Below are 115,343 nucleotides of genomic sequence, written 5' to 3'. Positions count from 1 at the left end.
CCGAGTACCTGGCCGCAAACGGAGACGGTCTGTCCGTGGTACGAACCAACATGAAATACGCACTCGATTTCGTGGGCTGGTATAACCACCTGACCCGCAGAGAAGTGGGCATTCCTCTCACCAGCCCCGAGAAACTTTACCTCGCCTACCACGAAGGCAGGACCGGCTACCAGCGACAGAGCTACCTCGCCAAGCCGGAGGTAAGGTCATTGGCCACTCGGGTCCAGAACCGGGCCTTCCGCTATGACCGCCAGCTCCAGACCTGCGAGGAAGAATTCCAGTGCTGGCGTTTCTACCAGTTCTGGCCCTTCTGTGGTGACTGGTAAGCCCAGACAATGATTCGGCGTCAGCTCTCGCCTTCCACCTGGGGTGTCAGTTGGGTCAGCCTGGCGGTCAGGAACTCCATTACAATCCGTACCCGTGCCATCTGTTGCGTGTCGTGATTCACCATCAGCCACAGGTCAACGCCCTCGCCTTCAAGTGGCTCCGACAGGCGCGTCAGCTCCTTGGTACTGTCGCCCAAGTAGCAGGGTAATGCCGCCAGCCCTGCCCCGGCCCGCGCCAGGGCGTGCATTGCCTGGAGACTGTTGCAACGGATGATGGACGACGCGTTCTTCAGGTGCTTGCGATACCACCGCCCCGTCGCCAGGTGGCTGAAGCTCTCATCCGGCAGAATCCAGAGCGCCTGCTCCGGCGAATGCTCAAGGTCCAGGTCGGTATGACGCTTACGGTAGCTGGTAGCAGCGTAGATGGCCGACTCGATCGTGCCTATGCGCTCCCCTTCCAGTGTGGCCTGGGGTTTGTTTACCGGACGCAGTGTCAGGTCTGCCTCGCGGTGGCTCAGGTTCAGCACATCGTTGTCGGTGAGCACTTCCAGTTCGATGTCCGGGTATTCCCGGACGAGCTCTGCAATCATCGGACTGATAAGGGCATTCACCATGGTGTCGGTGGCCGCCAACCGGACCTTACCGACGGGCGCTGAATCCTGCCCGACCAACTGCCGTTCAAGATTTTCCATATCGGCGGCCAGCCTTTCAGCTTCGCGGAATGCGGTTTCACCCACGGGTGTGAGTTGCAGACCATCCCGGTTGCGCTCAAAGAACTGAACGCCCATCTGCTCTTCCATCTGATCCAGGCGACGAAGCACCGTGGTCTGGTGAACGCCCAGTATCTCACCGGCTTTGGCAAGGGTTCCCCCTATTGCCAGGGCGTGTATATATCGAAGATAATCCCAATCCATAGATACTGCATATTTGCAACGTGAGTACGGAGTTTAACGTATTTAAACTGCAAATACGAAGCCGTAAACTTCTTTATATAGTCAGCTAACCAATATTTTAATCCACCAGATAAGGAGGAAGGCGCTATGACTCAAGACCATATCGCAACCGTACACCCGCTGCCGTCCAGTATCCTCCACAACAGTACTGAGGTCAGGCGCCAATATACCCGTGCAGCTGCAAAGCAAGCCGTACAGGTTATCAGCCGGAAGATGAATTCCTGGAGAAAGAGGGCAGCAACCGCGTCGCCGGAGATGCCCCAGATGATGCAGGGCGAGCACTAAGCCCGTCCCTGTATGGGAAAGTAAGGGAAGACAGATTTCGAAAACACCGGTGGCCCTGGATATCCAGGCTCACCGGTGTTTTCGTTTTGGGGATCAGAACTCCCAGATCACCTTTTGCTTCTTGCCAAACCACTCGTCCATTTTGCGGTTGTAGAAGTCCTCGATCACATTTCGCTTGATCTTCATGGTGGGTGTGAGCATACCGTTTTCCATGGTCCAGGGTTCTTTCACCACCACCACGAACGCCAGCTTCTCATGAGCCTCGCACCCACTGTTAACGGCGTCCAGCTCCGCAGCCAGCTCCCTCTCCAGCTCATCACGACTGCCTCCTGCTTCCAGCGCTTCCCGTGCTTCTTCGGATAACAGTACCATCAGGCAGGGCTGAGGTTGGTTGGCTCCCGCCACGCACACAACCTCTGCCTTGGGATGATTAAAACGGCTTTCGATGGGCACTGGCACCACATACTTGCCCTTGGAGGTTTTGAAAAGATCCTTCACGCGGCCAGTGATGCGCAGATACCCCTCGCTGTCGATCTCTCCCATATCCCCGGTTTTAAGGAAGCCATCCTCGGTAACGTCCTCGCGGGTTTTCTCTTCGTTCTTATAGTAGCCCAGCATCTGGCCGGGGCTCTTGACCTGCACTTCGCCATTCTCAGCCAGACGATGCTCCGCACCAGGATTGGTGACACCCACGGTACCCACCTTGGCCCGGCCCGGGCGATTGGCATGAGAATAGCCGAAGTTTTCCGACATCCCATACACCTCCAGCAGCTCCAGCCCAAGGTTCCTGTACCAACCAATAATTTCACCCGAGAGCGGTGCCGCCCCCGTGAGGGCCGCACGGCAGTGATCCAGGCCCAACTGCTTCAATACCTTCTTTTTCACCAGTTTGTTCAGTACCGGAATATTGAACAGCACCTTCTGCTTCTTCGGCGGCAACTTGCTGTTGATGGCCAGGTAGAACTTCATCCACAGCCTGGGCACCGAGAAGAACAGGGTCGGCCGGGCTCTTTGCAGATCTTCCTGGAAGGTGTCCAGGGAATTGGCAAAATACAGGTGGAATCCGTAATAAAGCGACTGGGTTTCCACCGCCGCACGTTCAGCAACATGGGCAAGAGGCAGATAGGAAAGCATTCTTTCATCCTGGGTGACAGGGAATATCTGCTGCAGCCCATCGGCGACGGAAATCATGGTGCGAAAACTGTGCATAACGCCTTTCGGGCGACCGGTGCTTCCAGACGTATAAACCAGGGTGGCCAGGTCATCAGGGTCCGGCAAGCTGGGTTCGGCCGGCTGCTGCTGGGCGATAACGTCCAGCCATTTCGGCGTGTCGTCCCGGGGCGACATCGGCAAAGAAATAACCGGCAGGTCTCCGGGAATGTGGCCCTTGATATCGTTCCAGCCGTCCGCCTTGCCGTCCAACTTCCCCAGGAACAGCAGTTTCGCTTCACTGTGCTCCAGCACATACGCAGCTGTCTCACCATTGAGCGTCGGATATAGCGGAACTGAAACGTGGCCGGCAGCCCATATGGCGAGGTCTGACAGGATCCAGTGCGCACTGTTCTTGCCAAGAATGGCGACATTGCTGCGTTCCGGCAGGCCCAGTGTTGCCAAGTGAGCCGACATCCGGGACACCTGGTCGGCGGCCTGTTTCCAGGTAATGTCTTCGGTGGTGCCATCCGGAAATGGCTGGGTCAGGTATACCTTGTCGGGGGTTTGCTTTGCCCAGTAATACAGGCAGTGGAGGGACGTTTGCTTGTTGCTGTCTGCAGCCATCAAGGGCTCCTTATTGTTGTCGTCTTTTCTGACGTTATTTTTGGGCAACTAAAGCATAGTACCTGTATTTCCCGTTTCCTCAAGCCTGGGCGATGGTGACGGGCCAGCTGGCCCACACGGACAACTCCCGGCCTTTCGCCCGACAGGATTGCAGGGTAACCTCCCGGATCGCGCCAGATAACATTGCCAAATAAGGATGGGTTTCCCCATGCAAGAGTTCATTCTGTACCACTACGCCATGTCGCCTTTTTCCGAAAAGGTTAGGGCCATGCTCGGCTACGCCGGCCTTTCCTGGCAGTCTGTTATCGTCCGGGAAATGCCGCCCCGGCCTATGCTTTCCGCGCTGGCGGGTGGTTACCGCAAAGTTCCCGTGGCCCAGAGTGGCGCCGATGTGTTCTGCGACAGCCGCGCCATCGCTGACGAAATCGCACGCCTGAGTGGCAAACCGGAATTGAGCCTGGCCAACCAGCCGCAAGCAGTCATCGACTTTGTGCACACCACGGACCTTGAGGTGTTTCTTGCCTGCGTGATTGCCGCCAGCGATGGCCGCATGCTGCGAAAGCTGATCCGCGACACGTCGCTGCTGAACGCCTTACGCTTCCTCAAGGACCGCATCACCATGGGCACAAAGTCCCGCGTGAAAGCGGTACGAGGGCCGCAGGCAAAAGCCAAGGTTATGGCGCACATCGAAACCATGGAGTCGATGCTGGAGAAAGACTTCTTGTTCGGCGATACTCCCTGCATCGCTGATTTTTCGGCCTACCATGGCCTGTGGTTTGTCTGCGATCTGGCGGGCAAACCCTGGCTGCGGGACGCTCCCAACGTGGCAGCGTGGCTGGAGCGAATGAAAGCCTTCGGACACGGCAAACCTAGTGAAATCACCGCTGACCAGGCATTGGACATTGCCCGCAATGAAACGCCGCGAGCCATTGAGTCTGCCGGTGGTAATGAGTTAACAGGAAAGAATGTCGAAGTCGCACCCGATGACTACGGGCGCGACCCGGTCGCAGGACGCCTGGTGTTCGCAGATGAGCAAACCCTGACTCTGGAGCGTTCCCACGCGCGTGTCGGGCAGGTCCATGTCCACTTCCCGAAACAGGGTTATGCAATCAAGCCGGCCTGATGCCTCAAGCCGGCTCGCCCTTCTGGCCGGCACTTTCGAAAGCGGCCAACACTGACGACAGGAAATCATCCATTAACGAGCGCGGCGCGGGTTTGTTTTCGCCGCCCCGCTCGTCCTGGAGCCGCTGGATATCGTCCAGCAGTTCCTGCATGAGCCCTTCCATTGCCTGAAGGTCCATGCCTTTGGCAACCGACTCCTGAGCAAGCCCCTGGATATCCCGGGCGAGACTGCCAAGCGGTCGCAACTGCATGTTTGCGGAGGGCTCGGATGAAGGCTCACGGGATACAGACTCGTAAGCAGCGGCAGACACCATCCGGGTAGCAGAGAGGTTCAGGCTGAAGCTCGCCAGTTCATCCCCGCCCAGTCTCAACGACTGGGCCGCTTGAAAGGCACCCTGGATATCGCCGTCGAAAAAACGGCCAGACACTTGCTGCACTTTGCCAAAAAGATCCGCGAGCGCGGCCTTCTCGCCGTCATCCAGACTGCCCTCCACCGAGAACGCATAACGCCCCGAAAACAGGCTGGCCGAGCGTACTTCTTCAGACCGGACGCCATCACTCTCGCGGGCACTTGCCGACATTGCCGAGTAGCGTTGCTCCTCCATGCGAACGGTCACACGGTCGCCGTCACGGGTGGTGACCTCAAACGCAAAAGACTCTTTGCTGGCGCTCTCCACCATCGCCGCTGCTACCCGGCTCTCTGACGGCATCCCGTTTTGCAGATACCGCGACTCCAGATCAGACAAACCGTCCTGGATGCGCGTGAAGCTGTCGTCGATATCACGATTCAATGTGTCCGTCATCAACCCCAGGGCTTCGATCTGCTCCCGCGCCTCGGAGAACCCCTGCTCAACACCACGGCGTGCATCGGAAAGCAGGCCTGCCAGGCGCTCCGAGTCTGCACCGGCAGCCGCTTCCTTTTGCAGGCGCTGCTGGACGAAGCCCAGCACGCGGCTGGCCACGTCGGCGGCTGTCGGCGGTTCGAATCGATTTCGGGTGGAGGCAGATGCATCGGGGCCGGATGCCCCGAGTCGTTGCTGAAGCTGTTGTTCAAGCCTGCTTCGAAGTGCGTTAATAGCATCCTCGGGCGTGCGGATCGCCCCCCTGCCCTGTTCCCGGACCTTGGTAGGCTCGGGGGCATTGTTTGTCGACCGGCTTCCCGATGGCTCCGCGCCGGAGCGACCTGGCATTCCGGAACCGGGAATATTAATTGGAGAAACCATACCCTCACCCCTCATCAGCGCTGTCTGCAGGCAGGACATGGGATGCTTCCGCAGCCTGCCCCTGTTTATCGGCAGACCGGCGGCAGGCATTAAGAACGTTTCGGTATTAGCACCAGATGATTAGGCAATTCGTTTTTCTCGCGGGTTGCGGGCAACTGCTCCCGCAGGTGCTGGCCGCAACTTTCGATGCAACCGAGAAAGCCGGCCAGGGTGTCGCCACTGCGAACCTGGTTGGTAAAGGTGCCGACAATCTCTTCCCAAACGCCGTCGCTGACCTTATCGGCAATGCCCTGATCCACCAGAATTTCAACATAGTGTTCCGCTTCCGAGACGAAAATCAGCATGCCAACGCCGCCCTGGGTGTGATGAAGATCCTGCTCCAGGAATTGCCGCCGGGCCATGTTGGACGCCCGCCAGAAGCGAACAGCCTTTGGAACCAGATGATGCCCCACACCCGGAAACCGAAACAACAGGCATAACAGGATAAAGGTCACCCACTGAACCACCAGCAACCAGTCCGCGCCCAGCGAACCGGTAAAGTAATTGATCGCTCCGGGCACCAGTAGTGCAATAACCCCGGCCCAGAGCAGGGGGATATAGGAATAATCATCGGAGGCTGCGGCAAGAACCGTTACCAGTTCCGCGTCGGTCTCACGCTCCACCTCTGTGATGGCCGAAGCCACCTGTTGTTGCTCACTGTCTGTTAGTAACGTCGTCATGTTCGTTCCGGTGTTGCTGAATCAATAGGTTCGCTGTCTACTCGCGTTGAGTCGCTGGTTTACCAACCGCCGGAGGCACCACCGCCGCCGAAGCCACCGCCTCCGCCGCTGAAGCCACCACCGCCAAAACCGCCGCCGCGACCTCCACCAAGACCACCAGCGAGCGCACCGGCCAGCAGGGCACTGCGGCCACCACGGCCCCCGCCGACACCGCCTCTAAAGAACGCAATCAGCACAATGACGAAAAACAGGATGCCCAACGCCGGATGGGGCCGATCGTCTTTGGCTGCCTGGCGACTGGACTTCGGAACCGCAAGTGGCTCACCACCCAATACCTGAACCATGGCCGCAGCACCGTTGGCAATGCCGGTGGCAAAATCCCCCTGCCTGAACGCCGGGGTAATGATCTGATTAATAATCGTGGCGGATGTGGCGTCGGTCAGTCGACCTTCGAGGCCGTAGCCAACCTCGATGCGAATCCGCCGCTCATCCTTGGCTACCAACAGCAACGCACCGTTGTCTTCACCTTCCTGGCCAATTCCCCAGTGACGACCCAACTGGTAGCCAAAGTCTTCAATGGCATAGCCCTGAAGGTTCGGCAGCGTCACCACAACCACCTGTTCGGTCGTTGACTGCTCGTGGGCCTCAAGCATCTGGCTGAGGCGACGTTCAACTTTGGCGGGCAGCATGTCGGCGCGGTCCACCACGCGACCGGTCAGGTCGGGGAAATCAGGAGTGGATTGCGCCAGGGCATTGGCCTGGCACAGCACAATCAAGGCCAGAAAAACGATAACGGGGTGGAAACGAACAGGCATCAGAACTCCACCTGTGGCGCTTCCTGGGCATCGGGGGTAGTGGCCTCGAAGTTGGCCCTCAACTCAAGGTCGCTGTAAAGCATGCTGTGCCAGAGACGGCCTGGAAAGGTCCGGATTTCCGTATTGTAGCGTTCAACCGCCTGGATAAAGTCACGCCTTGCGACCGAGATACGGTTCTCCGTACCTTCCAGTTGCGACTGCAACGCCAGGAAGTTCTGGTTTGACTTCAGATCCGGGTAGCGCTCTGAAACCGCCATCAGGCGGCTGAGCGCACTGCTGAGTTCACCCTGAACCTGCTGGAACTGTTTCAGCTTCTCGGGGTTGTTGAGAATGCTTTCGTCGACCTGAATAGAGGTCGCCTTTGAACGCGCTTCGGTGACTGCTGTCAGGGTTTCCTGTTCCTGATCCGCAAAACCTTTCACCGTTTCAACGAGGTTCGGCACCAGATCCGCCCGCCTCTGGTACTGGTTCTCCACCTGCGCCCAGGCTGATTTAACCTGCTCGTCATACGTTGGAATGTTGTTGATGCCGCAGCCGGTGAGCAGCATGGCCAGCAAGGCCAGAGCAGCAAGCTGAAAGGGCGTTCGGCCTGGGCTGGCCATGGGTCGGTCGTGCATAGCGTATCGGTTCCTTGATGGTGGGTCTGGTCATCGTCGGCCTAAGACACTATCACATTTTTCCGCCCGACATCTGCCGCCCAGGCGGCCGAAAACACTGTATACATATACAGATGCCTTAAGTATACTCACCGCAGATTCAATGAACCCCACCAGACACGACAACGTGCGGGAACACACTGGAGAACGTCATGGCCGTACAAGCGCTGTATTACTCGGAGAGGGATGGACTGGAGATGGCACTGAAACACCCCGACACAATGCTCTTCTCGTCCAAAGCGGAAGCCGATGCCCGGGACAAAGTCCTGGAACTGGCCGAGGAAATCACCCAGTTTCTACAGGCGCGAGTTGAGGGCCTGGATGAAGCCATGGCGGAAAAAGCGGCACTCGCCATTGCCGAGGAAAAGGACCTGTTCGCCAAGGCCCTGAAAAAACCCTCATTGCTGAACGAAACCACCGACGCATAACCCAGAATGGGCGGGGAGGCGCTCATTCACCACACGCCTCCCCGCCTCGGTACGTCTGCGCGGATCAGTCTCCCAGGGGATTGATATCCCCAATAAACCTCAACATATCCGCCATGGTGAAGGTTCCTGGCGTGGCTGCCGGCAGGGATGGTTTCCAGTCTTTGCCCTCCTGCCAGAGGAACGACTGCTGATCACCGTGGATCAACCCCACGAACACCTCGGACACGATGGCTGCCCCAACCGGGCCCAGCCGGTCACCGGCCTCTTTCACCTGCGCTTCCTTCAGGATGTAGTACCACAGCGGTGTTGACTCATGCAGCCCCTGGCGCTTGGCTTCCTCGCCATCCGGCCCGGTCGCAATTTCATCGGCAGTCAACGCATTGGCTACGCCCATTTCACGGGCCACATCCTGGCCGGAGGGCAAGCCCAGGCTCACGCCGCGCTTGAGATTACGGAAAGCCAGGTTACCGCCACCACCCGGCAGATTATGAAGTTCCTCCACCAACAACGGGTCCAGTTTCCGCGACGGATTGAATGGCATCGACGATGGACGGTCAAGGTCGTGGAAGCGCCGCCAGTCGATAATCCAGTTGCTGGGCAACACACTGACTGGCGTTGGCCCGGTGGGAGGCTGCGGTGCGAGATTTCCAATAATGTCCCCAGACAGTCCGGAGAACGCAAACAACAGATCAAAACCGGTATCAGCGAAGATCCGGTTGTGGCTATAGCGCTGGCGCACCATGCTGTGCCCCAAACGATAGGCCGCCACTGAAAACTCCACCGGCATGTAAGGGGTTTTCTTGAACCGGTAGTACTGCCGGCCATCGTTGAGAATTCGGTCGGTCGCACCTTCCCCGCACAGACGCTCCATCCAGTCGTGGAGCACCATCCACTGATAGTGGTAAGTCACGGTTTTCCTGGCTTCAGTCAGGAGCTGTTCAGCCGCTACGCCCTCGCTCTGCAGCTTGTCACACACAGCGTTATGGAACTTCAGGAAGGCCAGGTGGGTCTGCGCAACCAGCAGGTTTTCATCGTTGCGCGGGTCACCAATCAATGCCACGCCTTCCGGGCTGCGGGGAAGGTCGTTGGCAAAATCGCCGGTGATGCCACCAAAATCGACGTTGATGTTCCGGCCAATCACCAACTTGGGACCACGTTGCGAAGGGTCCGCCGGGTTCCTGGCATACAGATGGGGTGAGCCGTCAGGGCCGAGACCATAGACATTATCCAGGTCCAGCGCCGGGGTACGGAAGTTCTCCAGTCCCAGCGGGTCCCTTTTCTTATCGGACAAAGAGCTCAGATCGAGCGTGATGTCGTGGTCGACAAACTGGCCAAAGTAGGTGTAACCGCCCGGAATGCCCGGATTGTCCAGTGAACTGTCCGTCGGATCGGGATCCAGCATGGCTTCCGCCAGCGCCTGTAACTTGTTGTCTGGCACATCCAGGGCCGACAGGCCCGGAAACATACGACCAAACATGCCTGGGTCATCGTGGCCGGATAACTGGTCAAGCCCCTTGCGTGACGGGTGCCGTCCGCCCATGCCATGGCCGGGACACATGTTGACTTTCTTGTACGTTTTTTCGCTCGTTTCGAACGTTTCCTTGATATTCATTCCTCTCTCCCATTTGGACTATCAGGTCCTCAGACCGTCGAAGCCGCGAACAACGGCCAGGGCGTCGTGCCCTTCGCGACGAGCCCCAGGGAAATAGCAGCTTCCATGCCAGCGAGATATCAAGTGAAAAAACCGAACTACGGGCCCATCGGAATCCCATGCTCAAACAGGCAGTTAACAACAACAGCCAGGCACATTCAGGACCGACAGCCAACATTGGACAACTTCCACGACCGCCGGAAAACAGCACGCCTGCATACATTGCTGACAGCGGGTGACGACGGAATTTTTTCAGGAGAGCACGAAAAAGTACGGATTTGAGATTTTTGCAGACAGGAGCCAACACAATCACTGCACTTTAAACACATTTACAGAGTTTTCTGGTTTGCTTTACACCCTACGTATCAAAATCTGACACTTTTTAGCCGAACGCCCTTGGCGTTTTCCACTTCGAGCTCTAATGACCAGCCCCTATCTCAGCCCTAAATAGCATTGCCCCGTAAAATCAGCCACCTGAATGGGTACAGACCTGGGCGAGGAATCAACACTCAGACGATATGTCGCATATGCAAAGATGTTGAAACTCATTACAGCTTTTACAAACCATTTCCGGAAATACTGGTATCAACGCCTGAAACGCGTCTCCAGAACCACCGCCGAATTGGTTCGCTCCACACCCTCAAGATTGCCGATTTCGTCCAGAACCGCACTCAGCTCCTCCAGGGACTGAGCCTGGACGATGGCAATCAGATCATACTCGCCGCTGACAGAATACAACTGGGATACCTGGCTGATCTGTTCCAGGGCTGCGTTGGTTCGAGCCGTCAGCTTCTGGAAAACCTTGATCGACACATGGGCCTCCACCTGGGTTGCCGTATACTCGCCTCCAAGCTCAACGGAATACCCGCGAATCACGCCACTCGCTTCGAGCTTTGCAATGCGGTTCTGCACCGTTGAGCGCGACAGGTCCAGTGCCCTGGCCAAGTCCGAGACACTGCAACGGGCATTCTGGCGCAGGTGTAATAGTAGCCTTTGGTCCTGCTTGCTGATCATATCGACATCATTCCTGGTCAAATTGCCATAATATATCATCATTTATCATTTTTTGACGCTACAAAATGGCACTACACCCCATCATACTGGCCCTGCCACTCTCCGCTTCCAGCGGTCAGCAGATGAGGACATGTCTATGATTATCCGCCCGGTTGCCCTCTCAGACCTCGCCGCTCTGCAGCAGATTGCCGTGGAATCCGGCCCCGGTTTCACCTCACTGGTCGATGACCGTGATTTCCTGACCCAGAAAATCCGTCATTCCATGGACAGTTTTAACCGCCATACCGGTACCCCAGGCGACGAAGGCTATCTGTTCGTGTTGGAAGACCCGGAAACCGGCGAAATCATGGGTACCACCGGTATTGAAGCCTCTGTAGGCATCCGACGCCCTCTGTATCATTATCATCGCAGCCAGGTCGTTCACCACTCGCCGGAACTGAATCTGCTCCGCCGACTGGAAGTCCTCAACATGTGCAATCATTACACCGGTTGCAGCGAGATCTGCACACTGTTTTTGCGGCCCAGGTTTCGGCGGGCGCACGCGGGCAAGCTGCTCTCCCGGGTTCGCTTTCTGTTTATGGCCCAGCATCCGCAGCGTTTTGCTGAGACTGTCATCGCTGAAATGCGGGGCATCTCGGACGAAGGCGGGCAGTCGCCCTTCTGGGATTGGTTGCGGACCCATTTCGTGGATCTTGATTTCAGCACGGTGACACGCATGGTGGGCACGGGCGACAACGGCTTTATCGCCGACCTGATGCCCCGACACCCGCTCTACACCCATTTGATGGACGAAAACGCCCGCGCTGTTATCGGGCAGGTACACCCGCAAACCCGTCCGGCCCTCGCCATGCTCGAAGCCGAAGGGTTCCGCCATAATGGTTACGTGGATCTGTTTGATGCCGGCCCGACCGTTGAGGCGAGACTGGCCGATATCCGCTCGGTATCGACGTCCGTCGGCTGCCGTATCCAGATTGTTGATGATGTGCGACCGACGCTCGAGGAATGGAACCGGGGTGGCCAGGGCCGACTGTTGGCCATCACCAATACCGAAACGGCGAATTTCCGCGCCACCGTCACCAGTGCTGCCCGATACCTGCCTGCTCACAATCTCCTGCAGGTACCGGCAGCACTGGCAAAGTCGCTTAATCTGCGCAACGATGGAGAAGTCCGTTTCATGGAACTTGCAGCCGCACAGAGCGGAGCTGCGACCACAGCCATTCCACTGCGCCAACAACAGGAGGCCATCCATGCACACCGATAGAGATACTTTGTTCCGCCACCTTTGGGACAATTACTGCGAGGTGACACCCTCGGCACAGGATATCCACCGGTTGCTGGATGACACCCAGGGCGGCGAAATTGTGAATGACCACATTGCCCTGCGTACCTTCAACATCGAGAAGGTAAACCTGGACAAACTGGCCGCGCACTTCCTGGCGCTGGGATATCACGAAGGCGGCGACTATCACTTCGACGCCAAGAAACTGTACGCAAAACACTACGAGCATCCAGATCCGACTGCCCCCAAGGTGTTCATTTCCGAATTGCTGGTTGATCAGTGTTCCGGGTCGCTGCAATCCATTGTGGAAGGCCTGGTGAGCCAGATGGACCCTACCGCCGTCACCCGGGACGACTTTCTCTATTCCGGTCGTCACTGGGATGTCGACCACGCCACCTACCAGACCCTGCTGGAGGAAAGTGAATACGCGGCCTGGGTAGCGGCTTGGGGTTATCGGGCCAACCACTTTACGGTGAGCATCAATCATCTCAGCCGATTCAAAACCGTGGCTGAAATCAATCAGACCCTCAAAGACAACGGTTACCGTGTGAACAGTTCCGGAGGTGAGATCAAAGGCTCTCCGGAAGAGCTGCTGGAACAATCTTCCACCATGGCGGACCGCGCCGACGTCCGGTTTACGGATCAGACGGCGGCCATACCAAGCTGCTTCTACGAGTTCGCACGTCGCTATGCCAAGCCTGACGGAGAGCTCTACAGTGGCTTTGTTGCCGCCTCGGCGGACAAGATTTTCGAGAGCACGGACAGCCGAACCTGAAGGACAAAGCCTTCAGGTCGTTACCAGTTCCTCACAGATGACCTTCAGGCAGGCTGGCCTGCATTGAGCACGAAGTGGTGTATCGCCGGCGATGTCCCCATCCATGGTGACCGTTCGGCGCGAACGGGTGGTGATCGACACGGTCGGGCTTTTGAGGTGAACCACTGTGCTGGTTCGTTTCGGAGAGTTACGGCTCAACCGCACCGTCAAAAAAGTCATGAAAAGCTGGAACAGCGAACGCGGCCTCACGGCCACGACATCCAATTGACCATCCCCTGCCGACGCCTGGGGAATCTCGTTGCCACCGCCGAAAAAGGCACCGGAGGACACCGCAATGGTCAGCCATCGCCCGGCTACGGTTCCCTTCTCGGTTTCGATGAGGCCATGGAAACCCCGATACACCCGCAGTTTCTGCAGCAACGCTACGCCATAGCTGAAGCGACCGAGAAGTCGTTTGGCGTCCGCCGACGACTCTCGAACCGGCAATGTGCCGAGTCCGATATGAGCCACGTTCAGAAACAGACCGTTATCGGTGGTGGCTACGTCCAGCATACGGGTCCGTCCTGCCGAGACCAGATTGCAAACATGCTGGGGATCGTCAGGCAGCCCCAGGTTGCGGGCAAAATCATTGGCGGTCCCGGAAGGCAGAACCGCGAGGGTAGCGCCGGTATCGAGACAAAAACCGGCCGCCGCATTTACTGAGCCATCGCCTCCAGCCGCGAGGATGAAGTCCCTGGGGCCCACCTCTTCGGTCCAGCTCTTATCGTCAAGACTGCAATCCCGGATATCGACAATGCCCGCACTTTCCAGGTAATTTCGCCAGAACTCAGCGCCACGATTGTCCTTTTCCCCGGCGTTGGGGTTGGCCATCAACCAGTAAACCATTGCATACCGTCTTCCTGAGTCTGTTTTGGATTTTTGACGTACTAAGGTATAAGCCATGGTAGCGGAACTTGCCATCAACATGGTCAAGGTTTAACGGCGCTGTAACGCCGCCACCGACGAACTAAGGGAGACCGATGCTGGAAGATGTCAATGTTGTCTGGCTGGGGTCGATTGCCAGCCTGCTGGCAGGCCTTGGGACAGGTGTCGGCGCCCTGGGTGTATTCCTGGTCAGAAAGCTCACGCCACAGCTGCAGGACGGCATGCTCAGCGCAGCTGCGGGGGTCATGCTGGCGGCGTCGTTCTTCTCGCTACTACTCCCGGGCATCGAATACGGCGAGGAGCTCACCGGCGCTACCTGGAGCGCCGCGTTGATGGTTATCGCCGGTCTTCTCATGGGCGCAGGCCTGCTCTTCAGCATTCATCAGCGGCTACCCCACGAACACTTCACCCTGGGCCGGGAAGGCCCTGACAGCGCACGTATACGCCGGATATGGCTGTTCATCATCGCCATTGCCCTGCACAACTTCCCTGAAGGCATGGCCGTTGGCGTCGGGTTTGCCGGTGGTGACATCGGTAATGGGGTGGCCCTGGCGGTGGGCATTGGGCTTCAGAACATCCCCGAAGGCCTGGCCGTGGCCGTCTCCCTGCTGGCCATCGAGCACTCACGCCTGAAATCCTTCGGGATCGCGGTGCTGACCGGGCTGCTCGAGCCCGTTGGCGGGCTTTTCGGCAGCACCATGGTATGGCTGGCAGAACCCATCATGCCGTGGACCCTCGGCTTCGCGGCCGGTGCCATGCTGTTCATTATCAGTGATGAGATCATCCCCGAGACCCATCGTGGCCGCTTCAAGACCCTGGCCACCTTCTCGCTTCTGGGCGGTTTCGTCATCATGATGTTCCTTGACGCCACGCTGGGTTAGCCGGGAAACAACACCCTCGCCATACCGATGCTGCTGACGATCAACAGCACAACGCCCAGCACCCGGAAGAAGATCGGTGTTTCCGCCTTCAGCATGCGGTCGTGAACGTAAAGTCCGATGACATGACCAATGGCAGCGCAGGGTAACAGCCACAGGTGGTGGATCAGCTGCAGGTCGACGCCCACCCAGATAAACGCCGCCATTTTGATCACCACCAGGATGAACCAGAGTGCGAACAGGGTGTCCCGCAGGCGCTCTTTCGGCAGATGCTGCGCCACAACGGCAATAATCAGCGGGGCACCAATCAGGGACGTACCACTGATGTAGCCGCCCACCATCAGAAACACCGCGTCCACAGTCCGGCTGCCGCTGCGAAAAGGCCGGTCAAGGATGTAGGAGATGGAGTACAGGGACACGATCACAAAGATAATCGTGCTCATGATCTCTGACGGCAGTGTGATCAGTCCGAACACCCCGATCAGCTTGGGCACGATCATGATCGCCAGAATCCGCCAGAGATAATGCCAATCGACCGTACCCACGACCGCCGCGTCATCATCACCCGTACCCGACGACTTGCGATTATTCATCCAGATGGTCAGGGAGGAAAACACCAACAGGTGCACTGCAATGATGGGCAGGAACACCAGCGGGTCGTCCAGCACCAGCAGTAGGAAAGGCAGTGAAAGCACCGCCCCGCCGAATCCCAGCCCGGAACGGACAAACCCGCTCCAGATAAAAATCAGGCCAATCAGGACATACTGGTACAACGCCAAGTCAGACATAGAGGTATCGAGGTTCCGGGAGCCAGGTTCGCGAATACAAAGGTGTATGAGCATACCTGCCGGGAAGCCCTTACTTCCAGTAACAAACTGGCTACTTTTCTACAACGGAAGAAATGACAGAAAGCGCCTAGTTTTTAATCAATGCTTCCGGTAAAGCCGCCGGACAGAATTTCCGACAAGAACAACAGCCAGGCAGGAGGTGGGCCCTTCTGCCCGTGGTAAATGGAGAACAGCCATGTCAGCAGCAGTTGATCATCTGGACGAACGGCTCCGGGACGACGGAGAATCACTTGAGGAGATCATGCCCTCAGCCATCACCCTGGCCATGATGTTGCGCCACCGGACGATGGCGTCGTGGATGCGAATCGAGTTTGACGGCTACAGTGATACTTCGGAACTCCCGCCCTACCGGCGCGATGTTCCCGGCCATATCGTGGCCCGCTCACCCCAGTATGGCTGGATCCCCGCCCCGGTCGACGACAAGCAGAAGCAGGACTTCGGCCATCGAGACATGCCAGAAGGCATCAAATCCCTGGAAAAAACCTGTATGGCCTGCAAGAAAGGCACGGGCCACCGTATTGTTTTCGACAAAGAGGAAATGGCCACGCTTCAGGCGCATATCAACCTGACCGCCGAACTGGCCATTACCATCAGCAGGGACAGCTATAACAAGCTGCTTCGCGTTGTTCGCTGCGCCCTGTATCTCTGGGAACAGGAACTCATGGAACACGGGCTCAGTGGAGACCACAATTCCTACAGCACACAGGAACGGGAAAAAGTTGCCCACCTCGATGACCCCGAGAAGTTCTGGCGCAAGGCGCTTGAGGATAACGCCGACCTGCCCATTCCCGACGTGCGGGAAACCGGGTTCTTCGAACGTTTCTTCGGGCGGACAGGCTGACACAGCCTCTAGCGTTTAACGGTCTGTCAGCTTGATCTCGATACGTCGGTTCTGTCGCAGCGCCTCGGCAGAACCGCCCGAAGCAACCGGGAAAAATTCCCCGAAACCGGCAGCTACCATGCGGTTCTGTGGAACGCCTGCAGAGGCGAGGTAGCGCACGACGGCGACTGCCCTGGCCGTGGAGAGTTCCCAGTTCGAGGGAAACGCTTCGGTATTGATGGGAATCCGGTCGGTGTGGCCGTCGATGCGCAGAATCCAGTCGATATCCTCGGGAATGGCGTCCACCACGTCCAGCAGCACTTCTGCCAGCTTGTCCAGCTCCTGTTGACCCTCCTGCCCAAGGCTGGCGGAGCCGGAGGCAAACAGCAATTCCGAAGGTAACAGGAAGCGATCGCCGACAATGCGGATGTTCTCGTTATCCTGCAGAATATCCCGCAGCCTGGCGAAGAACTCCGACTGATAGCGTTCCAGTTCATTGACTCGTTCGGCAAGCAATGTATTCAGGCGCTTTCCCACCTCTTCAAGTTCGGCTTCCTTCTCGGCGGTGAGGTCCTCCTGTAAACGCAACGCAGCGGTGATGCGGCCGAGCTGATCCTGCAGCGCCGCAATCTGGTTCGAAAGCTGCTGGATGATTGCGCGCTGGGAAGCCGTCAGTTGCTCTTCATCCTCCAACTCCGACTCCGCCCTGGCGACGGCCTTGCCAAGATCTTCAACCCGCAGGGCCTGGGCCTCGGCATTGTATTGTTGCTCCAACCGCCGGGCCTTCTCCTCCTCCAGCTCCTCACGAAGTGTATCGTTCAGCGCGAGGCTTTCGCTGAAGCGGTTCTGGACCGCAGCCATCTCGTTTTCCAGGGCGGCGGTCTCTTCCTGCTCAAGACCAAGCAACCGGGAAATTTCCTGCAAGCGGCTATTGAGCCTGGCCAGTTCCGAATCCCGATCCGAGAGGGTTTGCGACAGGTACAGCTGGCTGACCACGTAAATCAGCAGCATGAAGATGATCAACATCAGCAGTGCCGACAACGCATCGACGTATCCGGGCCATACGTTGATGCTGCTGCGGGTTCGACGCCGGGAACCGATCATGGGGCTGGCCTGCTATCGCGGATCATCGTCAACCCGGTCCACGAGGTTGGTTACACCAGTCAGCCATTCCTCCAGGCCGTCGTAAAACCGGTTCTGGGCGTGGCCCGCCTGGATATCCAGAAAACCCAGGACCAAGGAGCCACCAAGCCCCAGCAGCGACGAGCTGAACGCCGTTCCCATGCCTTCCAGGGGTTCCAGCAGCCCAGACTGCAGGCCCGCAAACACCTTGCCGAAGTCTTCCTGACTCATGTCCAGGTTTACAATGACGGCACCTACGGAATTGATGGTTCCAAGCAGGCCCCAGAAGGTGCCCAGCAATCCCAGGAAAATGAGAAGACTGATGAAATAGCGGGTGATTTCGCGCTGTTCGTCCATGCGGCTGTGGATGCCATCCAGCACCGTACGCAACGACATGGTGGACAACGAGAAGCGGTCACGCTTGGAGTCGTCATCCAACTGTCGCGCCAGCGGCTTCAGAAGACGGGGTTCCTGCAATACGGAGAGCCCGGCGTTGCCGGTGCGGAACTGCGCAATCCAGCGCAATTCCGGAAACAGCACAAACACCTGGCGATAGGTGATGGCAATGCCAACCAGCAGCACACAAACAATTAACAGGTTGAACACCCAGTTCGCCATAAACGCGGCCTGCAATGGTTTGTGGATCAATGCACAAACCACCACAACGACCACCAGGAACAGCGTCATCCAGAAAAGGGTATGCTTGGGATTGCTCATTAACGCCACCGCATTCGTCGGGAAACACGTTAAAAGCTAGCACAAGCTTGCCATTACTGCTGTCCACAACCCCACTGGTTGCGTTAAGGATTTGTTACCACCGCTCAAGGCTCGTAGCGTTGAGCGATACTGTCCAGGGCTCCGCTGTCTCGCGCTTCATCAAGCGCTGCCTGAAGGTCCTCCACAATGGCCGGGGCCGTTTCGTTGCTGACCGCCAGGTACATCGGCGTCTCACGGAAAACGAGAACCGGTTTCAGGCCAGTGATGTCGTGCTCTTCCTCCGCCACCAGAGGCCCCACGAGACCATCTGTCACCCAAAGGTCGGCCTGGCCCAGCACCAAACGTCGAGGATTCTGCTCACCGGACACATTCATGACCAGATCAAACCCCTCACTCACCAGATAGTCCGACATGACGTCACCCTTGTACCCGGCAATCTTGTACTGCCGGGCACCTTCGAGGGACTCCAACTGGATGTTGGAATCGGGCGCGGCAAACAGGGTCCACTTGATCGACGCCAGCGGGCCGACCCACTGAAACTCGTCTTCCCGCTCCTCGGTTCTGGCGGTGCAGAACAGAGCATGGTTCTCCCGCCCCTGGACCCATTCGTAGGCACGGCTCCAGTCCCGCATCTTCATGACGTATTCGTAGTCCACCCGCTCCATCATGGTTTTAACCATATCGGTACAGATACCGGTGATATCGTCTTCATTATGGGCGAAGCCCTGCCCCGTGGTTGACGCGTTATAGGGTGGGTAGTTCTCGGTGAAGATATACAGCTTCTCGTCAGCAACGGCCGACGACACCACCGCCAGCATAAGGAGGCCTTGCAAGACCGGTCTAATGAACTTCAACGGGCCGGTCATTTCTGGGCCTGGTTTGGCTGGCATGCTTTTGTCCTCGTCGCAATGGGTAGGGGTAGGGGTATTGGTAGTTTAGGCTAGTCACTTTGAGCAATAATGCCAATACACCCGTCAATACCTTATCCATCGGAATAAACAGATTTTCCGCTGAAACTGGTCTACCGTGAGGTGTGAAGAAGTGTAAAATCTGAATGCATGTTTATGGAATTGTTGGCAGCCGGCCTGCCCAGGGACCCCGTTTATGACAGAAAGCCAGACCCGTATCACCGGCCTCCGTCAAAACGCTCTCATCGTTGTTCGCGGTTTTATTCCTTGTGGATGTGAACTGGTCGCGGCCTCGTCCGGCGACGACGGCGCCCAACTGACACTGGCGAACCTCACTTCGCCTGGTCTGATACAACACCTGAATGGGTCGGACCACACTCCCGCCGAACTATTTCTGTTTGACGGCAATCACCCCACGCGTGTGAGTGGTGGTCTACAAGCTGCCGCTGGGGACAGTGTGCGGATGACCAGTGATCCCCACGACGCGGAAACCATTGAATATCTGCGACGCTTGCCACAAAGGATTCCTGATCAGCTCACCCCACCCTCCGCCAGCTTGCCGTCGTTGCGAGATACCTACCAAAAACACACCCGGCGCCTGCTGGGCACCCTGGTAGCCGACTTCATCGACCACGCCTGCGAGGGTATCGGGGACGACCTTGAACAAGCGGCGGAAGTGCGTGAGATCACCCGTCTGAAGGACATGCGCTTTATCTTCAACAGTCGGGGGGAGCAGATATACCGGGATTTTACGCTGCAGTTCCAAGCGTTCGACCACCAGCTCAACCCGAGTAAGGACAACGACAGCCAAAACGGCGAACTCAGGGTCGTGGAGCAGCATGTTTTTGAGGACTGGCTGGAACTCCAAATGGTGGCATCCGAGCTCGCCAGCAAACACACCAATACGCTGTTCGTGCTCAGCCAGTTGCTCAACCAGCTTTTTTCCTGCGATATCAGCGACCGCAGCAACCCTCTTTCACCACTGTCACTGTGCACCTGTCTGCAATTCGCCATTGATCGACTCGGTATTGCCCGACAGCATCGCGGCACGCTCTACCTTGCTTTCGAGACCGTGCTGGATGACCTCTGGCCCCGAGCCGCAGAGTCGCTGAACCGCGACCTTCGTGCAGCGGGCCTGCTGGCGCTCGATCTGACCAGCTTGCCTTCCAACTGGTCACTGAGGGAATCCAATAAGGCCCGGGAAGCACCAACGGAGACGCCCCACCCTGAAGCATCGGTGGTAGATTCCGCGGCACCCGCCTCTGCCCCTGGGCGTTCGTTACTGCGACTGATGAGCCTGCAACAGGATCCGGGTAACCTGCGGGATACCTGGCCACGCACCAACCCACAGTTTACCGCCGAACTGCGACCGCACAGAGACGATCTGCGCAAGGTGCTGGGCGAGCCGGGCCCCAGCATGGAGGAGGCCATTCGAAATCTGGCATCTTCCAATCCGGACCTGGAACAGGCACTTGATGACGGTACGTGGGACAAAGTCACCCTCGTGGATCGTCTGTTCGCCCCACTGGAGCATGAACAGGGGCTGAACAGAACGCTGAGGGAACAGCTTGAACAGTTGAGACTTCCGGTTCTGGAGGTCCTGCTCGATACCTCTGAATTTCTGGACCGCGACAACCACCCGGCCAGGACCATCGTCAACGATCTTATGCGCCTCTGCCTGGCCGAGCGGAGTTCAAGCCGCAACCTGGAACAGACGGTGACGGGGATTATCGATGAACTCATCCAGACGGAAGAACGGGATGAAGCGTTTTACAGGTCCATCGGTACCCGGTTGCAGGGCCTGGTAGAACGCCAGGAACAATCGTTCCTGAGGAACTCCGAACGTATCGCCAAGACCCTGGAAGGCAAGGAGCGCCTGCGGCAGACGCGGCTCGGCGTGCAGCGACGCCTGAACATGATCCTGGCGGATAAAGCCGTGCCAACAGTACTGCTTGATCTTTTGAACGCAGGCTGGGAGCAGTTGATCGTACTGGCGGTATTGCGGGAAGGCGCTGAGAGCCAAACCGCCACAAGTTTCATTAACATCGTTGAGCAGATCCGCCTCTGGCTATCGGGCGGAGAAACCAGCAAGGATCTCGCATTTGAGCGGGAACTGGAAAGCGACGCGTTGATCCAGCTTATCGACAGGGAACTACGTACGGTTGGCGAAGTGTCTCCAGTTCGCGATGTGGTGGCGAGGCTGACCCGGGAATTGCATCAGCAGGTATCGACCGAAACAGTAACTCTCGACGCCTATCCCCCGGGTTCCTGCCAGCTGGAGGAAGCGGAGGCCTCTACAGAGTCAGTTGACACCCGCTGGGCCCGGCGTGCCCAGGAAATTGGCGTGGGCGATTGGGTTGAGATTGTCCTCGACAATGGTGAAAAACGTCGCATGCGACTGGTCTGGGGCGGCAAGGATGTCTTTCGCTTTGTGTTCCTTTCGCCCCAGGGACTGGGTGAGGTGAGTTATCAATATTCCGAATTCGTGTCGAGACTGGCCCGCGGTGACGCGTGGCTCGTCAAGCAGGGAGACATTCCCTTTGTCGACCAGAGCCTGTTCGACATCGTTCAGGGGGTCTACAGCAAGCTCAACTTCGAAGCCACTCACGACGCCCTCACGGGATGTCTTCACCGGCATGATTTCGAGAAGCAGTTGGCCCAGGCCCTGTCCGTAATGGACGGCAAACCCGGTAGTCATACCCTGATGGTGTTCGACATCGACGAATTCAGTGTGATCAATGCCACCTATGGCACCGGCGTCGGCGACGAGCTCCTGAAACGGTTTGCCTCCCTGCTTCAGGATCAGGCTTCGGGACACTCCGGCGATCACTGCATCGGTCGACTGGGAGGTAACGAATTCGCACTGCTGGCCCAAAAGATGCCGGTGGAGGAAGGACTGGATTTCTCCGAACGGCTGCGTGACGCCTTTCGAACCGAGTCACATACCGTTGACGACACCGAATTCTCCGCCACCCTGAGTGCGAGCGTGTGCCCTTTCGAAGACACCCTACGCTCTGCCGGCGAACTGATGAACCAGGCCAACCTGGCGCTCAAATCCGCCAAGAAGAAAGGCGGAAACAGCGTTGAACTGGTTCGGGACCAATCCCAGCAAGTGCCCACCTCGGGCCCCCAGTGGGTACCCGAAATTGACCGCAGCATACGCGATGGCAGCCTGTACCTGAGAGCACAGCGGATCCTTCCCCTGACTGATGGCAGCAACGGTGACATGTACGAACTGCTGCTAGGCCTTCAGAACTCCTCCGGCCAGGAAATTTCCCCACAAAGTTACATTGAGGCCGCGGAACAGTTCCGCCGGAGTTCCCGTGTTGACCTTTGGGTGATTGACGAAGCAATAGACTGGATGGAAGGACACCCAGGCGCCATGGAGAGCATCCATACGTTCAACATCAACCTCTCCGGCGCATCATTGAGTGACGACGCCTTTCTGTTCGCCCTGGAAACGAGGATGAAGCAGCACAACGCCCTCACCCATCAGATCTGTTTCGAAGTCACCGAGACGTCCGCCGTTGCCAACCTGCATTACGCCGCCGATTTCATGACCGAGATGAAGCGGCTTGGGTGCCGGTTTGCACTGGACGACTTCGGAACCGGCCTGTCCTCCTACGCCTACCTGCAAAAACTACCGGTGGACTACGTCAAGGTGGACGGCATATTCGTCCGTGACATGGCCAGTAACCTGACCAACTACGCATTGGTTCGATCCATCACCGAGTTGTGTCATTTCCTCGACATGAAAACCATCGCCGAATATGTGGAAGATATGGAGACATTGGAGCTGCTTAAAGAGATCCAGGTAGATTTCGGGCAGGGATTCTGTATTGCAAAACCCCGGCGGATGGATAGTCTGGGGGCCACCGCAAAAGCCTGAAACACCACAATCACCGAATCAACGGGAGACCACCCATGCCAAACAGCGTAAGAATCACGTACTGTACGGGCTGCAAGTGGATGCTTCGATCCGCCTGGATGGCCCAGGAACTGTTGAGCACCTTTGAAGAGGAGCTGAACGAACTGACCCTGATACCGGGCACAGGCGGAATTTTTGAAATTCACGTCAATGGCAAACGCATCTGGTCACGTAAGGAACAGCAAGGCTTCCCCGACATCCGGGAACTGAAGCAACTGGTTCGAAATGAAGTCTCGCCCGATCGATCACTCGGCCATACCGACGGGGTACCCACAGCCTGAGCACTCTGGTGTACATGCAAACCGGCCGCCATCATCGCCGGGCGACATAGCGAAACCATTTATTTACGTCCAGGCCTTAGACATTGGTTTCGTAGTGTCTTGCTGCAAAGGACGTTTCAGGCCACTATCATGGCATCTCTATTTGCGAAAACGAAAAGGTAACGCATGTTTCTTGAACGCTACCACGCCACCCAGAACGGACTCGTACTGATCAGCGCGACCCAGGCCAGTCGATTTGCCAAGGAAGTGGCCGGTGATTTTAATCCGATCCACAATCCGGATGCCCGGCGTTTCTGTGTTCCCGGAGACCTGTTGTTTGCCCTGTTATTGTCACACTTCGGCCTGTCCCGACAGATGACCTTCCATTTTCGCAGCCTGCTCGGCGAAAATGTTCCACTGGACTTCCGCGAGGACGACGACGGCCTGATCCGCGTCTACGATCAGAATGACAAGGTCTACATCGAGGTGGAACGCAGTGGTGAGCGGACTCACGATGACACCGTGATTGAGAACTTCACTCGCTGCTACGTGGCCGCGTCCGGCAAGAACTTCCCCCATACGCTCAAACCGCTGATGGAAAATGCTGGCGTGATGTTCAATCCGGACCGGCCAATGATCATGTATCAAAGCATGAGCCTGGCCCTGGATACGCTTGATGCGCCAAGCCCCGACCTTGAACTCCATAACGCGGAGCTGAAGCCGGACGGAAAGCGTGGCAATGTCTCACTGGACTACCGGCTGATTTCAGACGGCAACGTTGCCGGCGAGGTTTCCAAAAAGCTTGTGGTCAGTGGCCTTCGTGACTATGACGCCGGTGCCATGGATGCCGTGGTCGAGGAGTTCTATCGGCTCAAGGAAAAATCCTGGGATTGATGGGATGTCAACGCCCGTAAGCCAGGAAGAGAAACAGGCAGCTCTGGCCCGCCTGAACCGATTCAGTCAGATGGCCGATAACGCTATTGGCATACCCTTCACGCGCTTTCGGATCGGGCTGGAACCCATCATCGGCCTTGTTCCGGTACTCGGCGACCTGACCGGGCTGCTCATGTCCTGCTACGTACTCCTGGAAGCGCACCGTGCCGGAGCCAGCCCCCGGGTCAAACAGCAAATGGCCAGGAACATGCTGATCGACTTTTTCGGCGGCCTTGTTCCGGTCATTGGCGACGTCTTCGACTTCGCCTGGAAGGCCAATGTCCGGAATACCCAACTGCTCAGGGAACACCTGGAATCCGAACTGAACGTTCAGCAAAAGCCGCGGTTCCCCTGGATGCAATTCCTGGTGATCGTGGGCACCCTGGCAGTATTCACCGCCCTTGTGGCGGTGTTTGCGCTCTGACTCAGGGTCACTACGGATTTATCCCTAATGCTTTCTGGCCTTAACTCGGTACATGTCACCCTATGCCTGTGACCCGTCATCACCAAGAGGACAGACAACATGGCAAAGACCCAATGCTCCAACTGCGGAGCCAGCCTTCCCACCGAAACGCCTAAATGCCCGGAATGCGGGAGCCTTCAGAGCTCCAGGCCCAAAATGATTATCGGCGCCGCCGGCGTTCTGATCGCAGCCCTGGCCATCGTGCTCGGCGCCATCTATGTTATAGCCAAGGATGAGCCCGCCAATCCGGCCGGTAGCACCACCGAGATCAGGCCCTAGCACCCCGTCTGGCTTCTAGGGAGAACCATAACAACAAACCATGAGGCACGCATGAGCGATACCACACCCGATACAGTCTGGGACTATCTGATCCAGGGTGCCAAGGTCTTCGACGGTATTGGCGAATTACCGGTCCGCGAAGACATCGCCATCGCAGATGGCAGGGTCGCAGCACGAGGGCCGGACCTTGATCCGCAAAAAGCGCACAAGGTCATCGATGCCACTGAACGCTGGGCCATGCCAGGGTTGTTTGACATTCATACCCACTACGACCTGGAGCTGGAGGTTGCCCCTGGCCTGCCCGAATCCGTGCGCCATGGCACCACCACGGTTGTCATTGCCAACTGTAGCCTGGGGCTGGCGTTTGGCGCACAGCGCAAGGACGGTGCAGACCCGATTGTGGACTGTTACGCCCGAGTGGAGAACATTCCCAAGGACGTCCTGCGGGCGACCGCCGATCGAGTGGACTGGAAGAACCCGAAGGAATACATCCAGCATCTGAACAGACTTAGCCTGGGCCCGAATCTGGTCACCATGGTGCCGCACTCAATGTTGCGGATTGAGGTCATGGGGTTTGACGCCAGCATTTCCCGCGACCCCACGGAAGACGAACTCAAGGCCATGGAGGCATTGTTGGAGCAGGCCATGGATGACGGCTATGCCGGATTCTCCACCGATGCCCTGCCGTTCCATTACCTGGCCAACCAGCCCAATACCCGCAAGACCATACCCACGCAGTTCGCCAAATACCCGGAAATCAAACGGCTGACGGACGTGGTACGGCGCAAGGGCGGTGTCTGGCAGGCCACGCCACCGAAAGACAGCACCATGGGCACCATCAAGACTTTTCTGCTCAGTTGTGGCCTACTCCACGGCAAACCACTCAGAACAACGGTGGTGGCTGCCCTGGATGTGCAAAGCAACCGCAAGATCGTGCGGCTGGCGAGATTGCTGGCCCGGGTTCTCAATTCCCGACTTTTGCGGGGTGACTTCCACCTGCAGGCCCTGGCCGCCCCCTTCAAGGTATGGTCCGACGGCGCCGTAACGCCGCTCTCCGAGGAGATTGAGGAACTGCGTATTCTCAATGAGACCGAACTGGAGGACCGTGAAGGCCGGCTGAAAATCCTCAACGATCCAGCCTACATCGCGTCGTTCAAAGCCATGTGGATGAGCGGCAAAACCGGTTTTGGCCTCAAGCGCCTCAAACGGCTGGTACGCCTGGAGGACTACGCCTTCAACCGTACCCTGGCGGACATGACCATCGACGTATGCCCCCTGAGAGAATGGCAAGGCCATACCTTTGCCGATGTCTTCGCTCGGGTGAATGCCGCCAACGCAGGAAAACCACTCGAAGGCAGCGATGCGGAACGGGCCCTGCTGAAAGACCACTTCTCTGGGGTGAAGGACGAAGGCGATTTCGTGCTGGCGATGCTGCGGGCGTTCGACCGTGATCTGAGCTGGTATACCGTGTCCGCGAATCGGAACGAACGCGTTGTCCGCAACCTGCTGATGGATCGGCAACTGCTGCCGGGCTTCAATGACAGTGGTGCCCATCTCACCAACATGGCCTTTTACGACGGCAACCTCAGAGCCCTGAAACTGGCCTCTGACGGCGGCGATATAGATGTAGCGTATATGGTACGCCGTCTCACCCGAGACCCCGCTCGTGTGTTTGGCGTCAAAGGGGGCGGCATCGAAGTGGGCGATCAGGCCGACCTTATCCTGGTAGACCCGTCAGCCCTGCGCCGCATGAACCACAACAATACGGTGCAACGTCAGTACCGGGAGGCATTTCAGCACGAGCAACTCGTTAACCGCACCGATGGTGTGGTGTCCCTGGTCATGATTGCAGGCCATCCAGCCTGGCACGGAACGTCGTTCGACAATGCACTGGGCCAGCAAAAAATGGGAACCGTACTGGACACCACCTTCTGACACTTGTTCAAGGGCTATTTCAGAACGGGTTCCGTTTCGGGGCAAACGCGCTCTATTCGCACTAATTTGAATCACGTTGGGTTCAATCCAGGGCTCTTGCCCCGTTGCCCGGCTACCGGTTCATCAAAGCCACCACCCCTACCTTAATAATTTTAAACGGCTTTTGTTCCCACGGAAGATTCAGGCATGGGTCTTGCGTAGGACTGGACGACATTAACCAGCAAACACTGGGCCCTCAAAGTTCCCAGAAGATCGAACACTATCTGGACAACGGCGTCCTCACGAACCTGACACTCGGGTTGCGTGTGGACGCCGTTTTTTTATGCCCGGGAATAATCACCGTTGAATGAGGTAATCAAGAATGTCCTATCTAGTTCCGTCAGAGTTCGTCACCAAGATGGTAGACGCGGGTGAATCCAAGGTTCACATGTCGACCCGAGATACGCTGATACGCGCGTTCATGGCTGGCGCTATTCTTGCTCTGGCCGCCGTTTTTGCGATAACCGTTGCGGTGCAGAGCGGCAGCTTCCTGCTCGGAGCCGTGCTCTTCCCCGTCGGTTTTTGCATGCTGTACCTGATGGGATTCGACCTTCTTACCGGGGTCTTCATGTTAACTCCGCTGGCCCTTCTGGATAGGCGTCCCGGCGTGTCCCCCAACGCCATTCTCAGAAACTGGGGACTGGTCTTTGTCGGCAACTTCGCCGGTGCGCTGACGGTCGCTTTCATGATGGCGTTTATCTTCACCTACGGTTTTAACACGGAGCCTGGAGCCGTCGCCGAAAAAATTGCCGGCGTTGGTGAAGCCCGTACTCTCGGTTATGCGGAATACGGCGCAGCCGGCTGGTTTACCATCTTTATCCGCGGCATGCTGTGTAACTGGATGGTCTCCATGGGTGTGGTCGGCGCCATGATCTCGACCAATGTCGGCGGCAAGGTGCTGGCTATGTGGATGCCAATCATGCTGTTCTTCTTTATGGGTTTCGAACATTCCGTTGTGAACATGTTCCTGTTCCCGTTTGGCATCATTGTCGGCGGCGGTTTCTCAGTGATGGACTACCTGATCTGGAACGAAATCCCCACAGTGCTGGGCAACCTCGTTGGCGGCCTCGCCTTTACCGGCCTGACCCTGTACACCACGCACATCCGCACCGGTGCCAAACGCAAGGCCACTAAAACCGCCAGCGCTGATCGCGTACCTGCCTGATTGTCCCGTGAGCAATCACCTGAAGGTCTCTGTGGGACAGCACTCCGACAGAGGCCGTAAACCATCCAACCAGGATTTCCACGGCTGCACCATGCCCGCCGAGCCACGCCTCGGGATGAAAGGCATGGCCTTCGCCATGGCCGACGGAATCAGCAGCAGCGACGTCAGCCACATCGCCAGCGAAACTGCCGTCAAAAGCTTCCTTGACGACTATTTCTGCACGTCAGAGGCCTGGTCGGTGCGTAAATCTGCCGAGCGAGTTCTGACTGCCACCAATTCGTGGCTGCATGCGCAGACCCGCAATGGCCCGTACCGATACGAAAAAGACAAAGGTTATGTCTGTACTCTGAGCACTCTGGTCATAAAGGCTTCCACCGCGTATCTGTTTCATGTCGGTGATACCCGGATTTACCGACTGCGGGCACATGCCCTGGAACAGCTCACCAACGATCACCGGCTGTGGGTTTCCCAAGAGGAGAACTACCTGAGCCGGGCACTGGGGGTGGACTCACTGCTGGAAATTGATCACCAGTCATTGCCGCTGCAGGAAGGGGACATTTTTATCCTCGCCACCGATGGTGTATACGAACATGCCAGTGCGCAACAGTTTATAAACATCATCAGCCAATACTCATCAGACCTGGACGCCGCTGCGAAAGCGGTGGTCGAAGGCGCCTATGACAGCGGTAGTGACGACAACCTCAGCGTGCAGATTATTCGCGTGGACCAGTTGCCGGATCGGAAAACCGCAGAACTATCCCGGCAGGTGGAAGCACTGCCTTTTCCACCAATACTGGAAGCACGGCAGGCCTTTGACGGCTACACCATACTCCGGGAATTACACGCTACTAGCCGCAGCCATGTGTATCTGGCGCTGGACACTGAAGCGGACACACAGGTCATCCTGAAGATCCCTTCCATCGACCTGAGAGGCGACCCGGGATACCTTGAGCGCTTCCTGATGGAGGAGTGGATCGCACGGCGCGTGAACAGTGCCCACGTTCTCAAGGCCGGCATTCAGGACCGGCAGCGCAATTACCTCTACACGGTGACGGAATACATCGAGGGGCAGACCCTCAAACAATGGCTAATCGACAACCCCAAGCCAGACCTGGAAACCGTGCGAGGTATCGTGGCGCAGGTAGCCCGCGGGCTCTATGCGTTACACCGCATGGAAATACTGCACCAGGATATCCGGCCCGATAACATCATGATCGACACCAACGGCACGGTAAAAATCATCGATTTCGGATCCGCCCGGGTGGCCGGCATCGCAGAAGCCACCATTCTGGAACCCAACGAGATACCCGGAACCGCACTCTACATGGCGCCGGAATACTTCATGGGCGAAACCGGCACCACCTGCGCAGATCTTTACTCACTGGGTGTCCTCACCTATCACATGCTGTCCGGCAGATTTCCCTACGGCACCCAGGTGGCCAAATCCCGTACCGCCTCTGCCATGCGCAGACTTAACTACGCCTCCGTTCTGGATGATGATCGGGAAATTCCAGCCTGGATTGATGCGACCATCAAAAAGGCGGTACACCCAAACCCGGACAAGCGGTACCAGGAACTCTCGGAATTCACATTCGACCTGAGGCACCCCAACCAGGATTACCTCAACAAAAGCCGACCACCACTGCTGGAACGCAATCCCGTTGCCTTCTGGCAAGGCATCTCGGCCCTGCTTGCCGGTATTGTGATCTACTTGCTCAGCCAATGAGACACAACCGGTTGCCAACGCAACCAGAACTCTAATACTGTTCAGGCATGGACAAGAACACACCGGTTCCCCGCCTTGCCTTTCTTTATCCTGGACACGCTGCCGAGGATGACTACCCACGTCTGGCCGGAATGATCTCGCCACCGGCTGAGGTGAGAGTCATACATACGGCGTTCGATGAGGATGCACATACCGTTGAAGCTCTCACCGAAATGGGAAGCCCGGCGCGCCTTACGGAAGGAGCCGGACACCTTGAAAGTGCGGATATGGAAGCCGTTCTATGGACCTCCACCAGTGCCAGTTTCGTTCGTGGCATCGACGGTATAGGGGAACAGATCGAAACGCTCGAAAGCCTGCTTCACATTCCGGCCTCTACCACGGCCATGGCGTTCGCCAGGGCCGTTACCGCCATCAATGCCAGGCGGGTCGCCATCGCGGCTACCTACCCGCGGGACATAGCCCTACTGTTCCAAACGTTTCTGGAGCACTTTGATATCGAGGTAGTGCACATAACCTGTCGCGACATTATTACGGCGGCGGAGGTCGGCACGCTGGAGAAAGAGGCCGTACTGCGGTTCGCGACGGACAATGACCACCCGGACGCAGATGCGGTCTTGATTCCCGATACCGCATTGCATTCCGCCGCCTGGCTGGAAGACCTGGAGGCAGCGGCGGGCAAACCGGTACTGACCGCCAATCAGGTCAGCTTCTGGGAGGGCCTGAGGCTGTGTGGCAAACTCACCTCGCAATCCGGCCTGGGCACCCTGTTCCGGGTGAACCCCTGGAACTAGGCCGCCTGTTTTCGCTGCTGCGTTACCACCAGCGCAACCCCCGTGATCGAGATCACACCCCCAATCATCGCAAGTACGCCCAGCCTTTCATCGAAGAGCCAGTATGCTTCCAACGCCGTTACGGGCGGTACCAGATAGAAAAGACTGGCCACCTGCGAGGCTGCACCGCGTCGAATCAGCCACATCAACAGCAGAATCGCCCCGATGGAAACACCGAACACCAGCCAGACCATCGACCAGATCAATGGCTGAGCCCACACCACCTCGCGAGTTTCAAATGCAAAAGCGCCAACGGCGAAAAACGTTGCCGCAGCACTGTACTGAATGAACGTACCTGCGACGAGATCCGACTGAGTGCCATTACGTTTCTGGTACACGGTGCCCAAGGATATCCCGCCCAGGGACAGCGCAGCCCAGAGCAAGGTCCAAAGCGGGAAATCGGAGGCGGAAGCATCACCGCCGAACTTTTCCAGCAGCACCAGTGTTACACCGACTAGACCCAGTGCCAGGCCCAGCCATTGCCGACTCGAGACACTTTCCTTCAGCACCAGAATGGCCACGGCCGACGTTACCAGCGGCTGAAGGCCGACAATAAGCGACACGATTCCCGATGGCATGCCCCCCTGGATCGCGTAATAAACCCCGCCCAGGTAACAGCCATGCACCAGCAGGCCGGTGACTGCCAGATGACCGGCACCACGCCAACCAGGCCAGCGGGTTTTCATTATCCAGGCGAGTACGCTGAGTAGTACCAGCGTAAACAGCATGCGTATCAGCAGGAGCGTAAACGGCTCAGCAAAGGGTAAACCATACTTGGCGCCAATGAAGCCCGTGCTCCACAGCCAAACAAAGAGCGCCGGCACAAAAAACGAATAGAAAATCGGGGGCATACGGTTAACCGAGAGGCAGACGAATGTGAGTCTGCCCACTGTAACCCGTGATTGGCAAACAAAACAGATACAGAAAATGAAATTAACAACCGGTACAGATGATCAATGTGACCCTGTATGACCGGTGCAATTCCTGAAAGCCGGCTAAATGCTGTCCTTCTTCTTGTCCGAGTCGTCCGTCAGTTTACGTTCGGTTTCATTCCACTGTTCCGACAGTGCCTCATAGGCATTGGAGAAACCCTGCTTGGCACGTTCCCAGGCAGAGGATGAACTGGCCTGCAGCTCGTCATACCATTGCTGGACGCGTTGCCGCTGCTCCTGCAAGGACTCAAGACTTTTCCTGGATCGTTCCCGGGCCTTGTCACTCATGTCGCCCCAGTTCTGATCCAGTTCCTGCTGTAGCGTGTCAATGCGCTTGTCCAAAGCCGAAAGCGTATTTTCAATCGCTGTTTCCGCCTCCGCTTTCTGGTCCGCACCAAACTCTTTCAGCGCCTGACCAAGTTCGCGGGTTTCTTTTTTCAACGACTCAACCGACGAATCCCCGGACGATTCCGCGTGCAGCGAACCGGACATGACAAGTGCAAGAACGACGGCCAGTGAATAGCCGAGTTGTTTGAAGATCATTGAAATTCTCCCGATATTATTTGGTAGACAGTAACAACCTTCGGCGCCAAACCGCACCTTAGCAAAGCTTAATCAATCGACAATAAAGGTATTTAGGCCAACAAAACAATCGTTTGCAGCACAAATCATTCTCTTGCGAAGCGTTTTCGGACTTCCACTATTTGTGGCTTTAACGTCCATGTGCCACTTTGAAAGTGACGTCACACAACGGGAGAAATACTATGCTCTATTGGGCTATTGTATGCCTGATCGTCGCGGTAATCGCCGGTGTACTTGGTTTTGGTGGTATCGCGGGGACAGCCGCAGGGTTTGCGAAAATTCTGTTCTTTATCTTTCTGGTTCTGCTGGTTATTTCACTGGTGGCCAATGCGCTTCGGGGCAAAGGACCAAAACCCTAGAAGCCTTCGCGTCCGGCGGCATGTTTTTAACGTGTCGCCGGCATCTGCAGTATCACCGACGATATGTCATCGCACACATCCTCCTGACTCTTGCCAACACAATTTACCGTCACGTCCGCAGCCCTCGAGTAAAGCTCAAAACGTTCCCAAAACAGCTGTTCCAGCGACTGATCCGGTCGCCGGGAGATGCCCCGGGCGCTATAATCCCCTATCCGCGCAACGACCACCTCCAGCGGAATATCAAGAAACACCACGAGACCATCAGCTTTCAGGTGAGTCATCGCAGGTTCGCTGTAGACAGCACTACCGCCCGTGGATATCACCTGACGCCGCACATCCAGCCTCAGCAATACCTGCTCCTCGATTCGCCTTAGCGCCTGATAGCCATCGCCGTCGACAATATCCTGCAAGGTGCGGCCCGCTTCCTCCTGAATCAGCAGGTCCGTATCAATAAACCCTAAACCAAGCTGCTTTGCCAGCAGCACCCCAACCGTGCTTTTACCGCTGCCGGGCATTCCGATGAGTACAACGTTGCTGCGGGACATATTCAAGGGCACAGAGTCTCCGGGATTTCGCCAACAATGAGAATTGACCGACTATATTGAGAAAAGTAACACTTTTCCGACAAACATTGCGGTTTCTTCAGCCAATTAACGCCGTATAATCCGCCTTACGGTTGTTATTCACGAATGCAGGCGGCGTTCTTGATCATGCACTCCAAGAGTCAACGATGATAAGCGGCAAAACCCTTCTCACTTCCTCGCTGGCATTTCTGCTACTGGCCTTTGCTGCGCCTGTATTGGCGGACAGTATCAAACGCATTGTGCACGCCGACGGTACGGTGGAATACACTAACGTTAAGGGCAATGGCGAGAAGCGTGCGTCGACAAAAGACGAAGTGGTTTATCGTTATACCGACGACAATGGCGTGGTTGCCTATAGCGGTATCCAGCCCGCCAGCTTGAATTTCGATGTCATCCGGTTCCACTGCTACGCCTGTGACCCGGATTCCAACGTGAATTGGCGCACCACACCGCTGTTCCTGTCGCCCTACCGGGATGAGATCAAGACGGCCGCCAGGGAGTTCAACGTTGACCCCGCTCTGGTTCGGGCCGTCATCCATGCAGAATCGGCGTTTAATGACAAAGCCCTGTCGCCCAAGGGAGCCCAGGGGCTGATGCAGTTAATGCCTGCCACCGCAGAGGAGCTGGGTGTTCGTAATGCCATGGTTGCCCCGGAGAACATTCGCGGTGGAGTCAATTACCTGGCCCGTATGCTCAAGCGCTTCGACGGTGACATCAAGCTGGCAACGGCCGCTTACAATGCCGGCCCTGGAGCTGTCGGGCGCCATGGTGGCATACCGCCCTACGCGGAAACCCGCGCCTACGTGGAACGGGTTGGAATCCTTCACCAGCGCTACGCCAGTAACTGACCGGCCTAACCGAACGCCAGCCAGGCACCCACCAGAACCATCAGACTGCCAGCCACGCGGTTAACCGTGCGAACACCACCGCCCTGCTTTAGCGCTTTGCGCAGAGTCTTTCCACCATGGGCATAGAGCTGAAGGCAGAGGAACTCCAGGGCCAGTATGATCAGGATGAGAACCGTGAGTTGTGGCGCCATTGGCAGTTTACTGTCGATAAACGGCGGCAATAGCGCAATGAAAAACGCCCAGCCCTTCGGGTTGGCAATAGCGGTCACAAACCCCTGGAGCGCCAATTGCACCCTTGAACTCTCCACCGGTTGCGAATCCTCCTCCGGCATGGCCATTTTGCCCCGGGACTGCCACATCTGGATGCCCAGCCAGGCAAGGTAGGCGCCGCCTACAACCTTGAATACGTCGAAGGCCGTCGGGTACTTCAACATGAAGGTTGCCACACCTACTGCCGCCGCAGTCGCCACTACCGCCACGCCAACCAGCTCCCCGGCCATCATCCACAGCGCCCGTTTCACGCCAATGGTAATACCAAGGGACAGCGCCAGGGTCATACACATACCCGGCGTAATGGACACCACAAAGAAGGTTGGGATAAACGCAGACAACAAGGCCAGGTTCAGTGACATCACGGGCAGACTCTTACATTGATAGAATGTTGGACGTTGAGAGAAACGAAACTCTTAATTATACAGTCCACGCAGATAATGCAACCCGGACAGCTGAGCCATCTGCCCACGAATCCAGGCCACCCTCTCCCATACATAGGACGAGGGGCTGGCGGCACTGAGCACTTTCGGATTGGGAAGAACCGCAGCAAGCCGTGCTGCCTGGGTTTGCGACAGCCGGCTGGCGGGGATGCCGAAAAAGGCCCAACTGGCAGCCTCAACACCGTAGATCCCATGGCCGAATTCGGCGATATTCAGGTACACCTCCATGATCCGACACTTCGGCCAGATAGCGTCGATACCGAGCGCCAACCCGGCCTCCAACGACTTGCGCACGAAACTGCGCCCGTTCCACAGGAACAGGTTTTTTGCCGTCTGCTGGGTGATGGTGCTGGCGCCCCGCAAACCCTGGCCCGCACGGTATTCCGCAAGTGCCTTGCGAATGGCGCTGAAATCCACCCCCTGATGGTACGGAAAGCGTTGATCCTCACTGGCCACCACTGCCAACGGTACCCAGGGTGATATCTCGTCCAGGCTAACCCACTCCTGTCTGAGCTCGTGGCTGGAACCGGAAAACAGATGCCCCAGCATGAAGGTGGACGTCGGCGGATTCACGAACCGTAGCAGGACAATCAATGCGATTATCAGCAGCAAAAAGCCCACCAGTAACCAGGCAAGCGCGCGCAGGGATTTTTGGATCACGGATCGTTGAGCCACGGTGTTATCATCACCCAGGTTTGGGAATCACGGAGAAAGTCGGAAAGACTATAACATTGCCACTATGAAGCTTTCCCGAATTCTCAGTAATCAAAACGGTGTCAGCCGCAAGCAGGCCAACGCCCTGGTCGCGGCCGGAACGGTTACAGTGGACGGTTGTATCTGCAGGGAGACAGCCTGGGAAGTCGACCGTTTCAGCACTGTAGCCTGCAACGGCAGGGTTATCCAGCACGGGGACCGGGCCCACTACCTGATGCTGAACAAACCGGCCGGATACCTCAGTGCCACGGCGGACAAGATTCACAAAACCGTAATGGAGCTGATCGACCCGGAACTGCGAAAAGACCTTCACATTGCCGGCAGGCTTGACCGTGCCAGCACCGGTTTGTTGATACTGACCAATGACGGAACCTGGTCACGAAGGCTTACGGAGCCCAGGGTAAAGCTCCCCAAAGTCTATCGGGTCACCACGGTCGAACCGGTTTCAACCGATGCCATAGAGCGCTTCGCACAGGGAATCTGGTTCGAATACGAACAACTGACCACCTCTCCTGCGCGCCTGGAACCACTGTCTGCCAACGAATCCAGGGTAACGATCTACGAAGGCCGCTATCATCAGATCAAGCGTATGTTCCACGCAACGGGCAACCGTGTGAGTAGCCTGCACCGGGAACAAATGGGTGCGATAACACTGGACCCAACGCTGAAGCCCGGGGAATTCCGATCACTCACCACCCGCGAAATTATTCTGGAATAACAACGAAACAGGGGGCGGTTTCCCGCCCCCTGTGATCGCCTGTCTTCGATGGCGATCAGTTACATTGGCCGGCTTCGAACACGCCGCTGTCGGTCTCCTTCACCCAGCTGTAGGTGCCGGATACCGCGCCCAGGTAATCGTTACCACCGGTGGTGTAGTACCCCCCTGAATAGTACGCCCGGCCAGCGGTATCATGGTTGAGATGGGTATCGTTCCAGTCCTGGCAGGTGACATCGCCGCCGGAGCCACCACCATCACCGCCTCCGCCGGTTCCGCTGCAAGCGCTGGGTTCGGACGTATACCAGAGCCCCGGATCGCCCTCATAGAGGGTGACATTGCTCCAGGTGTCGAAGGAGCCCCCGATGTCGATGTCGTCGCCACTGGCATAGGCCCTCAGGTTGGAGTTACCTCCAGCGTAGGCCCGGTTTGCCGAAATGTGGGCATTGGGCGACGCTGTCGCCTGCTCGCAGGTCTCGGTAGGTGCGTTGGGGTCATACACCTCGACCTGACGGCTTTTCGTCGTGGTATTGCTGTCGCTGTCAGTCGCACTGTAGTCGCAGGTGTAGGTTCCGACCGTTGACGTATCCACCGCACTGCAGTCAGCCGTTACCGTCAGTGAACCGTCCTCGGCATCCTGCCCGGTGGCACCCGGATCGGTAAACGTGGTGTTGATCGCCACGGTCATCGGGTTATCGCCGATTAGTGTGATGACCGGAAAACCCTCGGGCTCGGTTCCATCGCGGCTGTGGCGGTTAAAGAAATCCCAGATGATATCCGGATAGCTTGGCCCCACCCTCACGGACCATTTGCCATTATTACCATGCTCTCCGCCAACCCAGTAGTGACCATGATTGGTATCCTGGGTATTGGGGGTCGACAGGGGGCCGTCCAGGTAGACGGTTTCAACCACCGAACGCGCTCCGTTGGTGCCATCCTGGGTATAACGGATGTGCTCGCAGCTGTGGTTGTTCTGATAATAGGGTGAACAGGCGACTGACGAGGCGTAGGCCTGGCCCGTGGTCTGGAACCCGGACTCGCCAAACACCTGCAGGTGCGCATCCCGGGTGTTATCAGCCGCCTCTTTCAGCACGGTACAGTCGTTCTCGTTCTGCAACACCATGAGCGGGATCGGATACTGGTCGTCCACCTCCGACTGCATGTCGGAGGATACCCGCGATACGCTGTGAAACGTCGCACTACCGGGGCACTGTCCGGACAACGAGACAGACGCAGAATCCTCACCGTACGGCAGGCCCGAGGCAGGCGCGGCCGCCGCCCAGTATTCGTTATGGGCCACCGAGGCTACGGTTGCCATGGCACCGCCGGAAGACAGGCCGGTGATATAACGGCGATTGGCGTCAATGGTGTAATTGGATTCAACAGCCTGTGCAATCTGGTGCAGGTCCTCCACTTCGCCAGCGCCTTCATGGCGATGGTGATCAAACCAGAAGCCCCAACAGTTTTCATTACGCAGCCCGTCGTAGCTGGTAATGAAGGGGGCAACCAGAATGAATCCGTACTCATCGGCTGCGGCTTTCAGCCCCCAGTCATTGAGCACGTCGTTGTTGGTCTGTTTGCAACCATGCAATGCCATCACCATGGGTGCAGGCGATTGCACGTTCGAGGGCACGTACACCTTGTAGTTACGGGCCCTGGACTGATTGTAGGATTGTTGTGGCAGGGTATAGGAATCTGTCTGGCCCGCGACCGCGGGAAGAGCAGGAATCATCAGGGCGGCGGAGGCCAGCAATGCCGATAGCGTGCCACCGCGCACCTGACGTGCGATGAGTTGGAACATCTTGAGCTCCTTTTATTGGATTTATTGTTCGGCAGTGTTGCAACTGAAAGATACGTGCCAGGATTGCAGGTTGCTGATTTCCCTCATCCCAGGGATTGTTCCGAATAACGATATGCCCGGAACGCCGGACAGAGGTGTCCGCGCGCCCGGACGGCCAAAAGCCTGCACGGGCAGTCATCCGCTTAACTTTCAGGTACCCTGCCCTTATTCGCCCTTACACACAGGAGCCACCATGACCCCAATAGCCATCGACATTGTTTCCGATATTGCGTGCCCCTGGTGCGCCATTGGTTATGCCCGCCTGGAAAAGGCGATGGACGCCCTGAAAGACGACATGGACTTCACTGTTGCATGGCATGCCTTTGAGCTGAACCCGGACCCATCCGGTGACGGCGAACCCATCCTGCCCGCCCTGAGCCGCAAATACGGCCGCAGCGAGGACGAGATGAGAGCCAATCAGGCGCAGATGATGGATATTGCCAAGGGGCTGGGACTGAACTTCGAGAAGCTACAGGAACGTCACACTCGCAACACCTTTGACGCCCACAGGCTGGTGAAGTGGGCCGGTGAACAGGGCAAGCAGACCGATATGAAACTGGCGTTTTTCGAGGCCTATTTCGGACGCGCCGAGAATATCTCCAATCCGGATACGCTGATCCACTGTGTGGAAACGATTGGCCTGGACGGCTCGCAAGCGCGCGAGGTACTGGCGTCTGACCAGTATGCAGAGGCTGTTCGGGAGGAAGAGGCACAGTATCAGCAGGCAGGTGTGTCGGCAGTTCCTGCTTACATCATTAACCAGAAGTACCTGATATCCGGTGCGCAGGAGCCAGACACCCTGATCAACGCATTCCGGGAGATCGCTGACTCTGCGTAACCAAAACCCTTGCAACGCCCTTCCCTGGGCGTTGCAAGGTGACAGGTCGTTACTCGGATGCTGCAATCAGGCTGGCGTTGCCACCCGCCGCCGTGGTGTCCACACACAGGTGGCGCTCAATCACAAACCTCTGGTCTAGCTTGTGTTCGGTGATCAGCGGTAACAGCGCACCTTCCCGCTTCGCCAGAGCCTGACGGTACTCCTTCAGCAAGGACGGCTCAGCGCAGCTTACGGCTGCCTGGAAACCACGCGCCTGGGACAATGCCTCTGGCTCCAACAGGCCCTCAATACCCACGATCGGCAAACCGGCCTTGGCAGCACGGTCAACCGTATCCTGGGTGCCCGGCGCAACCACAACCACCTTGTTGCCCTGGGACAGAGCCATTGCAGCCTGCTCCAACGCGGTTTCCTTGTCCGGACCAAGACAGAGCACCACACCCCGGGCATGATTGCTCAGGCGGTTCAGCTCACCCGTTGGCCCCGGCAATTCCTCGGCATGGGCGTCCAGCGGTGCTGGCACATCACCGAAAACAGGCTTCATGGCTTCAATTCTGGGCTCCGGCGCAGGCGCTTTCACATCCACTACCTTGCCAATCAGCCCTTCAAGCTTCTTGATATCCACCGCTTTGGCACTGACATCCGCCGGGCGTTCAACCGTTTCGCCTTTCAGGAAACGACGCACGTACTGCGGGCCGCCGGCCTTGGGGCCGGTACCGGAAAGACCTTCACCACCGAACGGCTGAGAGCCGACAATGGCACCGATCTGATTGCGGTTAACATAGGTGTTGCCAACCTTGATACGGCTGGCGATGCGTTCGACGCGGCGGTCAACCCGGCTGTGAACACCGAAGGTCAGTCCATAGCCCTTGGCGTTAACGCTATCGACGACTTTGTCCAGGTCCTTGGCCGCGAATGTGGCCACATGCAGCACCGGGCCGAAGATTTCCTCTTCCAGCTCTTCAATGCCGCTGACACTGATCACCGCAGGTGACACGAAGTTGCCTTTCTCCGGCACCGTCATTTTCTTCATCAGCCGGCCCTTGGCTTCATATTTGTCACAGTGGTCGACAATCTTTTTCCTGGCCGTCTCATCGATGACCGGGCCAACATCGGTGGACAGTAGCCAGGGATCACCAATGCCCAATTCATCCATCGCGCCATACAGCATTTCCAGCAGGTGGTCGGCAATGTCTTTTTGCACATACAGCATGCGCAGTGCAGAACAGCGCTGGCCCGCGCTCTGGAAAGATGACGCCAGAACATCCCGCACCACCTGTTCCGGCAGCGCCGTGGAGTCCACGATCATGGCGTTCAGACCACCGGTTTCCGCCACCAGGGTGGCATCGGGGGCCATGTTCTCGCTCATCTTCTTGTCGATGCGCTGGGCCGTCGCAGTCGAGCCGGTGAAGCAAACGCCGGCGACCCGCGAATCGGATGTCAACGCCCCGCCAACCGTCGCACCGGTGCCCGGCAGCAACTGGATCACATCTTCCGGAATACCGGCCTGGTGCATCAGCTCCACGGCCCTTACCGCCAATAGCGAGGTCTGCTCGGCCGGCTTGGCCAACACAGCATTGCCTGCTACCAGGTTGGCAAGAATCTGGCCGGTAAAGATCGCCAGCGGGAAGTTCCAGGGCGAAATACACACCACGACTCCGCGCGACTCACCGCTGTCCTTGTAGCGAATACCTTCGTTGGCATAGAACTGGGCGAAGTCCACCGCCTCCCGAATCTCAGCGACGCCATCCAGCAGCGACTTACCGGCTTCGCGGGTGGCCAGCGCAAACAGCTCGTAGGCATTTTCCTCATACAGGTCAGCGACCTTGCGAAGACACTCGGCCCGCTCTTCGGCGGACCGGGCCGACCAGGCCTTGAAGCCTTCCTGAGCTGCGGTGATTGCTGTGTTCACGTCCTCCTCGGACGCCTGCGTCACATGGCCAACCGTGTCTTCCGCGTCGGCGGGGTTACGGACCATTTGCACTTCCGCACCGGATACTTCGCCAGCGATGATCGGACCGCCTTTCCAGCGATGGTCACGATAGGCGTCCCGGCCTTCGTTGATTTCCGCAACCGTCACCGGATCGGTGATGTCCCAACCCTTGGAGTTTCTGCGCTGTTCGCCGAAGAGCTTGAAGGGGTGGACGATCGCCTTGCTTGAGATATTACTGCCCATCTCTTTAACGGAGTCTATCGGGTCTTTGGCGATTTCTTCCGGCGTAATGCTCTTGTCCACGATCTGGTTCACGAAGGAACTGTTGGCGCCATTTTCCAGCAGGCGACGTACCAGATACGCCAACAGGTCTTTATGGGGGCCAACCGGGGCATAAATCCGGCAAGGCACACCACTGGTTTTCAACACTTCGTTGTGGAGTGATTCACCCATACCGTGCAGGCGCTGAAACTCATAGTTATCCACGCCTTTGGATTTGGCCAGCTCGAGCACCGCCGATACCGAGTGGGCATTGTGGGTGGCGAACTGCGGATAGATCCGGTCGGTCATGTTCAGCAGCTTGGTTGCGCAGGAGAGGAACGAAACGTCACTGCAGGCCTTGCGGGTGAATACCGGGAAACCGCTCAGGCCCATTACCTGGGCGCGTTTGATCTCGGCGTCCCAGTACGCGCCTTTTACCAGGCGCACCATAAAGCGACGGTCGTACTTCTCAGCCAGCCCGTACAGCCAGTCCAGCGCGAAGGCTGAACGCTTGCCGTAAGCCTGAACCACAACACCAAAACCGTCCCAACCGGCCAGTTCCGGGTCCGCGACCAGGGCTTCAATGACGTCAAGGGACAGATCAAGCCGATCCTGTTCCTCGGCATCAATATTGAACCCCATATTGGCCGCTGCGGCCTTCTTTACCAGCTCTTTGGCGCGGGGTAGCAGTTCGCTCATCACCCGCTCTTTATTGCCATATTCGTATCGGGCCAGTAGTGCGGACAGTTTGACGGAGATACCCGGATTCTTGCGCACATCGCCTTTGCAGGCCTTGGCAATGCTATCAATGGCATTGGAGTAGGAGTCGAAATAGCGCTTGGCGTCCTCATCGGTGCGGGCAGCCTCACCCAGCATGTCATAGGAATAGGTATACCCCTTTTCCATGTATTCTTTGGCTTCGTCCTGGGCTTCGTCGATATCACGGCCCAACACGAACTGACGGCCCATTTCCTTCATGGCCTGACCGGCAACCGTGCGAATGACCGGCTCGCCGAAACGCTTCAGCAGCTTACGCAACGTGTCACCCACGCTGTGTCGCTCAGAGTCTTTCAATAGATTGCTGGTCATCAACAGCGCCACGGTCGCCGTGTTGATCAGTGCTGAGGACGCCTTGCCTACGTGAGTACCCCAGGCGCCAGAAGTGACCTTGTCTTCGATCAGCTCGTGAATGGTCATATTGTCCGGCACACGCAGCAACGCCTCAGCCAGACACATCAGTGCAACGCCTTCCTTGGTCGTGAGGCCGTACTCCGCCAGGAATTTTTCCATAATGGTGGACTTGGCATTCTTGCGGACGCTGCGTACCAGATCGGCGGCGCGCTCCGAGATTCCATCGCGCTCTGCCCGGGTCAACTGGGCGCCAGCAATCATCTCACTAATCACCTTGTGTTCGTCCGCGAGGTAATAATTGCGGATGGCCTGCCGGCTATCGACCAGTGTGGGAGTCTCTGATTGCTGCGGTCTCATGGTTGAACCCTCTCATTTGTTTATCTTTCCCGCATTCTACCGGGAACGACAAAGACTATTTGACTGTAAAAACCATACAAGCGCGACGTTCAGGCTTTTTTGGTTAATTAAAATTTACATTTTTCCTGTGAAATGATTAATTTTCAGACGAAAACACCCTGACAGATGACTAAGCTGCCTTTGCAGCCAGCTCCCGAAGCACGCCGTGGGCCACCGAGAACACGGCACAATCCACGTCACTCGCGGCCTGCATATCAGCCAGCATCTTTTGCCAACGGCTCAACAGAGCCTGCTTGTCTTCACGCCAACGTTCAAGCGACTGCTCAGGAGACATCGATCCGCCCCCTTCGGACGCGAAGGACAGTACACTCGCGGTCAGATTCCGCAACTGGTGGTCCAGTTCGTCCCTGTAATGAAGCGTCGCCAGTACCTGCCAGTGCCCTCGGGCCTTGAAGGCACGCATCTGACGGTCCAGCCAGGTCAGTTTGAGACCTTCACCCAAGCTGAAGTACACCCAGGCCACCGACTCGAGATCCCGATCCAACTGACGGCCGATTTCGATGATATCCATCAGCCAATAGCGGCTTTCTGCAGAGGCAGCATAGGCTGCCAGTTTCTCCGGAACACGGTGTTCACAGTATTTATCATAGCGTTCCTGCCACCGACTTGCAGGAATTACCGCCTTCAGACTCTCTGTCGATGCCAGCACTTCCGCCAGTGGCTGCTGATAGTGGGCAATGCAGGCTTTCGGGTCCAGGTCAGCCCGGCGATTGTGCAGCAACCAGCTGGTACTGCGGGTAACCAGTCGAATCACATCGCTGAACAACTCCGCCTGTACGCCGGCACTGATTTTCCCGTCAAGCGCTTCAATCGCTTTCCACTGGGTCTCTACGTCATGGATCTGGAGGGAGATCAGGTAGCCGGCGGCAATCCGGCCACAGTCGGCACCGGTGGCATTACGCAGCTTGTCCGCCCAACTGATGCCCATGCGATTCACCATATCGTTGGCAATCTGCGTTGCTGCGATTTCACCGCGCAAGGGATGGGCATCGATCGCGTCTGGAAAACGCTTGAGCAACGAGCCGGGAAAAGCGGAATACAGGGCCTTGGCGAAACGATCGTCGTGAACAATAGGAGCAGCCTGCAACGCCTGCTTCAGTTCAATCTTGGCGTAGGAAATCAACACTGAAAGCTCAGGGCGAGTCAGCCCCGAAGCACGCTCTCGCCGCGAGCGGAGTTCCTCGTCGTCGGGCAGAAATTCGAGGGACCGATCAAGTTTCCCCTCTGCCTCCAACCGCCGCATCAGGCGTTCGTACTCGTCCGTAGTGGCAACCGCCCCCGTGGCGGCCAGGCTCAGAGCCATGGCCTGACGGTAATTGTTCCGCAGCACCAGCTCCGACACTTCCGGAGTCATTGCCCGGAGCATCTGGTTACGCTGCCTCAGCGTCATCTTTCCGCTTCGCACCTGCTCGTTGAGCAGGATCTTGATGTTTACTTCATGGTCCGAACAGTCCACCCCACCGGCATTATCAATAAAGTCGGTATTGGCGGCACCACCGGTTCTGGCAAAACCGATGCGAGCAAGCTGGGTGAAACCGAGGTTTCCGCCCTCACCAAGGACCCCGCATTGTAGCTGGTGGCTGTCTATCCTTACGGCATCGTTGGACTTGTCGCCGACGTCGTCATGGGTCTCGCCAGCCGCTTTCACGTAGGTGCCGATACCACCATTCCAGAGCATGTCCACCGGGGCCTGCAACAGCGCACTGATCAACTCATTGGGCGGCAGGCGGGTTTCACGGATGCCGAGGCGTGCCTGCATCTGTGGCGACACGGGAATCCATTTGGCAGCCCGTGAGAACACACCACCACCCTCGCTGATCAGTTCTGCACTGTAGTCCTCCCAACTCGATCCCGGCGTTTCAAACAGGCGCTTGCGTTCGGCGAACGACGCCGCTGCATCCGGCTCCGGATCCACAAAAATGTGCAGATGATTGAAGGCTGCCACAAGGCGAATGCGATCCGACAGCAGCATACCGTTGCCAAACACGTCCCCGCCCATGTCGCCAATACCCACAACTGTGAATTCGTCGACCTGGGTGTCGATGCCTTTCTCAAGGAAATGACGTTTGACCGACTCCCAGGCGCCCTTCGCGGTAATACCCATTTTCTTATGGTCGTACCCCTCACTGCCGCCGGAGGCAAAAGCGTCACCAAGCCAGAAGCCGTATTCCCCGGCAAGCCGGTTCGCAATGTCAGAGAAGGTCGCCGTGCCTTTGTCGGCGGCCACCACCAGGTAGGTGTCATCGGCGTCGTGACGGACCACGTCAACCGGTGGCACTACGCTGCCTTCATTCAGGTTGTCGGTCAGGTCCAGCAAACCTCGGATGAATGTCTGGTAGCAGGCAACACCCTCTTCTCTCAGCGCCTCGCGTGAGCCGCCTTCCGGAGGCTGCTTGACGATAAAGCCCCCTTTGGCACCCACGGGTACAATGACCGAATTCTTGACCTGCTGGGCCTTCACCAGCCCGAGTATCTCTGTGCGGTAATCTTCGCTACGGTCGGACCAGCGCAAACCACCACGGGCCACGGCGCCTCCCCTGAGATGAACCCCTTCCACCCGAGGGGAACACACGAATACCTCGAAACGCGGGCATGGCTTGGGAATATCCGGGATGCTGGAAGGATCGAGTTTAAGCGAGATATAGCCTTTGAACTCGCCGGTGTCCTGGCGTTGGAAATAGTTGGTTCTGAGGGTGGCCTTGATCAGTACATAAAACCGCCGGAGGATACGGTCGTCGTCAAGGCTTGTTACGGCGTCGAGAGCCTCAAGAATCCGGTTCTCGATGTGCTCGGATTCTGATTCCCGATTGTCCACTACAGGATCGAAACGAGCGCTGAAAAAGGCGACCAGCAACGCCGTGATATCCAGGTGCCGGGCCAGGGTGTCGGCAATAAAGGGCTGGCTAAATCCGAAGCGCAACTGCTTGATGTAGCGGGAGTAGGCTCGCAGCAGGCTGACTTCACGCCAATTCAGCCCCGCCGCCATCATCAACTGGTTGAAGTCGTCGTTTTCAGCGAAACCATTCCAGATTTCCCGGAACCCTTCCTGAAGTCGCGGTTTGGCCGCTTCGACATCTGCGCCACGGCAGCGGGAATGACATTCCACGGTAAAATCACTGACCCCGAACTGCTCGCCGTCACGCCGCCGAATACGATACGGGTGCTCCCCCAACACTCGCATGCCAAGATTCTCAAGGATCGGAATCACATCTGACAGAATCACCGGCTTGCCCTGACTGTAGAGCTTGAAGTTCAGTTCCTGCTCTCCCTGCTCCGATGATGTGTAGAACCTCATGGGCACATCAGAACTCAGGGCAATGGACTGGATTTGCTGGATATCGCCAGCGGCCTCCGCGACGGAGAATCTCGATCGGTAACTCGAAGGGAACCCGCCGCTGAACATCCCCGCCCAACGCTTTCCTTCCGCTTTACCCAACACCTCGGTCAAACGGCGGTGCAACGCGTCGTCCCAGGACTGGGACTCCTCCAGCATCGTCGCCACTATGTCACGCAGGTGGCCGTCACGCAGATGGCCGGAATCGTCCGGGTCGTAGTCCTCACCCTCCAACGCCTCGGAGAGCTGTTCCAGGAGGGTTTGCTTTTGAGGGGAATCGGAATGGGTCATCGGAGATCTCCGGGGATATCAACTGGGGCATGTATGACGGAACATCCCCAGTATAGACAACTCACGAAAGACTCTTTGCCCATAAAGTTTTAAAATGCAGGCAATTTGATTATATTCTTGGCTTTGTATAGCCGTATATCCATATCGAGAAATAAGTTATGGTCGAATTGGACAGGATCGATCACTCCATCATCCGCGAACTGCAAAAACACGCACGGGTGACCGTCACCGAACTGGCGTCACGTGTTGGTTTGTCAAAAACCCCCTGCCAGGTCCGTATGAGGCGCCTCGAAGAACAGGGCTATATCACGGGTTACACAGCCCTGATCAATCAGACCAAACTCGGACAGAGTCATATTGCCTTTGCCCAGGTCACCCTGAACGACACCAGCAGCAATGCCCTTGCGGCCTTTAACCATTCGGTGAAGCAGATTTCAGCGGTAGAGCAATGCCACATGATTGCCGGCAACTTCGACTACCTGCTGAAAGTACGCACGCGGAACATGGCAGAATACCGGCAAGTGCTGGGGGAGCAGATATCGGCGCTGCCCCATGTGTTGCAGACCAGCACGTTTGTGGTCATGGAGAATGTGAAAGACGCGGGGCTATGAGCCACAACGGCACCGAAAGCCCCGCTATCGGGTAAGCCGAGGATTAAACCCGCCCCAGAAACCGCCGCTCATCGACATTGACCTTAATGCGGTCGCCCGTGGAAATATGCTCGGGCACCTGCACCACCAGGCCGGTGGTGAGTCTGGCCGGCTTGGTGCGGGCAGTGGCCGAGCCACCCTTTACCGACGGGTCGGTTTCTTCGATCAGCAGGTCCACCGTAGGGGGCAAATCCAGCGCCACTGGCGCATCGCTCACCAGAACCACCATCAAGCCCTGAGTCTCTTCGTTGATGAACAGCAGCTCATCGGCAATGGCCTCGCCATTCAGGCTGTACTGCGTATAGTCCTCGCTATCCATGAAGACGTACTCCTCGCCATCCGAATAGGAGAACGTTGCTGGCCGACGGACCAGATCCGCCAGGTTCAGCATATCGGAGTCCTTGAAGGTCTGGTCGATCTTGTAGCCGGTTACAACGTCGTAAAGGCGCATGCGATACAGGCTGCCACCGGCACGCCCCTGCGGGACAGAACGCTCAATATCTTTTACGAAGTAGACACCACCTTCGTACTCGATCGCCGAATTCTTTTTGATTTCACCTGCTTTTGGCATTGCTACGGATTCCGGAATTTAAAGTGGGACAAACAGGGTGCTGATATATCATGAAGCGACGACGCTGGCGAGAGGCCCGACACCAAAATCAGGACACCAGCGCCCGCAAGTCCGCCAGAAAGCGATCAACCTGCTCCGGGGTGGTCGACCAGGAGCACATCAAACGGGCACTTCCGCCGATGAAATTGTAGAACTTCCACCCTTTGTCACGCAGCGCCGCCTGCACCGGGTCAGGCATTTCTACAAATACGCCGTTCACTTGCCTGGGGTAACGGAGCCCGATACCCGGCAAGCCTTCCAGGCCCTTCGCCAGTCGCTCTGCGCAGGCATTCGCGTGCCGGGCATTCTCCAGCCATACATTACCTTCAAGCAGCCCGCACCAGGGCGCGGAAATGTAGCGCATCTTTGACGCCAATTGCCCCGCCTGCTTGCAGCGCCATTCGAAGTCCTCTGCCAACGCACGATTGAAGAACACAACGGCCTCCCCCAGAGCCAGGCCGTTCTTGGTGCCCGAGAAACACAGTACGTCCACGCCAGCTTTCCAGGTAATCTCGGAAGGGTGCACATCCAGCGCCGCTACGGCATTGGCGAAACGAGCTCCGTCCATATGGATATTCAAGTTGAAACGATCAGCCGTTTGCCGGATCGCGCGTAGCTCGTCTGGAGAATAGACAGTACCCACCTCAGTTGCCTGGGTCAGGCTCAGGGCCTTGGGTTTGGGGTAGTGGATATCCGTGCGCTTGGTAACCAGGTGCTCAATACTCTCTGGCGTCAGCTTGCCGTTCGGCCCCTGCCCCAAAAGCAGTTTTGCACCGTTGGAAGCGTACTCCGGCCCGCCACACTCGTCGGTCTCGATGTGCGCCAGTTCGTGGCAGATCACACTGTGGAATGACTGCCCCATGGATGCCAGTGCCAGTGAGTTTGCGGCAGTGCCGTTGAACACAAAAAAGACATCGCAGTCGGTATCGAATAGGCCCCGAAGCCCATCGGCGGCTCGTTGTGTCCAGCGGTCTTCCCCATACGCCGGCTCGTCAGAACCATTCGCCTCGGCCATTGCGGACCAGGCTTGCGGGCAAATGCCACTGTAATTATCACTGGCAAACTGTTCTGACTCAGACACGGGCATACTCCTGGAAGTCTGTATCGAAAAGACTGATAAGACCTTAACTCTATTTGCAAAACTCCGAATTTGCTACTCAAAAAGTGCTTTCCTCAGCTCGTCACGACATGCCACCGAACACAGACCTACGAGTGAGAATGCCATCCGAAATTATTAATCATAATGAGATTGATTTGCATTATTTAATGCGGCTGATATGATTGCCGCCATCCAACATGAACATCCGTTCATTTCTCTCCCAGCGTTTTCCGGAGGTTTTCGATGGCCCAGTCTCCCACCCCGCACCAGCTCACGCTGGCGATCAGGCGCACACTAACCCTTTTGGCAACCTGCTCGGCAATCTGTGTTCCAGCTATCGCGGCTGCGCAGGACGATGACAGCGAACCAACGAGTCTGGAGGAGCTGGTTGTGTCCGCAACCGCTTTGAAAGTGGAAGCCCCGTTGATGGAAACCCCCCGGCCCGGCTCGGTGGTGGAGCAGGAGGAAATGGAAGAGCGCAACGTGCAGGCGCTTGATGAAACCTTCCGCTACCGTGCCGGAGTGCTCTCGGGACAGTATGGTGAGGACAACGATACCGACTGGTTGAAGATACGTGGTTTCGACCAGTCGACTTATCAGGACGGCCTGAGAATCTATCGCGAGGGGTTCTATCAATGGCTGCCAGAGCCCTTTGGCCTGGAGCGCATAGAACTGCTCAAAGGCCCTGCGTCCATTCTGTACGGCGAAGCGCCTCCGGGTGGTGTGATTAATGCCATCAGCAAGCGACCTACCGATACTGTTCAGGGCCAGATCAATCTGCAGGCAGGAACCGATGAGCATCGCCAGCTTGGGGTCGATACGTCCGGACCCGTCGGCGATCGAAACGATCTCAGCTACCGTCTGGTTGGCTTGTACCGCTATAACGAAGGCGATCTGGATTTCACCGAGAACGAGCGCTACTACCTGGCCCCAAGCCTGACCTGGGAGATGTCTGATAGCACCGAGCTCACCTTATTGGCAAGTATCCAGAAGGACGACGCCATTCCGACCAATCCGTTCAAGCTGCCATTTGGCACCATAGACGACACGCCTTTTGGCAAAGTGGACCCGTCCACCAACTACAGCGAGCCAGGCTACGACACCAACGAACGCACCCAGTCAGCCATCGGCTATTCACTGAGTCATCGCCTAAACGACACCTGGACCTTCGAGCAGGACTTCCGCTACAGCCAGGTAGACCTGCTGTTACGCAGCAGCTTTATCTTCTTCCAGACAGGTCCGCGGGAAGGTCAGCGCTATCTGGTCTACCGGGACGGCGAGATCAACAGCTGGACAATAGACAATCGCCTGGTGGGCAAGTGGTTTACCGACCGCACCGAACACACGTTGCTGTTCGGGGTGGACTATCAGGATCTTGAAAACGAGGGCAAACAGAACGGCGCTGGAGGATCTACTCCGTTTGGCGGTCCTATCGACCTGTTCGACCCGCAGTACGGCAACTTCACGCCAATCACTGCCACAGATCTGATCGTACAGGACATCAACAAGCAGCAGACAGGCTACTACCTGCAACATCAACTGCGCCTGGATGATCGCTGGGTGTTCCTGGCCGGTGGTCGCTTTGACCAGGCCGAAGTCGACAGCGTTAATCGTACGGCCGGCACACGCCAGGAAGCCGATGCTGATGAATTCTCCCTCTCCGGTGGTGTGATGTACCTGGCGGACAACGGATTCTCGCCCTACGTGTCCTACACCGAATCATTTCAGCCTATTTCAGGTACTGATGGCACTGGCGACCTTTACGAACCAAGGAAAGGCAAGCAATTGGAGGCCGGCGTCAAAATCGCTCCGGACGATCTGGATGGCTACGTAACAGCGGCGATTTACCGGATCGAAGAAGAGAATTCCCTCGGCACCAGCCAAAGCGGTTTCCAGATCCAGGACCGGGAGCGCACCACGGCTGGCTTTGAACTGGAGAGTGTCAGCTACCTGACCGACCAACTGGAACTGACCGCCGCGTACACGTACAGCGATGCCACGATCAAGGAAACCGAGACCGACAACAGCGAACGCGCAGCCCCGCTTATCCCTAGACATATGGCGTCAGCCTGGCTGGATTACAGTTTCGTCGACCACGTGCCAGGCCTGAAAATCGGCGGCGGCGCACGCTATGTGGGCTCTACTCGCGACGGCACGACCGATGTTCCCTCTTACACGGTTCTGGACCTGATGGCCCAATACGATGTAACCCGCAACTGGCAGGCACAGGTGAACGTCACCAATGTTGCGGACCGGGAATACGTCGCAAGCTGTGATTACTGGTGCTACTACGGCGAAGCCCGCAGCGTGGTTGCCAGCGTCCGCTACCGTTGGTGAAGGGCTCACACACAAACTTGCTTGACGAAATAAACCCGAACACGGCAATCTGCGTATCACGAGGCAACTTTTCACACACCCGTTGGCGACTCCTGCATGTCTGAACCGTTCAGTTCATCCACCACTGGCCGCGCCCCATCAGGCGCGGAGTCGCCATCCATGTCAGAGTCCCCCGACCAACTCAGCCAGCTTCTTAAGGGCGTTGCCGCAAAAGACCGCGCAGCGTTTGCAACACTGTATGAAGCAACGGCGCCGAAACTTCTTGGCACCATCACCCGTATCTTGAATAACCGGGGCTGGGCCGAGGAAGTCGTGCACGATACGTATATCAAGATCTGGCGAAAAGCGGATCAGTTCGACGCGTCCAAGGCCTCTGCGATTACCTGGATGGTCACCATTGCCCGCAACGGTGCTATCGACGAGCTGCGAAAGCAGCCGGCAAGTCGCAAGGCACCGGAAGATGAGCTGGAGCAGCTTGCCAGCAAAGAACCCAATGCCCAATCACAAGTGGAAAGCCAGCAGACCGTGAACCGACTGAACCTATGCCTGGAGGAGCTGGAAAAAGATCGCCGCGACATGGTGCGGTTGGCCTATCTTAACGGCTGGTCCAGAGCAGACCTGGCCACGCATTTCGATCAACCGGTGAATACTGTCAAAACCTGGCTACACCGGGCGCTGAAACAACTGAAAGGGTGTCTCACACCATGACCGACCGCGACGATCTGGACATGCTGGCAGCAGAGTTCGTCCTGGGCACACTGGATGCCCGGGAGCGGGCCACTGTGGCCGTGCGTCGGCAAAGCGAACCGGATCTCGACGAGATGATCTCTGCCTGGGAGCAGCGTTTGTCTGCACTGGCTGATGAAGTAACGCCGGTCACGCCAGACCCCGAGCTGTATCAGCGGATTGAACAAGATATCGATGCCCTCGAGACGCGCCGGGCAGGTGTCGATACTGACAGCCTCGATAAATCCAACGTGATTTCCCTGCACAAGCGCCTCCGGCGTTGGCAGTGGAGTACAGCCCTGGCGTCAGCCGCTGCCATGGTGCTGGTTGCGGTTCTCGTATTCCAACCTGCGCCAGAGCAGGGCCCGCAGTCGTTTGTGGCCGTGTTCCAACAGAATGACCAGCAGCCGGCCTTCATGCTCTCGGTAGACCTCAACAACCGTCAAATGCAGATTCGTCCGGTAACGGCCAAACCCATGCAGGGAAAATCCTACCAGATGTGGATAAAGGCCGATTCGCTTGGTCCGAATCCGCGCTCCCTGGGCGTACTTAACGACAACTTTGAGCTGGAGCGTGCAGCCCTTCGTGACTACGATCCTGAACTACTGAAGGAAGCCACCTTCGGTATCAGCGTAGAGCCCGAAGGCGGTTCACCTACTGGCCAGCCCACCGGGCCGGCTATACATGGCTACCTTTATCCCGTTGCTGATGGCACATCCGACCCTTCTCACTGATTCTTTTTTCCTTGCTGAAACTTTTGGGAATCACATCCCGTAGCTGTAGTTACACCCATCGAACAAGACATCAAGATGGGATCAACCCGAAAGCAAGGAGAACACAATGAAGAAGCATTTGATGACAAGCGCATTTCTAGCCGCAACTCTGGCTTCTGGTTCCGCATTGGCAATGGACAACATGAAAGTCGGGGTTTGGGGAGACAATCAGTCAGTTGCGGACGGCACCGTCACTGCCAAAAAAGTCGTTGCCGAGGAAAATGGCTGGCTCGTAGTGCATCGCACGGATGAAAGTGGCAAGCCCGGCCCGGTCGTGGCACACGCGCCCCTTCGCAAGGGTAAAAACACAGATGTGGCCGCCATTTTGACTGAAGACGTCAAATCCGGTGACATGCTGATGTTGATGCTTCATAGCGAAGACGGCGGCATGAAAACGGGCATTTTCGAATACACCCTGGGCGCCAAGGAAGATGGTCCCATCAAGAAAGACGGTAAGCTTGTGATGAAAACCATCACAGCGAAGTAAGCGACCGGCAAACAACTGGGTGGGGCCGCTCCCGCGGCCCCACCTGATCAGTCGGAGGGGGCATGATTACCCGCTGAAGGCTGCGCTTTCCGATACATCCAGGCCAGTCCCAGTAACGCCAGCCCAAGCCCCATAAACGCCGCCACTCGCCAAAGCCCCTGTAGGCCGGCCATATCGACCAGAAAGATCTTGGCAATCACCAGTCCCAACAGAGCCATACCAGCCTTGTAGAGCACCGCATTGTCACGCTTGGCGGAGTAGGCAATAGCGCCGATCGCGTACAAAAGGCTGACAACCGAATAAGTGTAAAGCTCACCCTCTGACATACCGAACGACAACCCCATGTCACTCCCCTGCCAGAGTTGCCGGATCTCCAGCGCGGTAAACAGCAGAAAGCCGGCAGACGCCACGCACAACGACCAGAACCGGGGCGCAAGCAAGGGAAACCGGCTGACCGCAAGCGCCAGCAGAATGGGACCACCGTAGCCGGGAAGCAGCATATTGATGATCGGTGCATCGCCAATATGGCCGCCGCCCCACCAGGGATTGTGCAGCGTCACCAGAGCGAGATAACTCAACATCGACAGCGCAACCAGTATCCGCGAGAACAACCGGTACAGCCAGGCCAGTGACTCACTTGCCCCGGCACGCACCATATAGGTCACGCCCAGTGCACCCCAGAGCAGTGTGTTGATTGCAGCCTCGGTAAAGCTGTACTGCTGGGAAAAAATATCGCCATCGTAAAGCCAGTAACGCATCTCGGCACCCAGGAACAGCACCAGTAGATGCAGGGTTGCCCCCTCCAGCCAAGGACGAATGGCGCGATCCTTCCCCGCCAGCCAGGTGGCAATGCCGGCAAACAACGTCGCCCCACCATAGCTCCAGAGTGACCAACGGAGACCGGTATCGTAATCCTGCAGCCAGGGGTTGAACGTCAGCCGTGCCACCACCAGGGCCAGGGCCACCTTCAACAGCAGGTGAAGTTCGGGCATCTGATAACGCCGCGCCAGCCAGGTAAGGCTGACAAACTGAGCAGACAGGGCGAGGGTGAGTGACGCCTCACGAACAATCATTATCGCCGCCAGGGAATAGCTGACGTGTGCCGCCATCACTGCCCAGACAACGCCCACTCGATAGCGCTGCACGCTTTCGAGCTTCCACGCGAGAACGCCGTATACGCCGCCAACCAGCAACATTGCAACCGACCAGGCGGACGACGTCTGGTGGCCGTGTATTAACAGCCAACCCAGCACCGCCCAAACCAGTGGCGACAACAGTGTGAAGGAGGCCCATCGGCGGCGATCATTCTGGCGAACCCAGTGCCATAATCCGAGCCCGGTGGAGAGTATGGCGGCCCCAATCAGGTAGGACAAAAAACCACCCTGATGCTCCGGCGCCATCTGCGTAAAATAGGTCACCTCGGTGCCATTGCGCCCGACGTATCCGAGCCATCCCAGCGCACTGACCAGCACCGCGGCCCAGGGCAGGAACCAGAGCGCTCCACGACTCTGCGGCACCAGAGCTGCGGCCGGCAATATGATAAGCCAGCTCCAGAAAAACGGGCGATCACCCTGCCCGACCATCGATAGTGCCCAGAGAACCAGCAGGGATATCAAGACTTCCCGTAAATACGGCAACGCCTGCTTTGCGCGAACCGGAACCATGGCAAACACCACAAACAGGGCGGCGATGTACCAGGCTGTTGAGGCGCCGATGGCGGCTCCGCTGGACGTGGCCAACCACCACAGAAACGCGCCGGATAACGTGGCGTACCAAAGCCAGTCCCGATAGACATAACGCATCAACATCAACGAACTGACGGTGATCAGGAAACTGTAAGACAGCACAAAAGCCACGCTGCCATCATCGCCACCGATCAATAACGGCACCAGATAGGCACCACTCAACCCCATGACAGCAAGCAACGGGCCATGAAACAGCGACAGCACCATGGTACCCAGAGACACAATAGCCAGCCCGAACAGGCCCACGGTAGGGCCGACCAGCACGTAATGGTGAACGCCCGCCAGCAATGCCGCATAGAGGGTGATACTGCCTCCACCCGCCAGCGCCGCAAATACTTCGTTTGCACCCCGGTTGCGACGACGCAGGTACTCCGCTCCCGCATGCAACGCAAGACCGCTGAATAGCGCCAACATCAATTGCTGCGATGGGCCGATCATTCCTGCGTTGATGGAGTGGCTGACCATGAAAATACCGGCCAACCCAACGCTCAGGCCACCAAGCCAGACCATCCAGTTATCCTTCAGGGCCTGGACAAAGCGAGATTTATCGCGTGACGTCGCATCCGCTCCCGGGGAGCTTGTGTCAGGAAAGGGGCTTGTGTCAGAAGAGGGGCTTGATTCAGAAGGGGCTGGCGTGTCCTCGACAACGGCTTCGTCGAGTTCAAGCTCCAGCTCCGGGGCCGGCTGGCCTTGGTCTTTTCCGCCCAAATGTTGCTTTAGATAAGTCACTTCTTCGCGCAAACGGGACACTTCCCGGTTCAGGGACTCAAGGCGTTCCGACTGATCACGACGTCGGGAAAACGCAAGAATACCCAGCACGGAGCCCACCGGCAGGAGTATGGCAAGACCAAGTGCCAGAACAATCAATAATGCTTCCATGCTGCCCCTCGTGTGTCAGGCGCCCGACATAAGGGCCCGCTTATCCAAAATAATCCTGCATCCAGTCCACCAGCGTTTGGGCACTGACCTCCGACAACGCCATGCCCTGGAACTCATCACCCACTTCATCATCGATGGTCACGAACTGATACAACAACACGCCTGGCTGGTTGTCGTGCAGGATCAACGTTATGCGGCGACGGGTGCGCAGACAGTCAATGGTCATGACATCCGCAGGAATACCCGAATCACGCATGCCCCGGCGCACTTCCAACACCGGGTTGATGTGCTCATGGGCAGCCTGGATGCGGGTATGGGCATCACTGGCAATATCGGACAAGGCTTTCAGGGGATCAACATCGGACATGCGTTGCTGCCTGTGTTATCTGGCAAGTAAATGAAACGATTGTGAACACAGTTTACCTTGAATGACCCCCAATCATAACCTGCCGGCCAACGATCGGGGTGCATCAACGCCTACACTCACCTTACGCGGGCAGCACACCGTGCCACACCGGGAGCGCCATATCCTCGGGTTCCTCTCCAGGACCGCCATCCCGGCTTTTGAACGCGCCCTCCTCGATCGGAATCCGGAACAATGCCGTCGCCTTCCGCTCCTTCGCATTGGGGGCACGCACCTGCTCCCAGCGGCCCGGTTCAATCTGATTAATGATGGCCTGAAACGCGGCGTCGAACTCACGATCATCCGACACTGGCGAGGCCCTGCCGAACAGCACCAGCGATTCATAGTTGGCACTGTGGTGGAACGCTGACTTAGTCATTACCCACTGGTTTGTCACGGCAAATGAAATGCACAACTGTTGTCCCGATGCCAGCGTCTGCGCCAACCTGCCACCGCTGAGTGTATGCAGGTAAAGGTCGTCAGCAAGACGCCAGGCCGTGATCGGGATGATGCGTGGCTCACCTTCTTCAACAAAACCCACATGCGCTGTTTTTAACCGATCGATCAGGGCGTAAGCCGGCGCCCGCTCATAACTGGCTCTCCTGGCCGCGCGCTTCACCCGACTGCGAGGACAGCAAGACAGCGGTGATGACGGCGGTGATAACGGTAGTGATAAAGGGATATCCGTGATTTCCTTCCGAGACATCGTATGCTCCTTATGCAAAGTACGCCTTTATTAGAAGCAACATCTGATACCATGGAAAGATCCAGATTATATATTTCAATAGGACCAGTTAAAGTGATTGACGATATACGGTTCGAGCACACCACACCGCTGCAAACACAGCTTTATCAACACCTGTCCCAACGCATTATCCATCGACGTTACCTGCCGGGAAGCCAACTGCCCTCCAGCCGTCAGCTGGCAGCAGACCTGGGTATCAGCCGCAACACCGTCAATGCCGTTTACGACCAGTTGAAAGCCGAAGGTTTCCTGCAAAGCCGGGCTGGTCGGGGCGTATTCGTGCATCAAGACCTCAACCTGGCCATCAACCAACCCACCGGTGGAGCCATTCAAACCACGCAGGCCATGACCTTGCCGCCACTGCCGCCGGCTCCGGCCAGCCGCCTGAAGCTCGGGGAGGACGCCAACCTGCCCTTCCAGCCCGGGCTGCCCGACATCAACGCCTTCCCCATTCGCAGTTGGAACCGAATACTGCACCATCAGGAGAGCCGAACAAGCCTTCGCGGCTATGACACAACCCAGGGTTACCAGCCATTGCGCAGAGCCATTGCTGATTATTTACGAGCTTCCCGCGGGGTGCGTTGCCAGGAACACCAAGTGATCGTGACCAATGGGGCTCAACAGGCGCTGTCGCTGATTGCAGACGTGTTGTTAGAACCCGGTGACAGGGTCTTTGTTGAGAACCCCGGCTACCGGGGCGCCCGATACGCCCTTGGTCGTCACGGCAACCCACTGCTGCCCGTACCGCTCAAGCAACAGGTTCTGGATGTCGGCGTCCTGGACAGCCTTGGCGACGCCAAACTGCTGTTCTGCACACCGACTCACCAATACCCCATGGGCGGTATTCTCGATGTCTCCCAGCGCATGGCACTGCTACAGTGGGCGCGCCGAAACCAGACGTGGATCGTGGAAGACGATTACGACAGCGAGTTCCATTTCTATAACAAACCGTTTGCAGCCATTCAGGGCATGTTCGATACCGCCCCCGTTCTCTATGTGGGTAGCTTCAGTAAGACACTGCTGCCAGCCCTACGCGTCGGCTACCTGATCGTACCGGAGGCACTCGTCGACCATTTCCTCTGGGCCAAGCGTGTCAGCGGCGGAGAGACACCGTTACTGACCCAGGCAACCATCGCCGAGTTCATCGACAGCGGCCAGTTCACACGGCATCTGCGCCGTATGCGCCAACTCTATCGTGATAAGTGGCATCATTTTCAGGCGCGGGTTACCGAAAAGCTTGGCGGCAGGCTGGCCCCTATAGCGGAAAGTGCCGGGATGCATTTGGTTCTGAAAGGCAATGTGGATGACCTTGCCCTGAGTCAGCAACTGAGAGACCTGGGCTTCGGCAGCACGGCCCTCAGCGAGCACTACATCGGAAAAACCGCGCTAACCGGGCTGGTGATGGGATTCGCGAGTGCGAGCGAGTCACAGATCGAGGCGTGCGTGGATGCACTGTGCAGACTTACCGACTACGATGAAAGATAGAAAAAACACGCTCCAACGTACTCGACGAGGATATTACGCTTATGACACTTCACCTTGAACTGGCGCCACTGATCAGCCTGGGCGCGGGCATTGGCATACTCGTGTTTCCAAAGCTGCTGAACTACATTGTGGCGGGCTATCTGATCATCCTCGGTGTCCTGGGGTTGTTGGGGCATACGTTGTAAGCCGACGCCCCATTGAGAAAATGCCACCTACTGGCACCATTTGTGGTGCGCCATTTATGTTGTTTTGCACCATGTATGGAGAGTACCGGCAGCCATGCGACGCAAAGGACAGCAACCCAATCTTCAAAGACAACTGATTGCGCTGGTGGCAGGACTGTGCCTCACGATCATCCTGACGGTGTGTTTCATGGTCGCCGTGGTGCAGGTGCAGTCGGCAATCACTGCCTATACCTGGGGCGAAAGCGTCTGGTCCCGAGCGCAGATCGATACTGTCCACCACCTCAACCGGTTTTCCGAATCTGGTGATTTTTCGCACCTTGCGAAGGCGAGACAGGCGCTGGCGGTGCCCATCGGCGATCTGCACGCCCGCGTCGCCATCACCTCCGATACGCTCGATTGGCAACGTGCCAGGCATGGTTTTCTCCAAGGGGGCAACCATGAAGAAGACCTGACCCGCATGATTCTGCTGATCCGTCTTTTTTCGTGGCTTGATCAACTGGAGCGGGCGTTAACCGCCTGGGAGGGCGCCGATGACCTGCTGTTTGAACTGGATCAGATCGGCAATGCGATGGAACGAGAGTGGTTGGCGGCACCTCCGGATCGCGAGCAACTGCAGGCCCTGCGAGACAAGCTCGCGATTGTTGACCAGCAACTGCAGGTGAATGCCCGGGAATTCCGCCTTTCCATGGGAGACGCCTCGCGTTGGGCCGCCAGTTTCCTGTCTGTTGTCAGTGCATTGTTCCTGACTCTTGTGGCGCTGCTGTCCTGGTTCCTGGGATTCCGGCTGGTGAGACTGCTCAATCGAACCGAGCAGAACTTCCGCTCGATCTTCGAGCAGTCCGCCATCGGTATCATCCAGATTGATACCGAGGGCCGAATCGTTAATGCCAATCAGGCGACCTGCGACATCCTTGGCTACCGGCCCGATGACCTTGTGCATCGCCCCTATCGGGAGCTGGTCCATCCGGAAGACTGGGACGTTGCCCGGGAAGAACGACGGGATATCAGCTTCGGTAACATCGACAGCTATACGACCGAGCATCGCATTGTTCGAAAAGACAATGACTTCTTGTGGGCCAGGCTCACCGTATCCCGCGTGTGGGATGTGCCCAGCGCTTCAGCGTACTTCACAACGGTTATGGAAGACATTTCCGAGTCTCACCGTCTGTCGACTGAATTGAGCTACATGGCGACCCATGACAGCCTGACCGGCCTGATAAACCGAAGAGCCTTTGAGCAGCAGCTTGCCAGCCATCTCGGGCACGTCCGCAACGGAGGAAAGCAACACGCCCTCTGCTACATCGACCTGGACCAGTTCAAGCTGGCGAACGACACGTCGGGCCATGACGCGGGCGACCAACTTCTGCGCCAGGTATCCGACATCATTTCAAAGAATCTACGCGAAGCGGACATCCTGGCCAGACTGGGCGGCGACGAGTTCGGTATCATTCTTCAGAACTGCGACCTCGACACCGCCCATCATGTGGCTGAAAAGGTGCGGGCCTCTCTCGACCACCTGGTGTTCTCCTGGCAGCAAACCAGCCACACCATCAGTTGCAGTATTGGCGTGGTGCCTATAACCGCAGAAAGCGCGGGCATCAGCGCCCTGATGAAAGCCGCCGACATTGCCTGTTACACCGCCAAAGACAGCGGCCGCAACCGCGTGTGCGTGATGTCGATGGACGACAAGCAGATGGCCTCCCAGCAGGGCGAGATGGAATGGCACAACCGCATTCAGACCGCGCTTCAGGACAACCGCTTTTTCCTTGAATGCCAGATAATTGCCCCGCCTACGGGCCGGGGCAAGGGGTTGCGATACGAGGTGCTGATTCGCATGCGCTCACAGGATGGTTCGGTGGTGCCTCCCAGTGCTTTCCTGCCCCCTGCGGAGCGCTATGGCATGGCATCGAGAATCGACCGCTGGGTTATCGAGAATGTACTCGAAAAACTGTCCGCCGCCCCAGAACACCTTGGTGCCTTGGAAGCCTGCCACATCAACCTGTCTGGTCGCTCGTTCGATCAAACAGACTTCGCGGATTTTGTGGTTGGCAGGTTCCACCATTACGGGGTTCCAGCGAACAAGATCTGCTTCGAAATCACCGAAACTGCCGCCGTCCATAACCTGCTGGAAGTTCAGGCCTTTATGAAACGCCTGAGCGATATGGGGTGCAGCTTTGCCCTGGACGACTTCGGTTCAGGGTTGTCGTCGTTTGGTTACCTGCGCCGATTACCAGTTACCTGCCTGAAGATCGACGGGATGTTTGTTCGCGATATCGTCACCAGCAAAACAGACCTTGCAATGGTCAGGGCCATTCATGACATTGGCCGAACCATGGACATGATCACGGTGGCCGAGTACGTCGAGTCCGAGGATGCAGCGTCGTTACTGAAGGAGATCGGCGTGGATCTTCTCCAGGGCTTCTGGGTCCATCGGCCTTCCTCACTGGATGACATCCTCGGCACGGAACCCAGCCGTCTCTCGGAAAAGGTGACGCATCTGAAGCTCCATACAACGTAGCGGTTTCCGAGGCCCCACGGGATATCATTTGACTCGGCGAAACAGCACGTAATTTCCCAGGATGGCCAGTAGGGCACCCAATACGGCGGTTGTTGTCCATTCAAAGCCTTCCAGCCAGGTCGATACACTCAGGGCAACCACCGGAAACAGCACCGTTGCATAGCCAGCCCGGTCAGCACCGAGGGTCTGGATCACAGTGATGTAGCAATAAAACGCAATAATGGAGCCGGGTACCGCCAGGAAAACCGTTGCGCCCCAGAAGGTCGCGGAGGTTGGCACCACCCACTCCACTCCCTGCAACAGACACCAGACGCCGAGGATCACAGCGCCGTAAACCATGGCCCAGGCATTCGCCACCAACAAGGGGATTTGCGCCAGCCGAACCTTGATACTCACCAGGTTCCCCATGGAAAACCAGAACGTGCCGGCAGCCGCAAACAGGATGCTGGCACCGGTGGCGTTGCCAAGCTGCAGATCATGCCAGAACAGCAGGGCCACGCCAGTAATCCCCAACGCCACTGCGGGATACAGACGGGCGGTGGGCTTCAACCGCAACCATAGCCAGCCATTCAAGGCATTGAACAGCGCCGCCAGTGAAAACACCACCGCCAGCAACCCACTGGTCATGGACTCGGCGGCACGGTATATGAGCAGGAAATTCACGCTGTACAGCGTCAGCCCCTGCAAAAAAAGCCAGCCATGCTGCTTGAGCGTCAACGTCTGCAGGCGCCCAAGCAATGCAAGCACCACCAGAGCCACAACAGAAGCCATCAAGAAACGATAGAACACCGAAACATCCACCGGCGCAGACTCAACCTGCAGGCGAATGGCCGTCCAGGTCAGGCCCCAGATCAGTACCGTCAAACCGTAGTGCATGGAAATCGGCATAACAGTCATTCCCTTTAATAAGTGACGCATTGATGTATCTACTGGCCGATCTTATGACAGTGCGAAGGGGAAAACTTGTCAGATCCTGCGCAACCATGGATGATTCTTGCGGAGGCCCGATATGCAGACCAGCTCACCCCAGATACCCGATTCAACGAAGAATCCCCACAGGGAACGCCGCGACATTGTGGACGCGCTGCGAGTCGCTGGCGTGGCGCCTCAAAAGCTCATGGAGCTGGACCAGGGCCGCGCCCTTGCGCAGTGGCAGAACCGAAAGGGCGAGGTGCGTTACGAGCGACCGCGCCATCACGCCCTGAGCATTTACATTAACGAGGGCGACAAAGCGAGGCGGATGGTAAACGGACGGGCCGTGAGCCAGGGCTTTCCGGGGGCTGTTTGCCTTTTTCCCGCCGGCAGTCAATCCACCTGGCAGATCGACGGCCAATTCGAATTCTTCCACCTCTACTTCAATGACCTGGACATCGCCCGCTGCGCAGAACAGACCTGGGACTGCGAGCCTGACCGGGTTGAACTCAGTGAGCGATACCACACGCAGGACCCGGTTCTGGCCCAGGCGGGCCAGTTACTGGCACTGAGTGACTGGCTCGCCCCCGGTCAGTCCATGGCGATGGATCACCTGGCCCAGTGGCTGTTACTACAGGTGGTTAGTCGTCACTCGAACGTACAGCAGGCAACTCCCTCTGTTACCGGACAACTCTCACTGCGTTACCGCCGATTGCTACAGGAACGTATTCACGCGCAGTTGGACCGGACGTTGACCCTCGCGGACATGGCGGGCTGGGTTAATCTGAGCCCTTACCATTTTGCCCGCCTGTTCCGGGCGACCTTTGGCTGCGCACCCTATCAATACGTTCAGGAACAACGCCTGACCCGGGCCCGGGACCTACTCCGCCAACCGGGAAGTAAAATCACTGCCATCGCCCTCAACTGCGGTTTCAACGACGCCAGCCAGTTCAGCCGGGCATTCAAGGCGAGGTTCGGCGAGACACCTTCCGTCTACCGTGTCCGGACAAACGCCCGGTAAAACGTCAGCATTACCTGCCACTTTCACTACATTGCCAAAATGTAAAGAAGAGGAATCCAGCATGCCACGCTGGATTCCTCTTCAATATCATGCCGCACTCCGTAAATACCGTAACCATACATGTGGAGTGGGTTCATGAAAGGAAAATTCGGGCTGACAATGGCCCTGATGTTAACGGCAGGTTGTACGACTGCCGCAGAAGAACTGCGGATCTACACAGAGCAATACCCTCCTTATAACATGACCACCAATGGTCAGCCATTTGCCCATTCAGAAGCAGACATCACAGGTCTTTGTACCGATGTCGTGAAGGCGCTTCTGGGTAAAGCCGAGCTGGATTACAGCATTAAACTCCGGGACCTCAGCTATGGCCTCAACCGGGCCGAACGGCATCCTGACCACGCCATCTACTGCGTATCCAAAACAGAGGATCGAGCGCCTTTTTTCGACTGGGTGGGGCCACTGTCCTCCATCGAATGGACACTGTTCGCCAAACCCGGTTCGTCCATTGAACTGAACACCCTGAACGATGCCCACAGCTATCAGATCGGTGGGTACAAGGGCGACGTCATGACCAACTTTTTGATCGACAAGGGCTTTGACGTTTCCGCAATCAGCAATAACGGCCTGAATGCGCGCCGCCTGGTCCAGGATCAGATTGACCTCTGGGTAGCTGACGGTCTGGCTGGCCCGTACCTGGCTGCTGATGCGTCCGATGTAACCGGGCTCGAGCGCGTTCTGGTGTTCCGTGAAACGCCAATGTATCTCGCCGTCCACAAGGACACCGCCCCCGAGATCCTGCAGGCTCTGAACAAAAGTTACCAGGCACTGGTTGAGTCCGGCGAAAAGGAGACCATTTCCCGCTCCTACGGATTCTGAGCGCACCGCAAGAGCGCCCTTCCTGCCTCCCAACGCCGACGTGACCAACACTCACGTCGGCACCTCTCGAAACCTAACGTTTTGTAATGTTTTCCGCCTGGATGGACAAAAAATCCGCGACTAGTCTTGCGGTAGGCATCGATGGAAGTAGTGATGCCCGGGCGCCTGTTTAACATCCATTCAGGCCTCCCCGCGCTGAAAGTCCGCCACAAGCGGACCTAACAACAAACTCCCAGGATTGGAGAATCACAATGAAAATCAGCACCGCAAGCCGCACCATGGCTTTAGGATCCCTTTTCTTTGCATTAACCGCACACGCCTCGCCAGGCCAGAAATCCACCGGCGATTTACTCAACGATTTCTGGAGCCCGGATCGAATCAGTCCGTTTGAGTGTCGCTTTGGCATTCTCAATAGCACGCCATTTGGTCTGCCCCGCTGCATGCAGGCAAGCAACATCCAATACCACCTGGACCGGTTATACGGCATTGCTGAAGCCAATGATGGCAATCGCGCTGCCGGCTTACCTGGATACCAGGCGACGGTCGATTACGTTAAAACCACACTGGAGAGTGCGGGCTATGACGTAACCATCCAGCAGTTTCCTTTCAATGCCTTCTACCCGACCGGAGACGGCATTCTGCAGGCCACGGCACCCACTCCGACTGACTATGTCTGGGAAGAGGACTTTACCTACCTGTCCCAGACCGAGCCGGGCGACGTGACGGGCATGGCCGTTGCCGTTGACGTTCAACTCGGCCCCGACAATACCTCCACCAGTGGCTGTGAACCCGAGGACTTTACCGACTTCCCCGCTGGATCGGTCGCCGTCATCCAACGGGGAGCCTGCGCCTTCGGGCAGAAAGCAACCAACGCGGCCAATGCAGGTGCCGCGGGTGTGGTGATCTTCAACCAGGGCAACACGGAAGACCGCAAAGGCCTGATCAACGCCACGCTCGGCGATGACTACGCCGGGGGAGTTCCCGTCGTGTTCACCACCTACGACATTGGCGCTGGCTGGGTTGAGCAGCAGGACCTCCAGCTCAGAGTCGTGACCAACGTGGTGAGAGAGCAAACCGAAACCTCCAACGTGATTGCCGAAACCAATCGGGGCAACCCTGACAACGTCGTGATGACGGGCGCTCACCTGGATTCAGTGTTTGAAGGGGCTGGTATCAACGACAATGGCTCCGGCAGCGCTGCGCTTCTTGAACTGGCCCTGCAAATGAAACGGGCTCACCCCCGTAATCAGGTCCGCTTTGCCTGGTGGGGTGCGGAAGAGGCCGGCCTGGTTGGCTCAACGTTCTACGTCAACAGCCTTTCCCAGGAAGAGAAGGACAAGATCAAGGTCTACCTGAACTACGACATGATTGGTTCGCCCAACTTCGGCAACTTTATCTACGATGGCGATGGTTCTGACTTCGATCTGGCAGGTCCTCCGGGATCAGCCGCCACGGAGGCGCTGTTCGAGAAGTACTTCAACCTGCGTGAAATCGCCTCAGAGGGCACGCAAATCAGCTTCCGCTCAGACTACGCGCAGTTCTTCGAGGACGGCATTGCGTTTGGCGGGCTGTTTACCGGTGCGGAAGTGCTGAAAACCGAAGAGCAGGCGGCCAAGTTCGGTGGCGAGGCTGGCGTTGCTTTCGACCCCTGTTATCACTCAGCCTGTGACGACATCACCAACGTCGACGAGCTCGCTCTTGAGATCAACGGCGATGCTGCCGCCTTCGTGACCAGTTGGCTGTCACTCTCAACGCGAGTGATTGACGAGGAAATTGCTGCCGCGGAAGAAGCAGAGCCGGCCGCTGGCGCCCGCACACTGCAAGTGGAGCAGAAGCACGACATCACCCATTGGGGCGACAAGTGGATCAAGTGACATGACTGTCGCTTAGAATCGCGAACGACCCCGCAACAAGACCTGCACCTGGTCAACGCTGTCATCTCCCGCCAGCGGGAAGGCGAAGTCCAGGTGCAGCATTCGCTGTACTTCGATCCGGCTTGAGGCCAGCCTCAGGCCGAATCCCACATCCGTCAGTACGCCGTCATCGGGTCCGCTATTGCGACCATCATCAAACCAGGCTCTGCCTACATCGGTGAAAATCACTCCCCCCATGCGAAACAGCTCGAAAGGGTGCCAGTCCGGGAAGTAACGGCGCTCCAGTGTCCACAGCGCTCTTCTGTTGCCCTGCTGGTAGTTGCTCGGATAACCACGAAGGCCATTGTCACCGCCAATAAGAAGCTGTTGATCCACGGTCAAATTGTGCGCTGCCGTGAACGACAGGTTGGTGTACCAACTGTTCCAGTCCACTGCCCCGCCATGAAAGTACTCCAGGCTCAGGGTTCCGATAAGGTTCTCGAAACGGTGCTGGTCAAATCGCCAGGTGCCGCTCTGACTGAACCCGTAGCTGGCGTAGTTGGTGTCAGTGGCCAGCAAAGCATCCCGGAAGTCCATATTCAGTACGGCGCGGTCTTCCGTCGCTCCAAATCCCGGCGAAGAGTACCCCAGCTCGGTACGCCACACAAAGCCGTCCCGCACGTCCTCGACCCGTTGCAGACGAGTCAGGTTGGTCATTTCCCGGAAGCGGTTCTCACGGTAGTCAAACCCGACCCATGGGTAGCTCAGTGTCCGATCATCGGGCAGAAGGTCCAGATTGGTTTCATCCGGTAAGCGCTCAAACGCCCGGGCATCGTAGCGAAAACCGGCAAGCAGTCTTAACTGGCTGCCATTGCGTTCTGCCAGTCGCCAGCCGACATCAACACTGGCAAAATCGCGGTCCTGCCGATAGTCCGCAATTGCCTCCGCCCCCACATAGCGGGATTGTTCGCGAATGTCATCCTCACCACTCAGGCCAAATCGCCACTCCGCCAGCTCACTGTAGAATGGACGCTCAAGGTAGGCACTGCGACCGCGCCCATCACTGCGCTTATCGTAGGAAAGGCCTGCCTGCCAATGGGAGCCAAGCACGTTCGGATCATCGAAATCGACACTGGTCTCGCTGCGGTCGGCATCTTTTTTGTGGGAAATCCCCACGCTCTTGCCAGAACCCAGGAAATTCGGATCAGAAAGGCCGGTGTTGGTTTTATTCTCGCCTCCCGTCCTGGAAGCACCAACGCTCGGCAGTAACGTCCAGGTGTCACGTGCAAGGACAGTGACTTCCAGCTCATTCCCGCAAACGCGGGTAACACCGATCCACGCGGCCGTCAGGTACTCACTCTGCCGCAATATACGTTCGGATTCGTCCAGCGTACCCGGTTGGTAAACGTCACCTTCGTCGAACACCAACTGGGCACGCAGGGCCGATTTCCAGGTCGGGGTATTTAGAGCGTTCAACGTGCGATAAAGAAAGTTGTCCTGTTCAGGATCGGTGGTATCGAAGATCGGGCGCCGAATAATGTTTATTCGGCCGATTCTGGCACCTGCCGGAATATCCAAGTCGCTCTGGCGAGCCAGTTGGTCCCGGGGCTGGTCAAGATCAATGGCGTCCGGCTGGATTTCGCTGACAATACAATTGTCGGTGTCAATTTGCGCCCAAGCAATCTGACTGAAAGAGAGAGTCCCAGCAATAAAGAGGGCTCGGCTTTGGAGCCGGAGGATACTATCGAGGCATTGAGTACGGGTCATCGTCTGGCCACAGAACACGGAAACTCACTATGGTGTTGATGTTACCCCACTATAGTGCCGATTCAGGTGTTCGTCCGGGATACTCGCATAAAACACCGTCCATACATCCTGTACGTCATTGGTTAAAAGCTTACTCAACCAATCCGGACTGCGGGACAAGGCAGTTTATCGCGCTGAGGGCGACATCTCGGAACACCTGTTCCGAGGCGATCACACTCGGAAAACGATCATAAACCGCACGTCGGCAGGCCGATGTACGGGTCTCCCCTTCACTGACGCACGTCGAATGAGCCCCGGAGTCCGAATCCTGTCCAGTCGCGTCCTCACACAACACGGGGAGTTGGCGAACGACCCAGTCCATGGCTACGCTAAGTTCGACTGGATTATCCGCAAGGTTGGCAAAACGGCGGGCATCCACGGGTTGCGGGCGCTCCCGGGTCTGCTCCCAAAGTACGAACAACAGGGCTGCGGAAACCAATACGACCGTGACTTTTGGAAACTTCATGGGGCCTTCTCAATCCGGTAAAACAGGCTCCGGATGATAAACGCTTGAGGCTGCCCTGTCCCGGTTTGCGCAACTATACTGTCTGGAATTTCTCAACGGAGCATGGGTAAATGGCAACACTGATCGTTGGTCTGGTTTTATTTCTTGGCGTGCACTCTCTGTCCATCGTCAACGAACCGCTGCGCAATCGCCTGCACAACTCCCTTGGCGAAGGGGCGTTCAAGGGGCTTTACTCGTTGGCCGCATTGGTCGGTCTGGTTCTGATCGTTTGGGGGTATGGCAACGCCCGCCTCGACCCGACCGTCATTTACACATCTCCAGGCTGGCTCCGGCACCTGGCCATGCTCCTTCTGATTCCGGTCTTTCCCCTACTGCTGGCCACCTATTTTCCGGGCAAGATCAAGGCAAAACTTGGGCACCCAATGCTCGTCGCGGTCAAGCTCTGGGCTTTGGCTCACTTACTCGCGAACGGGATGCTGCACGACCTGTTGCTGTTCGGCTCTTTCCTGGCCTGGGCCGTGGTGGATCGGATCTCCTTGAAACGCAGAACCCAGCGGCCGATTGCGACCCTGCCGGCCAGCAAAGCGAACGATGCCATAACGGTTGTTGGTGGCCTTGCGGTTTATGCGGTGCTGGTAATGTGGGCTCACCAATGGCTCTTCGGGGTGGCGCCAGTGTGACACCCTAAACACGCAACTCTGGCAGGTGGCCGGCCAAATGCCCTAGTTTGTCCGGGTTGCGCACGACATAGACCGACTGGATACGGCCATCCACCACATCCAGTGTCGTGATCTGTGGCAGCCCATCCTGTTCAATGGTCAACCATCCCGGTAGCCCATTCACGAAAACGGCTTTAACCCACCGAGGGCTGGGCGATGCAGACTTGCGCGCCACGCCTTCAAAGAACCGGCTGATCCTGTCGGCACCAAGAATCAGGCGCCGCGCTGCAATCCTCTTTCCCCCACCATCGGTATGCAGTATGGCGTTCTCACTCAGCAGCGCCTTCAACGTTGCCACATCGCCACTGCGGGCGGCGTCGAAGAATCGATCGGTCAACTGATTATGCTCGCTTGAACTCACCTCATAGCGCGGGCGCTCAGCCTGCACACGTTTCCGGGCGCGGCTTGCGAGTTGGCGGCAACTGGCTTCACTGCGTTCCAGACTCACAGCGACCTGGCTGAAATCCAGCCCAAATACATCGTGCAACAGGAATGCAGCACGTTCCAGGGGAGACAACCGCTCCAGCGCCAGCATCAGGGCAAAGGACACATCACTGGCAAGCGCCTCGGCGCCTGCCGGAGTGTCCTGACTTTCGACTATAGGTTCCGGCAGCCAGGGACCATCATAGACCTCCCGCTGCCGATGAGCGGCGCGAAGGCGATCAAGACAAAGCCGGCTGGTGACCGTGGTCAGGTAGGCCCGCACATCATCGACTGACAGGTGATCGGCATGGTGCCAACGCAGGTATGCATCCTGCACCACATCCTCTGCCTCCGTCACCGAACCCAGCATGCGGTACGCGACGCCTGTCAGGTATCGGCGCCAGTGATCAAACTGATGCGCGGGCTGTTCATTCATGGCAATTGGTTCCCGGCGTACTTGGTTACAGTTTACGGTCATTCGGGTGAACCGCCCGAAAGCCCACGCTGATCCGGTTCCAGACGTTGATCGCACCGATCAGCAACGTCAGGTCGACGAACTCCTTCTCGGTGAAATGCGCTCGCCCCTGCTCGTAATCCTGACTGGGTGCACCGGTGTCAGCCACGTTCGTCAGTGCTTCGGTCCAGGCCAGGGCAGCCCGCTCACGAGGTGTGTAGAGCCCGGACTCACGCCAAGCGGACAGCAGGTAGAGCCGTGCTTCACTTTCACCGGCTTTGCGGGCATCGCTGGTGTGCATGTGCAGGCAATAGGCGCAACCGTTAATCTGGGATGCCCGGGTTTTCACCAAGTGGATGAGGCTGTGTTCCAGCCCACAACTGCCAACGTACTCCTCCAGCCGGGTCATTGCGGCGATGGCATCCGGGGAAGCCTTGTAGGCATTCAATCGCGTTTCCATTATCTTACTCCTCTGCATGGGGGGACACGAGGTGGCATCATGTCCACGTAGGTTCTACAGAGGTAGACGGGGCAGCCCTGATGTTTGTGACATACAGAGACTAATTTTTAGCAGACCCTTGATAAACGGTGGTAAAACGGGACCATGGCACAACCCTACTTTCTCGGCTGCCCCCAGTGGCAACATCCCGACTGGACCAGCCGACTCCCTCCCGGTCAGAGCCCACTGGCGCGTTACAGCAGTGCCCTCAATTGCGTGGAGGGCAACACCACTTTTTACGCCACGCCCAGCCAGGAACAGTGCCGACAGTGGCGGTCACAGGTGCCCGATGACTTTCGTTTCCTGTTGAAGTTTCCACGCCTGATCACCCATGACCGTCTACTGAGTGGCGCTGGCCGCGAAGTATCTGACTTTCTTGAGATAATTGCGCCACTCAACGATGTGCTTGGCCCCATCCTTCTGCAACTTCCCGCCAGTTTCGGGCCAGAGCGTCTGGAAAACCTCTGGCGATTTATGGATGCCCTGCCCCCGACCCTGACCTGCACCGTTGAGGTTCGCCACAGTGCATTCTTTGACAAGGGAGAGGCCGAGAAAGCCCTGAATCGTGGCTTGAGAGAACGCCGCATTGCACGGGTGTGCATGGACAGCCGGGCACTCTTTGCCGCGACCCCGGATAACGAGGAAACACGCGATGCACAGCGCAAAAAGCCGCGAGTACCAGTGCATCTGCTCCCTGTGGATGCAGCGCCGGTGATCCGCTTTGTCGGCCATCCCGACCTGGAGGCCAACCGTCCGTTTCTCGCACCCTGGGTTGAGCGCGCAGCTGCGTGGATCGAGGAAGGGAAACGTCCCTATATTTTCATGCACATGCCGAACAAGGGCGATGCCCTTTCCCTGGCGGCGCTCTGGAATGAGTTACTGCGTGAACGGGCACCCATGGTTGATGCCCTGGACCTCGACGAGACCCAGCCCCAGATGGGGCTATTCTGACTCAGAGCAACTGCTGGTCATAGGCGTACTTGGTCAGCTCCGCCGTGGTATTCAAATCCAGCTTGGACTTGATGTTTTGCCGATGGGTTTCCACCGTTCTCACGCTGATGTTGAGCTCATTGGAGATGGCTTTACTGCTAAGCCCTTTGGCCACTCTGGAAAGAATGGCCTCCTCGCGGCGAGTAAGTTTGCTCTCCACCGGCTCCATTGTTTCCCCATGACGAAACAACGTCTCGGTCGCTGCCCGGCAGATGTAGGTGGCGCCATCAGCCACGGTACGAATAGCGCTCACCATTTCCTCAACCGATACGTCCTTCAGGATGTAACCCTTGGCGCCATGAAACATCAGCTGTGAAATGTATTCCCGGTTGTCGTGCATGCTGAGGATAAGCACTTTCAGATCGGGATAGCGCTCCTGGAAAATTTTGGTTGTTTCAATCCCGTTCATGTTGGGCATACTGACATCCATCATGATCACGTCCGGCTTCAGGTCTTTGACCCGTTTCAGGGCCTCCAGCCCATCGGTTGCCTGGCCGACGACGTCGATGCCCTTTTCCTGTTCCAGCCGCGCCCTGATACCTTCCAGGACAAGGATATGGTCATCGACCAGCATGACCTTCACTACAGATTCTGATGTGCTCATAGGACCGTTACCGTCAGGTTTACTAGACCGCCAGGCTTATCCTTATTCTTTCGACTATGCCTGGTATTGTTTGAACGAGGCCATTATCCGGGTTCCGTTTCCTGGCCGCGGAGACACCTCAAACTCCCCACCCAAAAACTCCACACGCTCGCGCATATTACGCAACCCGATGCCTCGCCTGGCGTATGCATCTTTCTCGGCAATGCCTACGCCGTTGTCGGAAATACACAGAAAGAGCCCCTCCGCATCCTCTTCCAGGCTCAGCGCCAACCGGGTGGCCTGGGCGTGTTTCTCAACGTTCGACAAGGCCTCCTGAACAATACGATACAGCGTTGTAGCCACCTCCTCGGAAATATCCTCCTGCGGTGGCTGGATATCTATGTCCATAACGATCCCGCTACGTTCACGGAAGTCATCCAGCAACTGGTTGAGCGCCGCCAACAACCCCAGGTCATCCAGTACGCTGGGGCGCAGATCATGGGAAATACGCCGTACTTCCTGTATCGCACGGTTTAAAACCTCTCCGCCTTTCACCAGTGACTCCTGGGCGACGGAGTCACCCTCTGGAATATGGGTCATGGCCGTCTCCAACCGATATTTCACAGACACCAGCAGTTGGTTGATGCCATCATGCAATTCCCTCGATACCCGGCGGCGTTCTTCTTCCTGGTGTTGCACGGTCTTGTGGCTCAGCTCTTTCAGATTCTGGTCCGCCAAGCGATGTTCGTGCACATTAAACAGAACCCCCGCAGACACCACAACACCGATTGATACCATCAACGCCAACAGAATGGCCCACAGGGTCTGTTTAACGTTAGCGTCCACGCCCGCTTCGATAGCCCGCATCTCAGCGGCAATATCATCGATATACAATCCCGTGCCAAACATCCATTGCCAGTCTTCAATCTGTTCAACGTAGCCAACTTTATCCACTTCCTTGCCGGTGGAAGGCTGCTGCCACAGATACTGGTAATACCCTCCGCCATTGTCAGCAATCCGTATCAGATTCTGGATCAGATAGTTCCCGCTACTGTCCTGGAAATCGTACATATCCCGTCCGACCAGGGCCGGCTGTGCTGCGTGGACCAGGTTCAATCCGTCATGGGTGTAGGCATAGAAATAGCCGTCGTCACTGAATGAGGCCTCCTGCATCAGAGCCATAACCTTGTCGCGGGCTTCATCATCACTGGCCGCGTTCTGACGGACAAATTCGATAGCGGTGCGCATTATGGAAACGTAGTCTTTCAACGCTGTTTCCTTGGACCGCCGCAGGTTCTGCTCAAAAATCTGCAGTTCGCGTTCCATGAGTATGTCGCCCTGGTGCAAGGTCACCGCGGAGAAAATACCGGTCACCACCAGCAGGGGAACCAGAGCGAGCAGTATCAATTTTGTTCTTAACGACATGACCGTCACATTGTCCTTTATAAGCACACGCCATCTAGGCATCGGTTGCGAGACTCCATCAGTCTAACCCAAACCGTAAAAAAGAGCGGGCCTGGAAAAGAGTCTCCCCAGGCCCGCCAAACCTCCAGTCAAGGTACTTCAGCCAAATCGAAACATGCCCTCAGCGTCATTAATAAAAGCCTCCAGAACTCGCTCAGGAGGATGACATACCAAAGAACGCGGGGAAGATCAGGATCGCGATCAGCACCATTATCTGCAGCAGTATGAATGGCGCCACACCGCGATAGATGTCGGTGGTTTTAACCTCGGGTGGTGATACTCCTTTCAGGTAGAAAAGACTGAACCCGAAGGGCGGCGTCAGGAAGCTTGTTTGCAGGTTCATCGCGATCAGGATGGCGAACCAGAGCATATTGATACCCATCAGTTCAGCGATGGGCGCCAGAATAGGTACGATGATGAAGGAGATTTCGACAAAGTCGATGAAGAAACCCAAAACCAGAATAATGAGCATGGTCAGGATCAGGAAGCCCCATTTCTCACCCGGCAGTTGCAGCATCCACTCCTCCAGCAGGTAGTCGCCACCGGTGTAACTGAACACCATGGAGAAGGCGGTTGCCCCTACCAGAATGGCGAAGACCATGGCCGTCACCTTGACCGTATCCCGAGAGCTTTCCCACATCATCCGCCAGGAAAACTGGCGATAGGCCACGGCCAGAACCAGCGCGCCGACGGCACCCAGGGCTGAAGATTCGGTCGGCGTTGCGATACCGGTAAAGATCGAGCCCAATACCACAACAATCAATGCCAGCGGCGGTATGATCGCCATCAGGGCTTTGCCGATTTCCTGTGCCCGGCTGTCATCGCTATCCCGCGGCATCGCTGGCGCCGTTCCCGGCGATCGCCAACTGACGAACAGGATATACCCGATGTATAGCCCCACAAGCACCACACCGGGAATCACCGCGGCCTTGAAAAGGTCCCCTACAGGCAAGCCGAGCACGTCACCGAGGATGATAAGGATGATGGATGGCGGCACAATTTGCCCCAGGGTGCCTGAGGCACAAATGGTGCCGCAGGCAAGCTTTTTGTCATAGCCATTCGCCAGCATGACCGGGAGCGAAATCAACCCCATGGCCACGACACTGGCACCCACCACTCCAGTGGAGGCGGCCAGTAAAGCACCGACCACGATGGTGGATATCGCCAGCCCCCCGGGCAGTCCACCAAACAGTCGCCCCATGGACTCCAGCAATTGCTCCGCCAATCGGGTGCGCTGCAACACGATGCCCATATAAATGAACAGCGGTATCGCCATTAACACCGTGTTCTGCATGATGCTCATAATGCGGAATGGCATGAAGGCAAACAGTTGCGGCCCCTCTGCAATCAGGCCAAAAATCAACGCAACGCCGCCGAACGTAAACGCAACAGGAAAGCCCCACAGCAGCATGAAGAGGCAGACCCCAAACATTATCATCCCGATCATGCCAGACCTCCTGCACCGGTTTGCTCGTCGTAGGCGGACTCTTTGACAAGAACCCTGAGAGCGAAGGTCGCCATGCCCACGCTGGCAACCGCCAGCCAGAATGAAGAAAACGGAATCAGCCCTTTAACAATAAAGCGGTAGGGCAAACCTCCCGGATCTCCGCTGCCTTCTCCCATGTGATAGGCATCAAGCATGTATCCCCAACCCAGCCAGGCGATCATGGCGGCAATCGGAAGCGCAAAAAAAAGGGCCCCAACAAGATTGACCCAAGCCTTGAAAGCTTCACTACGGCCAGCATAAAGAACGTCCACTCGCACGTGGCCATCCGTCCTCATGGCGTAAGGAATGCCCATCAGAAAGACGACGGCGTACAAGTGCCACTCCAATTCCTGCATCCCAATGGATACCTCATTGAAGGCATACCGAGCCACCACATCGTAGAAAACGTTCAGCATCATCAGGACAAATGCCACGCTTGCGACCCAGCCACACGCTCGAGATACAGCGCCTAACCCGTCATCCACAGCAATTAACCAACGCATTACAACTCCTCTTGCCGAAGCGGGGACTCCGGACCAATCGGGATTAAATAGGACTCATGAAAACACCCGAATGCCGACGCTTCTTGCGAAGCGCCAAGCATCCGGCCAATGGCGGGAAACTTACTCTTCCAGTTCGGCCATGGTGTTCAGGTAGGCGCGCTCGGAGATGTCGATGTAAGCACGTGTTTTGTCCAGATAGGCCTGCTGTGACTTGATAATGCGCTGACCTTGCTCGTTATCCCTGGAATACGCTTCCAGGACCTTTTCGTTAGCCGCGACCATGGCTTTGAAGATATCGTCCGGGAAGGTTTTGACCTTGACGTTCGGGTACTCGTCACGAATGGATGCCCAGGCTTGTGCATTGGCATGCACGGATTGGGTCAGCATGTCGTAGGATGCCGTACGCATAGAGACACGCAGAACTTCCTGCAGATCCGCCGGCAGGTCCTCCCAGACATCCTTGTTGATCAGGAACTGCAACTCGGTGGCGGGTTCATGCCAGCCGGTGTAGTAATAGTCAGCAATCTGCTGAAAACCCAGACGCAGGTCCAGGGCCGGGCCTACCCACTCAACCGCATCGATGGTGTTGCGCTCCAGGGCAGTGTAAAGCTCTCCCGGCGGGATGTTGGTAGGATTAACGCCAACTTCGGCAAAGACTTCGCCAGCAAACCCGGGGATTCGCATTTTCAGCCCGTCGAGGTCTTCCAGGGTTTTGATTTCTTTGCGGAACCAGCCGCCCATCTGGTTGCCCGTATTACCGCCCGGGAACGACAGCATGTTATGGGGCTCGTACACTTCCTGCATCAGCTCCATACCGCCACCGTGGTAGAACCACGCCCATTGCTCCTGAGCGTTCATACCAAACGGCATACTGGTGAAGTAAAGGGTGTTGGGCACTTTGCCCTTCCAATAATAAGACGCTGAATGGCCCATGTCGTATTGGCCCGCTTTAACCATATCAAAGACGCCAAAAGGCGCTTTGTGGCGGTTGGCGGAATCGATCCGGATCTTGAGCCGGCCGTTGGACATTTTTTCGGCCATTTCCGCCATGTTCTTGGTGGCATCACCGAAAATCGGGAAGTTCGGCCCCCAGGTTTCTGCGAGTCGGAGGGTGTAGCTCTTATCAGCAGCGTGGGCAAAGGACGTGAACAGCACGGAGAACACCACTGCGGCGGTCGCAGCAGCTTTCAAGAAGTTTTTCATGATCTTGTTCCTGTTGTGTTTGTTGTATTAGAACGATGCTCGGGTCGTCATTCGCGACTTATGGTCACGATTTGAGCGAGAACTAACAATCCGTAGGAATGACCAAACCAATACGCAGTGATTACTTAGAGCGCCGCAGAAAAACTACGTATTAATACTTAGAGGTATATCCAACTCCTGCCCACCGTTTAAATTTGTAATCGCTAATAGTCGCGCCGCGCCCAAGCAAATGTCCCGGCTGCCGGGTCGATTGCATAAACTGCATAAATAACAGCGAACTAAGGAACCAAAATCGCCCCGAGAGCATGTAACGCTCAGTCTCACCGTGTATCGCTCTGTAAGCGCCAACTTCCTGACGTTTCTCACCCGAAAAACCCTGAACCAGACCGCATATAACCGAAAAATGCCGCTGTAAGATTCGTCCGAACTCGTCAATAAATTGGTGCGAAACAATGTCAACTTGCGGCAATAATCTAACGAAGCATGGACTGCTGACTCTATCTTTAGCGGTTCTGCTTTCGGGCTGCGGTCTCGACATGACGTCCTCAGACAACGCCACGACACCACAGTCAGAAGCCTCAACCACTCCGGCGGCTGAAACGGTTGAGCTTGCCGGCGCCGCCATGAAAGGCGTTATTCAACAAGGCCTGGTGACCGCCACTCGCCTGATATCCGACAAAGACGGCTACTATGCTCCACAGCGACAGGCCGCAAAACCGGTTTTGACAGCAAACGACGGTAGTTATGTGTGGCAATTGCGAGGAAAGGCGGACAGCTGGGCGTTGGTAGAACTTACCGCTGACAGTAATACCCGCATGACTTGCGACGTCGTTCCCCAATGCGAACGCAGCGGCGCCGAGCCGGTTGCCTTTGGCGACACCATGATGCTGGACGATAGTTTCAGTCTGCGCGGAGCCGGTGATCTTCGCATGGAAACCGTCAACCTCACGCCGCTGACCCATTTGGCCGTGGCGCTGGCTGAGCGTAGCGAGAATGGGCTCTCCCCCGATGCACTCTCTGGGGCCTATGAAAGGGTTGAAAGCTGGTTTGGCCTGGCAGCGGGCTCCTTGCGCCTCGACCCGCCAGACCTGACTCGCCTGGACGAGTTTAACGGCGTGTCTGCCGATGCCCTGCAGGTCGCCGTTGCCAATGCGGCTTTCCTTGCCCTGGTCAACAACAACGCCCAATGGAACAACATTTCCGATGTCCTGAACAACGTGGCAACCCAGATTCTCGAAACCGGCCAGATCAGCCTGATGGGCGACGGCGAAAACATCGCTCTGGCCGATCTCGTGTCTGCCGCGGCAGTGCAGGCCTCTGAGCTGCAGGCCGAGGTGGACTCGAGCGTCATCAGCCAGAGACTCGTGGTGGCCGAATACCGCTACGTACAACGCTTCAAGACCATTGCAGAGGTATACGGCGAAGACGACACCAGCGTTGTCGACACACCAGAGCCCGATACCAGTGACGACAACAGCACTGGAGATACTGTCGCCGACAACGGAACGGACAACGACACCAGCGAACCGTCGGCCCCCGAGCCAAGCCCCGAGGACACCGTTCCGACCAACGCAGCCCTGCTAAGCTGGACCGCGCCGCTCACCAGAGAAAATGGTGACAGTCTCGCGATGGGCGAAATTGCCGGCTTTGAGGTGGTTTACGGCAACAGCGAGGACAACCTGGACCAAAGCCTGGCCATTGGCGACGCCTCTATCGACGAGTTGCTGGTGGACGAGCTCACCGAAGGTACCTGGTACTTCGCTATCCGCACCCTGGATACGGATGGCAACCGCAGCCGGTTGTCAGAGGTGGTCTACAAGCAGATATAATGCAGCGTAGACTTATATTTTGCTTTGGAACCTCGGCGCCTCAATCGCCTGCTGCTGCATCCAGCGATAGATAGTCGGGCGTGACACTCCATAACGACGTGCGACCTCAGAGACGTTCCAGCGATATTTCTTTAGTGCCGCCAATAACGGATCGCTCTCGTCGGGGTCGACATCCCGCTCAACGCTCGTTGCCGCGATCGCAGGATCTCTCAAGCACTCGTCTGGTAGGTCATTGGCCGTGATCTGTCCATCGTCGCAGGTAGCTTCTGCAAACGCCAGTGCATTAACAAGCTGACGAATGTTACCCGGCCAGTCATAGGCAAGCAGCGCACTCATCGCATCTGCCCGGATTCGAACATCGGGCAGCTGTCCCTGGTCGATCAGGTGTGTGAGTACCCGGTTAATGACATGCTGTCGGTCAGCCCTTTCTCCCAGAGAGGGCAAGCGCAGCGTGGCCCCATTCAGCCGGTAATAGAGGTCAGCGCGGAACGCACCATGTTCAATCAGTTGGCCCAGGTCCTGGTGCGTGGCGGCTATCACGCGACAGTTCACTTTCACGGGACTGTCGGCGCCCACTGGCAGAATTTCGCCTTCCGCCAGCACCCGCAGCAGCCGGGTCTGGAGCTGCAGGGGCATATCCCCGATTTCGTCCAGGAACAATGTCCCACCATCCGCCTGCTGGATCATTCCCCGCATTCCTCTGGCCCGCGCACCGGTAAACGCGCCCGCCACGTACCCGAAAAGCTCGCTCTCGATCAGTGACTCGGGAATGGCTGCGCAGTTTACGGCAACAAACGCCCGTCGGGAGCGGTGGCTGGACTGGTGTATTGCCCGGGCAAGCACTTCCTTGCCCGTGCCGGTCTCACCCAGCACCAGCAGCCCGACATCTCTGTTCCTCAGTCGTTTGGCAAGGCCAAGAGTTCGCCTCATGACGGGGTCATCCGCTGCCAGCGCATCTAGCTCAGGCACAGATTCATCAGTGGGCAGGGCGTCAGAAGATGCGGAAGCCGTCGACTTGATCCTAGGCTGGATCAACGCTGCAAAAAAGGTATTGCCACTGATGCAGTGCCTGAACGCCCTGACCTGATCATCCTGATCGTAAGGGATGCTCCAGATGTCCCTTAACTCGCATTCAAACAGGCTGGTCAGCTTGGTATCGCTGCCGTTTCCATGGCTCCACATGAGTGAACGACCGGCTGTATTGGCGGCCTCCACGCACCCATCCTCGTCAATGGCGAACAGGTACTGGCCATTTACCTGCACAAACTCCCGCGAGGCATCACACCGGAAGACCGTCTGATTGCGATAACGGCGGAGGAAATAGGCGTCCTCAATCATGCGGGCGTAGAGCTGGGTAAGGTGCAGTGCAAACGTCTGGCTGCTGTGTGGATCAGGCGAATCCAGAGCCGAAATATCGAGTACCGCAAGCAGGTTGCCCAGCGGATCAAGAATGGGCGCCGAGGTGCAGGTCAAGCTTATATGGGTTGCATCGAAATGGTCGACCCGGTGACATGTCAGGGCCTGCCCCTCTTCAATACACGTACCCACAGCACAGGTGCCCGCGTACTTCTCACTCCAATCGGCCCCCAGGTACAGACCGGCTTTACGCAAACGTTGGTCAAAACGCCGATCCCCTAGAAACTGCACGGTAATGCCTCGGTGATCCGCCAACAACAGCACATAACCCAGCTTTGCGATATTCATATACAGTTGCTCAACGCCGGCCCGAGCCACGTTGAGAAATTCATCGACCGAGTCCTGATGTTCCCTCAGAGTTTGCTGAGTCACGATCCGGGCACGACGCGGCTGGCTCGGGTCCAGTCCATACTCGTCAATACATCGCTTCCATGAGCGACCAATCAGTTCGGACTCCGGAGATAAAACCGCACACACGCCTTCATCTGTATAACTTAGAATCGTATCTATGTGGCGCCGCTGTGCCTGTTGCATCGTCATGCCAAGCTCCTGCATTGCTCTGATATTGTTGTTGTCATTTACGACGAGACACTGCTTCGTCGTTCTGACAGCCTATACCGGATTACCCGGCATCAACATCCTCCTTTAGTGCCTGAGTGATCGTTACACCTGTAACGCATTTACAGGCAATCGCATTACAGCCGTAATGCCAGGGCCTTCTGCCACATTGCTCCGCCACCCTCTCCTCCTTTCACAAAAATCCCTGAAACCCCTTTATTTCAAATACCTGGAAAATAAAAAGCCCTTGGAAACCGATGTGGCACGTCATCTGCTCCGTTCCTATTAGCGTGTTCAACGACGCACCGGGGATCAAAGACTCCCCGCCAACAAAAACAATGGAAATCTGGAGAACCGTGATGACCGAAACCCAAATCACCCCCACCCAACGAGTTCAGCAGTGGCTTGACGGGTTCAGCGAGATACTGCAGTCGAGCGATCCTGGAAGGGCAGCGGAACTGTTTGAAGCAAACGGCTTCTGGCGAGATCTGGTTGCAATGACCTGGAACATAAAAACCCTGGAAGGCCGGGACCATATCCGCGACATGCTGGAACAGACCTCGGAACATGTCCGCCCCAGCAATTGGAAGGTCGCCGAAGACGCGACAGAACAGGACGGTGTAACCGAAGCCTGGATTACCTTCGAAACCAGAGATGCTCTGGGTAAAGGGCACATCCGGCTTCGCGATGGCACTGCCTGGACCCTGCTGACCACCATGCAGGAATTAAAGGAATTCCCAGAGAAGAAAAACTTCCTTCGACCCAAAGGCGCTCAGCATGGAGCGACCAAGTCACGGAAAACGTGGCTTGAGGCAAAGCAGGACGAAGAACAGGAGCTGGGATACAGCCGCCAGCCCTACTGCGTGATCATCGGCGGTGGACAAGGGGGCATTGGCTTGGCTGCCCGTCTGCGGCAACTGGACGTGCCAACGATTGTGATCGAGCGAAACCCGAATCCAGGCGATTCCTGGCGCAACCGCTACAAGTCTCTTTGCCTGCATGACCCGGTCTGGTACGACCACATGCCTTACCTGCCATTTCCGGACCACTGGCCCGTTTTCGCGCCGAAAGACAAAATCGGCGACTGGCTCGAAATGTACACCAAGATTATGGAGCTCAACTACTGGAGCTCAACGGAGTGCACGGGTGCGCGATACGATGAGGCCAGTCAGAAATGGGTCGTGGAAGTGGTTCGGGACGGAGAGCAAGTCACCCTTCGCCCCAAGCAGCTCGTCCTGGCTACCGGAATGTCGGGCATCCCCAACATACCCGACATTCCCGGAATGGACAGTTTTGAAGGCGAGCAACATCACTCCAGCAAACACCCCGGTGGCGCTGCCTATAAAGGCATGAAGTGCGTAGTCCTGGGTGGAAATAACTCCGCACACGATATCTGCGCTGCGTTATGGGAGAACGACGCCGACGTCACCATGGTTCAGCGTTCATCAACCCACATCATCAAGTCCGACACTCTGATGGAGCTGGTGCTAGGCCCACTCTACTCCGAAGAGGCGGTACAGAACGGCATGACCACAGAAAAGGCCGATCTCACATTTGCGTCGGTGCCCTTCAAAATCATGCCCGATATGCACATCCCGGTTTACGAGCAGGTCGCCGAACAGGATGCGGACTTCTACAGTCGGCTGAAGCGAGCAGGGTTCCTGCTGGACTTTGGCGATGATGGCTCAGGGCTGTTCATGAAATACCTGCGCCGTGGCTCAGGCTATTACATCGATGTCGGTGCATCCGAACTTGTCGCCCAGGGCGAAATCAAGCTTAAAAGCGGGGTCGGTATTGAACGCATCAACCCCCGATCTGTCACCCTGACGGATGGCACCGAACTGCCGGCCGATCTGATTGTTTACGCCACCGGCTTCGGCTCCATGAATGGCTGGGCGGCACGAATAATATCCCAGGAGGTCGCCGATAAAGTTGGAAAGTGCTGGGGTATGGGATCAGATACCACCAAAGACCCTGGCCCCTGGGAAGGTGAGCTGCGCAATATGTGGAAGCCAACGCAACAGGAAGCGCTCTGGTTCCATGGGGGCAACCTGCACCAGTCACGCCACTACTCGCTGTATCTCGCACTTCAACTGAAAGCCCGAAAAGAGGGCATCGACACGCCAGTGTACGGTATGGAAAACGTTCATCACCTTTCCTGACACCGGGATGGCTGGTCTCGGCCAGCCATCAATCGTGATCAGATCACAACTGCTCCGGCCGCGGTGGACTGCCCACCCTCACTTCGCTGAGTTTCTCCTGGGCCAGGCCGCGGAACAGGGCAAACATCATGGCGAATACGAGGATGAACATCGGCAGGCCAACCACGGTGATCACTTCCTGCAACGCGGTCAGCCCAGCGTCACCGGCAAGTACGATCAGCATCGCTGCCAGCATGCCTTCAGACACACCCCAGAAAACGCGTTGATGCCAGGGGCCCGGGTCCGGAGAGCCCGTGCATAACATATCGACCACCAGGGAAGCGGAGTCCGATGAGGTCGCGAAGAAGATGGCGACAATCACAACCGCCAGGCCCTGAATCAACGTAGCCCCCGGGAAGTTTTCGAAGAACGCGAACATGGCCAGGGGAACACTTTCCCCTACGGCTTGTGACAACACCCCCGCCTGTTCGCCCAGCGCCTCCCTGGCCTCCGGCCCAATGCCATCGATCTGCATTGCTGACCAGCCGAAAATGGCAAACCAGATCAGGGTGAAGATTGATGGCGCGAACAGGACGCCGAGCACGAATTCACGGATGGTCCGCCCCCGTGAAATCCGCGCCACGAAGATGCCGATAAAGGGCGACCAGGTCACCGTCCAGGCCCAGTAGAATACCGTCCAGCTGCCCTGCCAGCCCCAGCCGCCATCGTCGCCGGTATAGCTTGCAAGTGTGTCGTTCCAGAAGGCCATGGGCAGCAGGTTCGATATGTAGAGGCCGAACGTCTCAACCACGGCTCGCAGAAGGAAAACCGTCGAACCGGTGAAGAGCACGAATACCATCAGGCCAACGGCCATACCGATATTGATGTTGGACAACCGCTTCACACCGGAGTCCAGCCCGGCGACGATCGACCCCACAGCGACGGCCGTCAGGATGGCAATGATCAGCACCTTGGTGATTACCGCATCCGGAATGCCAAACAACTCAGTCAGCCCGGCGTTGATCTGCTGCGTGCCCAGCCCGATTGACACCGCCACACCGAACAGCGTGCCGAGGATCGCAAACACATCGAGAGTCTTGCCGAGAGGCCCGTATATGCGGTCGCCGATCAACGGATAGAACACCGAACTGAAGCGCATCGGCAGGTCGTAACGATAGATAAAATACGCAAAGGCAAGCCCCGGCATGGTGAAGATCGCCCAGGTGTGCAGCCCCAGGTGGTAGATAGCGAAGCTCATGGCATCGTCGGCGGCTTCGACCGAATAGGGCTCGACATTCGGCCTCGGCGGGGAAGAAAAGTGCGAGATGGGCTCGGCCACGCCCCAGAACATCAGTACGGTACCGATGCCGCCGGCAAACAGCATGGTGAACCAGGAAATATTACTGTAGGCCGGTTTCGCGTCGTTGCCGCCCAGCCGGATGGCGCCGAATCGGCTGAGCGCAACCCACAAGAGGAACGCTACCCAACTCGTCACCCCGAAAATGAAAAACCAACCCAGGTTGGTAACGATCCATTCACGCCCCGCTCCGAAGGCCTCTCCGATTGGGCCGGGCGCAATCAGGAGCACGACCAGAAACAGGATCATGATCCCAGCGGACGTGAAAAAGATGGTCGGGTTGGTCCTGAGACCCAACTTTTTTGCGAGAGCTTCCATGACGATTCCTCCCCGAGTCTTTCCGACAACATAGGAGCTAATCGAACGGCACGCCAAATTGTGGGCGAGATTTCATGTTTCTGAAGGCAAATGGCTATCGCCAGAGAACGCTGAAATCCCGGTTGATTACTACTGGGACTTGCTCGAATAGACGCTCAAGGCCGTCACTGTGACCAGGATGAGCCCCATGCCGAGGAACTGGACGCCGCCCAAGCTCTCATTGAGCAATAAAATGCCGAAGAGCGTAGCGGTAACAGGTTCGACCATCGCTACAACGGCAGCGACGGTTGGTACGGTGTGCTTGAGACCCACGATATAGCTTATAAAAGACACGCCACCACCGAGCACCCCCAGCGCAATGAACATCGGCCATTCCGGTGCACCCAGCACAGCAATGACCTGCACAAGGCTGGCTGGCCAGATCAGAACAATACCGAGCACGGCAAACGCGATCACCAGAGCAGCCTGAGGGCTGCCGTTCCTGGCAGCAAACTTGAAGCCGAAAATAAACAATGCATAGGACAACCCCGAAAGCAGGCCGGCAACCACGCCAACCCACGTAATACTGCTACCGCCAACGTCATAGATACCCGTGAGTAGAGCGATGCCGACAATAACGATGACAATGGCCACGCACTTGAACGGCGTCGGCTGCTCCAGCCCGATGGCAAAGGAAACCAGAAACACGAACACCGGGGCGCAATACATGAGGGTCGCCGCGACGGCAACGCTGCCCTCGGAGATACTGAGGAAATAGAAGGAGAAGTTGCCCGCCACGCCAAGGCCGGCCACCGCCGCCCAGAACCAGAGCCGCGGCTTGGCCAATCCGCTGTTCCCAGGACGTAGAATCAGCCAGACAAGTACAAACAGCAGGCCGACAATCCCCCGGTAGAACGAGACTACGAACGAGCCCCACCCTTCTGCGAGCAGGATGGCGCCGATACCACCCGAAAGCCCCCAGAAAAGGGCTGCAAACGCTACAAGCATTGCACTTCTTAGCGCGCGGTCACCGGATTGTTCTGGCGTGTGATCAGTCAGAATACTCTCCCTCCCGCTGCCCCCTACGAAAACAGGGCAAAAATTACGGCAATTCCCAAAGAAACCAGCAACGACATTGGAATAGTCAAAGCGATCTCCTGCGACGGCCCTTGATAGCGCACCGACAGTACGTAGCTCATTACCGCCACCGGCATCGCACACTGAATCAGGAAAACCTGCGCTTCCATGGCGCTCAACGGCCAAATCAGCAACAGCACCCACGCAAGGGCTAGACCACCCAATGGCCGATACAGACTGAACACGAGAGGCCTTAGCATATCCCGCGCGCCTGACAGCCGCAGGTTGGCAATAGAGCTGCCCAATTGCATTAGCATTATCGGTACGGTAATCGAGCCCAGCATATCCAGCGTTATCATCACCGGTCCAGGCGGGCGAACGTTTGTCGCCAACAGAAAAGCACCTGCGATCAATGCCAGGACGGGCCCGTTCTTCAGCATTGCCCTGATGGAAAACCGGCCGGACAGGCAGCCGATTCCCAACGTAAAATGACTGACCTGAATCACCGAGGAAATCACCACCGCCAGCCCAAGCGACTGCGGACCAAACAGCGCAAAGCACACCGGAATCCCCATATTGCCCGTATTCGGGTGCACCAACGCCGGAAGATAGGACCTCACCGGCAGGCCAGCTAGCGTAAGCAACAGTGCAGTGACCATCGCCATGACGACCAGCCAGGCCACGGTAATGCCTACAAGGGCACCCATTCCGAAAATGTCCATATCCATGCTCAATACGGAGTGGAGCAGCAACGCGGGGATTCCAACGGTGGTAACCAGGCCAGCCAATGCCTTGCCGTCAAAAAAATCGGTTTTTCGGCCAAGAATGGCCCCGAGGAGTATCAAAGACAGCAGAGGGACAAGGGCTTCTGTGAGATGCTGAATCATAGTGAATAAAGAGAGGTCATGGTTTCAGGCTAAAGGGAACGGGGTTTGGCACTTTCAATACTCGGGTATAACTTCAACGCGAGATCATAAATAATGATGCCATATAGACTACCATTAAGCCCCAATATCCCGGGGTAAAGGTAACTCCGCGAAAACCGATACCTGGCCGTATTGCTGATAAGCCAATCTGCCACCGCCCTTGCCGTGGCAGGTTATAGAAAAGTACCTGAGGGCAGGTTAACCTGTAACCTATTGAATCTATGTTTTACTACTTTGGCTTTGGCTCCAACATGAGCATGCTCTCGCTGAGAGCGAAGGGTGTCGAGCCTCGGGCATCTACGAAAGCGGTGCTGCGCGGATGGCGGTTATGCTTCAACGTGCAGCACTTCTTCCGCCATGAGGGTGGTGTTGGCAACATCGAAAACACCGGCCACCCGGACGACCGGGTTCTCGGCGTGCTCCATGAATGCCCGGACGAGGCGCTTTCTCTGTTGGATCAGGCCGAAGCTTACGGGCATGGCTATAACCGCATAGAGATCGAGGTAGAGCCGGATAACCCTAGCGCGGCAATGGCCCCGAAGGTCTCTGCTCTCACCTATGTGGGCATGCCCCAATTTATCGACAATGACTGCCGACCAAGCCGTCGTTACCTGAACATCGTTCTGGAGGGAGGCCGCCAGGCCGGACTGGATGGCAAATACCTGGAGTCACTGGCCAATCAGCCCATTCATCAACTTGATGAGTACCCAACGTTCGCGGCACCACCCGGAGACTACCCAACATTTGACCGGGCGTTGCTGGCAAAACAGCCGCTGTACACGGCCCTCTACGGGGCCGTGTTTGATATGTCCGAGGCGAGGCCTCTGCACCACTTCCTCAAAGGCTTTTTTGGAGGCAGGGACATGACGCTTTTTCACCTCAGGCGGCTGGACAGCAGCAACGTTGATGAAACCATGGACGATATCCGGAACGGACGCCTCAACAAGGCCCAGAAGCGATACCTCAACGCCTATCTGAACGAATACGCCAGAGAGTATCGCTACGTCGGCCGCTATAACTATGATAAAGACTGAGGAGTTCTCATGCCGTCTTTCCCGCCAGCCCTGGCACACAATGCCATCGAAGAGATCCTGCCGGATCTGTTTTTTGTCAGTGGTGCCATGGAAACCGTCCTTATGGACCTGGATTGGCAATTCAGCCGCAACATGACCATCGTCCGTGACGGTGAACGGCTGATCCTCATCAATACGGTCCGCCTTGATGATGACGGCCTGGCGGAACTGGACCGACTGGGAAAAGTAACCGACGTGATTCGGCTTGGCGCTCTGCATGGGCGTGACGATGCGTTCTATGTTGACCGTTACCAGGCGCAGTACTGGGTGATGCCAGGTCTGGAACCGGAGGACCAAAGCGGGTCTGAAAGAGAGGCAAACGTCCTCGGCCAGACGCTGCCCCTGAGTGACGCATCGCTATTTCAGTTCCAAACTACCAAACTTCCTGAAGGCGTACTCCACCTCCAGCGGGATGGCGGCATCCTGATAGCCTGTGACGCCCTGCAGAACTGGCTGAAACCCGACGAGCACTTCTGCGACGCCTCGCGACAGCGAATGGAGCAGATGGGCTTCTTCACACCCGCCAACATTGGCCCAGTCTGGCTGCAGGCGGCGGAACCTGCTGCCGAGGATTTTAACCGCCTCAAAACACTGAACTTCAAACACGTTCTCTGTGGCCATGGCCAACCCCTACTGGACAACGCCAAAGAGGACTTCAGCGCCACCTTCGATCGAGCGTTCCATTGCCAGGCGTGATCCCCAGGAGCGGCACCTGATGCAGAGCGAATTACAGCTGCCCGGATACACAATCTCCTTCTGCCTCTGGAGAAAAGCAGGCCGGGCGGCCTATCGCGCACGGCGACTCTCGGACGGTGCAGACGTCTGCATTGAAACCCTTGATACCGAATATCCCGACCGCAGGCAGGTGGCCACGCTCAATCACGAAGCCAGCATTGCTTCACGGCTCGACGGCGTGAAAGGCGTACGCAGGGTTCATGACATATTGCCACACGGTAGTGGGAACCTGGCGCTCGTCACCGATCCCTGTGAGCGTTCGCTTGCCTCGGTAATGGCCGAGAGCCGTAACAGACGCTTGCCCCTGCCCCAGGCGCTGGAAATAGCCCAGGCCCTGGTACAGATTCTGAGCGACATCCACGCACAGGACATCGTGCACAAGTCGCTGACACCCCATAACGTCCTGTTTGACTCAAGAAGTGGCGCACTGGTGCTGTCGGGGTTCAATATAGCATCGGAGCTGGGGCAGGAGCGGCAGGCCAAACAGCTGCCCAATCAGCCCGAGGCGGCATTGGCCTACATGTCGCCGGAACAGACCGGGCGCATGAATCGGAGCCTCGACTACCGCTCGGACTACTATTCCCTCGGCTTGCTGCTGTTTGAACTTCTGACCGGCCAACCTCCGTTTACAGCCAACAATACCCTGGAGTGGGTACACAGCCACATAAGTCGTCTGCCTCCGGCGCCTCACACCGTGTTTGAGGACATACCCGAGGCCCTTTCAGACATTGTGCTGAAGCTTCTGGCCAAATCCCCGGAAGAACGTTATCAAAGCAGCCTGGGCCTGCTGCACGACCTATCCCGTTGCGCCACGTCGATAGAACAGGATCTGCCACTGCTGCCCTTCACACTGGGTGAAAAGGATCATCTGCAGAAGTTTCTGATTCCCCAGGCACTTTACGGCCGCGAGCGCGAGCTGCAGGAGCTGCTGGGCCTGTTCGAGCAGGCGGTGGAGGGACGATCCCGCTTCTGCCTGGTTCACGGCTACTCCGGCGTTGGCAAGTCGGCACTGGTCAACGAAATTGATCGCTACCAGATCCGCGAACGCGGTTTTCTGGTCCAGAGCAAGTTCGACCAGTTCCAGCAAAGCGAAGCCTACTCAGCACTGGCAGCCACCTTTCGTGCCCTCGTGCAGCAAATCATGCTAGAGCCCGACAACCAGCTTGACTGCTGGCGCACCGAACTGCTTGGTGCGCTGGGGCCCAACGGCGCCCTGGTGATCGACCTGGTACCGGAGCTGGCGCTGATTATCGGCGAACAACCCCCTGTGACCGAGCTGCCACCCTCAGAGAGCCGTAACCGGTTGCAGCTGGTACTGACCGCATTCCTGCGAGTGTTTGCCGGCGAAGGCCATCCGGTCGTGCTGTTCCTGGACGATCTGCAGTGGAGCGACACCCCAACCCTCGACCTGATACGCCGTATAGTCACCTCCAGGGACCAGAGCCACCTGCTGTTGATTGGCGCCTATCGCAGCAATGAAGTCGGCCCTGGGCACCCGCTCAGATTGCTCCTGGATGACCTCAACAACCATCGGCGAATTCATCAGATCCCTGTGGGGCCGCTTGATGAATCGTCGGTGGACCAAATGGTGGCCGATGCCCTGCGTTGCGAGCCGGAAACGAGCCGCACACTGAGCGAGATGCTGTTTCACCGCGCCCAGGGCAACCCCTTCTTTACCAACGAGTTGCTGCGACAGTTCCATGCCCAGGGGGCAATCTGGTCAGATTCGGGCAGTGGCCAATGGCACTGGCAGCTCGACAGGGCCAGTTGGGATGAAACCAGCCATGACGTGGTTGAGTTCATGCTGGATAACCTGCGACAGCTCCCGGACGAAACACAGAACGTACTTCAACTGGCCGCCAGCATCGGTAATACCTTTACCCTGCAAACGCTCGCCACCATCTACGAGCATACCGTTGCGGAAACCGCCCGGGCCCTTCTGCCGGCGTTGAAACAGTACACCGTGCTGCCGCTACACAGTGATTATCGCCTGGCGAGACACCAGGACGAAGAGCGGGTGCTCAACCCCAGCTATCGTTTTCAGCATGACCGGGTGCAGCAGGCTGCCTACAACCTCATCGCAACCGACGAGCTCCCCCGGGTACACTTAACGGTCGGGCGCCTGATGTTACAACACGGCGGCGGGCAGGTCGCCGATGACCAATTGATTGATATCGTTAATCATCTCAATCAGGGGCGTGCGCTGATCCAGTCCGGGTCAGAACGCCTTCAACTGGCCGAGTTCAACCTTCGTGCCGGCAGTCGCGCCCGACAAACCTCAGCCTATCAACAGGCACTCGACTACTTGCAGGTCGCCGAGGAATTGCTGCCAGACGACGCCTGGTCACAGATGCCCTCACTGATGGCCACATTGGCGTCAGAGATACAGCTTTGCCTCTACCTCACCGGACGTACCGAAGAGGCCGACCATTGGTTGGAACAGATGCTGGACCATGCGGACTCCCGGCTGCATCGCGCCGACATTCTCGCCATACGTACCCGGCAGAATGCCACGCTGGGTAGAATGGAGGCGTCTATTCACGCTGCCATTGAGGGGCTGGCACTACTGGGTGTCAATTTCACCGAACACCCCAGCCAGCACGATATCGATGTCGAACGCCAACGGGTACTGACGAACCTGGCTGGCCGCGAAATCACCGATCTGGTTGGCGCTCCTGTCATCGAAGACCCAGCCACATTGACCGCCATGCGTCTGCTGATGGAAATCTTTGCTGCCGCGTTTCTCTCCGGCAGCAAGCTGTTCAGCTACCTGGTGCTAAAAGCGGTTAACCTGGCTTTGCATCGGGGCAACTGCCCGGAATCGGCGTTTGCCTATGCCGCCTACGGCATGCTTTTGTGTGGTGAGCTGGACGAGCCCGCCCTGGGCTATCAGTACGCCAAGGTTGGCCTGGCCATCAATGAACGGCTTGATGACCTCAGCCTGAGGGCGCGCGTTATCTATGTATACGCCATGTTCGTTCATCACTGGAGCAACCACTGGGCAACGCTCACGCCCTGGTTCCGCAAGGGCATCGAAGCCGGCTATCAATCCGGCGACCTGCTCTATCTGGCCTACAGTGCCCAGGACTGCGTGATCTGGGACCCGGGCATGGATCTGGAAACCGCAAGCCAGTTGCATCAGGAAAACCTCGACATCGTTCGCGAGTGCGCCTACCAGGATTCGCTGGACTCCGGTTCCCTCTTCCTGCAGATGCAGCGCAATTTTCTTGGCACCACCCACTCACCGGCCAGTCTGAGCACCGATGATTTTGATGACCAGGCGTGTCTCGAGGCAATGAGTACGCGCCGGTTCATGACCGGCATTGCCAATCATCAGATCTACAGTGCCGAGATCAACCTGCTCTACGGGAACTACGAACAGGCACTGCACTTTGTCAGAAAGCAGGACAAGCTAATCAAGTCCGCGATGTCCCTGCCCCAGCTCGTGCGTTTCTACATTGTTGCCAACCTCACCCTCACGACTCTATTCCCCACCATGAACAGGGCTGACCAACAGGCCACACGAGAACGCCTGGAACGGGACCTGGCGCGCATGACCCGTTGGGCGGACAATTGCGAAGCGAATTTCCGCCACCTTCAGTTTCTGATGACCGCAGAACTCGCCCGCCTGGATGGCAGGCACGACACCGCACTGGAGCTCTATGACACGGCCATCGACATGGCACGGGCAAACGGCTTCCTGCGCGATGAGGCCACTGCCTTTGAGCGCGCCGCACGGCACCTGCTGGCACTGGGTAAAGGGCGCTCAGCCGAGGGTTATCTCCGTGGTGCCCACGGGGTATACAACCGCTGGGGCGCACAACGCAAGGTAGAACAGCTGGAGGACGAGTTCCCGGTGCTTCGTCAGTGGGTTCAGGCCCACCTCAGCCCACCAGGAAGCCATTTGGCCAGTCTCGACCTGGCATCGGTTATGAAAGCCTCCCGTGAGATCTCCGGCGAGATGGTGCTGGACCAGCTGTTGCAGAAAACCCTGGCGATTCTGCTGGAAAATGCCGGCGGGCAATGGGGCTGCCTGATTGTCCGGGCCGGTGGCACATTCAGTGTTGAGGCCATAATCCGGCCAGAGCAGCCGTCACCACAGGTTGAGATCCCCACCCACTCAACACTCAGCGATCGTCAGGGCAAGGCCCTCGCCCTGCCAATGAGCGTGATCAGCCAGGTGTTTCAAAGGGGCGAAGCCGTGGTCCTGCACGATGCCATGGCCGACGGCCCGTTTGTGAACGACCCCTACACTGTTCACCTGCATCCACGATCAGTACTGTGTGTCCCTATCATCGTGCGGGAACGTTTTGAGGCGGCGGTCTACATGGAGAACAACCTGACCGACGCCGTCTTCACCGACGACCGGGTGGAATTGATTCAACTGCTCTCCGCCCAGGCGGCTGTCGCCATCGAAAACGCCCGGCTCTACACCCAGGTACAGGACCATTCCCGGCTCCTGGAAGAGAAGGTGGTTGAACGCACGGCAGAGCTGGAAGAACTCAATGAAGAACTGCAACGCCTGGCCGACCGCGATGGCCTGACCGGCGTCGCCAACAGGCGTTCCGGTGACGCCTACCTCAAAGACACCTGGCTGCGCCTGAGAAGGCAGCCCCAGCCCTTATCTGTGGTTATGCTCGATGTGGATCACTTCAAGCACTTCAACGACAATTACGGCCACCAGATGGGTGACGAATGCCTGATCCGGGTTGCCGAGACACTGCAGGCGCAACTGCAGCGCTCAACCGACATGGTGGCGCGCTACGGGGGAGAAGAGTTCATTCTGATACTCCCCAATACTGACGAAAATGGTGCGATACAGGTCGCTGAAAATGCCCGCGTTGCCATCGAAGCATTGGACATCAGGCACGACCATTCAACGGCGCGAGATTGCATCACCGTCAGCGTGGGCTGCGCCACCATCGTTCCCGATGACAAGAGCAGTCTCGAAGAATTGGTCTTTGCCGCCGATGCGGCACTCTACAAAGCCAAAGAGAGCGGCCGAAACCGAATTCAAGCGGCTGAGAGCGCTTGAGATAACGAGACTTTTTTACCAAACTCAGTGATCTTGAGATTATGATCAACGCATTTGCCGTATCCAACTACCGCAGCCTCAAGAGTATCGTCGCGCCCCTGACCGGCCTCAATGTGGTAACCGGGCCCAACGGCTGCGGCAAATCCAACCTTTACAAGTCTCTGCGGTTACTGGCTGAAACCGCAAAGGGCAACTTAATCTCGTCGATCGCGCAGGAAGGCGGGCTGGATTACACGTTCTGGGCAGGGCCGGAGACCTTTACCAAAGGCATGAAAGACGGTGTCGATCCCGTACAGGGCTCTGCCAAAAAACAGAACAGCCGGCTCAGACTCGGCTTCGTGGGTGAAGACTTCGGCTACGCCATCTCACTGGGTATGCCCGCGCCTCAGGGATTTGCGGGCTACCAGGACCCGTCCATGTTTCAGTTTGACCCGGAAATCAAGCGCGAGTGCATTTGGGCGGGAGACGTCTGCCGTCCCAGCAGTTGCCTGATTGACCGGGTCGGGCCTGTGGTGAAAGTGCGCAACGGTCGTAAATGGGAAGTCTACAACGCCCACCTCAACACCTACGAAAGCATCCTCAACGAAATCAGCGATCCGGTGGCTGTGCCCGAGGTTCATGCTGTCCGGCAAACCATCCGCAACTGGCGCTTCTACGACCAGTTCCGAACCGATCCCCAGTCCATCATCCGCACTCCCCAAATCGGTACGCGAACGCCGGTGCTTGATCACGACGGCCATAGCCTGGTCGCGGCTCTGCGGACCATCCACGAGATTGGCGACCGGGCGGCGTTGTACGATGCCATTGAGGATGCCTTTCCCGGGGCAACCATCAACTTTGAGGCAGACTCCGGCAACCGTTTCATACTGCAGTTTTTGCAGGAGGGGTTGCTGCGCCCCTTAAACCAGGCGGAGCTGTCGGACGGCACGCTTCGCTACCTGTTGCTGGTAGCCGCACTACTCACGCCAAGACCACCGTCACTATTGGTGCTTAATGAACCGGAAACCAGCCTGCACCCGGATTTGCTGCCTGCCTTGGGGCGCCTGATCAATCGCGCATCACGTGAAACCCAGGTGTGGGTCGTTTCCCACGCACCACGTTTGGTGGCAACGCTGGAACAGGATGGCGACTGTAACTCCATCGCCCTGAACAAAGACCTTGGCGAAACTATAGTCCTGGGGCAGGGTTTGTTGGATGCGCCACCCTGGCAATGGGCGGATTAATAATGGAATTCACTTTCCTGGGCACATCCGCCGGCACCCCGACACGGTCACGAAATGTGAGCGGGCTGGCCCTGTGTCACTCCGGTCCCAAACCCTGGTATTTGATCGACTGCGGTGAAGGCACGCAACACCAGTTGCTTCGCACCCGCTACTCGGTTGTGCAATTACGCGCCATCTTCATCACCCATATCCACGGCGACCACACGTTTGGCCTTCCAGGGCTGCTCACCAGCGCCTCCATGCTTGGCCGCACGGAACCGCTGGACATCGTTGCCCCCATCCAGGTACAACGTTTCATCAGCGCAGTGCTCGCAAACAGCGACTCCAGCCTCAGCTACTCGCTAAACTTCATCGATTCCGAAGCATCGGATTTCCAGTGGCAGGATGAGCACGTCAGGGTTACCAATGTGGCACTTTCCCATCGTGTTGCCTGCCGCGCCTATGTGTTCACCGAGCAAAGCCTGGAGCGGCAACTACTGCGGGACAAACTAAGGTCGGAAGGCGTAGAGCCCGGCCCCGGCTGGGGCGAATTGCAGAAAGGAAACGATATAACACTGGAGGATGGCCGCCTGCTCCGGAGTGACGATTACACTCACATTCCCCGCAAAGCCCGCCGCCTGATCGTCGCCGGCGACAACGACACCCCGGACCTGCTGGCCGGTGCCTGCGACGGCACCCACGTGCTGATCCACGAAGCCACCTATACCCAGGACGTGGCCGACCGGGTCGGCCCCTGGCCACAACACAGCTCCGCTGAACAGGTCGCCCGATTCGCCCAACAAGCTCACTTGCCCAACCTGGTGTTGACCCATTTCAGCTCACGTTACCAGTCCGGGCCGGGAGGCGCGCCCCACATCAACCAACTGGCGGCCGAAGCCATGCAGCACTACAAGGGCCAACTGTTTCTGGCGCAGGATTTTGATACCTATCGGCTGGAAAAGGATTTGTCGTTGAGTTGCCTGACCCAAACACATTCAATGTGACGAAGGATATTCACAATGACGTATCAGTTCGAAGACCTAAGGAAGGCTTGCCGGACAGAATGGCGCGACTACATTGAACACAGTTTCGTAAAGCAGTTAGGCGATGCGTCGCTCGCTCCCGAAGCGTTTCAGCACTACCTCAAGCAGGATTACCTGTTCCTGATCCAGTTTGCCCGCGCCTTCGCCCTGGCGGCCTACAAAAGCCCAACCTTGCTGGATCTCCGCCAGGCAAAGGAAGGCTTGCAGGCCATCGTGGATGTAGAGCTGGACCTACACATCAGCTACTGCAAGGAATGGGGCATTTCAGAAGCAGAACTTGCCAACCTGCCGGAAGCGCGCGCCACCCTTGCCTACACACGCTATGTGCTCGACACGGGCAACCGCGGCGATTTGCTCGACCTGCATGTTGCGCTCTCACCCTGCATGGTGGGCTACGGGGAAATCGCCAATTGGCTGAACAAACGGGCAGAAACCATTCGGGGAGACAAAAACCCGTATGACGCCTGGATCGCCATGTATGAAAGCGACGAGTTCCAGCAGGCCATGCACGCGGAAATCCAGTGGCTGGATGAACGACTGGCGGATGTATCCCCCGCCAGGTTCGAGCAGCTTACCCGGATATTCAGCGACGCCACCCGGCTGGAAATCGATTTCTGGGAAATGGGTCTGAAACAGAGCGATTGAGAAACGCGTGGTCAACCACAGCACTTCTTGAACTTGGCACCACTCCCGCAATGGCAAGGATCATTGCGGGAAGGCAGTTTCGCCGTGGTCACCGTCGCCCCTTTGTTCAGGAGTGCCGTCAGTTCGGTGATGAATTCAACCGCACCCTCGCGGGCATCCACTGTAATGTTGGCATGCAGATTGGCTTCCGCCACCTGAGCTTCGACCTCCTGCCTGCGCGCCTCACTGGTAACCACCAGTGTTAGCGGAAACTTCTTGCTGCCACTCTTCTGACTGGCCTTGGTCTGGAAGCCACCATGGGCGGTGTGGTGCTGGCGCGCGTCCTGCCGGCCTTTGTAGAAGAACTTGTCTGACATGCTGAAATCTCGATGAATGGAAGAGTACCCGGCGCCCGAAAAAAGCGAGCGAGCACCGGGCGAGACGTTTTAGCATGCTTATTGAATTGGATATATAGGCATAAGTGGAAATTCGATGCGCCACCCGCCCCGCTCTCATCAAATCACTCTGGCAAAGTGTCGCCTGACCCGCCCATCTCGGCCGGAACATCCTTCATCTTTGGTAGCCCGTCGCGAATCGGCAGTACCGATTCCTGGTAATGCACATGGACCGCGGGCTCAAACGCCAGGTCCGGAAGGTTGGCAACATAGACGTCCATAAGACTTAACGCCGGATGATCGGTAAACACATGACCACCGCACTTTTTACACCACTTGCGATAGCTTTGTTCCGTGAGATGGAATTCGCCAATGTGATCGGCACCCGCTAACACCTCGAAGCTGTCGTATGGCCACAGAGAAAACGCATTCACCGGCCCGGCCGACCAGCGACGACAGGAATCACAGTGACAATATCCCATCGCTTCGGGTGCGCCAGATACCTGAAACTTAACAGCGCCACAAAAACAACTGCCCTGGTACTGAGTCATAACGATCTCCCCCGTTCGTTGGTTAAACACCACCTTCCCAGAGCCACCCGTTTGCTGTACATGATACGAAATCACGAAACTGCCAGGACTTTGGTAGCAGGAAAGTTACGATTCGGAGCGACGGTTGACGGCTACCCGACAAACCGCACAAACTAACAGCTCAACCCTCCCAAGATAGAACGCACATTCAATGCCCGCAAACGTCAAAACCCGGATTTTGTTCCGCTCCAAACGACTGAACCTGTACCTCGTCCGCTACCCGGAAGGTCACAAGGTGGGACCGCACCTGGACATGACTTCCGAAGGCCGGCTGTACAAACTCAATTGTGTTCTGGTAAAGCCCAAAGCCGGCGGTGAGTTCATCTGCGAAAAGAACATTTTCAACTTGTTTGGCCGGGTATACCTGTTTCGACCAGATCTCTACCAACACCGGGTTTCGAAGATTGAACGTGGGAATCGTTGGTTGCTCAGCTTTGCACTTAACACATCGGGTAACGTTCCCCTGGCACAATGATCGCCTAGATCCGACAGAAGCCGTCAGCCCAACAAGCACGCCTTGGCCTCATTAATACGGGCAGCCAAGTAGTTACTCCCACCGCGGTCCGGGTGTACTTTCTGCATCATCCTGCGGTGAGCCCGAATGATCTCGTCCTGTGTTGCACCGGGCTTCAGCCCCAAGATGTCCAGTGCTTCGCTCTCGGTAAGTGGACCGCCAGCATTGGCTTGTTCTTCGAATTCTTCGCCTCCAGCGCTGGCCTCATCGTCAGCACGCCATGAGTCACCAAACCGGCGGTCAAGATAACTTTCCAGCAGCCGGGCGGAGTCCTCGTCGTGCGCCCGGCAGTATCGCAACAGCTCAAGAAATTCACTTTCGCCCAGGTCCGCCAGCTCTCGCCCGGCCATGGGGCCTTTCAGGACCTTGCCACTCATGGTGCCGGAGTCATGATCCAGGCTCATTTCCAGAATGTCGCCGGAGACATGGGATTGGTTGCCCGAACTTGCGTTTGCATCTCCCGTTCCGGCCCCCGCCATGCGCCCCGTCAACAATGATGGCAGCACCCGGCGTAGCAGTGGATAGAGAAACGCCAACAACGCGAATAAGGCGTGCAAGCGGCCGGTAACGGCCATCAGAACCACTATCCCGATAGCAGCCATCAAGGCCAGCTTTATCATCGCCGGCTTACGTTGGCTGGCCGGCTGGTTGCGCAGCCAGACCCACGCAACAACCGACAGTGCTATGACCAGAAGCGTTAGTGGCACTCAGATACCCCGGAACTCATCGGTCCATCGATGGCTTGAACGTGGATTGAAACAAGCGCTACTTGATCTGCTGGGTCAAGCGCTTGACCTCTGGAGAGCTGCGGCTGGAAAAATCCTGCAGGGCCTTGGCTCCCCCGGAAGCATAGACCGCCACCGCAGCCATAAGATCCTTGAGAACCTGCGGACTGTTGCGATCGAAGGGGGCATAGGCGCCACCAGACAACTTGCTCACCTGCTGGAACACTGCTCTGGCATGAGCGTCGGCGCCCTCGTGGAACATGAACACCGGCGTTCGCAGCATCCCCAGCTCCCCCGCGGTATGGCACAGTTCGTCCACCGGTTCCTCGCAACAGTCGCCAATAAACACCACCGCCCTTACGGCCTTTTCCCGGGTTTCTTTCACGGCATGAGCCAACACCCGGCTGATCTGGGTGCGCCCACCCAGGCAGGAAACGCCGTTCATCAGGTTCAACAACTGACCGGTCTCCGTCACAAACCCTGTGGCCTTGAACTCGCCAAAGCCGCGGTAGTAACAAAGTTGGATAGCCAAACCACCCAAATCCCGGGTCGCCATGAACAGTTCACTCTGCAAGTGGCAGGCCTCATCCCAGGTTGCCTCCCGGCTGGCGGTGGCATCCAGCGCGAATATCAGCCTGCCCTGCCCGCCACCCTGTTTAGGCAGTGTGCGAACCTCGTTGATAAACTGGTCGATGGCCTGTCTATCGGATTTGGGGCGCAGTTCTTTGTCGGCCATAGTGGTCCTTTCTCGTTTACCAGTGCGTCACGCACCTGGGTTACCATCAGCCCGCCAGTGCTGCCCGCACCTTCTTGCTCAGGTGGCCCATATCAACCCGGCCAAGCACCTGGGGCTTTAGCTCGTTCATCACTTTGCCCATATCCTGCATTCCCTGTGCATCGGCAGCGCTGATGGTCATTCGAATCAGGCCGTCCAGATCATCCTCACTCAGAGCCGCAGGCATGAATTCCTCGATGATTACCATTTCCGCTCTTTCCTTGTCACCCAACTCCTCGCGCCCCGCCTCATCGTACTGACTGGCGGCGTCACGGCGCTGTTTGAGCATCTTGTCCAACACCTTGAGGACATCCTCGTCGCTCAAATCACGGCGCTCATCAATCTCAATCTGTTTGACTGCCGCCTGCGCCATACGCAGGGTGACAAGCCGGGTCTTATCCTTGTTCCGCATCGCGTCTTTCACCGCGGTGTTGAGTTGTTCCTTCAGTGTTGCTTCTGCCATTGCCGGCCTCCTTCAGATGAGTTAAATCAACTTTCCCAAATAGTGATTCATAGCACGATGGGAGTGAACCAAAAAGCTATTTGCAGACTACACTGCTAACCTGCTCATTCTTTTGACACCAGTGGAGTCACTGCATGATTACCGTTCACCACCTCAACAATTCCCGTTCACAACGCGTTCTCTGGATGCTGGAAGAATTGGGAGTGCCCTACGAAATCCAGCGTTACGAGCGTGACCCTAAAACCATGCTGGCACCGGCCAGCCTAAAAAAAGTGCACCCGCTGGGTAAATCACCGGTGATTACCGATGGCGATCTGGTGGTAGCGGAGTCAGGCGCTATTATCGAGTATCTGGCCCACACCTACGGCAAAGACACCATGTTGCCGGAAACCGGCGGCCAGGCGTGGCTGGATTATACCTACTGGCTGCATTACGCCGAAGGCTCCCTGATGCCACCGTTGGTAATGCGCCTGGTGTTCCAGAAGGTAAAAAACAGCCCGATGCCGTTTTTTATCAAGCCGGTGGCCAAAGGCATTGCCGATAAAACCACTGCTACCTTCATCGGCCCGATGATCAAAACACACCTGGATTTCGTCGAAGCTCACCTGGCAAAAAACACCTGGTTTCTGGGGGACAACCTCAGCGCGGCGGACATTCAGATGAGCTTTCCACTGGAAGCCTCAGTAGCACGGGGTATCGTTGGCAAAGACCGGCCCCATATCAATGCGTGGGTTGAGAGAGCTCACGCCAGGCCGGCTTACCAAAAGGCGCTCGAGAAGGGCGGTGAATACGACTTTGCCTGAACGCACGGAGGAGGGCTCACTGCCCTCCCTTTTTTAGAAGCGAGAAGGCAACACCAAACCGACATGCAGATATGTCTCGGTTTCCCACACTTTTATTAAACACCGTTCGCCACCATCTAAAGGAGACAGACTTCGACCACACATCCCTCAGGATCACTCCATGAACGCGACCATCAAGCAATTCCTCCTGGTTTCAAGCATCTACCTACTCGCCCCAACCGTTAACGCCTTCGACCTTAACGACGCGCTTTCCAGCGGCACCGAAGCAATGACCTCGGCATCAGAGGTCAGCGGTGAAGCCCAGCAACTGGTCGGCCAACTCCAAAGCCAGCTCGGCGTCACGCAGGCCCAGGCAACAGGTGGTACTGGCGCCCTGTTACAGCTCGCAAAAAACCAGCTGGGCAACGACTCCATGAGCACCCTCACCAGCAAAGCCTCGGGCCTGTCCAGCCTGTTGGGCGGTGGTAGCAGCCTGAGCGAAAGCCTGCTCTCCAATATATCGTCGATGGACGGCGTGCGGTCGGCCTTTACAGCTCTGGGTATGGACAGCGGCATGATCCAGCAGTTTGTCCCGGTTATCATGAGCTTCCTGGGGAACCAGGGGGTTGGCTCTTCGTTGCTGGGGCAACTGCAGGGCCTCTGGACACCGGACGACTGAAGCGGTCGCCCTTCCCCGAGAGCGACGTTTACACCGTAATTCGCTCCAGGGCCTCCCGAATCCCTGGGGGAATCGGTGTCGAGGACTGGGTGGCACGATCCACGAACACATGGACAAGCTCGCCATGTGCGGCTGCCTGGGTGTCGTTCTCCATGAAAATCCCCACCTCGTAGGTCACAGAACGGGTGCCAATTCTGGCAACCCGAACGCCGGCTTCAAGGGCATCAGGGTAGGCAACCGGCTTCTTGAACTGGCAGCTGGAACTCACCATGAAACCCACTACCGGTGCGTTGTGTATATCAAGACCGCCTTCTTCAATGAGATAGCGGTTGATGACCGAATCGAAGTAAGAATAGTAGGTCACGTTGTTGACGTGACCGTAGATGTCGTTATCCATCCATCGGGTGATGATGGGGTAAAACACGGGAAAGTCAGATCGTTCCATGGAGGCAGCCTGGCGTCAGTGGTCGTCAAAAAGAATGACCTGGCGAATGGCCTTGCCGTTTGCCAATCGCTCAAAGCCTTCGTTGATCTCATCAAGGGTCAGGGTGTCGCTCAGTAGCTTGTCGACCGGCAACCGTCCCTGGCGAAACAGGCTGACGTAGCGGGCCACATCTCGCACCGGCACACAGCTTCCCACATAGCTACCCTTGAGGGTTCGTTCCTCTGCCACCAGGCTCACCTGTTGAATCGACACCTTCCTGTCAGGGTGTGCCAACCCACCTGTTACGGTTGTACCGCCGCGACGAGTCAGTTGATAAGCCAACTCCAGCGCCTTTTCAGAACCCGCCATTTCGATCGCACAATCAACGCCTCCGTTGGTCAAGGCTTTCACCTGGCTCACGCAATCTTCGTCCGCCGCGTTGATGCCAGCGCTGGCGCCCAGGCTCTTGGCCATCGCAAGCTTGTCTTCATCCAGATCAATGGCAATGACCTGTCCTGCCCCGGCCACCAGCGCACCCAACACACTGTTCAGGCCCACGCCGCCAAGCCCGATAACGGCGACCGTCTGGCCGGCTTTGATATCGGCCGAGTTGATGGCGGCGCCCACGCCCGTCAGCACGGCACAGCCAAAGAGGGCGGCATGATGAAACGGCAGGTCTGGATCAATCCGTACCAGTGAATGTCGGGACACCACTGCGTGATCGGCGAACGCAGAGACGCCCAGGTGGTGATTCACCGGCGTACCATCCGCCCGATGCAGCCGGTGTTCGCCACCAACCAGCGTACCGGCATTGTTCGCGACGGCCGCCGGTTCGCACAGGGCGGGGCGACCTTCGGCACAGGGGCTGCAGTGCCCGCAGCTGGGAACAAAGACAGTGACCACGTGATCACCCGGGCTGAGATCTGTCACCCCTGCCCCAACAGCTTTGACCACGCCTGCCGCCTCATGGCCCAGGGCCATAGGTACGGGCCTTGGCCGGTTGCCGTCAATCACAGACAGGTCTGAATGGCACAAACCCGCTGCCCGTATCTGAACCAACACCTCATGATCGCCCGGTGGATCCAGTTCCAGCTCTTCAATCGTCAGCGGTCGGTTTTCGTCGAAAGGCTGTGGCGCACCTATCGTTTCCAATACAGCGGCACGGATTTTCATAACGATGATCCTGTTGGTGTTTTTGTTCGGAATGTCCGCAAGGTACTAAGTTTCTCTGATTTAGGGAAGTTCTGGGGTTTCTCTACCGGATGATCAGGGCGTTAACAGGAAACCATAACGATTCCTGATAAAGTGAGCGCCTGTAAACGACTCCGTCCCACTTACCGGTAACTGCACCTGTCACTTATGCCCATTGCCATACCACCCGAGCAGACCATCTCCGAAGCAGAGATAGAGCTAGCCTTACGCTCGGGCATTGAACGGTACTTTGCCGACTGCAGGTCGCGGGTGCCAACGTTTATCGACCGACATTTCCATTACCCGGGGGCTATCGCGACCAACCGGATGGCACTGGGCTGGGACATGTTGCGGGCGCCGATCAATCTGCTTTGGGCACCGATGTACGCCCTTGCCTGCCTGGTAAAAATTCCAACGCGCAAACGCGCCGGCCTCAGATGGCTGTACGGAATGGCCGATCGTGTGCCTGCAGGTTTCACCACCCGCGTACAGCAGCACATATCGAGCCTGATTCAGGCCGACCTGCTGAACAGTGGTCAGCCTACGGGCCACCTGCTGGAAGACTATCTGGCGGAAGCGTTGGAGGAGGTTTATGAACGCCACAGTTCTGAGCCGGTCGACCACCAGCACTTTATCAAGCTAATAGAGCCTGTAATTGGCGACGCTCTCAGACAATACCGCGTAACCCGGACCGCCTCTGCCGATATCACCAACAGCATTTCATGCACCGTGCTGGGTGCATTTGCGTTCCAGAAGTTTACGCCTGGGGGCATAGGGCTCGGGGTGGTGCTGGCGTCCATGCTCGCAAAGACCCTGGCGGCACGGGACTTTATCTTCGGCGAAACCGTCGGCACGTGGTACTACAGCATCTTTCCACCGGAGCCGTCGCTGGCAACAACCGCCAGCGTCATGCTCGCGGTCATGGCCGCCCTGGCAGCGTTCGCAGCGTTGTCCGGCGTTATTTCCGACCCCGTGCAGGCGGCACTCGGCCTTCATCGTCGTCGCCTGCATAAGCTGCTGGATCACCTGGAGCGGGACGTATCGCTCAGCACCCAAAGCAGCTTTCGGCCGAAAGACCAGTATGTGGCCCGCATTCTTGACACGTTCGACATGATCCGAGCCGGGTTAATTTAGGCAATAGCCTCCCAGGCAGGGAGGACTGACTGTTCCTGAACTACAATCAGTACCTGCAGGGCCAAACTGACCAGAACTCACATGAGGCACCCATGGCGCAACCAACCCCGCTTCAAACCTTATTCGACACCCTTCCTCAGAGCGGCCGGGTTGAATGGATTGGCATCCGCCCTGCCCGTGGTGAGCCCATGACAATACTCGACAACGTGATGATCACGCCGGGCAAAGGCCTGGAAGGCGATCGATTCGAGGGCCGCGAGACCAGCAAACGGCAGGTCACCCTGATCCAGAAAGAGCACCTGCATGCCATTGCCTCCTGCCTCGGGCGGGATGCTCTTGACCCAGACATTTTCCGGCGCAACATTGTGGTCTCTGGCCTGAACCTCCTGGCCCTGAAAGGCAAAGCGTTCCGAATCGGGGGCGTGGTGCTGGAATACACCGGCCTGTGTCACCCCTGTAGCAAGATGGAGACTACCCTTGGGCCGGGCGGTTATAACGCCATGCGTGGGCATGGCGGTATAACGACGCGAGTGATTGAAGGGGGCGAGGTGGCACTTGGCGACAGCGTTCTGGCCTGCCTCTGAGCCGTTTATGGCTACTACTCCACCGTGATGGTGATCTTCTCGGACATCACAGGCGGCTGATGAGGTACGTGCAGGTGATCCCCCACCAGTAACTGCAAGGTGTGTTCGCCCGGTGACAGCTCCAGGGACGTCTGGGTTTGTCCGCCACCAAAATGAATATGACGATCATCGGACGGAACCGGTTGGTCCATCGCCGGCATATCGTCTACGTCCACAAGCAGGTGATGGTGGCCAGTGCCCTTACGTTCCACGCCCGCTGGCGCCACACCCAGCCCATCCAGACCGAATCTCACGGTGACTGGAGAACTCACGGTCTGCCCATCAGTTGGCGTAATAAAATACACCGACGCGCCTTCAGGAGCGGGTGTCGCTCCATGGACCCCGGCAACCATTGAGAAGGCAAGAACCGAACCAAGCAATAAACGTTGTGTGCTGCTGATCATGCTCATGACTCATTCCTTGAACGCGGGATTGACTGTTCAATGGTAGGACAGATTTTCGCATCTTGCCGAATATCGATACTGCCTTGTACAAGCAGCATCTACGGAGCTAGCCGAGCGTCCATACTGTTCTGCGCCAGTCGGCGGGCCTGCTCTTCGGTCATCCCCAGGCCATCACGCAGAGCCACGAAGTTTTCCAGCACATAACCGTCGAAATAGGACGGGTCGTCCGAGTTCACGGTAACCTTCAACCCCTGCTCCAACAGGTCCAGAATGTTGTGGTGGGTCATGTCCTGAAACACACGCAGCTTGATGTTCGACAACGGGCAAACCGTTAACGGGATCTGCTCATCCGCCAGTCGGTCCAACAATTTTGGGTCTTCCGCGGCACGGACCCCATGGTCAATACGGTTTACCTTGAGCAGATCCAGGGCCTGCCAGATGTACTCAGGCGGCCCCTCTTCACCGGCATGGGCAACCGCCAGGAAGCCCTCAGCCCTCGCTTTGGCGAACACCCGCTCAAACTTGCTGGGTGGATGGCCCTGTTCAGCACTGTCCAGCCCTACCGCAAAAAACTGATCACGAAATGGCATCGCCTGTTCAAGTGTCCGGAAGGCGTCATCTTCAGACAGGTGCCGCAGGAAACTGAGAATCAGCCCACCGGTAATGCCCAACTGCTCCCGCCCATCGCGCATGGCGCCGCTGATGCCGTTGATGGCCGCTTCAAAGGGAATGCCACGCTCGGTATGGGTTTGCGGATCATAAAAAGGTTCAACATGGACAACCCCCTGCGCCTGACACTTCTGCAGGTACGCCCAGGTGAGATCGTAGAAATCCTGCTCCGTGCGCAGCACATTGGCACCCTGGTAATACAGATCCAGGAATTCCTGCAGGTTATTGAAGGAATAGGCTTGCCGAAGCACGTCGACATCGCTCCACGGCAACTCAATGCCATTGCGCCGGGCCAGTGTAAACATCAGTTCAGGCTCAAGCGCCCCTTCCAGGTGTAGGTGTAACTCCGTTTTGGGTAGGGCTTTCAGCCAGGCTTCGTTCATCACACTCTCCAGGATGATTTATCGTGTATCAACAAATCATCCCGGAAAGCCATGAGTTCTTGCAAATCCCCGTGCAGTCCGCAAAGAAAAAAGACGACAGGGCAACAGCACAAGGCGTTATCCACTACCAGATAGGCCTACAGATAGCGCCCGCCAGCACCAATCACCACGACAATCAGCCCAAGAATCAGGTTGGTGCCCACCAGCTTGCGGATCTGTCCCACCTGGCGCCCGCCTTCCTGTGGGTCCTGATTGGCAACGGCCTGCTTTAACCGCCGGAAGGGGGCAAAATAGACGTGACAATAGAGCAGCATCATCACAATCCCCAGCCCCTGCATCACATGGACATGCCAGCCGGCTCCCGCCATGCCACCGAATACGCTGAAGACCATCCAGTAACCAGTCACCAGCAACAGAATGATTGCCACCCATACCCAGCGGAAAAACCGGGACAGCGTATGACACCAAAGAGCACCGCGCTGCGATGCATCAATGACCTCCACCACTGCTGGCCGCATGGCCATATAGGCGAAAAACATACCGCCAACCCAAATCACGGCAGAGAGAACATGCAATGCGATAGCCAGACCCATAAAGCGACTCCCGGATAAGAAATGTGTGACGAGCATAAGCCTCACCCGCCACAAAACCAACTCTCTTGACCGGATTCCCGGCTAAACCCGCCAGGGTGGGACGCTATTACGGCATCGGCGAGCAACTGGCACTGGGCAATTGGTCAATCCAACTGCGAATCAGTTGAGCACCCTCCTGATGCGTTGTGCTACGGCCCAGCTCGGGCATCTTGTGCCGGCTGTCTGTCGTTTCGATGCGGAACAGCAGGTAGGACTCATCCGCGTTGCCTGGAATCACGTCGTACGGATAACCCTCTTTGCCGCCGGCCACCGGGTCCTTGCAGACTCCGAATTTGCCCGGCGAGTCAGCGTAGACGCGGTTGTACTCCAACTGCACGCCGCTACTGCCTGCGGGGCCGGCATAGTCGGCCGGCAGGGTGAGGTCTGCCCGGTGGCAATGGGCGCAGTTGATGTCCAGGTAGGCCCTGGCCTTGTCGTTCAGTTCTGCGTCGCTCAGTGACGGGATGTGGGTTTCGTCATTGAACACCGGTGCCTGTTCCACACTGTTGAAATCCGCCGGTAACCCAGTGAGCAGTTCGCCTTCCGACCAGTATTGAAGCTGGTTGTAGACCGTGCCGTCCGGGTAGCTGAAATCCTTGTTCAGATAACGGGCCTTGGGGCCAATGGGCAGAAAAATCTGCTCACGCTGGTCATCCGGCCCCGCCAGGTCTGGCACAATGGAGTGGCAGGAGTTGCAGTCCGCAGCTTTGGGCACCGCATAATCAAAGGTGAGCGTCTGTCCCTGGTTGTTGATGGTGGTCAGGTCGGTCAGGCGTTTCCCCGCAATGGCGAGTGTCGCCTCGGACTCTGACGACCAGTAATAAGGCAATGCCATCCAGCCATCGACCCGGTGGATCAACAGGCGGGTTTCGATCACCAGCTCCGCACCGTCAGGCATGGCGGTATTTTCCGGTAGGGCGAAAGTCTTGGTAATGACCGTCCCAACCGGAAAATCCAGCGCCTCTGATGGGTTGTAACCCACGGTCTTGCCTTCCGGCACAAACACAAAACGGTACTTACTGGTGTAATCGGAGAACAACGCCGTGGAGAGATCATAAGGCACCCCGCCCAGGGTCGGCCCGGCCGTTGGATCACTGGCATCGGTAAACAGATTGTAGTCGGAGAGCTTCGGGCACACCTCCGTCATCAAGGCGTCCCAGTTCACCCCATTCGTGGTTGCACTGCAGCTGCCCTCCGCTCCTGTCGGCGCACCAGCACCGGCATTCAGTGCGCTGCCGGTCGGGTTGGAGCCACTATCGTCCGACGAATCACCACCTCCTCCGCCGCCACACGCAGCCAGAAGAAAAGACGTCACCACACCCGCCGCAATCGTTTTATTACTGTGTTTCATTGGAGACGCTCCCTTACAGCGCGCAGGCCGCTTCGGCCAGATCATCCCCGGTGCAGCCGTAGATGTTGTTGCGGAAGTTCACCACCGCTGGCGCCAGTCGCGGCTGGACGCAGTTCAAGTAGGTGTTGTTGACCATTTGATCGATTAACAGGTGGGGCAGAGGATTGCCATCGCCATCAACCATGGTTACGTCGGCAGGATCATCCGGATAGACCAGTCCGGTATTCACTTCGTCATAGTCTGGCGCCGGGTTGCCATTGATGTTGCTGTTGGCACAAATCTGGTCGCCTGCGCCGTAAGGGTCGTAGTTCACCCCATCGGCCTGCGCCTCGGCGCCAACCAGGGCATTGAAGCCAGCCAACTCTCCGGCATTCGACAGCAGTTCACCGATTCCGTCATACAGAATCGCAGGAAAGGTTTGCGGCGCCCCCTTGCTGTTCATGTTCGAGGAGTAACCATCAATAACCGGCTGAAGTAGCGCACCTCGCGGGTTATCGCCGTTCCGGGCAATGGTGTTGTTATGCAGGTAGACGTTCTTCAGTGTCGGGCTCCAACCATTGCCCATGGTGGCGCCGTAGTTGGCCGGGTAACTGGCAAGGTCATCATCAACCAGCAGATAGCTGGTGATCGCGACCGCCGTGGTGTCATTGTCCGTTATCTGGTTGTTGTACATTTCCACGTCACTGGTGGCCAGCACCAGGACGCCGGTTCCCGGTGGCACCGTGCCAACCACGCCAGCGCCTACGTTATCGGCGTTGTTGTTGTAGGCCTGGTTGTTAAAAACACGAACATTGCCGCCGTAGGCCTTATCCAGCCCTGGCAAGTCGAACACCAGGATGCCGCCAGAGTTTGCGAGCGCGATGTTGTTGTACACATCCGCCATGGTGGAGTTTTCAATCTCAATGCCGGCCACGTTCTGTTTGGCGGTATTGTTCCGAACCACAATGTTTTCGGACTGCCCCACATAGATGCCCGCATCCGCCGACCCGAAGGCGTAGTTGTTCTCCAGCAGCACGTTCTGGCTTTTCAGCGGGTACAGCCCGTAGGCGCCGTTGGCCGACTCCAACTCGCCTTCCCAGACCGTGGCGGTATAAGTCATATGGATGCCGTTGACGTTGGTGGCCTTGATGCCGTTCTTCGGCGCCTCGTACACACCGAAGTCCCGCACCGTAATACCGTTCCCGCCCTGGAAGCGGAACGCGTCGTCGCCATTGGACGTGCTGAAATCCAGCGCAGTTTCGTTGATGCCGTAGCCGGTGAGGGTCAGCCCACTGGCACTGTTGATGACAATGCTCTCGGTCACCACAAACCGCCCTTTTGGCAGAACCACCAGGGCATCCTCCGGCAAATCGAACAACGCCACGGACAGTGCCTCGGTAATGTCGTCACCGTCTGCAGCATCCGGCGCTACAAGGATGGCGTCTTCAGGAATGGAAAAACCAGACGTGGTCATTGCAAGTTGGGCAACGACATCGGCGGACTGTCCATCGGCTCCGGCCTTGCCGTCTTCTCCATCGTCCCCATCACAACCGGCGAGTAGGAACCCACTTGAAATGGCAGTCACCAACAATAGTTTCTTGAACGTTCTGGCCTGGCGCATCGTAACCTCTGCTTGATCGTGTTGTTGTTATTCAGGCGTTCCCAAAAAGAACGCGGTGTCCCGAACGACACTAAGCAGGATGCGACACGTTGGCGAGAACAACCGATGTGCAGAAAGCCTCACGCCCTGTGCAAATTCTGCAACGGCCCGCGCACCAGGGGTTTGAGAGGAGAAAAGAAGGGCACTGTGCAAAACCTGCAATTCCGGAAATTGCAGGTTTTGATCAGCTGATGTCAGCCCCGAGGCACTGCTGACGGTACTCTGTTGGGGTGGCGTTCTGGATATCCCGAAACGCCCGGTTGAATGAGCTCAGGGTACGGTAGCCAACGTCCAGAGAGATGTTCAGCACGGGTGTGCCCGGTTCGTTCCGCAAACGTTCAGCGGCGTCGGCTACCCGGAGCTGGTTGATGTAGTCATTGAAGTTTCGATAACCCAAAGCCTGGTTAATCACCTTGCGCAAACGGTATTCAGGAATCTCAGTGACTTCCGACAGCTTTTTGAGAGTCAGCTTCTCTGTTCGATAGAAGCCGGCATCCATGGTTCGGCAAAGCACTGAGGCGTCCTGCTCCTGTTGTGCAAAGTGTGCCTCGTTAGCCTCCTGGGGCTCTGTCTCTGGAGTTGGTCTGGGCTGCGGCTGTGGCGAACCGGCAGGCCGATCGCTGCCCACCAGATCCATGATTCCCTCCCGCGCCGTAACCAGGCAGATCAGGGTTGCGAAAGCCGCCAGCCCCGTGATGATCCCGCGGATGTACTCATGATAAAGCCCGAAGTTCAGGCTGACCGTCGCCACGCCTACGGCGCTGCCGACAATCAACAAAAAGGCCAGACGGGCCTTCCTGCGGGCTTCCACCAGATCGTTTCGCCAGTACCGAATCACAAAACTGAGGCCATGCAGCAGCACCACGTACTCGAAGAACTGGCCCAGCCGCCATCCGAAGAACACCGCCGGAGTCCACGCGTCACCGGGCTCTACGAAGGGCCGCGCCAACGCTGGCGCCAGAAAGCTGTATAGCGCCATCGCGCCCCACACTGACTTCAAACGCGGTCGCGGCGCAAAAATCAGCTGACACAGTAGCCAGAACAAGGCGGGCAACGCGGTTTGCAGGTCGGAAGTGATCCAGCGCCATTCGGCTGGAATCAAAGGATCGACCAGGAACGCCACAGACCCAACAATCACCAGCAGGAACAACTGGCCAACCAGCAAATGCCGGAAGTCTCGCAACGTAATCACAAACAGGGGCAACAGGCAGCCAAGCCCGAAGCCGGTTAGCAACATCACTGTTTTTACCTTCTTGTTGTTATCTTAACGCTTGATAACGGATGTTAGCCGAAGTGTTGAACGTTTTGATAGCAACTCACTTTTCAAAACGACTCGCGCATGATGTTTTCAATGGTTGGCCTTGGCAACACAACGGGGTTGGCCTTCATGGAAGAAGAGCTGGCAGCCGACTGTGAGGCGGCAATTATGTGCTCTTCCGTCACTCCAATGGATGCCAGCCCGGGCAAGCCACTTTGACAGATCCATTCACGAAAACGTGGTAGTGCCTGATCCGCGGGCGCCTCAAATATGTCTGCAATCCAGCCAACTACCCGATCAATACGAGCCTTATGCTCCGCCTCAAACACGCTATCGCGGTTGGCGGCTATACCTGCCGGCAACAAGGCACCACAGAGGGCACCATGGGGCGCACCAGATAACCCTCCCAACGGACCGGCAATGCCATGAACGACACCCAGCCCCGAGTTTGCAAGTGCAAGCCCACCAAACAGACTCACTTGAGCCATGGCGTCACGCGCCTCTTCAGACTCACCATCCATCAGTTGTTTTAACGCGGCCAGGCCTTTGGGGATCGCCTCTTTGCACAACATGTCGGTGAACAGATTGGAGCGTGACGAGAGATACGGCTCGATGACCTGGGTAATGGCATCCAGCCCTGAGTGCAAGGTAACACCCCGGGGACAATGGTCGGTCAGCGCAGGATCTATCAGGGCAAGGTCAGGGAGCAACTGGTTATCCCGCAGACTCACCTTGCGCTGAGCTTCCGGAATATCAATGACCGCGTTTCGGGTCGCCTCTGCCCCCGTTCCCGAGGTGGTTGGAATCAGGATCAAGGGCAGACGCTGGGTGGATAACGGCAGCCCCTCTCCGACCACCTCCAGGTGGCTCATCAACTCGGTCTGGCTGGACAGCATCGCAGCCAGTACCTTCGCTGAATCCATGACAGAACCACCACCAATGCCGATGACCAGATCGACACCCAATGCTTTGCCTTGCCGAATGGCAGCATTCAGTGTCTGTAAATCTGGTTCCTTATGCACAGACATCGTTTGGACAATATCAACGGCATTCAGTGACTCGAATACCCTGGCAAGTCGATCAGGATGGCGACCATGAACGATCAGTACTCGCTTGCCCAACCTTGTCACCCGGTCGCTCAGTTGGGCTATCTGTCCTCTCCCGAAGACAATGTCGGTCGGAGTTACCAGGCTAAAAGTGTCGGGCATAGAGAAGATCGTCCTCGATATGGATGATGTTCAATTGAACACTAATTACGGTGTCGATCCAAGTGTTCCGATGCCTCTCACCTTGTCTAATGCTCATTTACTGTTATGCTGAATGTTCAATTGAACATCTGATAATAACAAGCTGAGTGAGCTGGTCCTTCCCGGATGTTCAATGCGAGGCAGAGAAACCTCAGGCATGGACCGCTCCACATGGAGAAAAAGAATGAACCTGTCTAAGAAAGTGTTTCCCGGTATTCTCCCGTCGGTGACTCTGGCGGCATCCGCCTTGCTGGTCGGCTTCAGCGGTCAGGCATTTGCGGATTGCGAACGAGGCTCGCTAGACGCCAAGTACTGCGACGAAAACGGCGATATGGTTGCTGACCTGCCAGCGGACAAATCAGAGTGGGTGAATCCCGACACTCTGATCTTTGCCTACACGCCGGTTGAAGACCCCGCCATCTATTCCGACATCTGGCAGCCCTTCATCGATCATCTGTCTGAAGTGACAGGCAAGGATGTTCGCTTCTTCGCCGTGCAATCCAACGCCGCGCAAGTGGAAGCCATGCGCAGCGGCCGTTTGCATGTGGCGGGCTTTTCTACCGGCCCAACGCCTTTCGCGGTTAATCTCGCCGGTGCGGTGCCCTTCGCCTTGATGGGCTCAGACTCCGGGCAGTTCGGCTACTCGCTTCAGGTCTACACCCACGTCGATTCCGACATCCATGAAATAACCGACCTGAAAGGTAAGCGCGTCGCACACACCTCCCCTACCTCGAACTCCGGTAACCAGGCCCCCCGTGCCCTGTTCCCGGAAATGGGCGTGGTACCAGGTGACGACTATGAAATCACCTTCTCCGGCAGCCATGACCAGTCCATGCTCGGCGTGGTGGCCAAGGATTACGACGCGGCTCCTGTGGCCTCCGAAGTGGTTGAGCGTATGGCCGCGCGTGGGCTTTACGACGAGGAAGATGTGCGTCTGGTGTGGGAGTCCGACCGGTTCCCGACAACCTCCTATAACCACGCCCACAACCTGCATCCCGAGCTGGTCGAGAAAATTCGTGAAGCCTTTTACAGCTTCAAGTTTTCCGGCACCGAGCTGGGCGAAGAGTTTGAGGGCGTCGAAACCTTCATCCCCATCAACTACAAGGACAACTGGCGCGTAATTCGCACCATCCAGGCGTCCAACGGCGTTCAGTACACGCCCGACAATCTGAAATAAGAGCAACAGGCGCTTCCGGCCAATGGCCGGAAGCTCTGGCCGGAGTGAATTCATGTTAGAAATTACCAACCTGGTAAAGCGATACGGGCACAATGAGCCGGTGCTAAAAGGCCTGGATCTTGAGGTTGACGGCAGCAGCGTCGTTTCCATCGTCGGCGCTTCGGGCGCGGGGAAAAGCACACTGCTGCGCTGCATCAACCGGCTGGTTGAGCCCACATCGGGTTCGATCAAGTTGAATGGCCACCAACTGGTCAATCTTCGCGGCAGCGAATTACGACATTCCCGCCGGCGTATCGGCATGGTTTTTCAGGGGTTTAACCTGATTGATCGCTTGACGGTCATGGAGAACGTACTGTCCGGGCGTCTGGGCTATGTGTCACTGTTCCAGGCCCTGACCCGCCGCTTCCCTCAATCGGATATCGATCGCGCCTTCCACCTGATGGAGCGCGTGGGTATCGCCCACTACGCCAACAATCGAGCCGACCAGTTGTCCGGGGGTGAACGGCAACGGGTAGCCGTAGTGCGGGCACTGATGCAGGAGCCGGAGATTCTGCTGGCGGATGAGCCAACCGCGTCGCTGGACCCCAAAACCTCTCAGCAGATCATGAGCCTGCTCCAAACCCTAGCCAGCGAAATGTCGCTGCCGGTGCTGATCAACATCCACAACGTCACTCAGGCGCGGATGTACACGGATCGCATTGTGGGTATGCGTCACGGTCAGATGATTTTTGACGGTTCGCCCAAGGACTTCAACCAGGATGCGCTGGATGCCATTTACGGCGGCATTGAGTCCCCGGACGAGGATGCGGCTGAGGCCGGCGCCCAAACCCAGGAGGCGACCGTATGACCACCGGCAGAACTGCAACCGACATGACGTCGGGCAGGGTCTGGAAGAAGCCCCCGTTCATAGCCAACCCCTGGCTCCGCTATGGCTTGATCGCCGTTACCCTGACCTATCTCTACTGGGCTTTCTCCACGCTGCCCTTTGATTGGGCGCGAATTTCCGAGGGCCTGCCCCGAGCCGCCAAAATATTCGGTGGAGCCTTTCCTCCCAGCTTTGAGCGTGCCGGACTCTTGTGGACCGGCTTCAAGGAAAGCTTCCAGATTGCATTCCTGGCAACCCTGCTTGGGGTGTTTCTGTCGATACCTATTGCGGTGATGGCTGCTAAAAACGTGGCTCCGAAGCCAGTCTATCTGGTGGGGCGCGCTATCATCATTATCTCCCGCAGCTTCCACCCGGTCATCGTGGCCATCCTGTTTGTGGCGGCCGTCGGGTTTGGCCCCATGGCAGGCATCCTGACCCTGACACTCTATTCCATCGGGTTCGTGGCCAAACTGTTGGCCGAAGAAATCGAAGAAATCGACTGGGGCCAGGTGGAAGCCATGCGCTCCGTCGGCGCAGGATATCTGAAGATGCTGATCTACGGCGTGTTTCCGCAGATCATGCCACGCCAGATTGGGCTATCCATGTACCAGCTCGACAGCAACCTGCGCGCTTCCGCGGTGGTTGGCATTGTCGGAGCAGGCGGTATTGGCGGCACACTGATGAATGCGTTCGGACGTTACGATTACGACTTCGCCTTTGCCATTCTGCTGATGATTATTGGCATCATTCTGGTCAGCGAAGGCATAAGCGGATGGGTGAGGAAAAAAGTATGGTAGATCACGCTGCGAAACTGACTGACCGTGTTTGGTCCCGCTACGACCGGAAAGAACAGTGGACCCGCTATGGGATCTACCTGGTAACCCTGATTGCGATTGTCTGGGCGGTGCGTGACATCGACATTTTCTGGCCCTGGGTGTGGGACGCCCCCAACCAGATCCAGAACCTGGGTGCACGCATGTGGCCACCGGAGTTCAGCACCTGGAATGCCATCTTCGCGGCCATGCTGGAAACCGTACACATTGCCACCCTGTCTACCATGCTCACGATATTCATTGCCCTGCCGGTGTCCTATATCGCGGCGCAGAACACCACACCGAACAAGGCCACCCTGTGGCTCGGTCGGTTTATTCTTGTGTCCAGCCGCTCAGTAAACACCATCATCTGGGCCCTGCTGTTCGTCGCCATTTTCGGCCCTGGGGTACTTGCGGGCATTCTGGCGGTTATGTTCCGGTCAATCGGTTTCATTGGTAAACTGATGGGCGAGGCTATCGAGGAGATCGATCGCCGCCCCGTCGAAGCTATGCAGGCAACCGGCGCCAGCAAAATGAAAGTAGTGCTGTACGCGATCGTGCCGCAGGTAATGCCAGCCTTTTTTGCCATCATCATCCTGCGCTGGGATATCAACATCCGTGAATCCACCGTGCTTGGTTTGGTGGGCGCCGGTGGCATCGGAGTGCTGCTGCAAGGGTCTATCGACCTGTTTGCCTGGCAGACGGTGGCCACGATTCTGCTCGCTATTGTGGTGTTGGTGATTCTGGGCGAAGCACTAACCAGCGCCTTGCGCAAGAAAGTTATCTGACGCGGAAAACCCAGTCCATGACAAACAGCTTTAACTTTGGCCAAGCGGACGTATTGTTTACCGACGTGGACGATACCCTGACCACCGATGGTCAATTGCTGCCAGAAACCTATCTGGCCCTTTGTCGGCTGGCAGCGGCTGGTATTCGCGTGATTCCGGTGACCGGGGGTTGCGCCGGCTGGTGCGACCAGATCATCAGAACGTGGCCGGTCACTGCCGTAATTGGTGAAGGCGGCGCCTTCTACGCCGAGCGGACCGCCCCCCAGACGGTCCGCTGGCACTACTGGAACGACGCAGCCGGCCATAAGCGCGACCAAGAGG

The 115,343-nt window shown here is 57.2% G+C and carries 106 protein-coding genes (2 of these 106 cut by a window edge); 52 read left to right on the top strand and 54 right to left on the bottom strand.

The features are described 5' to 3' along the window. Positions 1-326, top strand: the end of a protein-coding gene (locus ACTRWH_RS08880; protein ID WP_075197031.1) for a transglycosylase SLT domain-containing protein. Its footprint begins 328 nt before the window's first position; only the last 326 of its 654 coding nucleotides appear in the window; the start codon falls outside the window, past its left edge; the stop codon is at positions 324-326. A 20-nt stretch (positions 327-346) separates the two neighbouring features. Here ACTRWH_RS08880 and ACTRWH_RS08875 read toward each other — a convergent pair whose 3' ends face one another. Beyond that, entirely contained in the window at positions 347-1,240 is an 894-nt protein-coding gene (locus ACTRWH_RS08875; RefSeq protein ID WP_036209455.1) for a LysR family transcriptional regulator, read from the bottom strand. Positions 1,241-1,366: 126 nt separating this feature from the next. On the opposite strand from ACTRWH_RS08875, the gene ACTRWH_RS08870 reads away from it, so the two are divergent. Continuing rightward, positions 1,367-1,564, top strand: coding sequence for a hypothetical protein (locus tag ACTRWH_RS08870; RefSeq protein WP_036209452.1), 198 nt, complete (start codon positions 1,367-1,369; stop codon positions 1,562-1,564). Positions 1,565-1,657: 93 nt separating this feature from the next. On the opposite strand, the gene ACTRWH_RS08865 is transcribed toward ACTRWH_RS08870, so the two are convergent. Then, on the bottom strand, positions 1,658-3,340 hold the full coding sequence (locus ACTRWH_RS08865; protein ID WP_036209447.1) for an AMP-binding protein: 1,683 nt from the start codon (positions 3,338-3,340) through the stop codon (positions 1,658-1,660). Between the two features lie 208 nt (positions 3,341-3,548). Here ACTRWH_RS08865 and ACTRWH_RS08860 point away from each other — a divergent pair, with 208 nt between their 5' ends. Then, complete coding sequence (locus ACTRWH_RS08860) at positions 3,549-4,463, top strand: glutathione S-transferase family protein (protein ID WP_136633681.1); 915 nt, start codon at positions 3,549-3,551, stop codon at positions 4,461-4,463. A gap of 4 nt (positions 4,464-4,467) precedes the next feature. Here ACTRWH_RS08860 and ACTRWH_RS08855 read toward each other — a convergent pair whose 3' ends face one another. From ACTRWH_RS08855 to ACTRWH_RS08840, 4 genes are read right to left on the bottom strand one after another with little or no spacing between them, the layout of a single operon-like run. Then, positions 4,468-5,724 carry a DUF5610 domain-containing protein gene (locus tag ACTRWH_RS08855; protein WP_169052524.1) on the bottom strand — a complete coding sequence of 419 codons (1,257 nt, stop codon included), beginning with the start codon at positions 5,722-5,724 and terminating at the stop codon, positions 4,468-4,470. Between the two features lie 50 nt (positions 5,725-5,774). Further along, positions 5,775-6,404 carry a TPM domain-containing protein gene (locus tag ACTRWH_RS08850; RefSeq protein WP_136633679.1) on the bottom strand — a complete coding sequence of 210 codons (630 nt, stop codon included), beginning with the start codon at positions 6,402-6,404 and terminating at the stop codon, positions 5,775-5,777. Positions 6,405-6,463: 59 nt separating this feature from the next. Further along, the gene (locus ACTRWH_RS08845; RefSeq protein ID WP_136633678.1) at positions 6,464-7,219 is read right to left on the bottom strand and encodes a TPM domain-containing protein; all 756 of its coding nucleotides are present in this window, start codon (positions 7,217-7,219) and stop codon (positions 6,464-6,466) included. Beyond that, positions 7,219-7,821, bottom strand: a complete 603-nt coding sequence (locus ACTRWH_RS08840) for a LemA family protein (protein ID WP_164732149.1) — start codon at positions 7,819-7,821, stop codon at positions 7,219-7,221. Before ACTRWH_RS08840 ends, ACTRWH_RS08845 begins: the two co-directional genes overlap by 1 nt. Before the next feature lie 206 nt (positions 7,822-8,027). Between ACTRWH_RS08840 and ACTRWH_RS08835 the strand changes: the two genes are divergently transcribed. Next, a complete protein-coding gene (locus tag ACTRWH_RS08835) occupies positions 8,028-8,303 on the top strand; it encodes a YebG family protein (protein WP_007152627.1) in 276 nt (91 codons plus the stop codon). 64 nt (positions 8,304-8,367) lie between these two features. On the opposite strand, the gene ACTRWH_RS08830 is transcribed toward ACTRWH_RS08835, so the two are convergent. Both ACTRWH_RS08830 and ACTRWH_RS08825 read right to left on the bottom strand, forming a co-directional pair. Further along, positions 8,368-9,915, bottom strand: a complete 1,548-nt coding sequence (locus ACTRWH_RS08830) for a peroxidase family protein (protein ID WP_085679639.1) — start codon at positions 9,913-9,915, stop codon at positions 8,368-8,370. Between the two features lie 624 nt (positions 9,916-10,539). After that, a complete protein-coding gene (locus ACTRWH_RS08825; RefSeq protein WP_040474313.1) occupies positions 10,540-10,968 on the bottom strand; it encodes an Lrp/AsnC family transcriptional regulator in 429 nt (142 codons plus the stop codon). Positions 10,969-11,098: 130 nt separating this feature from the next. Between ACTRWH_RS08825 and ACTRWH_RS08820 the strand changes: the two genes are divergently transcribed. Continuing rightward, positions 11,099-12,229 (top strand): arginine N-succinyltransferase, encoded by a 1,131-nt coding sequence (locus ACTRWH_RS08820; RefSeq protein WP_082040547.1) that lies wholly within the window; start codon positions 11,099-11,101, stop codon positions 12,227-12,229. Next, positions 12,216-13,022: a DUF1338 domain-containing protein gene (locus ACTRWH_RS08815; protein WP_041334185.1), complete on the top strand. Its 807-nt coding sequence runs from the start codon at positions 12,216-12,218 to the stop codon at positions 13,020-13,022. The genes ACTRWH_RS08820 and ACTRWH_RS08815 overlap by 14 nt, the downstream gene beginning before the upstream one ends. A 12-nt stretch (positions 13,023-13,034) precedes the next feature. Here the strand turns inward: ACTRWH_RS08815 and ACTRWH_RS08810 are convergent, their stop codons facing one another. Then, positions 13,035-13,907: a diacylglycerol/lipid kinase family protein gene (locus ACTRWH_RS08810; RefSeq protein WP_041334184.1), complete on the bottom strand. Its 873-nt coding sequence runs from the start codon at positions 13,905-13,907 to the stop codon at positions 13,035-13,037. Positions 13,908-14,041: 134 nt separating this feature from the next. Between ACTRWH_RS08810 and ACTRWH_RS08805 the strand changes: the two genes are divergently transcribed. Continuing rightward, positions 14,042-14,827: a ZIP family metal transporter gene (locus ACTRWH_RS08805; protein ID WP_036209419.1), complete on the top strand. Its 786-nt coding sequence runs from the start codon at positions 14,042-14,044 to the stop codon at positions 14,825-14,827. On the opposite strand, the gene ACTRWH_RS08800 is transcribed toward ACTRWH_RS08805, so the two are convergent. Next, positions 14,824-15,612, bottom strand: a complete 789-nt coding sequence (locus tag ACTRWH_RS08800; protein WP_278367792.1) for a TSUP family transporter — start codon at positions 15,610-15,612, stop codon at positions 14,824-14,826. The genes ACTRWH_RS08805 and ACTRWH_RS08800 overlap by 4 nt on opposite strands. Before the next feature lie 235 nt (positions 15,613-15,847). On the opposite strand from ACTRWH_RS08800, the gene ACTRWH_RS08795 reads away from it, so the two are divergent. Further along, positions 15,848-16,513, top strand: coding sequence for an AbiTii domain-containing protein (locus ACTRWH_RS08795; RefSeq protein WP_041334183.1), 666 nt, complete (start codon positions 15,848-15,850; stop codon positions 16,511-16,513). A gap of 15 nt (positions 16,514-16,528) precedes the next feature. On the opposite strand, the gene ACTRWH_RS08790 is transcribed toward ACTRWH_RS08795, so the two are convergent. The 3 genes from ACTRWH_RS08790 to ACTRWH_RS08780 form a co-directional block, all read right to left on the bottom strand. Further along, on the bottom strand, positions 16,529-17,596 hold the full coding sequence (locus ACTRWH_RS08790; protein ID WP_041334182.1) for a peptidoglycan -binding protein: 1,068 nt from the start codon (positions 17,594-17,596) through the stop codon (positions 16,529-16,531). A 12-nt stretch (positions 17,597-17,608) separates the two neighbouring features. Next, entirely contained in the window at positions 17,609-18,331 is a 723-nt protein-coding gene (locus tag ACTRWH_RS08785) for a hypothetical protein (RefSeq protein WP_036209409.1), read from the bottom strand. 104 nt (positions 18,332-18,435) lie between these two features. Then, a complete protein-coding gene (locus ACTRWH_RS08780) occupies positions 18,436-19,221 on the bottom strand; it encodes a substrate-binding periplasmic protein (protein WP_075197018.1) in 786 nt (261 codons plus the stop codon). 214 nt (positions 19,222-19,435) lie between these two features. On the opposite strand from ACTRWH_RS08780, the gene ACTRWH_RS08775 reads away from it, so the two are divergent. From ACTRWH_RS08775 to ACTRWH_RS08735, 9 genes are all read left to right on the top strand, one after another. Continuing rightward, entirely contained in the window at positions 19,436-23,128 is a 3,693-nt protein-coding gene (locus ACTRWH_RS08775) for a DUF1631 family protein (RefSeq protein ID WP_462826297.1), read from the top strand. Between the two features lie 35 nt (positions 23,129-23,163). Further along, positions 23,164-23,448 carry an Rdx family protein gene (locus ACTRWH_RS08770; protein WP_075197016.1) on the top strand — a complete coding sequence of 95 codons (285 nt, stop codon included), beginning with the start codon at positions 23,164-23,166 and terminating at the stop codon, positions 23,446-23,448. Positions 23,449-23,613: 165 nt separating this feature from the next. Next, positions 23,614-24,321, top strand: a complete 708-nt coding sequence (locus ACTRWH_RS08765; protein ID WP_036209399.1) for a DUF3581 family protein — start codon at positions 23,614-23,616, stop codon at positions 24,319-24,321. A 4-nt stretch (positions 24,322-24,325) separates the two neighbouring features. Beyond that, entirely contained in the window at positions 24,326-24,784 is a 459-nt protein-coding gene (locus ACTRWH_RS08760; protein WP_085679624.1) for a DUF4112 domain-containing protein, read from the top strand. 99 nt (positions 24,785-24,883) lie between these two features. After that, positions 24,884-25,102, top strand: a complete 219-nt coding sequence (locus ACTRWH_RS08755; RefSeq protein ID WP_126811866.1) for a hypothetical protein — start codon at positions 24,884-24,886, stop codon at positions 25,100-25,102. A 51-nt stretch (positions 25,103-25,153) separates the two neighbouring features. Continuing rightward, positions 25,154-27,037 (top strand): N-acyl-D-amino-acid deacylase family protein, encoded by a 1,884-nt coding sequence (locus ACTRWH_RS08750; protein WP_085679621.1) that lies wholly within the window; start codon positions 25,154-25,156, stop codon positions 27,035-27,037. Positions 27,038-27,398: 361 nt separating this feature from the next. Continuing rightward, complete coding sequence (locus ACTRWH_RS08745; protein WP_085679618.1) at positions 27,399-28,241, top strand: formate/nitrite transporter family protein; 843 nt, start codon at positions 27,399-27,401, stop codon at positions 28,239-28,241. A gap of 7 nt (positions 28,242-28,248) precedes the next feature. After that, complete coding sequence (locus tag ACTRWH_RS08740; protein WP_085679615.1) at positions 28,249-29,967, top strand: bifunctional protein-serine/threonine kinase/phosphatase; 1,719 nt, start codon at positions 28,249-28,251, stop codon at positions 29,965-29,967. 47 nt (positions 29,968-30,014) lie between these two features. Next, entirely contained in the window at positions 30,015-30,758 is a 744-nt protein-coding gene (locus tag ACTRWH_RS08735) for a maleate cis-trans isomerase family protein (RefSeq protein ID WP_085679612.1), read from the top strand. Here the strand turns inward: ACTRWH_RS08735 and ACTRWH_RS08730 are convergent. Together ACTRWH_RS08730 and ACTRWH_RS08725 are read right to left on the bottom strand one after the other, a co-directional pair. Continuing rightward, positions 30,755-31,648 (bottom strand): DMT family transporter, encoded by an 894-nt coding sequence (locus ACTRWH_RS08730; RefSeq protein WP_228209900.1) that lies wholly within the window; start codon positions 31,646-31,648, stop codon positions 30,755-30,757. The genes ACTRWH_RS08735 and ACTRWH_RS08730 overlap by 4 nt on opposite strands. 144 nt (positions 31,649-31,792) lie before the next feature. Continuing rightward, positions 31,793-32,272 (bottom strand): sll1863 family stress response protein, encoded by a 480-nt coding sequence (locus ACTRWH_RS08725; RefSeq protein WP_228209901.1) that lies wholly within the window; start codon positions 32,270-32,272, stop codon positions 31,793-31,795. A 221-nt stretch (positions 32,273-32,493) separates the two neighbouring features. Here ACTRWH_RS08725 and ACTRWH_RS08720 point away from each other — a divergent pair, with 221 nt between their 5' ends. Next, a complete protein-coding gene (locus ACTRWH_RS08720; RefSeq protein WP_007152648.1) occupies positions 32,494-32,670 on the top strand; it encodes a DUF1328 domain-containing protein in 177 nt (58 codons plus the stop codon). 26 nt (positions 32,671-32,696) lie between these two features. On the opposite strand, the gene ACTRWH_RS08715 is transcribed toward ACTRWH_RS08720, so the two are convergent. Further along, the gene (locus ACTRWH_RS08715) at positions 32,697-33,221 is read right to left on the bottom strand and encodes a shikimate kinase (protein ID WP_410174344.1); all 525 of its coding nucleotides are present in this window, start codon (positions 33,219-33,221) and stop codon (positions 32,697-32,699) included. Between the two features lie 179 nt (positions 33,222-33,400). Between ACTRWH_RS08715 and ACTRWH_RS08710 the strand changes: the two genes are divergently transcribed. Further along, positions 33,401-34,102, top strand: a complete 702-nt coding sequence (locus ACTRWH_RS08710; protein ID WP_228209902.1) for a lytic transglycosylase domain-containing protein — start codon at positions 33,401-33,403, stop codon at positions 34,100-34,102. Positions 34,103-34,107: 5 nt separating this feature from the next. Here ACTRWH_RS08710 and ACTRWH_RS08705 read toward each other — a convergent pair whose 3' ends face one another. Then, on the bottom strand, positions 34,108-34,734 hold the full coding sequence (locus ACTRWH_RS08705) for a LysE family translocator (protein WP_228209965.1): 627 nt from the start codon (positions 34,732-34,734) through the stop codon (positions 34,108-34,110). 54 nt (positions 34,735-34,788) lie between these two features. Then, positions 34,789-35,490: a monofunctional biosynthetic peptidoglycan transglycosylase gene (gene mtgA, locus ACTRWH_RS08700; RefSeq protein ID WP_462826296.1), complete on the bottom strand. Its 702-nt coding sequence runs from the start codon at positions 35,488-35,490 to the stop codon at positions 34,789-34,791. Between the two features lie 64 nt (positions 35,491-35,554). Between mtgA and ACTRWH_RS08695 the strand changes: the two genes are divergently transcribed. Next, positions 35,555-36,247 (top strand): pseudouridine synthase, encoded by a 693-nt coding sequence (locus ACTRWH_RS08695; RefSeq protein WP_091640842.1) that lies wholly within the window; start codon positions 35,555-35,557, stop codon positions 36,245-36,247. A gap of 55 nt (positions 36,248-36,302) precedes the next feature. Here ACTRWH_RS08695 and ACTRWH_RS08690 read toward each other — a convergent pair whose 3' ends face one another. Continuing rightward, complete coding sequence (locus tag ACTRWH_RS08690) at positions 36,303-38,045, bottom strand: extracellular catalytic domain type 1 short-chain-length polyhydroxyalkanoate depolymerase (protein WP_081899301.1); 1,743 nt, start codon at positions 38,043-38,045, stop codon at positions 36,303-36,305. Between the two features lie 232 nt (positions 38,046-38,277). On the opposite strand from ACTRWH_RS08690, the gene ACTRWH_RS08685 reads away from it, so the two are divergent. Further along, complete coding sequence (locus ACTRWH_RS08685) at positions 38,278-38,922, top strand: DsbA family oxidoreductase (protein ID WP_041334176.1); 645 nt, start codon at positions 38,278-38,280, stop codon at positions 38,920-38,922. A 49-nt stretch (positions 38,923-38,971) separates the two neighbouring features. Here ACTRWH_RS08685 and putA read toward each other — a convergent pair whose 3' ends face one another. Then, entirely contained in the window at positions 38,972-42,601 is a 3,630-nt protein-coding gene (putA, locus tag ACTRWH_RS08680) for a bifunctional proline dehydrogenase/L-glutamate gamma-semialdehyde dehydrogenase PutA (protein WP_213479499.1), read from the bottom strand. Positions 42,602-42,770: 169 nt separating this feature from the next. Then, the gene (locus ACTRWH_RS08675) at positions 42,771-46,286 is read right to left on the bottom strand and encodes an NAD-glutamate dehydrogenase domain-containing protein (protein WP_462826295.1); all 3,516 of its coding nucleotides are present in this window, start codon (positions 46,284-46,286) and stop codon (positions 42,771-42,773) included. Positions 46,287-46,444: 158 nt separating this feature from the next. Here ACTRWH_RS08675 and ACTRWH_RS08670 point away from each other — a divergent pair, with 158 nt between their 5' ends. After that, complete coding sequence (locus ACTRWH_RS08670) at positions 46,445-46,897, top strand: Lrp/AsnC ligand binding domain-containing protein (RefSeq protein WP_007152658.1); 453 nt, start codon at positions 46,445-46,447, stop codon at positions 46,895-46,897. 43 nt (positions 46,898-46,940) lie between these two features. On the opposite strand, the gene efpL is transcribed toward ACTRWH_RS08670, so the two are convergent. Continuing rightward, positions 46,941-47,507 carry an elongation factor P-like protein EfpL gene (efpL, locus tag ACTRWH_RS08665; RefSeq protein ID WP_036209377.1) on the bottom strand — a complete coding sequence of 189 codons (567 nt, stop codon included), beginning with the start codon at positions 47,505-47,507 and terminating at the stop codon, positions 46,941-46,943. Positions 47,508-47,595: 88 nt separating this feature from the next. Further along, positions 47,596-48,633 (bottom strand): threonine aldolase family protein, encoded by a 1,038-nt coding sequence (locus ACTRWH_RS08660; protein WP_036209376.1) that lies wholly within the window; start codon positions 48,631-48,633, stop codon positions 47,596-47,598. 255 nt (positions 48,634-48,888) lie between these two features. Here ACTRWH_RS08660 and ACTRWH_RS08655 point away from each other — a divergent pair, with 255 nt between their 5' ends. From ACTRWH_RS08655 to ACTRWH_RS08640, 4 genes are all read left to right on the top strand, one after another. Next, on the top strand, positions 48,889-50,982 hold the full coding sequence (locus ACTRWH_RS08655) for a TonB-dependent siderophore receptor (protein WP_286748697.1): 2,094 nt from the start codon (positions 48,889-48,891) through the stop codon (positions 50,980-50,982). Between the two features lie 159 nt (positions 50,983-51,141). Then, the gene (locus tag ACTRWH_RS08650; RefSeq protein ID WP_227517877.1) at positions 51,142-51,690 is read left to right on the top strand and encodes a sigma-70 family RNA polymerase sigma factor; all 549 of its coding nucleotides are present in this window, start codon (positions 51,142-51,144) and stop codon (positions 51,688-51,690) included. Then, positions 51,687-52,442, top strand: coding sequence for an anti-sigma factor (locus ACTRWH_RS08645; RefSeq protein WP_085679589.1), 756 nt, complete (start codon positions 51,687-51,689; stop codon positions 52,440-52,442). Before ACTRWH_RS08650 ends, ACTRWH_RS08645 begins: the two co-directional genes overlap by 4 nt. Positions 52,443-52,548: 106 nt before the next feature. After that, positions 52,549-52,968, top strand: coding sequence for a DUF7282 domain-containing protein (locus ACTRWH_RS08640; protein ID WP_036209368.1), 420 nt, complete (start codon positions 52,549-52,551; stop codon positions 52,966-52,968). A 47-nt stretch (positions 52,969-53,015) separates the two neighbouring features. Here ACTRWH_RS08640 and ACTRWH_RS08635 read toward each other — a convergent pair whose 3' ends face one another. The 3 genes from ACTRWH_RS08635 to ACTRWH_RS08625 form a co-directional block, all read right to left on the bottom strand. Continuing rightward, positions 53,016-55,592 carry a DUF2339 domain-containing protein gene (locus ACTRWH_RS08635; RefSeq protein ID WP_462826294.1) on the bottom strand — a complete coding sequence of 859 codons (2,577 nt, stop codon included), beginning with the start codon at positions 55,590-55,592 and terminating at the stop codon, positions 53,016-53,018. A gap of 40 nt (positions 55,593-55,632) precedes the next feature. Beyond that, positions 55,633-55,959: a hypothetical protein gene (locus tag ACTRWH_RS08630; protein ID WP_036209362.1), complete on the bottom strand. Its 327-nt coding sequence runs from the start codon at positions 55,957-55,959 to the stop codon at positions 55,633-55,635. Between the two features lie 121 nt (positions 55,960-56,080). Then, the gene (locus ACTRWH_RS08625; protein WP_085679583.1) at positions 56,081-56,701 is read right to left on the bottom strand and encodes a pyridoxamine 5'-phosphate oxidase family protein; all 621 of its coding nucleotides are present in this window, start codon (positions 56,699-56,701) and stop codon (positions 56,081-56,083) included. A 93-nt stretch (positions 56,702-56,794) separates the two neighbouring features. Here ACTRWH_RS08625 and pdxR point away from each other — a divergent pair, with 93 nt between their 5' ends. From pdxR to ACTRWH_RS08610, 3 genes are all read left to right on the top strand, one after another. After that, positions 56,795-58,225 carry a MocR-like pyridoxine biosynthesis transcription factor PdxR gene (gene pdxR, locus ACTRWH_RS08620; RefSeq protein ID WP_213479494.1) on the top strand — a complete coding sequence of 477 codons (1,431 nt, stop codon included), beginning with the start codon at positions 56,795-56,797 and terminating at the stop codon, positions 58,223-58,225. Between the two features lie 41 nt (positions 58,226-58,266). Further along, positions 58,267-58,410, top strand: coding sequence for a DUF3096 domain-containing protein (locus ACTRWH_RS08615; RefSeq protein WP_007152669.1), 144 nt, complete (start codon positions 58,267-58,269; stop codon positions 58,408-58,410). A gap of 94 nt (positions 58,411-58,504) precedes the next feature. Further along, entirely contained in the window at positions 58,505-60,928 is a 2,424-nt protein-coding gene (locus ACTRWH_RS08610) for a putative bifunctional diguanylate cyclase/phosphodiesterase (RefSeq protein ID WP_085679577.1), read from the top strand. A gap of 24 nt (positions 60,929-60,952) precedes the next feature. On the opposite strand, the gene ACTRWH_RS08605 is transcribed toward ACTRWH_RS08610, so the two are convergent. After that, on the bottom strand, positions 60,953-61,816 hold the full coding sequence (locus tag ACTRWH_RS08605; RefSeq protein ID WP_036209353.1) for a DMT family transporter: 864 nt from the start codon (positions 61,814-61,816) through the stop codon (positions 60,953-60,955). A gap of 121 nt (positions 61,817-61,937) precedes the next feature. Between ACTRWH_RS08605 and ACTRWH_RS08600 the strand changes: the two genes are divergently transcribed. The 3 genes from ACTRWH_RS08600 to ACTRWH_RS08590 all read left to right on the top strand — a co-directional run bounded on the left by ACTRWH_RS08600 (position 61,938) and on the right by ACTRWH_RS08590 (position 65,614). Continuing rightward, complete coding sequence (locus ACTRWH_RS08600; RefSeq protein WP_085679574.1) at positions 61,938-62,861, top strand: helix-turn-helix transcriptional regulator; 924 nt, start codon at positions 61,938-61,940, stop codon at positions 62,859-62,861. Positions 62,862-62,996: 135 nt separating this feature from the next. After that, positions 62,997-63,740, top strand: a complete 744-nt coding sequence (locus ACTRWH_RS08595) for a substrate-binding periplasmic protein (RefSeq protein ID WP_051947020.1) — start codon at positions 62,997-62,999, stop codon at positions 63,738-63,740. A gap of 251 nt (positions 63,741-63,991) precedes the next feature. Continuing rightward, positions 63,992-65,614: a M28 family metallopeptidase gene (locus tag ACTRWH_RS08590; RefSeq protein WP_085679571.1), complete on the top strand. Its 1,623-nt coding sequence runs from the start codon at positions 63,992-63,994 to the stop codon at positions 65,612-65,614. A 12-nt stretch (positions 65,615-65,626) separates the two neighbouring features. On the opposite strand, the gene ACTRWH_RS08585 is transcribed toward ACTRWH_RS08590, so the two are convergent. After that, positions 65,627-67,360: a BamA/TamA family outer membrane protein gene (locus ACTRWH_RS08585; RefSeq protein WP_462826293.1), complete on the bottom strand. Its 1,734-nt coding sequence runs from the start codon at positions 67,358-67,360 to the stop codon at positions 65,627-65,629. Between the two features lie 130 nt (positions 67,361-67,490). After that, the gene (locus ACTRWH_RS08580; protein ID WP_462826292.1) at positions 67,491-67,865 is read right to left on the bottom strand and encodes a hypothetical protein; all 375 of its coding nucleotides are present in this window, start codon (positions 67,863-67,865) and stop codon (positions 67,491-67,493) included. Between the two features lie 110 nt (positions 67,866-67,975). Between ACTRWH_RS08580 and ACTRWH_RS08575 the strand changes: the two genes are divergently transcribed. Continuing rightward, entirely contained in the window at positions 67,976-68,545 is a 570-nt protein-coding gene (locus ACTRWH_RS08575; RefSeq protein ID WP_462826291.1) for an NnrU family protein, read from the top strand. 4 nt (positions 68,546-68,549) lie between these two features. Here the strand turns inward: ACTRWH_RS08575 and ACTRWH_RS08570 are convergent, their stop codons facing one another. Both ACTRWH_RS08570 and ACTRWH_RS08565 read right to left on the bottom strand, forming a co-directional pair. Then, positions 68,550-69,443 (bottom strand): sigma-70 family RNA polymerase sigma factor, encoded by an 894-nt coding sequence (locus ACTRWH_RS08570; RefSeq protein WP_143743924.1) that lies wholly within the window; start codon positions 69,441-69,443, stop codon positions 68,550-68,552. A 25-nt stretch (positions 69,444-69,468) separates the two neighbouring features. After that, positions 69,469-69,921 (bottom strand): carboxymuconolactone decarboxylase family protein, encoded by a 453-nt coding sequence (locus tag ACTRWH_RS08565; protein ID WP_007152678.1) that lies wholly within the window; start codon positions 69,919-69,921, stop codon positions 69,469-69,471. Positions 69,922-70,065: 144 nt separating this feature from the next. Between ACTRWH_RS08565 and ACTRWH_RS08560 the strand changes: the two genes are divergently transcribed. After that, positions 70,066-70,911 (top strand): DUF72 domain-containing protein, encoded by an 846-nt coding sequence (locus ACTRWH_RS08560; protein ID WP_040474317.1) that lies wholly within the window; start codon positions 70,066-70,068, stop codon positions 70,909-70,911. Position 70,912: 1 nt separating this feature from the next. On the opposite strand, the gene ACTRWH_RS08555 is transcribed toward ACTRWH_RS08560, so the two are convergent. The 5 genes from ACTRWH_RS08555 to ACTRWH_RS08535 all read right to left on the bottom strand — a co-directional run bounded on the left by ACTRWH_RS08555 (position 70,913) and on the right by ACTRWH_RS08535 (position 76,189). Beyond that, positions 70,913-71,554, bottom strand: a complete 642-nt coding sequence (locus ACTRWH_RS08555) for a response regulator transcription factor (RefSeq protein WP_286748705.1) — start codon at positions 71,552-71,554, stop codon at positions 70,913-70,915. A 54-nt stretch (positions 71,555-71,608) separates the two neighbouring features. Further along, positions 71,609-72,958 carry a cache domain-containing protein gene (locus tag ACTRWH_RS08550; RefSeq protein WP_007152681.1) on the bottom strand — a complete coding sequence of 450 codons (1,350 nt, stop codon included), beginning with the start codon at positions 72,956-72,958 and terminating at the stop codon, positions 71,609-71,611. A gap of 193 nt (positions 72,959-73,151) precedes the next feature. Beyond that, positions 73,152-74,444, bottom strand: a complete 1,293-nt coding sequence (locus tag ACTRWH_RS08545; RefSeq protein ID WP_075196986.1) for a TRAP transporter large permease — start codon at positions 74,442-74,444, stop codon at positions 73,152-73,154. Continuing rightward, positions 74,441-74,986 carry a TRAP transporter small permease subunit gene (locus ACTRWH_RS08540; protein ID WP_007152683.1) on the bottom strand — a complete coding sequence of 182 codons (546 nt, stop codon included), beginning with the start codon at positions 74,984-74,986 and terminating at the stop codon, positions 74,441-74,443. The genes ACTRWH_RS08545 and ACTRWH_RS08540 overlap by 4 nt, the downstream gene beginning before the upstream one ends. A 120-nt stretch (positions 74,987-75,106) precedes the next feature. Next, positions 75,107-76,189, bottom strand: coding sequence for a TRAP transporter substrate-binding protein (locus tag ACTRWH_RS08535; RefSeq protein WP_007152684.1), 1,083 nt, complete (start codon positions 76,187-76,189; stop codon positions 75,107-75,109). Positions 76,190-76,725: 536 nt separating this feature from the next. Between ACTRWH_RS08535 and ACTRWH_RS08530 the strand changes: the two genes are divergently transcribed. Next, positions 76,726-78,018: a hypothetical protein gene (locus ACTRWH_RS08530; RefSeq protein WP_007152685.1), complete on the top strand. Its 1,293-nt coding sequence runs from the start codon at positions 76,726-76,728 to the stop codon at positions 78,016-78,018. Between the two features lie 12 nt (positions 78,019-78,030). Here the strand turns inward: ACTRWH_RS08530 and ACTRWH_RS08525 are convergent, their stop codons facing one another. Then, positions 78,031-79,974 (bottom strand): sigma 54-interacting transcriptional regulator, encoded by a 1,944-nt coding sequence (locus ACTRWH_RS08525; protein ID WP_462826290.1) that lies wholly within the window; start codon positions 79,972-79,974, stop codon positions 78,031-78,033. Between the two features lie 377 nt (positions 79,975-80,351). Between ACTRWH_RS08525 and ACTRWH_RS08520 the strand changes: the two genes are divergently transcribed. Next, the gene (locus ACTRWH_RS08520) at positions 80,352-82,154 is read left to right on the top strand and encodes an NAD(P)-binding domain-containing protein (protein WP_462826289.1); all 1,803 of its coding nucleotides are present in this window, start codon (positions 80,352-80,354) and stop codon (positions 82,152-82,154) included. 43 nt (positions 82,155-82,197) lie between these two features. Here the strand turns inward: ACTRWH_RS08520 and ACTRWH_RS08515 are convergent, their stop codons facing one another. The 3 genes from ACTRWH_RS08515 to ACTRWH_RS08505 form a co-directional block, all read right to left on the bottom strand. Next, positions 82,198-83,808 (bottom strand): BCCT family transporter, encoded by a 1,611-nt coding sequence (locus ACTRWH_RS08515; protein WP_007152688.1) that lies wholly within the window; start codon positions 83,806-83,808, stop codon positions 82,198-82,200. A gap of 129 nt (positions 83,809-83,937) precedes the next feature. Continuing rightward, entirely contained in the window at positions 83,938-84,795 is an 858-nt protein-coding gene (locus tag ACTRWH_RS08510; protein ID WP_462826288.1) for an EamA family transporter, read from the bottom strand. 74 nt (positions 84,796-84,869) lie between these two features. Further along, entirely contained in the window at positions 84,870-85,751 is an 882-nt protein-coding gene (locus ACTRWH_RS08505) for an AEC family transporter (protein ID WP_462826287.1), read from the bottom strand. A gap of 260 nt (positions 85,752-86,011) precedes the next feature. Between ACTRWH_RS08505 and ACTRWH_RS08500 the strand changes: the two genes are divergently transcribed. The 6 genes from ACTRWH_RS08500 to tenA are packed head-to-tail and all read left to right on the top strand — an operon-like array spanning position 86,012 to position 95,523. Next, positions 86,012-86,824 carry a gamma-glutamylcyclotransferase family protein gene (locus ACTRWH_RS08500; RefSeq protein ID WP_462826286.1) on the top strand — a complete coding sequence of 271 codons (813 nt, stop codon included), beginning with the start codon at positions 86,012-86,014 and terminating at the stop codon, positions 86,822-86,824. A gap of 9 nt (positions 86,825-86,833) precedes the next feature. Then, entirely contained in the window at positions 86,834-87,559 is a 726-nt protein-coding gene (locus tag ACTRWH_RS08495) for a hypothetical protein (protein WP_462826285.1), read from the top strand. A 19-nt stretch (positions 87,560-87,578) separates the two neighbouring features. Then, entirely contained in the window at positions 87,579-92,633 is a 5,055-nt protein-coding gene (locus tag ACTRWH_RS08490; protein WP_462826284.1) for a diguanylate cyclase, read from the top strand. A 41-nt stretch (positions 92,634-92,674) separates the two neighbouring features. Continuing rightward, the gene (locus ACTRWH_RS08485) at positions 92,675-93,856 is read left to right on the top strand and encodes an AAA family ATPase (protein ID WP_007152694.1); all 1,182 of its coding nucleotides are present in this window, start codon (positions 92,675-92,677) and stop codon (positions 93,854-93,856) included. A 2-nt stretch (positions 93,857-93,858) separates the two neighbouring features. Further along, positions 93,859-94,839 carry a ribonuclease Z gene (locus ACTRWH_RS08480; RefSeq protein WP_228209919.1) on the top strand — a complete coding sequence of 327 codons (981 nt, stop codon included), beginning with the start codon at positions 93,859-93,861 and terminating at the stop codon, positions 94,837-94,839. A gap of 15 nt (positions 94,840-94,854) precedes the next feature. Further along, entirely contained in the window at positions 94,855-95,523 is a 669-nt protein-coding gene (gene tenA, locus ACTRWH_RS08475) for a thiaminase II (RefSeq protein ID WP_007152696.1), read from the top strand. An 11-nt stretch (positions 95,524-95,534) separates the two neighbouring features. On the opposite strand, the gene ACTRWH_RS08470 is transcribed toward tenA, so the two are convergent. Then, entirely contained in the window at positions 95,535-95,879 is a 345-nt protein-coding gene (locus ACTRWH_RS08470) for a PBPRA1643 family SWIM/SEC-C metal-binding motif protein (protein ID WP_007152697.1), read from the bottom strand. A 143-nt stretch (positions 95,880-96,022) separates the two neighbouring features. After that, positions 96,023-96,448 (bottom strand): GFA family protein, encoded by a 426-nt coding sequence (locus tag ACTRWH_RS08465; RefSeq protein ID WP_036209304.1) that lies wholly within the window; start codon positions 96,446-96,448, stop codon positions 96,023-96,025. 190 nt (positions 96,449-96,638) lie between these two features. Between ACTRWH_RS08465 and ACTRWH_RS08460 the strand changes: the two genes are divergently transcribed. Further along, entirely contained in the window at positions 96,639-96,962 is a 324-nt protein-coding gene (locus ACTRWH_RS08460; RefSeq protein ID WP_007152700.1) for a 2OG-Fe(II) oxygenase, read from the top strand. A 23-nt stretch (positions 96,963-96,985) separates the two neighbouring features. Here ACTRWH_RS08460 and ACTRWH_RS08455 read toward each other — a convergent pair whose 3' ends face one another. Genes ACTRWH_RS08455 through ACTRWH_RS08445 form a run of 3 tightly spaced genes read right to left on the bottom strand, consistent with a single transcriptional unit; the run spans position 96,986 to position 98,964 of the window. Beyond that, positions 96,986-97,708 carry a DnaJ domain-containing protein gene (locus ACTRWH_RS08455; protein ID WP_462826283.1) on the bottom strand — a complete coding sequence of 241 codons (723 nt, stop codon included), beginning with the start codon at positions 97,706-97,708 and terminating at the stop codon, positions 96,986-96,988. A 58-nt stretch (positions 97,709-97,766) separates the two neighbouring features. Next, complete coding sequence (locus ACTRWH_RS08450) at positions 97,767-98,462, bottom strand: VWA domain-containing protein (protein WP_127401778.1); 696 nt, start codon at positions 98,460-98,462, stop codon at positions 97,767-97,769. 46 nt (positions 98,463-98,508) lie between these two features. Continuing rightward, entirely contained in the window at positions 98,509-98,964 is a 456-nt protein-coding gene (locus tag ACTRWH_RS08445) for a GatB/YqeY domain-containing protein (protein WP_462826282.1), read from the bottom strand. Between the two features lie 134 nt (positions 98,965-99,098). On the opposite strand from ACTRWH_RS08445, the gene ACTRWH_RS08440 reads away from it, so the two are divergent. Both ACTRWH_RS08440 and ACTRWH_RS08435 read left to right on the top strand, forming a co-directional pair. Further along, entirely contained in the window at positions 99,099-99,767 is a 669-nt protein-coding gene (locus ACTRWH_RS08440) for a glutathione S-transferase family protein (RefSeq protein WP_085679512.1), read from the top strand. Between the two features lie 160 nt (positions 99,768-99,927). After that, positions 99,928-100,425, top strand: coding sequence for a DUF2780 domain-containing protein (locus ACTRWH_RS08435; RefSeq protein WP_007152705.1), 498 nt, complete (start codon positions 99,928-99,930; stop codon positions 100,423-100,425). Positions 100,426-100,453: 28 nt separating this feature from the next. Here ACTRWH_RS08435 and ACTRWH_RS08430 read toward each other — a convergent pair whose 3' ends face one another. Next, the gene (locus ACTRWH_RS08430; RefSeq protein WP_007152706.1) at positions 100,454-100,870 is read right to left on the bottom strand and encodes an acyl-CoA thioesterase; all 417 of its coding nucleotides are present in this window, start codon (positions 100,868-100,870) and stop codon (positions 100,454-100,456) included. A 15-nt stretch (positions 100,871-100,885) separates the two neighbouring features. Continuing rightward, complete coding sequence (locus ACTRWH_RS08425) at positions 100,886-102,022, bottom strand: zinc-dependent alcohol dehydrogenase family protein (RefSeq protein ID WP_007152707.1); 1,137 nt, start codon at positions 102,020-102,022, stop codon at positions 100,886-100,888. A 186-nt stretch (positions 102,023-102,208) separates the two neighbouring features. Here ACTRWH_RS08425 and ACTRWH_RS08420 point away from each other — a divergent pair, with 186 nt between their 5' ends. Continuing rightward, positions 102,209-103,174, top strand: a complete 966-nt coding sequence (locus ACTRWH_RS08420) for a DUF6635 family protein (protein WP_462826281.1) — start codon at positions 102,209-102,211, stop codon at positions 103,172-103,174. A gap of 92 nt (positions 103,175-103,266) precedes the next feature. Beyond that, positions 103,267-103,758 (top strand): MOSC domain-containing protein, encoded by a 492-nt coding sequence (locus tag ACTRWH_RS08415; RefSeq protein WP_462826280.1) that lies wholly within the window; start codon positions 103,267-103,269, stop codon positions 103,756-103,758. A 14-nt stretch (positions 103,759-103,772) separates the two neighbouring features. Here ACTRWH_RS08415 and ACTRWH_RS08410 read toward each other — a convergent pair whose 3' ends face one another. From ACTRWH_RS08410 to ACTRWH_RS08380, 7 genes are all read right to left on the bottom strand, one after another. After that, positions 103,773-104,207 (bottom strand): DUF4399 domain-containing protein, encoded by a 435-nt coding sequence (locus ACTRWH_RS08410; RefSeq protein WP_007152710.1) that lies wholly within the window; start codon positions 104,205-104,207, stop codon positions 103,773-103,775. 92 nt (positions 104,208-104,299) lie between these two features. Continuing rightward, the gene (locus tag ACTRWH_RS08405) at positions 104,300-105,253 is read right to left on the bottom strand and encodes an adenosine deaminase (RefSeq protein WP_462826279.1); all 954 of its coding nucleotides are present in this window, start codon (positions 105,251-105,253) and stop codon (positions 104,300-104,302) included. Positions 105,254-105,390: 137 nt separating this feature from the next. Beyond that, positions 105,391-105,846 carry a CopD family protein gene (locus ACTRWH_RS08400; protein ID WP_036209262.1) on the bottom strand — a complete coding sequence of 152 codons (456 nt, stop codon included), beginning with the start codon at positions 105,844-105,846 and terminating at the stop codon, positions 105,391-105,393. A gap of 106 nt (positions 105,847-105,952) precedes the next feature. Continuing rightward, on the bottom strand, positions 105,953-107,236 hold the full coding sequence (locus tag ACTRWH_RS08395; protein WP_462826278.1) for an SO2930 family diheme c-type cytochrome: 1,284 nt from the start codon (positions 107,234-107,236) through the stop codon (positions 105,953-105,955). Positions 107,237-107,249: 13 nt separating this feature from the next. Then, positions 107,250-108,836: a parallel beta-helix domain-containing protein gene (locus tag ACTRWH_RS08390; protein WP_007152714.1), complete on the bottom strand. Its 1,587-nt coding sequence runs from the start codon at positions 108,834-108,836 to the stop codon at positions 107,250-107,252. A 223-nt stretch (positions 108,837-109,059) separates the two neighbouring features. Further along, positions 109,060-110,112, bottom strand: coding sequence for a helix-turn-helix domain-containing protein (locus ACTRWH_RS08385; RefSeq protein WP_462826305.1), 1,053 nt, complete (start codon positions 110,110-110,112; stop codon positions 109,060-109,062). Positions 110,113-110,198: 86 nt separating this feature from the next. Continuing rightward, positions 110,199-111,341, bottom strand: a complete 1,143-nt coding sequence (locus ACTRWH_RS08380; protein WP_462826277.1) for an iron-containing alcohol dehydrogenase — start codon at positions 111,339-111,341, stop codon at positions 110,199-110,201. 223 nt (positions 111,342-111,564) lie between these two features. On the opposite strand from ACTRWH_RS08380, the gene phnD reads away from it, so the two are divergent. The 5 genes in view from phnD to ACTRWH_RS08355 are tightly spaced (at most 52 nt apart) and all read left to right on the top strand, a layout consistent with a single transcriptional unit that may run on beyond the window. Further along, positions 111,565-112,557, top strand: coding sequence for a phosphate/phosphite/phosphonate ABC transporter substrate-binding protein (gene phnD, locus ACTRWH_RS08375; protein WP_007152717.1), 993 nt, complete (start codon positions 111,565-111,567; stop codon positions 112,555-112,557). A 52-nt stretch (positions 112,558-112,609) separates the two neighbouring features. Further along, positions 112,610-113,404, top strand: coding sequence for a phosphonate ABC transporter ATP-binding protein (gene phnC, locus ACTRWH_RS08370; RefSeq protein ID WP_040474321.1), 795 nt, complete (start codon positions 112,610-112,612; stop codon positions 113,402-113,404). Beyond that, positions 113,401-114,219, top strand: a complete 819-nt coding sequence (gene phnE / locus ACTRWH_RS08365) for a phosphonate ABC transporter, permease protein PhnE (protein ID WP_085679484.1) — start codon at positions 113,401-113,403, stop codon at positions 114,217-114,219. Before phnC ends, phnE (ACTRWH_RS08365) begins: the two co-directional genes overlap by 4 nt. Beyond that, positions 114,213-115,022, top strand: a complete 810-nt coding sequence (phnE, locus tag ACTRWH_RS08360; protein WP_007152720.1) for a phosphonate ABC transporter, permease protein PhnE — start codon at positions 114,213-114,215, stop codon at positions 115,020-115,022. The genes phnE (ACTRWH_RS08365) and phnE (ACTRWH_RS08360) overlap by 7 nt, the downstream gene beginning before the upstream one ends. A gap of 17 nt (positions 115,023-115,039) precedes the next feature. Then, positions 115,040-115,343, top strand: the 5' end (the start) of a protein-coding gene (locus ACTRWH_RS08355) for an HAD-IIB family hydrolase (protein WP_085679481.1). It continues 506 nt past the right edge of the window; 304 of the gene's 810 nt are visible here — the first part of the coding sequence; the start codon lies at positions 115,040-115,042; its stop codon lies off the right edge, out of view.

It is taken from the genome of Marinobacter sp. G5_S1_61_S3 (assembly GCF_054968585.1).
This window is presented reverse-complemented; position numbering and strand designations above follow the sequence as displayed.

Coding starts and splice junctions, on each gene's coding strand:
- ACTRWH_RS08835 (WP_007152627.1), top strand. CDS start 8,028: ATGGCCGTACAAGCGCTGTATTACTCGGAGAGGGATGGACTGGAGATG.
- ACTRWH_RS08480 (WP_228209919.1), top strand. CDS start 93,859: ATGGAATTCACTTTCCTGGGCACATCCGCCGGCACCCCGACACGGTCA.
- ACTRWH_RS08535 (WP_007152684.1), bottom strand. CDS start 76,189: ATGAAAAACTTCTTGAAAGCTGCTGCGACCGCCGCAGTGGTGTTCTCC.
- ACTRWH_RS08685 (WP_041334176.1), top strand. CDS start 38,278: ATGACCCCAATAGCCATCGACATTGTTTCCGATATTGCGTGCCCCTGG.
- ACTRWH_RS08850 (WP_136633679.1), bottom strand. CDS start 6,404: ATGACGACGTTACTAACAGACAGTGAGCAACAACAGGTGGCTTCGGCC.
- ACTRWH_RS08465 (WP_036209304.1), bottom strand. CDS start 96,448: ATGACTCAGTACCAGGGCAGTTGTTTTTGTGGCGCTGTTAAGTTTCAG.
- ACTRWH_RS08635 (WP_462826294.1), bottom strand. CDS start 55,592: ATGGAAGCATTATTGATTGTTCTGGCACTTGGTCTTGCCATACTCCTG.
- ACTRWH_RS08670 (WP_007152658.1), top strand. CDS start 46,445: ATGGTCGAATTGGACAGGATCGATCACTCCATCATCCGCGAACTGCAA.
- ACTRWH_RS08380 (WP_462826277.1), bottom strand. CDS start 111,341: ATGCCCGACACTTTTAGCCTGGTAACTCCGACCGACATTGTCTTCGGG.
- phnE (WP_007152720.1), top strand. CDS start 114,213: ATGGTAGATCACGCTGCGAAACTGACTGACCGTGTTTGGTCCCGCTAC.
- ACTRWH_RS08490 (WP_462826284.1), top strand. CDS start 87,579: ATGCAGAGCGAATTACAGCTGCCCGGATACACAATCTCCTTCTGCCTC.
- ACTRWH_RS08720 (WP_007152648.1), top strand. CDS start 32,494: ATGCTCTATTGGGCTATTGTATGCCTGATCGTCGCGGTAATCGCCGGT.
- ACTRWH_RS08540 (WP_007152683.1), bottom strand. CDS start 74,986: ATGCGTTGGTTAATTGCTGTGGATGACGGGTTAGGCGCTGTATCTCGA.
- ACTRWH_RS08750 (WP_085679621.1), top strand. CDS start 25,154: ATGAGCGATACCACACCCGATACAGTCTGGGACTATCTGATCCAGGGT.
- efpL (WP_036209377.1), bottom strand. CDS start 47,507: ATGCCAAAAGCAGGTGAAATCAAAAAGAATTCGGCGATCGAGTACGAA.
- ACTRWH_RS08420 (WP_462826281.1), top strand. CDS start 102,209: ATGCCCATTGCCATACCACCCGAGCAGACCATCTCCGAAGCAGAGATA.
- ACTRWH_RS08585 (WP_462826293.1), bottom strand. CDS start 67,360: ATGACCCGTACTCAATGCCTCGATAGTATCCTCCGGCTCCAAAGCCGA.
- ACTRWH_RS08640 (WP_036209368.1), top strand. CDS start 52,549: ATGAAGAAGCATTTGATGACAAGCGCATTTCTAGCCGCAACTCTGGCT.
- ACTRWH_RS08390 (WP_007152714.1), bottom strand. CDS start 108,836: ATGCGCCAGGCCAGAACGTTCAAGAAACTATTGTTGGTGACTGCCATT.
- ACTRWH_RS08560 (WP_040474317.1), top strand. CDS start 70,066: ATGGCACAACCCTACTTTCTCGGCTGCCCCCAGTGGCAACATCCCGAC.
- ACTRWH_RS08825 (WP_040474313.1), bottom strand. CDS start 10,968: ATGATCAGCAAGCAGGACCAAAGGCTACTATTACACCTGCGCCAGAAT.
- ACTRWH_RS08565 (WP_007152678.1), bottom strand. CDS start 69,921: ATGGAAACGCGATTGAATGCCTACAAGGCTTCCCCGGATGCCATCGCC.
- ACTRWH_RS08580 (WP_462826292.1), bottom strand. CDS start 67,865: ATGAAGTTTCCAAAAGTCACGGTCGTATTGGTTTCCGCAGCCCTGTTG.
- ACTRWH_RS08415 (WP_462826280.1), top strand. CDS start 103,267: ATGGCGCAACCAACCCCGCTTCAAACCTTATTCGACACCCTTCCTCAG.
- ACTRWH_RS08485 (WP_007152694.1), top strand. CDS start 92,675: ATGATCAACGCATTTGCCGTATCCAACTACCGCAGCCTCAAGAGTATC.
- ACTRWH_RS08770 (WP_075197016.1), top strand. CDS start 23,164: ATGCCAAACAGCGTAAGAATCACGTACTGTACGGGCTGCAAGTGGATG.
- ACTRWH_RS08595 (WP_051947020.1), top strand. CDS start 62,997: ATGAAAGGAAAATTCGGGCTGACAATGGCCCTGATGTTAACGGCAGGT.
- ACTRWH_RS08730 (WP_228209900.1), bottom strand. CDS start 31,648: ATGCCCCCGATTTTCTATTCGTTTTTTGTGCCGGCGCTCTTTGTTTGG.
- ACTRWH_RS08505 (WP_462826287.1), bottom strand. CDS start 85,751: ATGATTCAGCATCTCACAGAAGCCCTTGTCCCTCTGCTGTCTTTGATA.
- ACTRWH_RS08810 (WP_041334184.1), bottom strand. CDS start 13,907: ATGGTTTACTGGTTGATGGCCAACCCCAACGCCGGGGAAAAGGACAAT.
- ACTRWH_RS08525 (WP_462826290.1), bottom strand. CDS start 79,974: ATGACGATGCAACAGGCACAGCGGCGCCACATAGATACGATTCTAAGT.
- ACTRWH_RS08555 (WP_286748705.1), bottom strand. CDS start 71,554: ATGAGCACATCAGAATCTGTAGTGAAGGTCATGCTGGTCGATGACCAT.
- ACTRWH_RS08725 (WP_228209901.1), bottom strand. CDS start 32,272: ATGATCTTCAAACAACTCGGCTATTCACTGGCCGTCGTTCTTGCACTT.
- ACTRWH_RS08695 (WP_091640842.1), top strand. CDS start 35,555: ATGAAGCTTTCCCGAATTCTCAGTAATCAAAACGGTGTCAGCCGCAAG.
- ACTRWH_RS08400 (WP_036209262.1), bottom strand. CDS start 105,846: ATGGGTCTGGCTATCGCATTGCATGTTCTCTCTGCCGTGATTTGGGTT.
- ACTRWH_RS08855 (WP_169052524.1), bottom strand. CDS start 5,724: ATGTCCTGCCTGCAGACAGCGCTGATGAGGGGTGAGGGTATGGTTTCT.
- ACTRWH_RS08470 (WP_007152697.1), bottom strand. CDS start 95,879: ATGTCAGACAAGTTCTTCTACAAAGGCCGGCAGGACGCGCGCCAGCAC.
- putA (WP_213479499.1), bottom strand. CDS start 42,601: ATGAGACCGCAGCAATCAGAGACTCCCACACTGGTCGATAGCCGGCAG.
- phnE (WP_085679484.1), top strand. CDS start 113,401: ATGACCACCGGCAGAACTGCAACCGACATGACGTCGGGCAGGGTCTGG.
- ACTRWH_RS08405 (WP_462826279.1), bottom strand. CDS start 105,253: ATGAACGAAGCCTGGCTGAAAGCCCTACCCAAAACGGAGTTACACCTA.
- phnC (WP_040474321.1), top strand. CDS start 112,610: ATGTTAGAAATTACCAACCTGGTAAAGCGATACGGGCACAATGAGCCG.
- ACTRWH_RS08765 (WP_036209399.1), top strand. CDS start 23,614: ATGTTTCTTGAACGCTACCACGCCACCCAGAACGGACTCGTACTGATC.
- ACTRWH_RS08520 (WP_462826289.1), top strand. CDS start 80,352: ATGACCGAAACCCAAATCACCCCCACCCAACGAGTTCAGCAGTGGCTT.
- ACTRWH_RS08780 (WP_075197018.1), bottom strand. CDS start 19,221: ATGCCAGCCAAACCAGGCCCAGAAATGACCGGCCCGTTGAAGTTCATT.
- ACTRWH_RS08690 (WP_081899301.1), bottom strand. CDS start 38,045: ATGTTCCAACTCATCGCACGTCAGGTGCGCGGTGGCACGCTATCGGCA.
- ACTRWH_RS08860 (WP_136633681.1), top strand. CDS start 3,549: ATGCAAGAGTTCATTCTGTACCACTACGCCATGTCGCCTTTTTCCGAA.
- ACTRWH_RS08650 (WP_227517877.1), top strand. CDS start 51,142: ATGTCAGAGTCCCCCGACCAACTCAGCCAGCTTCTTAAGGGCGTTGCC.
- ACTRWH_RS08575 (WP_462826291.1), top strand. CDS start 67,976: ATGGCAACACTGATCGTTGGTCTGGTTTTATTTCTTGGCGTGCACTCT.
- ACTRWH_RS08655 (WP_286748697.1), top strand. CDS start 48,889: ATGGCCCAGTCTCCCACCCCGCACCAGCTCACGCTGGCGATCAGGCGC.
- ACTRWH_RS08445 (WP_462826282.1), bottom strand. CDS start 98,964: ATGGCAGAAGCAACACTGAAGGAACAACTCAACACCGCGGTGAAAGAC.
- ACTRWH_RS08775 (WP_462826297.1), top strand. CDS start 19,436: ATGACAGAAAGCCAGACCCGTATCACCGGCCTCCGTCAAAACGCTCTC.
- ACTRWH_RS08785 (WP_036209409.1), bottom strand. CDS start 18,331: ATGAGCAATCCCAAGCATACCCTTTTCTGGATGACGCTGTTCCTGGTG.
- ACTRWH_RS08790 (WP_041334182.1), bottom strand. CDS start 17,596: ATGATCGGTTCCCGGCGTCGAACCCGCAGCAGCATCAACGTATGGCCC.
- ACTRWH_RS08745 (WP_085679618.1), top strand. CDS start 27,399: ATGTCCTATCTAGTTCCGTCAGAGTTCGTCACCAAGATGGTAGACGCG.
- ACTRWH_RS08430 (WP_007152706.1), bottom strand. CDS start 100,870: ATGGAACGATCTGACTTTCCCGTGTTTTACCCCATCATCACCCGATGG.
- ACTRWH_RS08615 (WP_007152669.1), top strand. CDS start 58,267: ATGACACTTCACCTTGAACTGGCGCCACTGATCAGCCTGGGCGCGGGC.
- ACTRWH_RS08510 (WP_462826288.1), bottom strand. CDS start 84,795: ATGCTTGTAGCGTTTGCAGCCCTTTTCTGGGGGCTTTCGGGTGGTATC.
- ACTRWH_RS08600 (WP_085679574.1), top strand. CDS start 61,938: ATGCAGACCAGCTCACCCCAGATACCCGATTCAACGAAGAATCCCCAC.
- ACTRWH_RS08610 (WP_085679577.1), top strand. CDS start 58,505: ATGCGACGCAAAGGACAGCAACCCAATCTTCAAAGACAACTGATTGCG.
- ACTRWH_RS08760 (WP_085679624.1), top strand. CDS start 24,326: ATGTCAACGCCCGTAAGCCAGGAAGAGAAACAGGCAGCTCTGGCCCGC.
- ACTRWH_RS08530 (WP_007152685.1), top strand. CDS start 76,726: ATGACGTCCTCAGACAACGCCACGACACCACAGTCAGAAGCCTCAACC.
- ACTRWH_RS08515 (WP_007152688.1), bottom strand. CDS start 83,808: ATGGAAGCTCTCGCAAAAAAGTTGGGTCTCAGGACCAACCCGACCATC.
- ACTRWH_RS08815 (WP_041334185.1), top strand. CDS start 12,216: ATGCACACCGATAGAGATACTTTGTTCCGCCACCTTTGGGACAATTAC.
- tenA (WP_007152696.1), top strand. CDS start 94,855: ATGACGTATCAGTTCGAAGACCTAAGGAAGGCTTGCCGGACAGAATGG.
- phnD (WP_007152717.1), top strand. CDS start 111,565: ATGAACCTGTCTAAGAAAGTGTTTCCCGGTATTCTCCCGTCGGTGACT.
- ACTRWH_RS08500 (WP_462826286.1), top strand. CDS start 86,012: ATGTTTTACTACTTTGGCTTTGGCTCCAACATGAGCATGCTCTCGCTG.
- ACTRWH_RS08840 (WP_164732149.1), bottom strand. CDS start 7,821: ATGGCCAGCCCAGGCCGAACGCCCTTTCAGCTTGCTGCTCTGGCCTTG.
- ACTRWH_RS08385 (WP_462826305.1), bottom strand. CDS start 110,112: ATGTTGCTAACCGGCTTCGGGCTTGGCTGCCTGTTGCCCCTGTTTGTG.
- ACTRWH_RS08830 (WP_085679639.1), bottom strand. CDS start 9,915: ATGAATATCAAGGAAACGTTCGAAACGAGCGAAAAAACGTACAAGAAA.
- ACTRWH_RS08845 (WP_136633678.1), bottom strand. CDS start 7,219: ATGCCTGTTCGTTTCCACCCCGTTATCGTTTTTCTGGCCTTGATTGTG.
- ACTRWH_RS08705 (WP_228209965.1), bottom strand. CDS start 34,734: ATGTCACTGAACCTGGCCTTGTTGTCTGCGTTTATCCCAACCTTCTTT.
- ACTRWH_RS08645 (WP_085679589.1), top strand. CDS start 51,687: ATGACCGACCGCGACGATCTGGACATGCTGGCAGCAGAGTTCGTCCTG.
- ACTRWH_RS08425 (WP_007152707.1), bottom strand. CDS start 102,022: ATGAAAATCCGTGCCGCTGTATTGGAAACGATAGGTGCGCCACAGCCT.
- ACTRWH_RS08630 (WP_036209362.1), bottom strand. CDS start 55,959: ATGTCCGATGTTGATCCCCTGAAAGCCTTGTCCGATATTGCCAGTGAT.
- ACTRWH_RS08590 (WP_085679571.1), top strand. CDS start 63,992: ATGAAAATCAGCACCGCAAGCCGCACCATGGCTTTAGGATCCCTTTTC.
- ACTRWH_RS08545 (WP_075196986.1), bottom strand. CDS start 74,444: ATGATCGGGATGATAATGTTTGGGGTCTGCCTCTTCATGCTGCTGTGG.
- ACTRWH_RS08410 (WP_007152710.1), bottom strand. CDS start 104,207: ATGAGCATGATCAGCAGCACACAACGTTTATTGCTTGGTTCGGTTCTT.
- ACTRWH_RS08870 (WP_036209452.1), top strand. CDS start 1,367: ATGACTCAAGACCATATCGCAACCGTACACCCGCTGCCGTCCAGTATC.
- ACTRWH_RS08450 (WP_127401778.1), bottom strand. CDS start 98,462: ATGGCCGACAAAGAACTGCGCCCCAAATCCGATAGACAGGCCATCGAC.
- ACTRWH_RS08435 (WP_007152705.1), top strand. CDS start 99,928: ATGAACGCGACCATCAAGCAATTCCTCCTGGTTTCAAGCATCTACCTA.
- ACTRWH_RS08395 (WP_462826278.1), bottom strand. CDS start 107,236: ATGAAACACAGTAATAAAACGATTGCGGCGGGTGTGGTGACGTCTTTT.
- ACTRWH_RS08605 (WP_036209353.1), bottom strand. CDS start 61,816: ATGCCGATTTCCATGCACTACGGTTTGACGGTACTGATCTGGGGCCTG.
- ACTRWH_RS08820 (WP_082040547.1), top strand. CDS start 11,099: ATGTCTATGATTATCCGCCCGGTTGCCCTCTCAGACCTCGCCGCTCTG.
- ACTRWH_RS08755 (WP_126811866.1), top strand. CDS start 24,884: ATGGCAAAGACCCAATGCTCCAACTGCGGAGCCAGCCTTCCCACCGAA.
- ACTRWH_RS08805 (WP_036209419.1), top strand. CDS start 14,042: ATGCTGGAAGATGTCAATGTTGTCTGGCTGGGGTCGATTGCCAGCCTG.
- ACTRWH_RS08660 (WP_036209376.1), bottom strand. CDS start 48,633: ATGCCCGTGTCTGAGTCAGAACAGTTTGCCAGTGATAATTACAGTGGC.
- ACTRWH_RS08795 (WP_041334183.1), top strand. CDS start 15,848: ATGTCAGCAGCAGTTGATCATCTGGACGAACGGCTCCGGGACGACGGA.
- ACTRWH_RS08570 (WP_143743924.1), bottom strand. CDS start 69,443: ATGAATGAACAGCCCGCGCATCAGTTTGATCACTGGCGCCGATACCTG.
- ACTRWH_RS08460 (WP_007152700.1), top strand. CDS start 96,639: ATGCCCGCAAACGTCAAAACCCGGATTTTGTTCCGCTCCAAACGACTG.
- ACTRWH_RS08625 (WP_085679583.1), bottom strand. CDS start 56,701: ATGTCTCGGAAGGAAATCACGGATATCCCTTTATCACTACCGTTATCA.
- ACTRWH_RS08710 (WP_228209902.1), top strand. CDS start 33,401: ATGATAAGCGGCAAAACCCTTCTCACTTCCTCGCTGGCATTTCTGCTA.
- ACTRWH_RS08550 (WP_007152681.1), bottom strand. CDS start 72,958: ATGTCGTTAAGAACAAAATTGATACTGCTCGCTCTGGTTCCCCTGCTG.
- ACTRWH_RS08675 (WP_462826295.1), bottom strand. CDS start 46,286: ATGACCCATTCCGATTCCCCTCAAAAGCAAACCCTCCTGGAACAGCTC.
- ACTRWH_RS08440 (WP_085679512.1), top strand. CDS start 99,099: ATGATTACCGTTCACCACCTCAACAATTCCCGTTCACAACGCGTTCTC.
- ACTRWH_RS08875 (WP_036209455.1), bottom strand. CDS start 1,240: ATGGATTGGGATTATCTTCGATATATACACGCCCTGGCAATAGGGGGA.
- ACTRWH_RS08495 (WP_462826285.1), top strand. CDS start 86,834: ATGCCGTCTTTCCCGCCAGCCCTGGCACACAATGCCATCGAAGAGATC.
- ACTRWH_RS08865 (WP_036209447.1), bottom strand. CDS start 3,340: ATGGCTGCAGACAGCAACAAGCAAACGTCCCTCCACTGCCTGTATTAC.
- ACTRWH_RS08735 (WP_085679612.1), top strand. CDS start 30,015: ATGGACAAGAACACACCGGTTCCCCGCCTTGCCTTTCTTTATCCTGGA.
- ACTRWH_RS08800 (WP_278367792.1), bottom strand. CDS start 15,612: ATGTCTGACTTGGCGTTGTACCAGTATGTCCTGATTGGCCTGATTTTT.